General features: G+C 37.4%; 105 protein-coding genes and 1 riboswitch. Of the genes, 76 read left to right on the forward strand and 29 right to left on the reverse strand.

Annotated features, from left to right (window positions below; all coding sequences use genetic code 11):
• The first annotated feature begins 131 nt into the window (after positions 1-131).
• Positions 132-362 carry a hypothetical protein gene (locus AB3M96_RS04115; RefSeq protein WP_412966305.1) on the forward strand — a complete coding sequence of 77 codons (231 nt, stop codon included), beginning with the start codon at positions 132-134 and terminating at the stop codon, positions 360-362.
• 233 nt (positions 363-595) lie between these two features.
• Here AB3M96_RS04115 and AB3M96_RS04120 read toward each other — a convergent pair whose 3' ends face one another.
• Positions 596-898 (reverse strand): hypothetical protein, encoded by a 303-nt coding sequence (locus AB3M96_RS04120; protein ID WP_412966306.1) that lies wholly within the window; start codon positions 896-898, stop codon positions 596-598.
• A gap of 177 nt (positions 899-1075) precedes the next feature.
• On the opposite strand from AB3M96_RS04120, the gene AB3M96_RS04125 reads away from it, so the two are divergent.
• The 5 genes from AB3M96_RS04125 (at position 1076) to AB3M96_RS04145 (ending at position 8394) form a co-directional block, all read left to right on the forward strand.
• Entirely contained in the window at positions 1076-2674 is a 1599-nt protein-coding gene (locus AB3M96_RS04125; protein WP_412966505.1) for a PucR family transcriptional regulator, read from the forward strand.
• A 170-nt stretch (positions 2675-2844) separates the two neighbouring features.
• Positions 2845-4311 (forward strand): CoA-acylating methylmalonate-semialdehyde dehydrogenase, encoded by a 1467-nt coding sequence (locus tag AB3M96_RS04130; RefSeq protein WP_412966307.1) that lies wholly within the window; start codon positions 2845-2847, stop codon positions 4309-4311.
• A gap of 30 nt (positions 4312-4341) precedes the next feature.
• Complete coding sequence (locus AB3M96_RS04135; RefSeq protein ID WP_412966308.1) at positions 4342-5697, forward strand: aspartate aminotransferase family protein; 1356 nt, start codon at positions 4342-4344, stop codon at positions 5695-5697.
• Between the two features lie 326 nt (positions 5698-6023).
• Positions 6024-7124, forward strand: coding sequence for an alanine dehydrogenase (gene ald / locus AB3M96_RS04140; protein WP_412966309.1), 1101 nt, complete (start codon positions 6024-6026; stop codon positions 7122-7124).
• A gap of 19 nt (positions 7125-7143) precedes the next feature.
• The gene (locus AB3M96_RS04145; RefSeq protein WP_412966310.1) at positions 7144-8394 is read left to right on the forward strand and encodes a M20 family metallo-hydrolase; all 1251 of its coding nucleotides are present in this window, start codon (positions 7144-7146) and stop codon (positions 8392-8394) included.
• A gap of 38 nt (positions 8395-8432) precedes the next feature.
• On the opposite strand, the gene AB3M96_RS04150 is transcribed toward AB3M96_RS04145, so the two are convergent.
• Positions 8433-8804, reverse strand: coding sequence for a hypothetical protein (locus tag AB3M96_RS04150; RefSeq protein WP_412966311.1), 372 nt, complete (start codon positions 8802-8804; stop codon positions 8433-8435).
• 291 nt (positions 8805-9095) lie between these two features.
• Here AB3M96_RS04150 and AB3M96_RS04155 point away from each other — a divergent pair, with 291 nt between their 5' ends.
• The 5 genes from AB3M96_RS04155 to AB3M96_RS04175 all read left to right on the forward strand — a co-directional run bounded on the left by AB3M96_RS04155 (position 9096) and on the right by AB3M96_RS04175 (position 14553).
• The gene (locus AB3M96_RS04155) at positions 9096-9299 is read left to right on the forward strand and encodes a hypothetical protein (protein ID WP_412966312.1); all 204 of its coding nucleotides are present in this window, start codon (positions 9096-9098) and stop codon (positions 9297-9299) included.
• Positions 9300-9327: 28 nt separating this feature from the next.
• Positions 9328-10980 carry a M20/M25/M40 family metallo-hydrolase gene (locus AB3M96_RS04160; RefSeq protein ID WP_412966313.1) on the forward strand — a complete coding sequence of 551 codons (1653 nt, stop codon included), beginning with the start codon at positions 9328-9330 and terminating at the stop codon, positions 10978-10980.
• Positions 10981-11155: 175 nt separating this feature from the next.
• Entirely contained in the window at positions 11156-12301 is a 1146-nt protein-coding gene (locus AB3M96_RS04165; protein ID WP_412966314.1) for a GNAT family N-acetyltransferase, read from the forward strand.
• Between the two features lie 389 nt (positions 12302-12690).
• Complete coding sequence (gene kynU / locus AB3M96_RS04170) at positions 12691-13962, forward strand: kynureninase (protein WP_412966506.1); 1272 nt, start codon at positions 12691-12693, stop codon at positions 13960-13962.
• A 3-nt stretch (positions 13963-13965) separates the two neighbouring features.
• Entirely contained in the window at positions 13966-14553 is a 588-nt protein-coding gene (locus AB3M96_RS04175; protein WP_412966315.1) for a flavin reductase family protein, read from the forward strand.
• Positions 14554-14568: 15 nt separating this feature from the next.
• Here AB3M96_RS04175 and AB3M96_RS04180 read toward each other — a convergent pair whose 3' ends face one another.
• The gene (locus AB3M96_RS04180; RefSeq protein ID WP_412966316.1) at positions 14569-15276 is read right to left on the reverse strand and encodes a polysaccharide deacetylase family protein; all 708 of its coding nucleotides are present in this window, start codon (positions 15274-15276) and stop codon (positions 14569-14571) included.
• 146 nt (positions 15277-15422) lie between these two features.
• Here AB3M96_RS04180 and AB3M96_RS04185 point away from each other — a divergent pair, with 146 nt between their 5' ends.
• The 3 genes from AB3M96_RS04185 to AB3M96_RS04195 all read left to right on the forward strand — a co-directional run bounded on the left by AB3M96_RS04185 (position 15423) and on the right by AB3M96_RS04195 (position 17835).
• A complete protein-coding gene (locus AB3M96_RS04185) occupies positions 15423-16166 on the forward strand; it encodes a hypothetical protein (RefSeq protein ID WP_412966317.1) in 744 nt (247 codons plus the stop codon).
• Positions 16167-16236: 70 nt separating this feature from the next.
• A complete protein-coding gene (locus tag AB3M96_RS04190) occupies positions 16237-16548 on the forward strand; it encodes a hypothetical protein (protein ID WP_412966318.1) in 312 nt (103 codons plus the stop codon).
• A gap of 126 nt (positions 16549-16674) precedes the next feature.
• Positions 16675-17835 carry a DUF4317 domain-containing protein gene (locus AB3M96_RS04195; RefSeq protein WP_412966319.1) on the forward strand — a complete coding sequence of 387 codons (1161 nt, stop codon included), beginning with the start codon at positions 16675-16677 and terminating at the stop codon, positions 17833-17835.
• Between the two features lie 84 nt (positions 17836-17919).
• Here AB3M96_RS04195 and AB3M96_RS04200 read toward each other — a convergent pair whose 3' ends face one another.
• The gene (locus AB3M96_RS04200; protein WP_412966320.1) at positions 17920-19413 is read right to left on the reverse strand and encodes a carboxylesterase/lipase family protein; all 1494 of its coding nucleotides are present in this window, start codon (positions 19411-19413) and stop codon (positions 17920-17922) included.
• A 144-nt stretch (positions 19414-19557) separates the two neighbouring features.
• Positions 19558-20553 carry a zinc-binding dehydrogenase gene (locus AB3M96_RS04205; protein WP_412966321.1) on the reverse strand — a complete coding sequence of 332 codons (996 nt, stop codon included), beginning with the start codon at positions 20551-20553 and terminating at the stop codon, positions 19558-19560.
• A 438-nt stretch (positions 20554-20991) separates the two neighbouring features.
• Here AB3M96_RS04205 and AB3M96_RS04210 point away from each other — a divergent pair, with 438 nt between their 5' ends.
• Together AB3M96_RS04210 and AB3M96_RS04215 are read left to right on the forward strand one after the other, a co-directional pair.
• Positions 20992-22047, forward strand: coding sequence for a DmpA family aminopeptidase (locus AB3M96_RS04210; RefSeq protein ID WP_412966322.1), 1056 nt, complete (start codon positions 20992-20994; stop codon positions 22045-22047).
• A 12-nt stretch (positions 22048-22059) separates the two neighbouring features.
• The gene (locus tag AB3M96_RS04215) at positions 22060-22761 is read left to right on the forward strand and encodes a gamma-glutamyl-gamma-aminobutyrate hydrolase family protein (RefSeq protein WP_412966323.1); all 702 of its coding nucleotides are present in this window, start codon (positions 22060-22062) and stop codon (positions 22759-22761) included.
• A 40-nt stretch (positions 22762-22801) separates the two neighbouring features.
• Here the strand turns inward: AB3M96_RS04215 and AB3M96_RS04220 are convergent, their stop codons facing one another.
• Positions 22802-23125 carry a hypothetical protein gene (locus tag AB3M96_RS04220; RefSeq protein ID WP_412966324.1) on the reverse strand — a complete coding sequence of 108 codons (324 nt, stop codon included), beginning with the start codon at positions 23123-23125 and terminating at the stop codon, positions 22802-22804.
• A 281-nt stretch (positions 23126-23406) separates the two neighbouring features.
• Here AB3M96_RS04220 and AB3M96_RS04225 point away from each other — a divergent pair, with 281 nt between their 5' ends.
• The 7 genes from AB3M96_RS04225 to AB3M96_RS04255 all read left to right on the forward strand — a co-directional run bounded on the left by AB3M96_RS04225 (position 23407) and on the right by AB3M96_RS04255 (position 30981).
• Positions 23407-24729: a multi antimicrobial extrusion protein MatE gene (locus AB3M96_RS04225; RefSeq protein ID WP_412966325.1), complete on the forward strand. Its 1323-nt coding sequence runs from the start codon at positions 23407-23409 to the stop codon at positions 24727-24729.
• 142 nt (positions 24730-24871) lie between these two features.
• Positions 24872-26569, forward strand: coding sequence for a M3 family oligoendopeptidase (locus AB3M96_RS04230; RefSeq protein ID WP_412966326.1), 1698 nt, complete (start codon positions 24872-24874; stop codon positions 26567-26569).
• A gap of 98 nt (positions 26570-26667) precedes the next feature.
• A riboswitch (TPP riboswitch) is annotated at positions 26668-26779 on the forward strand.
• 78 nt (positions 26780-26857) lie between these two features.
• Positions 26858-27688 carry a hydroxyethylthiazole kinase gene (thiM, locus tag AB3M96_RS04235; RefSeq protein ID WP_412966507.1) on the forward strand — a complete coding sequence of 277 codons (831 nt, stop codon included), beginning with the start codon at positions 26858-26860 and terminating at the stop codon, positions 27686-27688.
• The gene (gene thiE / locus AB3M96_RS04240; RefSeq protein ID WP_412966327.1) at positions 27675-28334 is read left to right on the forward strand and encodes a thiamine phosphate synthase; all 660 of its coding nucleotides are present in this window, start codon (positions 27675-27677) and stop codon (positions 28332-28334) included. The genes thiM and thiE overlap by 14 nt, the downstream gene beginning before the upstream one ends.
• A complete protein-coding gene (gene thiD / locus AB3M96_RS04245; protein ID WP_412966328.1) occupies positions 28331-29128 on the forward strand; it encodes a bifunctional hydroxymethylpyrimidine kinase/phosphomethylpyrimidine kinase in 798 nt (265 codons plus the stop codon). Before thiE ends, thiD begins: the two co-directional genes overlap by 4 nt.
• A gap of 425 nt (positions 29129-29553) precedes the next feature.
• A complete protein-coding gene (locus tag AB3M96_RS04250) occupies positions 29554-30468 on the forward strand; it encodes a ParA family protein (RefSeq protein ID WP_412966329.1) in 915 nt (304 codons plus the stop codon).
• An 18-nt stretch (positions 30469-30486) separates the two neighbouring features.
• Positions 30487-30981: a hypothetical protein gene (locus AB3M96_RS04255; RefSeq protein WP_412966330.1), complete on the forward strand. Its 495-nt coding sequence runs from the start codon at positions 30487-30489 to the stop codon at positions 30979-30981.
• 37 nt (positions 30982-31018) lie between these two features.
• Here the strand turns inward: AB3M96_RS04255 and AB3M96_RS04260 are convergent, their stop codons facing one another.
• Positions 31019-32272 (reverse strand): ATP-binding protein, encoded by a 1254-nt coding sequence (locus AB3M96_RS04260; RefSeq protein ID WP_412966331.1) that lies wholly within the window; start codon positions 32270-32272, stop codon positions 31019-31021.
• A 188-nt stretch (positions 32273-32460) separates the two neighbouring features.
• Here AB3M96_RS04260 and AB3M96_RS04265 point away from each other — a divergent pair, with 188 nt between their 5' ends.
• On the forward strand, positions 32461-32967 hold the full coding sequence (locus AB3M96_RS04265) for a hypothetical protein (RefSeq protein ID WP_412966332.1): 507 nt from the start codon (positions 32461-32463) through the stop codon (positions 32965-32967).
• Between the two features lie 13 nt (positions 32968-32980).
• Positions 32981-33505 carry a hypothetical protein gene (locus AB3M96_RS04270; RefSeq protein WP_412966333.1) on the forward strand — a complete coding sequence of 175 codons (525 nt, stop codon included), beginning with the start codon at positions 32981-32983 and terminating at the stop codon, positions 33503-33505.
• 440 nt (positions 33506-33945) lie between these two features.
• Here AB3M96_RS04270 and AB3M96_RS04275 read toward each other — a convergent pair whose 3' ends face one another.
• Positions 33946-34833, reverse strand: a complete 888-nt coding sequence (locus AB3M96_RS04275; RefSeq protein WP_412966334.1) for an MBL fold metallo-hydrolase — start codon at positions 34831-34833, stop codon at positions 33946-33948.
• Between the two features lie 207 nt (positions 34834-35040).
• Between AB3M96_RS04275 and AB3M96_RS04280 the strand changes: the two genes are divergently transcribed.
• Entirely contained in the window at positions 35041-35703 is a 663-nt protein-coding gene (locus AB3M96_RS04280) for an oxidoreductase (RefSeq protein WP_412966335.1), read from the forward strand.
• A 196-nt stretch (positions 35704-35899) separates the two neighbouring features.
• Positions 35900-36106: a hypothetical protein gene (locus AB3M96_RS04285; RefSeq protein ID WP_412966336.1), complete on the forward strand. Its 207-nt coding sequence runs from the start codon at positions 35900-35902 to the stop codon at positions 36104-36106.
• A 94-nt stretch (positions 36107-36200) separates the two neighbouring features.
• Here AB3M96_RS04285 and trhO read toward each other — a convergent pair whose 3' ends face one another.
• Positions 36201-37127 (reverse strand): oxygen-dependent tRNA uridine(34) hydroxylase TrhO, encoded by a 927-nt coding sequence (gene trhO / locus AB3M96_RS04290; RefSeq protein WP_412966337.1) that lies wholly within the window; start codon positions 37125-37127, stop codon positions 36201-36203.
• A 554-nt stretch (positions 37128-37681) separates the two neighbouring features.
• Positions 37682-39523, reverse strand: coding sequence for a sialate O-acetylesterase (locus tag AB3M96_RS04295; RefSeq protein WP_412966338.1), 1842 nt, complete (start codon positions 39521-39523; stop codon positions 37682-37684).
• A 383-nt stretch (positions 39524-39906) separates the two neighbouring features.
• Here AB3M96_RS04295 and AB3M96_RS04300 point away from each other — a divergent pair, with 383 nt between their 5' ends.
• The gene (locus tag AB3M96_RS04300) at positions 39907-41943 is read left to right on the forward strand and encodes a sensor domain-containing protein (RefSeq protein WP_412966339.1); all 2037 of its coding nucleotides are present in this window, start codon (positions 39907-39909) and stop codon (positions 41941-41943) included.
• 79 nt (positions 41944-42022) lie between these two features.
• Here the strand turns inward: AB3M96_RS04300 and AB3M96_RS04305 are convergent, their stop codons facing one another.
• Positions 42023-42790 carry a TatD family hydrolase gene (locus tag AB3M96_RS04305; RefSeq protein WP_412966340.1) on the reverse strand — a complete coding sequence of 256 codons (768 nt, stop codon included), beginning with the start codon at positions 42788-42790 and terminating at the stop codon, positions 42023-42025.
• 397 nt (positions 42791-43187) lie between these two features.
• Here AB3M96_RS04305 and AB3M96_RS04310 point away from each other — a divergent pair, with 397 nt between their 5' ends.
• Positions 43188-44684, forward strand: coding sequence for a DUF1538 domain-containing protein (locus AB3M96_RS04310; protein WP_412966341.1), 1497 nt, complete (start codon positions 43188-43190; stop codon positions 44682-44684).
• Positions 44674-45342, forward strand: coding sequence for a P-II family nitrogen regulator (locus tag AB3M96_RS04315; protein WP_412966342.1), 669 nt, complete (start codon positions 44674-44676; stop codon positions 45340-45342). The genes AB3M96_RS04310 and AB3M96_RS04315 overlap by 11 nt, the downstream gene beginning before the upstream one ends.
• Positions 45343-45437: 95 nt before the next feature.
• On the opposite strand, the gene AB3M96_RS04320 is transcribed toward AB3M96_RS04315, so the two are convergent.
• Positions 45438-45878, reverse strand: coding sequence for a MarR family winged helix-turn-helix transcriptional regulator (locus AB3M96_RS04320; protein WP_412966343.1), 441 nt, complete (start codon positions 45876-45878; stop codon positions 45438-45440).
• A gap of 131 nt (positions 45879-46009) precedes the next feature.
• Between AB3M96_RS04320 and AB3M96_RS04325 the strand changes: the two genes are divergently transcribed.
• The gene (locus AB3M96_RS04325) at positions 46010-46519 is read left to right on the forward strand and encodes a CarD family transcriptional regulator (RefSeq protein ID WP_412966344.1); all 510 of its coding nucleotides are present in this window, start codon (positions 46010-46012) and stop codon (positions 46517-46519) included.
• 205 nt (positions 46520-46724) lie between these two features.
• Here AB3M96_RS04325 and AB3M96_RS04330 read toward each other — a convergent pair whose 3' ends face one another.
• Together AB3M96_RS04330 and AB3M96_RS04335 are read right to left on the reverse strand one after the other, a co-directional pair.
• Complete coding sequence (locus AB3M96_RS04330) at positions 46725-47738, reverse strand: DUF3231 family protein (RefSeq protein WP_412966345.1); 1014 nt, start codon at positions 47736-47738, stop codon at positions 46725-46727.
• Positions 47739-47865: 127 nt separating this feature from the next.
• Positions 47866-48804, reverse strand: a complete 939-nt coding sequence (locus AB3M96_RS04335; protein WP_412966346.1) for an acetamidase/formamidase family protein — start codon at positions 48802-48804, stop codon at positions 47866-47868.
• A 307-nt stretch (positions 48805-49111) separates the two neighbouring features.
• Here AB3M96_RS04335 and AB3M96_RS04340 point away from each other — a divergent pair, with 307 nt between their 5' ends.
• Complete coding sequence (locus AB3M96_RS04340; RefSeq protein WP_412966347.1) at positions 49112-49618, forward strand: DoxX family protein; 507 nt, start codon at positions 49112-49114, stop codon at positions 49616-49618.
• A 39-nt stretch (positions 49619-49657) separates the two neighbouring features.
• On the opposite strand, the gene AB3M96_RS04345 is transcribed toward AB3M96_RS04340, so the two are convergent.
• Positions 49658-51082, reverse strand: a complete 1425-nt coding sequence (locus tag AB3M96_RS04345; RefSeq protein ID WP_412966348.1) for a vWA domain-containing protein — start codon at positions 51080-51082, stop codon at positions 49658-49660.
• A gap of 325 nt (positions 51083-51407) precedes the next feature.
• Here AB3M96_RS04345 and AB3M96_RS04350 point away from each other — a divergent pair, with 325 nt between their 5' ends.
• Positions 51408-51935 (forward strand): BsuPI-related putative proteinase inhibitor, encoded by a 528-nt coding sequence (locus AB3M96_RS04350; RefSeq protein ID WP_412966349.1) that lies wholly within the window; start codon positions 51408-51410, stop codon positions 51933-51935.
• Positions 51936-52039: 104 nt separating this feature from the next.
• On the opposite strand, the gene AB3M96_RS04355 is transcribed toward AB3M96_RS04350, so the two are convergent.
• Both AB3M96_RS04355 and AB3M96_RS04360 read right to left on the reverse strand, forming a co-directional pair.
• Positions 52040-53161, reverse strand: a complete 1122-nt coding sequence (locus AB3M96_RS04355; protein ID WP_412966350.1) for an ABC transporter permease — start codon at positions 53159-53161, stop codon at positions 52040-52042.
• 1 nt (position 53162) lies between these two features.
• Positions 53163-54131, reverse strand: a complete 969-nt coding sequence (locus AB3M96_RS04360) for an ABC transporter ATP-binding protein (RefSeq protein WP_412966351.1) — start codon at positions 54129-54131, stop codon at positions 53163-53165.
• Positions 54132-54307: 176 nt separating this feature from the next.
• On the opposite strand from AB3M96_RS04360, the gene AB3M96_RS04365 reads away from it, so the two are divergent.
• From AB3M96_RS04365 to AB3M96_RS04375, 3 genes are read left to right on the forward strand one after another with little or no spacing between them, the layout of a single operon-like run.
• A complete protein-coding gene (locus tag AB3M96_RS04365) occupies positions 54308-55084 on the forward strand; it encodes a formate/nitrite transporter family protein (protein WP_412966352.1) in 777 nt (258 codons plus the stop codon).
• A 20-nt stretch (positions 55085-55104) separates the two neighbouring features.
• Positions 55105-56010 carry an L-lactate dehydrogenase gene (locus AB3M96_RS04370; RefSeq protein ID WP_412966353.1) on the forward strand — a complete coding sequence of 302 codons (906 nt, stop codon included), beginning with the start codon at positions 55105-55107 and terminating at the stop codon, positions 56008-56010.
• Positions 56007-56132: a hypothetical protein gene (locus AB3M96_RS04375; protein ID WP_412966354.1), complete on the forward strand. Its 126-nt coding sequence runs from the start codon at positions 56007-56009 to the stop codon at positions 56130-56132. The genes AB3M96_RS04370 and AB3M96_RS04375 overlap by 4 nt, the downstream gene beginning before the upstream one ends.
• A gap of 156 nt (positions 56133-56288) precedes the next feature.
• On the opposite strand, the gene AB3M96_RS04380 is transcribed toward AB3M96_RS04375, so the two are convergent.
• On the reverse strand, positions 56289-57506 hold the full coding sequence (locus AB3M96_RS04380) for a helix-turn-helix domain-containing protein (protein ID WP_412966355.1): 1218 nt from the start codon (positions 57504-57506) through the stop codon (positions 56289-56291).
• A 126-nt stretch (positions 57507-57632) separates the two neighbouring features.
• On the opposite strand from AB3M96_RS04380, the gene AB3M96_RS04385 reads away from it, so the two are divergent.
• Entirely contained in the window at positions 57633-58934 is a 1302-nt protein-coding gene (locus AB3M96_RS04385) for an MFS transporter (protein WP_412966356.1), read from the forward strand.
• A gap of 202 nt (positions 58935-59136) precedes the next feature.
• On the opposite strand, the gene AB3M96_RS04390 is transcribed toward AB3M96_RS04385, so the two are convergent.
• The gene (locus AB3M96_RS04390; protein WP_412966357.1) at positions 59137-59931 is read right to left on the reverse strand and encodes a phosphotransferase; all 795 of its coding nucleotides are present in this window, start codon (positions 59929-59931) and stop codon (positions 59137-59139) included.
• A gap of 237 nt (positions 59932-60168) precedes the next feature.
• Between AB3M96_RS04390 and AB3M96_RS04395 the strand changes: the two genes are divergently transcribed.
• From AB3M96_RS04395 to AB3M96_RS04420, 6 genes are all read left to right on the forward strand, one after another.
• Complete coding sequence (locus AB3M96_RS04395; protein ID WP_412966358.1) at positions 60169-60306, forward strand: hypothetical protein; 138 nt, start codon at positions 60169-60171, stop codon at positions 60304-60306.
• A 21-nt stretch (positions 60307-60327) separates the two neighbouring features.
• Complete coding sequence (locus tag AB3M96_RS04400; RefSeq protein ID WP_412966359.1) at positions 60328-61053, forward strand: GTP pyrophosphokinase; 726 nt, start codon at positions 60328-60330, stop codon at positions 61051-61053.
• A gap of 25 nt (positions 61054-61078) precedes the next feature.
• Positions 61079-61690, forward strand: coding sequence for a TetR/AcrR family transcriptional regulator (locus AB3M96_RS04405; RefSeq protein WP_412966360.1), 612 nt, complete (start codon positions 61079-61081; stop codon positions 61688-61690).
• A gap of 220 nt (positions 61691-61910) precedes the next feature.
• Entirely contained in the window at positions 61911-62420 is a 510-nt protein-coding gene (locus AB3M96_RS04410) for an RNA polymerase sigma factor (RefSeq protein ID WP_412966361.1), read from the forward strand.
• Entirely contained in the window at positions 62410-63138 is a 729-nt protein-coding gene (locus AB3M96_RS04415) for a hypothetical protein (protein WP_412966362.1), read from the forward strand. Before AB3M96_RS04410 ends, AB3M96_RS04415 begins: the two co-directional genes overlap by 11 nt.
• Positions 63139-63228: 90 nt before the next feature.
• On the forward strand, positions 63229-64209 hold the full coding sequence (locus AB3M96_RS04420) for a glycerophosphodiester phosphodiesterase family protein (RefSeq protein WP_412966363.1): 981 nt from the start codon (positions 63229-63231) through the stop codon (positions 64207-64209).
• 29 nt (positions 64210-64238) lie between these two features.
• On the opposite strand, the gene AB3M96_RS04425 is transcribed toward AB3M96_RS04420, so the two are convergent.
• Positions 64239-64820, reverse strand: a complete 582-nt coding sequence (locus tag AB3M96_RS04425; protein ID WP_412966364.1) for a hypothetical protein — start codon at positions 64818-64820, stop codon at positions 64239-64241.
• A gap of 197 nt (positions 64821-65017) precedes the next feature.
• Here AB3M96_RS04425 and AB3M96_RS04430 point away from each other — a divergent pair, with 197 nt between their 5' ends.
• Both AB3M96_RS04430 and AB3M96_RS04435 read left to right on the forward strand, forming a co-directional pair.
• A complete protein-coding gene (locus AB3M96_RS04430; RefSeq protein ID WP_412966365.1) occupies positions 65018-65953 on the forward strand; it encodes a DMT family transporter in 936 nt (311 codons plus the stop codon).
• 111 nt (positions 65954-66064) lie between these two features.
• Complete coding sequence (locus AB3M96_RS04435) at positions 66065-66463, forward strand: rhodanese-like domain-containing protein (RefSeq protein ID WP_412966366.1); 399 nt, start codon at positions 66065-66067, stop codon at positions 66461-66463.
• 372 nt (positions 66464-66835) lie between these two features.
• On the opposite strand, the gene AB3M96_RS04440 is transcribed toward AB3M96_RS04435, so the two are convergent.
• Both AB3M96_RS04440 and AB3M96_RS04445 read right to left on the reverse strand, forming a co-directional pair.
• Positions 66836-69148, reverse strand: a complete 2313-nt coding sequence (locus AB3M96_RS04440) for a thiamine pyrophosphate-dependent enzyme (protein ID WP_412966367.1) — start codon at positions 69146-69148, stop codon at positions 66836-66838.
• An 18-nt stretch (positions 69149-69166) separates the two neighbouring features.
• Positions 69167-70174 (reverse strand): 2-oxoacid:acceptor oxidoreductase family protein, encoded by a 1008-nt coding sequence (locus tag AB3M96_RS04445; protein ID WP_412966368.1) that lies wholly within the window; start codon positions 70172-70174, stop codon positions 69167-69169.
• 309 nt (positions 70175-70483) lie between these two features.
• Between AB3M96_RS04445 and AB3M96_RS04450 the strand changes: the two genes are divergently transcribed.
• The 4 genes from AB3M96_RS04450 (at position 70484) to AB3M96_RS04465 (ending at position 72418) form a co-directional block, all read left to right on the forward strand.
• Positions 70484-70795, forward strand: coding sequence for a hypothetical protein (locus tag AB3M96_RS04450; RefSeq protein ID WP_412966369.1), 312 nt, complete (start codon positions 70484-70486; stop codon positions 70793-70795).
• Positions 70796-71036: 241 nt separating this feature from the next.
• On the forward strand, positions 71037-71348 hold the full coding sequence (locus tag AB3M96_RS04455; protein ID WP_412966370.1) for a hypothetical protein: 312 nt from the start codon (positions 71037-71039) through the stop codon (positions 71346-71348).
• 105 nt (positions 71349-71453) lie between these two features.
• Positions 71454-72029 (forward strand): LOG family protein, encoded by a 576-nt coding sequence (locus tag AB3M96_RS04460; protein WP_412966371.1) that lies wholly within the window; start codon positions 71454-71456, stop codon positions 72027-72029.
• A gap of 26 nt (positions 72030-72055) precedes the next feature.
• Positions 72056-72418 (forward strand): NIPSNAP family protein, encoded by a 363-nt coding sequence (locus AB3M96_RS04465; protein WP_412966372.1) that lies wholly within the window; start codon positions 72056-72058, stop codon positions 72416-72418.
• 33 nt (positions 72419-72451) lie between these two features.
• On the opposite strand, the gene AB3M96_RS04470 is transcribed toward AB3M96_RS04465, so the two are convergent.
• A complete protein-coding gene (locus AB3M96_RS04470; RefSeq protein ID WP_412966373.1) occupies positions 72452-72634 on the reverse strand; it encodes a DUF4083 family protein in 183 nt (60 codons plus the stop codon).
• A 196-nt stretch (positions 72635-72830) separates the two neighbouring features.
• Here AB3M96_RS04470 and AB3M96_RS04475 point away from each other — a divergent pair, with 196 nt between their 5' ends.
• From AB3M96_RS04475 to AB3M96_RS04525, 11 genes are all read left to right on the forward strand, one after another.
• Positions 72831-73394, forward strand: coding sequence for a DUF4256 domain-containing protein (locus AB3M96_RS04475; RefSeq protein ID WP_412966374.1), 564 nt, complete (start codon positions 72831-72833; stop codon positions 73392-73394).
• Positions 73395-73622: 228 nt separating this feature from the next.
• Positions 73623-74192: an RNA polymerase sigma factor gene (locus AB3M96_RS04480; protein ID WP_412966375.1), complete on the forward strand. Its 570-nt coding sequence runs from the start codon at positions 73623-73625 to the stop codon at positions 74190-74192.
• Positions 74167-74982, forward strand: a complete 816-nt coding sequence (locus AB3M96_RS04485; protein WP_412966376.1) for a hypothetical protein — start codon at positions 74167-74169, stop codon at positions 74980-74982. The genes AB3M96_RS04480 and AB3M96_RS04485 overlap by 26 nt, the downstream gene beginning before the upstream one ends.
• Positions 74966-75838, forward strand: a complete 873-nt coding sequence (locus AB3M96_RS04490) for an ABC transporter ATP-binding protein (RefSeq protein ID WP_412966377.1) — start codon at positions 74966-74968, stop codon at positions 75836-75838. The genes AB3M96_RS04485 and AB3M96_RS04490 overlap by 17 nt, the downstream gene beginning before the upstream one ends.
• Before the next feature lie 2 nt (positions 75839-75840).
• Complete coding sequence (locus AB3M96_RS04495; RefSeq protein ID WP_412966378.1) at positions 75841-76941, forward strand: hypothetical protein; 1101 nt, start codon at positions 75841-75843, stop codon at positions 76939-76941.
• 300 nt (positions 76942-77241) lie between these two features.
• Positions 77242-77691, forward strand: a complete 450-nt coding sequence (locus tag AB3M96_RS04500) for a DUF6376 family protein (protein WP_412966379.1) — start codon at positions 77242-77244, stop codon at positions 77689-77691.
• Positions 77692-77767: 76 nt separating this feature from the next.
• Positions 77768-78505, forward strand: a complete 738-nt coding sequence (locus AB3M96_RS04505) for a hypothetical protein (protein ID WP_412966380.1) — start codon at positions 77768-77770, stop codon at positions 78503-78505.
• Between the two features lie 2 nt (positions 78506-78507).
• Positions 78508-78984: a GNAT family N-acetyltransferase gene (locus AB3M96_RS04510; RefSeq protein WP_412966381.1), complete on the forward strand. Its 477-nt coding sequence runs from the start codon at positions 78508-78510 to the stop codon at positions 78982-78984.
• Between the two features lie 6 nt (positions 78985-78990).
• Positions 78991-79476 carry a tetratricopeptide repeat protein gene (locus AB3M96_RS04515; RefSeq protein WP_412966382.1) on the forward strand — a complete coding sequence of 162 codons (486 nt, stop codon included), beginning with the start codon at positions 78991-78993 and terminating at the stop codon, positions 79474-79476.
• A 30-nt stretch (positions 79477-79506) separates the two neighbouring features.
• Positions 79507-79815, forward strand: a complete 309-nt coding sequence (locus AB3M96_RS04520; RefSeq protein ID WP_412966383.1) for a DUF2711 family protein — start codon at positions 79507-79509, stop codon at positions 79813-79815.
• Positions 79816-79852: 37 nt separating this feature from the next.
• Positions 79853-80209, forward strand: coding sequence for a DUF2711 family protein (locus AB3M96_RS04525; RefSeq protein WP_412966508.1), 357 nt, complete (start codon positions 79853-79855; stop codon positions 80207-80209).
• Between the two features lie 56 nt (positions 80210-80265).
• On the opposite strand, the gene AB3M96_RS04530 is transcribed toward AB3M96_RS04525, so the two are convergent.
• Positions 80266-80646 (reverse strand): SET domain-containing protein, encoded by a 381-nt coding sequence (locus AB3M96_RS04530; RefSeq protein WP_412966384.1) that lies wholly within the window; start codon positions 80644-80646, stop codon positions 80266-80268.
• 548 nt (positions 80647-81194) lie between these two features.
• Here AB3M96_RS04530 and AB3M96_RS04535 point away from each other — a divergent pair.
• The 3 genes from AB3M96_RS04535 to AB3M96_RS04545 all read left to right on the forward strand — a co-directional run bounded on the left by AB3M96_RS04535 (position 81195) and on the right by AB3M96_RS04545 (position 85607).
• Complete coding sequence (locus AB3M96_RS04535; protein WP_412966385.1) at positions 81195-82832, forward strand: S8 family peptidase; 1638 nt, start codon at positions 81195-81197, stop codon at positions 82830-82832.
• A 548-nt stretch (positions 82833-83380) separates the two neighbouring features.
• Positions 83381-84748: an MATE family efflux transporter gene (locus tag AB3M96_RS04540; protein ID WP_412966386.1), complete on the forward strand. Its 1368-nt coding sequence runs from the start codon at positions 83381-83383 to the stop codon at positions 84746-84748.
• A gap of 259 nt (positions 84749-85007) precedes the next feature.
• Entirely contained in the window at positions 85008-85607 is a 600-nt protein-coding gene (locus AB3M96_RS04545) for a short chain dehydrogenase (RefSeq protein ID WP_412966387.1), read from the forward strand.
• A 99-nt stretch (positions 85608-85706) separates the two neighbouring features.
• Here the strand turns inward: AB3M96_RS04545 and AB3M96_RS04550 are convergent, their stop codons facing one another.
• Complete coding sequence (locus AB3M96_RS04550; protein WP_412966388.1) at positions 85707-87278, reverse strand: vanadium-dependent haloperoxidase; 1572 nt, start codon at positions 87276-87278, stop codon at positions 85707-85709.
• A 457-nt stretch (positions 87279-87735) separates the two neighbouring features.
• On the opposite strand from AB3M96_RS04550, the gene AB3M96_RS04555 reads away from it, so the two are divergent.
• The 9 genes from AB3M96_RS04555 to AB3M96_RS04595 all read left to right on the forward strand — a co-directional run bounded on the left by AB3M96_RS04555 (position 87736) and on the right by AB3M96_RS04595 (position 96744).
• Positions 87736-88308, forward strand: a complete 573-nt coding sequence (locus AB3M96_RS04555) for a DUF1062 domain-containing protein (protein WP_412966389.1) — start codon at positions 87736-87738, stop codon at positions 88306-88308.
• A 122-nt stretch (positions 88309-88430) separates the two neighbouring features.
• Positions 88431-89390 (forward strand): alpha/beta fold hydrolase, encoded by a 960-nt coding sequence (locus AB3M96_RS04560; protein ID WP_412966390.1) that lies wholly within the window; start codon positions 88431-88433, stop codon positions 89388-89390.
• A 130-nt stretch (positions 89391-89520) separates the two neighbouring features.
• Entirely contained in the window at positions 89521-90456 is a 936-nt protein-coding gene (locus AB3M96_RS04565; protein ID WP_412966391.1) for a phosphotransferase, read from the forward strand.
• Positions 90457-90634: 178 nt separating this feature from the next.
• A complete protein-coding gene (locus tag AB3M96_RS04570) occupies positions 90635-90991 on the forward strand; it encodes a hypothetical protein (RefSeq protein ID WP_412966392.1) in 357 nt (118 codons plus the stop codon).
• A gap of 194 nt (positions 90992-91185) precedes the next feature.
• Positions 91186-92787, forward strand: a complete 1602-nt coding sequence (locus tag AB3M96_RS04575) for an ABC transporter substrate-binding protein (RefSeq protein ID WP_412966393.1) — start codon at positions 91186-91188, stop codon at positions 92785-92787.
• A 76-nt stretch (positions 92788-92863) separates the two neighbouring features.
• Positions 92864-93808: an ABC transporter permease gene (locus AB3M96_RS04580; RefSeq protein ID WP_412966394.1), complete on the forward strand. Its 945-nt coding sequence runs from the start codon at positions 92864-92866 to the stop codon at positions 93806-93808.
• A 38-nt stretch (positions 93809-93846) separates the two neighbouring features.
• Positions 93847-94713, forward strand: a complete 867-nt coding sequence (locus tag AB3M96_RS04585) for an ABC transporter permease (RefSeq protein WP_412966395.1) — start codon at positions 93847-93849, stop codon at positions 94711-94713.
• 13 nt (positions 94714-94726) lie between these two features.
• A complete protein-coding gene (locus AB3M96_RS04590; protein ID WP_412966396.1) occupies positions 94727-95740 on the forward strand; it encodes an ABC transporter ATP-binding protein in 1014 nt (337 codons plus the stop codon).
• 2 nt (positions 95741-95742) lie between these two features.
• Positions 95743-96744: an ABC transporter ATP-binding protein gene (locus AB3M96_RS04595; RefSeq protein ID WP_412966397.1), complete on the forward strand. Its 1002-nt coding sequence runs from the start codon at positions 95743-95745 to the stop codon at positions 96742-96744.
• 28 nt (positions 96745-96772) lie between these two features.
• On the opposite strand, the gene AB3M96_RS04600 is transcribed toward AB3M96_RS04595, so the two are convergent.
• The 3 genes from AB3M96_RS04600 to AB3M96_RS04610 all read right to left on the reverse strand — a co-directional run bounded on the left by AB3M96_RS04600 (position 96773) and on the right by AB3M96_RS04610 (position 98592).
• Positions 96773-97192: a hypothetical protein gene (locus tag AB3M96_RS04600; protein ID WP_412966398.1), complete on the reverse strand. Its 420-nt coding sequence runs from the start codon at positions 97190-97192 to the stop codon at positions 96773-96775.
• Between the two features lie 136 nt (positions 97193-97328).
• A complete protein-coding gene (locus AB3M96_RS04605) occupies positions 97329-98003 on the reverse strand; it encodes a hypothetical protein (protein ID WP_412966399.1) in 675 nt (224 codons plus the stop codon).
• Between the two features lie 226 nt (positions 98004-98229).
• Positions 98230-98592, reverse strand: a complete 363-nt coding sequence (locus AB3M96_RS04610; RefSeq protein ID WP_412966400.1) for a winged helix-turn-helix transcriptional regulator — start codon at positions 98590-98592, stop codon at positions 98230-98232.
• A 193-nt stretch (positions 98593-98785) separates the two neighbouring features.
• Between AB3M96_RS04610 and AB3M96_RS04615 the strand changes: the two genes are divergently transcribed.
• Both AB3M96_RS04615 and AB3M96_RS04620 read left to right on the forward strand, forming a co-directional pair.
• Positions 98786-99979: an MFS transporter gene (locus AB3M96_RS04615; RefSeq protein WP_412966401.1), complete on the forward strand. Its 1194-nt coding sequence runs from the start codon at positions 98786-98788 to the stop codon at positions 99977-99979.
• Positions 99980-100006: 27 nt separating this feature from the next.
• Positions 100007-100852 (forward strand): aldo/keto reductase, encoded by an 846-nt coding sequence (locus tag AB3M96_RS04620; RefSeq protein ID WP_412966402.1) that lies wholly within the window; start codon positions 100007-100009, stop codon positions 100850-100852.
• 43 nt (positions 100853-100895) lie between these two features.
• On the opposite strand, the gene AB3M96_RS04625 is transcribed toward AB3M96_RS04620, so the two are convergent.
• A complete protein-coding gene (locus AB3M96_RS04625; protein ID WP_412966403.1) occupies positions 100896-101426 on the reverse strand; it encodes an HD domain-containing protein in 531 nt (176 codons plus the stop codon).
• Positions 101427-102034: 608 nt separating this feature from the next.
• On the opposite strand from AB3M96_RS04625, the gene AB3M96_RS04630 reads away from it, so the two are divergent.
• Entirely contained in the window at positions 102035-102487 is a 453-nt protein-coding gene (locus AB3M96_RS04630; RefSeq protein WP_412966404.1) for a MarR family winged helix-turn-helix transcriptional regulator, read from the forward strand.
• 23 nt (positions 102488-102510) lie between these two features.
• Positions 102511-103026 (forward strand): spermidine/spermine N(1)-acetyltransferase, encoded by a 516-nt coding sequence (paiA, locus tag AB3M96_RS04635; RefSeq protein WP_412966405.1) that lies wholly within the window; start codon positions 102511-102513, stop codon positions 103024-103026.
• The last annotated feature ends 352 nt before the right edge of the window (positions 103027-103378 follow it).

Genomic DNA, 103378 nt, shown 5'->3' on the forward strand with positions numbered 1-103378 from the left:
AGTGAAGCGGAGTTGGGTCGATAAGAACGTCCTGTTTAGAGGTGTTCCTAGCCCATATTCTATCATCTCCATCCATTTGTAAATACAGAATCTAGCTTTCTAGTCTTTTCACCTTGAAAGGAGGTTTATCAGTGGAATATTCTTTAAAGTCAAAAGAAAGTGCTTTTCCGTGTGAAGTCACAATAGATGATGACAACGGACGCTACATGATTAGAAAAGCAGATTCGAGCGGTGAGATATTTAATACGCCTTTAGAATTAATTCGTTGGGTACTTGAGAATTGGACTCCAGATGATTTTTATGATCAAGAGCAATTTAATCAGATGGTTGAGGAATTTCAAATGCATTTTGAAGGCAAGTAAGGTTTAGGGGCTCCTTTTTGGGGAGCCTTTTTGATGCTATTACAGTAAAAAACGAATGTAGAAAAATGTCTACATTCGTTACTATTTTTATTTATTACTAAAATAATCTTTAAAGGCTTGGGTTATTTCTATTCCTTGGTAGATAAACAAACTTGTTACAGTGAATGAACATAAACCAATCATAATGAATCGAAACCACATATTCTTTTCCTCCTTGATTAGAATGTTAAAATTCAAGGAGTTTTGATCACATAATTTGATTGATAAAAAATAGTCGTTACCAATCTTTTTCTTCGAATAAACAGAGCAACATCATGACCATTGATAAACAGTGCTATGAATAATACTGTAAAAAAAATACTGGCAATAGCACCAAACAGCTTATGTTCATCATCATCGAGGTGGAAGGGACTATCAGTAGAGCTGCTTATTGTAACAGTTGTTTCCTCAATCGCCACTGATACCTGTGAAATAGCAGTAGTTACTGACATGAAACAAACAAATAATAAGATCAAAAGGATTATTTGTTTTTTCATTTCTAACATCACCCCTTTGTTAATGTTATTATCTTACGCCCTTTACATCTGAAAATCTAGAAAAAAGATTCTACAATATTTGTAAATTGGTAAATTTTATTCAGAAAATATCTCCTATCTTGTACCATAATCCCATATAATAAAAGTATTCGAAATTTTATTATGTAGGGGAGCTGTATATTGAAATCGTATATAACGGTCGAAGATATTTTATACAGGAAGCATTTTGAAAGCAGTAAAGTAATTGCCGGAGAAAAAGGTCTCAATCGACAAGTGAAATGGGTTCATGTCGTCGAAGTACTGAACATACGCAATCTTCTTCATGGAAATGAATTAATTCTCTCTACAGGTGTTGCTTGGAAGGATAATGAAGAGTATTTTATCTCCGTTGTGGAACAGTTAATTGATTCGCAGGCAGCAGGACTTTGTATCGAAATTGGAACATACACCTCACTCATCCCAACACAAGTCATAGAAATGGCTAACCAGTTTCACTTTCCTATCATTCTATTTTATAAAGAAGTGCCATTTGTTGAAATTACCCAAGACATCCATGGCCTCCTCATCAATCGCCAATATCAAATGATTTCTGACTTAGAAAACTATTCCCAAGCACTTAATAAAAGAGTCCTAACCATCGATCATTACGTAGAAATATTGAAGTTTATTAGAAGCTATCTTCAAGTACAGGTTATTCTTCAGTTTAGTAATAAAGAGATTCAATTTATCCCTGAAGTTATGGAGAAAGACAGAAAGAGAATAGTAGAGTTAACAGCCCATGAGCCCAATCAATTCATTGCAAAAATACCAATCTACATAATGGGTGACAACTATGCAGAATTGATGGTTCTTTCAGAGGAGCGGGAGCTAACCGAATTTGACCATTTAATTTTAGACCGGACAGCAACAGCACTTGCCCAACTATTCTTACGTGACTTATATGTAGAAGAGAGACAGCGGGTTGAAGCCACAGAGTGGATTAATCGTTGGTTAGAGGGTGAACAAGATGAAGAAGCGATTAGTGAATACCTTGCTTATCACTCTACGAAAAGGCCAAAGGGAGCAGTTGTTTGTATATGCAAATTAGACGTAATGTCCGATTTCACAAATAGTGATTTGACGTATTTTAAAATGTATATTAGGGCCATATTCGAACAACAGGGCTTCTCACTATTTTCGATAGAAAAGCGGAATTCAATTGTTTTTATAATCCTGAATGAGCGCAGTTCAGGAACCTGGAAGAACAGGATGCATGAAGGAATTCAACGAATCATAGAGTCGGATTTACAGCTCGGTCAAGCGAAGCCCTTAATCGGTGTTGGAAAATATGTTGATGAACTGACAAATGTTCATAAAAGTTATCAAACGGCAGTAGAAACCATTCGAATTCAAGACCGTATGTCAAATCAGGCTGACAGTTATTTTTATGACGATCTTCACATCTTCCGGTTAATCTCTCAATTAAACAAGCATATTGATTTGCATGAAATCGTGTTGGAATATTTAGAGCCAGTCATTTCTTACGATAAAACCTACAATGGGAAGCTAATGGAAACGTTAAAGACGTACTTATCTTGTAATGGGTCCAAGCAGGAGACTGCAAAAAAGCTGTATATTGTTAGGCAAACACTATATCATCGCATTCAAAAGCTTGAGAAATTACTAGGTTCTGATTTTATGGATCATGAAAAAAGACTAGCCATCGAATTTATGATTTTGTCGTATGAGTTTTTAGTATCTTCAAAGCAACTACAAGAAAAGAAACAAATTTTGTAGCTCGCACTTGTTGCGGGCTTTTTTTCTTCAAGCGTTATTCAAAATGTAGAAAAAATCCAAGCGGTTATTTTACATAGTGTCTAATGAAAGCTTTTTCAAATTAAGAGATAATTTACGTATAGACTAAGGTTTCGCAAAATTTAGAAAGTAAAAGGAGGCTGTAAAAAAGTATGAATGTAACCAAAAACGATACAGCTGTGTTGAAAAATTATATAAATGGTGAATGGGTTAATGCACTAGGCACAGAGACCCTTGATGTGGCAAATCCAGCTACTAGAGCAACATTAGTACGTGTACCACTTTCTTCAAAAGAAGATGTGGACCGTGCCGTAAAAGTGGCGAGAGAGGCTTTTAAAACATGGAAAAATACACCCGTTCCAAAACGGGCGAGAGTTCTATATAAATATCATTATTTGTTAACTGAAAATCATGAAAAACTAGCTAAATTAATTGTTGAAGAGAATGGAAAAGCATATAAGGAAGCGTATGGAGAAGTTCAAAGAGGAATTGAATGTGTTGAGTTTGCTGCGGGTGCTCCTACGTTAATGATGGGGGAGACATTATCAAATATTGCTGAAGACATAGATTCTCAAATGTTCCGCTATCCGTTGGGAGTTGTTGGTGGAATTACTCCGTTTAATTTTCCGATGATGGTGCCATTATGGATGTTCCCATTAGCGATAGCTTGCGGGAATACATTTGTGCTTAAGCCGTCTGAACGCACACCCATTTTAGCAAATGAATTGGCAAGGTTGTTCACAGAAGCGGGTGCTCCTGCTGGTGTGTTGAACGTAGTCCATGGTGCACATGATGTGGTTAATGGTTTACTAGAGCATCCAGATGTGAATGCCATTTCTTTTGTAGGATCTCAGCCAGTGGCTAAATATGTATATGAGCGTGCTGCAGCCGAAGGAAAAAGAGTTCAGGCCTTATCTGGAGCGAAAAATCATCATATTGTAATGCCTGATGCAGATATGGATAAAGCCGTAGCAAACATTATTAGTTCTACGTTTGGAAGTGCAGGGCAACGGTGTATGGCATGTAGTGCAGTGGTTGTTGTTGGGGATGGAGAAAAGTTTGTTGAAGCAATTAAGCATGCTGCAGATGAACTGACCATTGGAAACGGTATGGATGAAGAGGTATTATTAACGCCGGTTATTCGAGAATCACATCTAAATAAGGTGCTCGGATATGTAGAAAAGGGGTTAGAAGAAGGTGCGACTTTACTTCGAGATGGTAGAAAAGAAATGGACGCAATGCAAGAAGGAAACTTCTTAGGTCCAACGATTTTTGACCATGTAACTCCTGATATGACAATTGCGAAGGAAGAAATTTTTGCCCCCGTTTTAAGTTTATTACGTGCAGAAAGCTTAGATGAAGGGCTTGAATATATTCGTAAGTCTCGGTATGGAAACGGGGCTACCATTTATACAAAGGATGCAAGAGCGGTACGACAATTTAGAGAAGAGGCAGATGCAGGAATGCTTGGCATAAATGTTGGAGTTCCAGCAACAATGGCATTTTTCCCATTCTCAGGCTGGAAGGACTCATTTTACGGAGACCTACACGTCAATGGTAAGGACGGCGTGAATTTCTACACACGTAAAAAAATGATAACTTCTCGATTTGATTATTAATAAAAGTAAAACGATGGAGGGGAAGTTTGTATGTCAAAGGTGACACAGGGAGAAGACCTTTTAACGAAAGATAAAGAGTATGTGTGGCATTCGATGAAACCTTATAATCCCAATGGTACATTGATTGCGGAAAAGGCAGAGGGTTCGTGGATTACAGATCATAATGGGAAACGATTTTTAGATGCGATGTCAGGGTTATGGTGTGTCAACGTGGGGTATGGACGAACTGAACTAGCAGAGGCTGCTTATGAACAACTCAAGGAAATGGCATATTTTCCGTTAACACAAAGCCATACACCAGCAATAAAGCTTGCTGAAAAATTAAATGAAATGCTTGGAGAGGAGTATGTAATCTTCTTCTCCAACAGTGGATCGGAAGCAAATGAAACTGCTTTTAAAATCGCAAGGCAATATCATCAACAAAAAGGTGACCACTCCCGATATAAGTTCATTTCTCGCTATCGCGGATATCATGGAAACTCAATGGCTTCATTAGCAGCAACAGGTCAGGCTCAGAGAAAATATAAATACGAGCCACTTGCACCAGGCTTTATACATGTAGCTCCACCAGATTTATATCGTTCAACAGATAAAGTAGATGATAAGGCAGAGGATCTACAATCAGTTAAAGATATCGACCGGGTAATGACATGGGAGTTAAGTGAGACAATAGCTGGAGTGATTATGGAACCGATTATAACAGGTGGCGGCATCATAGTACCGCCTGATAATTATATGAAGGGTGTAAAAGAAGTTTGTGAAAAGCATGGTGCCTTGCTTATTGTTGATGAAGTAATTTGTGGGTTTGGGCGTACAGGAAAGCCGTTTGGCTTCATGAACTATGATGTGAAACCAGATATCATTACGATGGCAAAGGGAATCACAAGTGCATATTTACCACTTTCAGCAACTGCTGTACGCAAGGAAATCTATGAAGCGTTTAAAGGCTCTGAGGAATATGACTACTTCCGTCACATTAATACCTTCGGAGGAAACCCAGCAGCATGTGCACTCGCTCTAAAAAATCTTGAGATTATGGAAAATGAGGGATTATTCGACCGTTCGAAGAAGTTAGGAGAAAAGCTAAGAAATGGCTTAGCATCTGAACTTGCTGATCATCAATATGTTGGGGATGTAAGAGGTAAGGGATTATTAGTAGGAATTGAACTAGTAAAAGACAAGGAAACAAAAGAGCCACTTGATGTGAGTCTTGTTAATAAAGTAATTGCCGGCTGTAACAAAAAAGGAGTCATTATTGGGAAAAATGGTGCAACTGTTGCGGGCTATAATAACGTTTTAACACTCTCTCCACCATTAAATATTACGGAGGAAGACCTGGAGTTTTTACAGCGTACGGTAGCGGAAGAAGTGAAGGGGCTAGGGTAGTGCAACAGGCACTAGTGTGTGAAGAGGATATGTCCCACTCGCACGAGGAAATGTCCCATTCGGGAGAGGATATGTCCCACTCGAGAGAGGAAATGTCCCACCCGGATGAGGATATGTCCCGTTAGAGAGGGAATATGTCCCACCCGCACGAGTATATGTACCATATGCACAAAAATATGTCCCATTCACACCATAACCATCTCGCAAATAATATTATTCCAAATGAAATTCTATATTTTGTTTCTCAACACTCGTGATCTTTTTCCTATGTGGGATTGCGGGTGTTTTTCCTAGAGTTAGTAAAACAATAGAAAGGTAGATGGAAAATGAGAATTGGAGTTCCAAAGGAAATAAAGAATAATGAAAACCGAGTCGCATTAACCCCGTCTGGAGTCATGCAGCTGGTACAACATAATCATACGGTCTTTGTTGAAAAAGGAGCTGGGTTAAACTCGGGTTTTTTTGATGAGTTATATATGGAAGCAGGTGCTCATATTGTTGAGTCTGCAGCTGATGCCTGGGCTTGTGACATGGTTGTGAAAGTGAAGGAACCGATAGAAGAGGAATATAAGTATTTTTATGATGGTTTACTTTTATTCACTTACCTTCATCTTGCAGCAGATAAAGATTTGACCGAGGCATTGATGCAGAAGGAAGTCATTGCAATTGCTTATGAGACAGTTCAACTTGAGGATAAAACCTTACCGTTACTAACGCCGATGAGTGAGGTTGCCGGTAGAATGGCAACTCAGATTGGTGCTTCCTTTCTGGAAAAAACAAAAGGCGGTAAAGGTGTTTTATTAGGTGGTGTACCAGGGGTTAATCGAGGTAGGGTCACCATAATTGGTGGTGGAGTTGTAGGTGCAAATGCTGCGAAAATTGCAGTAGGACTGGGTGCACAGGTATCTATATTAGATGTAAGTCCTACAAGATTACGAGAATTAGATGATATTTTTGGAAACACCATTACAACATTAATGTCGAGCCCTTATACAATTGGAAAAGCAGTTGAGGAGTCAGACCTTGTCATTGGTGCTGTTCTTATTCCTGGTGCAAAAGCACCAAAACTAGTGAACGAGGAAATGGTTCATTTAATGGAAGAAGGATCAGTAATCGTTGATGTTGCAATTGACCAGGGCGGAATATTTGAAACAGCCACTCATGTGACAACACATGCAAGTCCAACTTATGTAAAACACGGTGTCGTTCATTATGCGGTCGGTAATATGCCAGGAGCAGTTCCGAGAACTTCAACAATTGCGCTCACAAATGTAACGGTACCATATATTTTACAAATTGCAGATAAAGGATATGAGCGTGCATTTGCAGAAAACAAATCACTCAATAAGGGTCTAAATGTTATCAAAGGAAAAGTGGTCTATGAAGGAGTTGCAAAAGCACATAACCTACCATATGTAACAATCTAAAAACGGGGGTGTTAGAAAAGTGGATGTTCAAACACTAACAATTAATAAAGAGAGACTAGAAAAACGGATTACAGAGCTTTCGAAGATTGGAAAAATAGGAGAAACTGGGGTTTGTCGTTTGACTCTTTCAAAAGAAGACAGGCAAGCGGTAGAGAAAGTGAAATCCTGGATGGAGGAAGCAGGTCTTTCTGCAAGAATTGATCACTTTGGTAATTTAATAGGAAGATTGGAAGGCAGTAATCCAGAGGCTCCAATTTTAATGCTAGGATCACATATTGATTCACAGCCTTATGGCGGTCGCTTTGATGGGACGATAGGTGTTTTAGGTGCACTAGAGGTAGTCCAGACAATGATTGAAAATAATATTACGCCTAGTAGACCAATTGAGGTAATAGCCTTTTCAGATGAAGAGGGCTGTCGTTTTAATAAAGGGCTATTTGGAGTTCGTGGTATCCTTGGAAAGCTAGAAGAAGGTGAGCTTGAGCGAACAGATAAAGATGGAATTAGTAGAAGAGAAGCTCTACTTGAATTTGGATGTGACCCGACAAAATTTGAGGAATCCGAGTATCAAAAGGGAAGTATTGGTGCGTTTCTTGAGATGCATATTGAACAAGGTCCTGTGTTAGAGAACAAAGATAAACCAGTTGGTATTGTTACCGGAATATCAGGTCCGTTATGGTTATCGGTGGAGCTTGAGGGATTTGCAGGACACGCAGGTTCTGTACCTATGCCAATGAGAAGGGATGCTCTGGTTGGAGCAGCTAAAATAATTGTTGCATTAAATGAACTGGCGAGCCAAGATCCAGATGCACCAACGGTAGGTACAGTAGGAAGTTTACGAGTATTTCCGGACTCACGTAATATCATTCCTGAAAAAGTAAGCTTTACAATTGATTTGAGAGATATTGATATATCAAGGCGTCATCGTATTGAGGAACAACTTAGAAAGAAGATTGAAGAAATAACAGAAGAACATGATTTGGTATGCAAAATCACTGAGGACACTAATAGTGAGCCTAGGTATTGTGCTGATGAAATTAAAGGAATTATGAAAGAGGAAAGTGTAAAGATGGGGCTAGATGCGATTGAGTTAATGAGCGGACCTTTTCATGACTCGTTGGCTATGTCCTATGAGTGTGACTATGGAATGATATTCGTTCGCTGTAAAGATGGAATAAGTCATAATCCTAAAGAGTTTGCTACGTTTGAAGATATTTCTTTAGGAACGGAGCTGCTTTATCGGACGACGGTTAGAATGGGAACTGAATAATAAGCTTTAGGCTCTAGGTTTTCCACACTTAGAGCCTTTTACTCTTCTAATAACTCCATATAATACAACTCTTCTTCCTTATAAATAACAATTACCACGCCAAGAGAATTTGTTGAATAAACTTTTGTACCCTTTGGTAGTTTAGTAGCATAAAAATCTTTAAACCAAAAATGGCTGGTTGTTTGTTTTTTTACTTCGCCTATTTCCTCTCCCTTAGAGAAGTTCTTTTTCATATCCTGGAACCACTCAAGTTTGGACATGTTAGAGTACACTTTCCCGTTATCTAGTTGGAGTATATCAGCTTCAGGATTTGTCTTTAATACACTTCTTACTGTCACTCTTTCTCCATCGGCATAACATGCTGAAAGAAATAGAATGATAGCAACGAATACAGGTACCAGTCTTTTCAACGTATTACCCCCTTTTTGGCAGATAGGAAAGTATAAAATTCTTTCCTATCTGCATAAGTGCAACTACGTCTCTGCTGTCGCCTAAAGGCTCGCAATCGCCGAGTTTTCTAATATATTTTACCATATTATAGCTAGTTCAGACCTACTTATAGCTAGCTATTTTTGGTATAATTCTAATGGATGATAAAAATATTCCTACTCATTATGGGATGGGAATTTAAGTTATAAGCATGTAGAGAAAATAGTATCGAACTTCAAAAAAGGAGTAGATTGCTGAAAGGGGAGTGCTGATTGACAAAAAATAAAAGAAACTGGGTTATCCTTATACTTGGATCACTACTTTTCATATCTTTTGGTGTTGGTAGGATTATTGAAATAAAGAGTAATAGTGAAATAAATCTTAGTAAATCTGAAGCTTGTATGGACGCGGGAGGAACTGTTGTGTGGGAACAGGAATCACTTTTTAGTCTAACCAAAGTTTCTTGTGAGAAATAGGATAGATATTTAGAGAGGACAGAATGACATGTTACAAACACGTGATGAACTAATTGCATTAACAAAACAACTGGTTTCAATAGAAAGTATTGTGAACACTGACGGTGAAAAAGTATTTGCTCACTCGTTATATACGTTAATTTCATCTTTTCCTTACTTTGCGGCAAATCAATCACATGTTACGATTGAGCAAACACATGATGATGAGGTTGAAAGATACAATGTACTGGCATATGTAAAAGGTACAAAAGGCAACAGCAACCGTACCGTCATTTTAATGGGGCATATGGATACAGTTGGAATTGATGATTTTACTCAGTTGAGGGACAAGGCTTGTTTTCCTGATGAATTAATGGAGGCTTTTCAAGCTGAAACATTACCTTCATCTGCTAAGGATCAGCTTGATTCTGGTGATTGGCTGTTTGGTAGAGGGGTGCTGGATATGAAAGGCGGTCTAGCGAGCCATCTCTTCCTGTTAAACTACTATTCAGAGCATCCAGAGGAATTGGAAGGAAACCTTGTACTTGTCTCCGAATGTGATGAAGAGGATAGCTCACACGGGATTTTATCATCATTAAAGACATTGAAAAAGTGGAAGGAAGAGCATAATTTTGAATATGTAGCAGCGATTAATGCGGACTTTGTTTCGCCTAGATATGAAGGCGACGAAAATCGTTATATCTACAAAGGGACTGTCGGTAAGCTTCTACCTTCATTTTTTATTACTGGTGCTGAGACACATGTAGGTTCAGCCTTTGAAGGCCTGGATCCAAACTTTATTGCGGCCGAGTTAACGAAGCAAATTAACTATAACCCTGAACTATGTAATGAAGCGTATGGTGAAACGACTGTTCCACCGGTCTCGCTTAAGCAAATGGATTTAAAGCCTTCCTACACGGTTCAAACAGCGCTGTCTGCATATGTGTACTATAATTTCTTTATTCACTCCTGGACTCCTAAGGATGTTTTAGAGAAGTTAAAGGAACAGGCTCATATTGCATTCAATAACGCTCTTTCTACTTTTGAAGAAAGATACAAGCAGTACTGTAAAATTAGTAATGAACCTTTTCGGGAATTAGTTTGGAAACCACGTGTGTTTACGTATGAAGAAATGGAGCAACAGCTAACTAATAAGCATGGTGAACGCTATGTGGCTCATATGGAAGATTTCAAAAATGAATTGCTGAATGATAAATCACTAGATATCCGCATGTATGCGGCTAGAGTTGTAGAAGAAGCTTGGAATTGGATGGAGGATAAAAGTCCAGCAATCATTTTATTTTACTCTTCACTCTATTCACCTCGTATTGAGTTGACTGGTAAGACAAAGGATGAACAGATATTAATAGATGCGTTGGACGAGGCAGTGGTGGAAATTCAACCGCATTACCCACATCCAATTGTAACAAGAAACTTTTTTCCATATATATCCGACATGAGTTTTGTTGCTTTAAGCGACGATGATGAAGGCCTTCAGGCAACATCAGTCAACAATCCAGGATGGGGTAAAAAGCTTTTTGTTAACTATCAAGATATCCGAGATATTAATGTTCCGGTCATTAATATTGGACCTTATGGCATTGATGCACATAAAAAACTGGAACGTGCAGAGATACAGTATTCATTTGAGATTGTTCCTAACTTAACAAATTTAGTGATTCAGAAGGTTTTAGGTAAATAATAATTCGGTGTCCGTCCTTGGTGGCGGACATTTTTTGTTGGAATCGTACCCTCAAAAATCGGAAAACATTGAAGTGGGGCACGCATCAGAAGCCTCCCCTTCATTACACGCTATATCCTACTCCCTACTTTTGCTATAATGGAAGATACCCGAGATTGCTAGGAGTTGAGAAGGTTTGACAATTGTACGTATTACAGAGGACAGATATGCAGAAGCTATTGGGCTTTCGGAATATGCGTTTCAGTTTAAGGTACCAGAAGAGGATCAATCGAAACGATTTGAAACGTTAAATAAGCATCAGATATTTGGGGTTATTGATAATGACCAATTGAAAGCGAAGCTTCATCTTTTGATACTTGAAACTTTTTTAGGCAGTCGCAAGATAAAAATGGGTGGAATTGCTGGTGTTGCTACATTCCCGGAATATAGAAGAAAAGGGTATGTGAGAGATTTATTGACTGATTCTTTTGTGAAAATGAAAGAACAGGGAATGACGGTGTCTATGCTACACCCGTTTGATGTTTCCTTTTACCGTAAATATGGGTACGAGTTATTTAACAACCGCCTTACTTCAAAGTTAAAGCAGTCAGATTTGGTGATGTTTAAAGACGTTGTTGGTAATGTAAAACGATATACCTTGAAAACATTACAACTTGAGGAGTTAAAGGAAGTTTACGAACAATATGCTGCAACTTTTTCAGGAATGCTAGTACGTGATGATAAGTGGTGGGAAGATGTAATTGAGGATCAACATGTTAGTGTCTATTACAATTCTTCTAATCAACCAGCAGGTTACCTGCTTTATGAAGTGAAAGATGACAAGATGAAGGTTGAAGAGTTTGTTGCAGTAACAAGTGAAGCGAGAAAAGGACTTTGGAACTTTATCTGTCAGCACGATTCAATGATTACCGACCTGGAATTAATTACACATGAGAGGGAACCGCTACTTTTTGCCTTGCAGAAGCAAAAAACGGTAAAAAGAGAAGTTTCTCCGTATTTTATGGTCCGGATTGTTGATGCAGGGGTCTTTTTAAAAGAGTATGAGTTTGCAACTAAGGATGAGATCAAATTACAAATTATTGATACATATGCACCATGGAATGAACAGACATTTTCCGTTAGTAATCAAAGTGTAAGCGCTGTTGAGGACAGTAATGATTCTATAAAACTGTCAATAAATGCACTATCGACTATTCTGTTTGGTCACCAGAGACCGACTGAATTATATCAAGCAGGGTTGATTTCAGGTGATGAAGAAAAAGTAAACCTGTTTGAAAAAATGGTTCCAACTCGCCAAGCTCATTTTTATGATTTCTTTTAACTTTATTCAGCAGAAGTCCCCTACTTCTATAAGTGGGGGATGAATGCAAAAAGAGTATACAATTCAGTCAGGGTTCAAACTCCGACTGAATAAAGTTAAAGCCTCCGGCGGATGCCTCGATTTTTAAAAGGAAATCTTTCCGGCATTAACTGGCATTAACCCCCGTGGGGGGAACTTCCAGTAAAAGCCCGAAAGTGAACACAGACTAACTAACAGCGCCACGTCCTGTGGCAACGTCTGTGTGACCCACTTCCTGTGGGCCGCAACTAACAAATCAGTGGGGAATGAAGCCCCCCTGATTGAAGTTTCACCTTATCGAGCAAGCTCGAAAAAAATCGGACGCAAATACGCCAAGGCGCATTTGATTGAATGGAGGGAGCTAGATGTCAATGCAAGCTAACCTGGATTTTGGTAAGCATTTAGATAATGAAGATTCACTGAATAGATTCCGTGATGAATTTTATATAAAACCTGACTCCATCTATATGGATGGTAACTCACTAGGGCTTTTGTCAAAAAGAGCGGAAGCAACCTTGCTTAATTCATTAGAGGATTGGAAGCAATATGGAATAGATGGATGGACACAAGGAAAGCAACCATGGTTTTTTATGTCTGAAAAATTAGGTGAGTTACTTGCTCCCCTTGTTGGTGCATTACCAGAGGAGGTAATTGTTACAGGCTCAACAACTGTGAACCTGCATCAACTTGTCTCTACTTTTTATAAGCCAAATGGAAAACGCACAAAGATTCTAGCAGATGAGCTTAATTTCCCGTCAGATATTTATGCACTACAAAGCCAATTGAGAATACACGGATATGATCCAGAAGAGCATTTAGTTCGAGTGAAAAGTAGAGATGGGCGCTACCTTGAGGAAGACGATATTATCCATGCGATGACGGACGAAGTTGCGATGGTTGTTTTACCAACTGTTTTATATCGAAGTGGGCAAATACTTGATATGAAACGTTTGACGGAAGAAGCACATAAGCGTGGCATTTTAATAGGATTTGATGGTTGTCATTCAGTAGGAGCGATTCCTCATTCTTTTAGTGAGTGGGATGTGGATTTTGCTTATTGGTGTAATTATAAGCACCTAAATGGTGGACCTGGATCTGTTGGGGGGCTATTTGTAAATAAAAAGCACTTCGGCAATTTGCCAGGATTAGCGGGTTGGTTTGGCTCCAACAAGGAAAAACAGTTTGATATGGAACATACTTTTACACCAGCAGATTCTGCAGGTGCCTTCCAAATTGGAACACCACATGTGTTAAGTTCGGCGCCATTACTTGGCTCTCTTGAGATGTTTGCTGAAGCGGGTATTGAAAATATTCGTAAAAAGTCCTTAACAATGACCAACTATTTACTTGCTCTAATTGATAAAGAATTACTTGAGTTTGGTTTTACCATTGGCTCTCCTGTTGAAGAAAAGCGTCGTGGGGGACATGTTAGCCTTGAACACAAGGAGGCAGCCAGAATTTGTAAAGCACTTAAGGAAAATGGAGTAATTCCTGATTTTCGTGCACCAAATATCATCCGACTAGCGCCAATTCCTCTCTACAATACGTATGAAGAAGTGTGGAGAGTTGTTCAAATTTTAAAAACGATTATGGCCGAAAAGCAATATGAAAAGTTTAAAAATGAGCGAGAGGTTGTTGCGTAAAATATGAGGAAGCCAATAGATAGAACAGTAATGCATAGCTATCCAGGAATGGTTGCCATTGTAACTGCTTCCTATAATGGAATTGATAATGTCATGGCTGCAGGGTGGCATTCTTATATTTCTTATGAACCGCCAATATATGGAGTGGCTCTTGGAAGAGAACGGTATACACATGATTTAGTAAAGAATGCAGGAAGCTTTGCGGTTCACTTTTTACCTTTTGAAAAAGCACAGTTTATCCAGCAAGCAGGTGTATACACCGGTAAGAACACGGACAAATTTTTAGTCGGTGATATGACATTTGATCGAGGTCTTACAATTCCAGCGCCAATTCTACATGATGCGTATGTTGCGTATGAATGCAAGGTTATCGATATTCAAAAATATGGAGACCATGATTGGGTAGTAGGAGAAATCACTCAGTTCTACCGTGATGAAGAAAAGTTTTTAGAGAATGGACTTCCTAACTTTGAAAAGCTTGAGATTCCGCTTTACCTAGGGCGTTCGATGTATACAAAAGTGGACCAAGATAGCAAAATGAAGAGTTTTAAAGTGGAGCAAAATAGAAATCCCCTTCCTGAACGACCATAAAGGAAGGGGATTGTTTTATTTATCCGTGAATTGAAACTCTGCATGGTCCCCTAATGCATGGGGCACCTGAATGGATATGACCATCCCATCTTCAGTATAATATGAATAAATTCCATATACATTTTGGTCCATGTCCGGAATATCTGCAGTTTTAAAAGCGTCAATTAAATCATTTCTAGGTATTCCTTTTACATACTCTATAACAGCCGCTTGCTTTTCTTCATTAGGAGACTCTGGGGATTCCCGGTCTATATACTTGGACTTCAAGAATCTATCAATGAATTCCTCATTGATTTCAACACGAACTGGTAGCTTTATTTTTTCACCTTCTTGTAGATCTACAGTTGTGGTAAAAAGAAGATGAGTTGGATACATACCGGCATTATATTCTCCTAAAAAGAGAATACTTATGATTTCGGAAGTCTGCATCATAATTTGGTAATTCATCTCTAACATGTCTTCCGTACTTTTATATTGATTTGCATAAAGAAGTACATCATCAGCAATTTGCTTGTTGATGCGCTCTTCCAATTCTTTATTTTGTGTTTTCGTAAGCTGGGGATACTGTATTTTTACACCTTCAACTTCATAAATCAATGACTCTAATTGGTAGGGGTGTGTCTCTTGTTCATTCCCTTGAGGTGGGGTGGTCTCGGTAGCTCCACATCCAATTGCTATTATGCTAATAAAAGCTAATGTGACCAATAGAAGGATTTTTCTCATCGGTTCCTCTCCTTGTAAAAAGTTCCAGATACTTAATTGTACATGAGAACTATTCCGATTATACATTATACTCAAAACAACCTATACCAATTTTGGTGCACCTTGACCTGTATTCTATTAATAATGTTTGGATTGGAGGAATAGCTATGGCAATTGCAAGTTTTTCTAAGTTTACTCAATATAAAGATAAAATAAGAGCCCTACCTCAACACTATGAGGAGCAAGACATTCGGACTGAAGAATTCCTACTCGATAGAGACGAAAAGAAAAACCTTGAAATTTACTATGCTCCTTTTGAGTACGTAAATGAGAATGCAAAAGTTGTAATTCTTGGAATTACTCCAGGATTTCATCAGATGAAGAAGTCATATTCAACGATTATAAACCCTGATTATTACAATCTAAGTGACGAACAACTTCTTCATCAGGTGAAAAAGAATTCTAGCTTTGAGGGCCCAATGAGGAAGAACCTTATTCAAATGCTTGATGAACTCAACTTACATTCATATTTGGAACTTAATTCTACTAGTGAATTATTTTCAACAGCGAGCCATCTTGTTCAAACAGCGTCGGTCATTACATACCCTGTATTTTATCAAGGGAAAAATTATAGTGGCTCCACGCCTAAAATGTTAAAAAATGAGTTGTTAAAAAAGTACATAATGGAAGGATTTGCTAAGGAGTCGGAGAACTTCCAGGACTCACTTTATATACCTTTAGGAGTCAATGTTTCAGAAGTACTAGATTATCTTGCGGAAAATAATTATATTTCAGGGGACTCAATTCTGCGTGGTTTCCCTCATCCGTCAGGTGGTAATGGGCACAGACACAAACAATTTGCCGCTAATAAGGAGCAAATGAAAGTGAAGATAAAGGAATACTTCAAGTAATAACATGTACAAAAGTTGTGCATTATTGTTATGATGAAGGAAAAGGGATTTACTGGGAGAGATTACGGAAATGGAAAAAGTGATAAGGAAGTCAGCAATTTATGGATTGGCAATAGGGTTATCTTTAGCAATCTTATTTGTTGATTATAAAGAAGTCGAACAATTAGGTGAAGGTAGTACCTTAACTAGCTACAAGAATCCTTTTGAATACATAGTATCTTTACTTCGGTTTAGTGTTATAGGCATGTTCGTTGGCTTGTTTATTGGATGGAATATCGAAGGCAGGAAAAAGGAAGAAAAGCATGCAAAAACATATTATATTCCAGTCTTTTTCGCTATTTTTATACTCGCCGTAATTACACAATTTATTTTAGGCTGGTAAATTGAGAGAAAGCTATCTTCGAGGTAGCTTTTTCTTTTTGATGGACTTGCTATTAAAAACAAAAAAATATCAAGTATTACTATTTTTTTGTTTGAACAGTATAATCAGGGATGGGAGTTGAGAGATATGAATAAAAAAGACATCGGCCATTTCCGAAAACAATTTAAGTTAAATAATGATAATTTAACCATTCAAGAAATATTTAATGTATACGTTCAAAAGGAGTCTGATGAGATTTATCATCATGTCAGCCTACCATTTCAAATGCTTGAACAAGAAGCACAGGAACTATTTTTAACAAACTTTAAAAAGGTGTTAACTGGTCAGTTAGATGCCAAATTATTTGATTTAAAGTTTAGACGTGATGTAGAGGACAGCACACAAACAGTACTTTATCGAGGGTTACAAGCTCATACAACCGACGATTGGAAAGAAGATATGCTGCAAATCGTCGGCAAAATGTTTGCTCATACCCAATATGAATTTGATACGATGGTAACATTCATTCGTGGGGAATACCGAACCCCGATTCGTAAACGGGATGCAGAGTCTGAAGAAGGCGGCAATGATGAGGTATATTCTAACGAGTTCATTCTTTGCAGCTTAAATAAAACAAATCCTCAAAAGAAAGCATTAGTATTTGATTATGTTCAAAAGGAATTCCGATCAAATAATTCAGTGGACCCTATCATTAATTTGGATTCACCGCTATCAGGCTTCCTGTTTCCTTCCTTTGTAAATAACTATTCAAATGTAAACAATATTTTGTATTACGCAGGGAAAGTAAATCAGCCTGACATCACATTTATTGCAGATGTCCTTACCTGTGAAGACATTATAACGATTGAGGAAGACAAAGAGAGTTTTGAACAAATACTAGTGAATGTCATAGGTGACGAAGTTGACACAAGAATTATTTCCAATGTGTATGAGGAAATCGATAAGATTGTACAGGAGAATGAAGAAAATAAAGAAGACGAGCCACCAAAGTTAGATTACAAAGACATCGAACGTATCTTAACAGTTAGTGGAGTTGAAAATGTAGATACCGCAAAAGTAGAGCATGCGTTTAAAGATGTAATCGCTGATGAAAGACACGAATTCAAAGCAAGTAATTTAGTTCCTAAATCGATTAAAATTAATACAAAGGTTGCAAATGTCTCCATCAAACCGAGTGATTTGAAAAATGTAAAGTATATCATGTACCAAGGAAAACGGTGCTTATTGTTAGAAATAGATGAAGATGTAAATATTGAAGGATTTAAACTAGAGGCGGAAACGCTGTAATATGTTGAAGTTGGTTCTCTACGGGACCAGCTTTTTTTGTAGAAAAACAGAGTAATTCTGGAGAGAATTACTCTGTTGCTGTTTCTAGTTTTTCATTAACATTGCTGCTTGATCCCAAATCATCCGTTCGGTAGCGTTCGGATCGTTTTCAACCTTGCTTTCAACATTGAAGATCATTGTTGAGCGGTTTTGTGTTTCATACGCTGGCCATTCTACTGATGCATCGGCACTTGGATTGCCATATCGAGCAAAGTTAATCCAGGCTTTATGCATTTGATTGGCAACAAGCTGACGTTCAGTCCCTTGACCAGTAAATCTTTCTGTATTTTCCTTGTCTAAGTTATTCCACACAAATGGTATCTCTAACGCGTGTGCCGATTTTAACGCGCCATTAAACACTGAAGTTTCCCAATCAAAGCGATACATCCATACCGGAGCACCTTGTGCAACTTGCATATCTGCTAATTGTAGGGCAGGGTATGTAAAAATGCTAACTGTTACTAGCTTGTTAAATAGCTCTTGAGTTAATGGCTTACCTTGTGCGAAAAAGCTTTTAATCGCTGGTAAAAGTGGTCCAAATGTTTTTTCATATAATGCGTGTATTTTGTCGTCGTCTGCATCTTTCCATTCAGGATCAAACACTGTGAAGAGATTGTATTCATCTTTATTCGTTCCAATTAGGATTGAAATATCCTTAGCAGCACCAGCTTTAATAGCTTCTTGCGGATGTTGTGGTAGGGATACTCCATCAATTATTGGTCCTAAACTCATCATTGGAGCGAGTGAAGAAACATGAATTAGTTTTTCAACAGGTATTTCTTCTAATTTTGAGAGATTACCAGGGTCAACATCTAATGCCTCTAAAAGTTTACTTGCAACATGTGTAGCCTTTTCAGCTGAATGAACATTTGCTGCAGCACCACTTTGCAGAATTGCCTTGTGAAATAATCCTTTAGCTGAAGGGAAGCCCAGCAATACGCCGATACTCATTGCTCCTGCCGACTCTCCAAATACCGTAACATTATTTGGGTCTCCACCAAATGCAGCAATATTTTCTTGCACCCAATGCAGTGCTGCCACCTGATCTTGAATCCCACAGTTGCTTGAAGTAGCATACTCTTCGCCACCAATTTCACCAAGATGCAAGAAGCCAAAAATACCAAGGCGGTAATTGATTGTTACAACCACAACATCACCCTGAGCAGCAAAAGAAGCACCGTCATACCAGCTACTTGAACCAGACCCTGCAATAAAGGCACCGCCATGGATCCAGACCATAACAGGTCGTTTTTTATCATCTGCAGCAGGCGACCATACATTTAGATATAAGCAATCCTCACTCATATTTGAAATATCATTTCCTAAAAACTCCATGATATCTCGCTGCGCTTGTGGTGCAACAGGACCAAAAGAAGTTGCATCACGTACTTCCTCCCAGGACTCTGGTAGTTCAGGTGCTCGGAAACGAAGAGAACCTACTGGTGGTTTCGCATAAGGTATACCTTTCCATACAGATAAACCGTCAACCTGGGCACCTTGCACTTTTCCGTAAGCGGTTTCAACAGTTAAGTTAGACATTGATATTCTCCTTTCAATATAAGAACTATACGTTAGAAAAATCTGTCTATGTTGTTATTTAATTGTATTCGTGATAAGGGACAAGTTTTCCTGTTTTATCCAGAAATAACGAAAAGCCCACCTGAAAGTGGTGGGCAAAAGTAGTTATTCTTGAATTTTAATAGCAATCTTTCCAAATTGTTCAGCTTCGTCAATTCGTTTTAGAGCCTGTTCTGCTTCTTGAAGTAGAAACACCTTGTCAATGACTGGCTTTATTTTATGTTCATTAACAAACTGAAGCATCTCCTCAAATTCTTCACCACTACCTAGTGTTGAACCAAGCAATGTGTATTGTCCATAAAAGAAGTTTCGTAGATTAAAATTCACTTCATCTCCAGCAGAGGCACCAAAGGTAACCATTTTCCCACCTTTTCGGAGCTGGTTGAGGGACTTATCAAAGGTCGCAGCACCAACGGTCTCAATTACTACATCCACTTTTTCACCATTCAAAGCTTCATTCCAATCACCGTTACTATCAATTGCTACATCTGCGCCTAATTCTAATGCGCGTTCCAGTTTATGGGCAGAGCGGGACGTAACAATAACACGTGCCCCAATGGCTTTTGCGAAAAGTAATAGAAAAGTAACAGCACCGCCGCCTATACCTGGTAAAAGAATTGTGTCAGTAGATTTTACATTTCCTCGCGTGAATAACGCACGGTAAGCCGTTAGCGCAGCAAGTGATAACACACCAGCTTCTTCCCAGTTGAGGTGGGGAGGTTTAGGACCAACATTATCAGCAGAAATCGTAATTTTTTCAGCAAATGTGCCATGATCGGGAAGTCCTAATATCTCATGCCCCTCTGGTGGTGCGTCACTATTTTCCTTCCAACCAAGAGAAGGATTTATTACAACCTCATCTCCAACAGAAACTCCTTCAACACCAGGACCCACTTCTTCAATAACTCCAGCACCATCTGACCCAATTATTAGAGGTGGCTCGTCTTCTTTATGTCTATGTAAAACAAACAAATCTCGGTGGTTTAATCCAGCAGCATATAGTTTAACTTTTACTTCTCCATGTTTAGGAGCAGTTTCTTCCATGTCTGTATAAGAAGTTCCAGCTATATCAGGAACTTTGTAATGAATGAACGCCTTCATTTGATTCCCTCCTCAATAATATGTTGATAGTTTTATTGTAATGGGTATCGTCCGAAAATTACAACTAATTGGTGTTGGGGAAGGTGGAAAAAAGGTGAGGTTGAGTGATGTTTGAGGATTTGGGCTATAAGTAGACTGTTTATGAATTTATTCTAATTACCCTTAGATATGTCCTGTTAGGATCGATATTTGTCTCATGTTTCGGGGAATATGTCCTGTGAAGACCGATATTTGTCTCATGTTTCGGAGAATATGTCCTGTGAAGATCGATATTTGTCTCATGTTTCGGAAAATATGTCCCATTCGAACGGATAAATGTCCCATTGTATCAAAAATATGTCCCAAAGATGAAAGCCTTACCTTATAAAATACCTCCACCAAACATTTCCACCCGTACTCAAAATCATCTATACTTAAATTAAAAAGGACAGATTATCCATGCAGAAAAAGCTACGTGATTATGGTATACAAATTGGTAATCTAGAAACAGGGACATTAAATAAAATAACGGATGTACCTGGTGTGAAGGTAGGCCACTCAACAATATCAAGCGGGGATATCCAAACTGGGGTAACTGTGATTCTTCCGCACACAGGAAATCTTTTTAACAATAAAGTTGTTGGAGCTTCATATGCTATGAATGGGTTTGGTAAATCAATTGGAACGTTACAAGTTAATGAGCTTGGCACGATTGAAACACCCATTCTGTTAACAAATACATTGAGTGTTGGGGAATGTGCAACTCATCTAATCGATTATATGCTTGAGCAAAATGAGCATATTGGGAGAACCACTGGTACGGTGAACACTGTTATTGGGGAGTGCAATGATATGTTTTTAAATGATATTCGCACTCAGTCGATTAAAAAGGAGCATGTACTTGATGCGCTACATAATGCAGACGTTAATTTTGAAGAGGGGAGTATTGGTGCAGGTAGGGGAATGAAGTGTTTTGGGTTAAAAGGAGGAATCGGTTCTTCGTCAAGGATACTAAGTTATCCACATGGGACCTATACAATGGGAGTTTTAGTGCTCTCTAACTTTGGAGAACTTGATCAGTTTCGCATGAATGGAATTCAGATGGGGCCACTTTTAAAGCAAAAACTAACTTCAATTAGTCCTGAAGGTGATAAGGGTTCAATTATGATAATCATTGGCACTGATTTGCCTGTTACCTCTCGTCAATTGCAGCGAATCATCAAAAGAGCGGGAGTCGGACTAAGTAGAACCGGTTCGTTTATTGGAAATGGAAGCGGAGATGTTTTCATTGGATTTTCCACTGCTAATCCTATCCCACATGATAAACAAGATACTCTTTTATCTATAAAAGTAATTCATGAAGAGGATATTGATCAAGCTTTTCTTGCAGTTGCTGATGCAACAGAGGAAGCGATATTAAATTCAATGTTGACGGCTAAAACAACGGTTGGTAGAGAGGGAAACGTTCTGTTTTCGTTGGCCGATTTTATTGAGGAAATTAAAATGGAAAGGTAGGGGGAATATACGATGAAAAAACCAATTATAGGTGTTACATCACATGTCGAGTTAGATTATAAGCATAGTCTTTCGAACGATTATGTTCAGGCTGTCATACAGGCGGGAGGAATACCGGTAGTTTTACCGATTGGGTTAGATAATGATGTGGAGCAAATTGTTGAGAAAATTGACGGCCTTGTTGTTACAGGTGGAGGCGACATTGATCCAACATTGTTTGGTGAGGAGCCGCATCCTAAGCTTGGCACAATTTCACCTGGTAGAGATAGCTTTGAGATAGCGATTATTCAGAAAGTGCTTCAAGTTGATAAGCCAATACTTGCGATTTGTCGGGGTATCCAAATTTTAAATATTGCGGTTGGAGGAGATATGTACCAGGATATCTATACACAAATAAATAATCAGTTACTCCAGCATTCTCAAAAAGCAACTCGATATCATCTTGCTCATTTCGTTAAAACTACCGAAAATAGCTTACTAGCTGAAATTGTTGGGGAAGAGCAATTTAAGGTGAATACGTATCATCACCAGGCGGTCAGAAATGTACCTGAGCCTCTTATCGTATCCGGAGTTGCATCTGATGGGGTTATAGAGGCAATCGAAAGTACTGCACATAAATTCGTGGTTGGAGTTCAGTGGCATCCAGAGGCGCTAGCGGTTAATGGGAACGAACCGGCTAAACGTATTTTTACAAGATTAGTAGAAAGCTGTTAAAAAAGGAGATAAGCCCATAGTAGGGTTTATCTCCTTTGGTTTATCTCCAGTATTCCAAATACTCATAGTTATCCGTTGGTACTTTTTTAATTACCTCATCATCCTCATTACGGTAAACCTCATACTCGCGGTAAGTTTCAACTGTATTCCCAGCAATCACTTCTTTATCGACTAACTCCATTTCTAGAGTTGGGATTAGTCCTTCAAGAGCTTCATCTTCTTCAACAGGCGCATTAACTTCCTCGTTTGCAGGCAAATCAGAAACAACTATGGCATTTTTATAATGGATTACATCGTCAGACTCGATTACTCCAATAACAAATATGATAAACAGTAAACCTAATAGAGCAACGAATTTTTCCAAAGTGGTACACTCCTTTACACGAACACTAACTCTCTATAAATCTATATGCAAGTGTTACCGAAATAGGACAACTATTCGTAGAACAAATGTCGTTTAATGATACAGGTCCCTGTATCCCATCTTTTTTAAAATGTGCTTGTGAAAATTGCTGACATCTTATAAGATAGAGAGGATATTTCGAGTTTCGAAGTTTTGTTTTTTAACTAAAAATGGGACAACGGACCTGTCCCCATGTCCCAATGGGGTAACGGGCTGATGTTCCAAAATCAGAAGGTGCTAGCATGAAAAATGAGACTGTATCGATGAAGACCTTGTTGTTGTTTTTTATTCCGTTAGGGTTTTCGGCAAGTCTTGTGACATTATCCCATTTAATTATTAACAGTACTCTAGCCCGGGGGGCTCATTCGGAGGTTATTATTGCGACTTATGCGATTGCAATGAGTCTGCACACAATTACAGAGCGATTAGCGGTTATTCTCCGTCAAACCTGCTCAACCATGGTGCGAGATAGAGAGTCATTCCAAAAAATGAAGCTGTTTTCATATTATACAATTGGTATTATTGTGGCTTTTACAACCGTAATTGCGTTTACACCTATAGGAGATTTTATCTTTTTAAAAATATTTGGAGCAAATAAAGATATTGTTCCTCAAGTAAAAGCTACCTATCAAATTGCTATGTATGTGACGATCTTTTCAGGGCTTCGTTGTTTGTATCATGGAATCATTATTTATAATCGTCAAACAAAATGGCTGACAATTGGGATGCTAATTCGCCTGGCTGTTATGTATGTTGTTTCATTGATGTTTATAAATACAGGAACGATTACTGCAAAAACAGGGGCTTACATTTTCCTAATTGGTATGATGGTTGAATTTGTAATGAGCTTTATAGAAGCAAGATCTCTCGTGAAAAAAATGCCGGAAAAAAGCTCTGAGCAGATTAACTCAAAATCACAAATTTTCCGTTTTTATAGTCCATTGATGCTTTCCTCCATTGTGACTGTACTGATTGGACCTGTGATTAATATCTACTTAGGTAAAACAGATAATATCGAGTTAGCCATTGCTAGTTATACAATTGCATTCAGTATTACCCAGTTAGCAATTAGTTATCTTTCATATACACATCAAATCGTTATTAACTTTTACAAGGGCCATGAATCAATGGTAAAACGATTTACGCTCTTTATTAGCTTCTTACCAGTTGTTGTCCTTTCAATCATCTGTTATACAAGTGCAGGGACCTTCTTCCTTGAAAGGATGATGGGGGTTAGTGGGCGTTTGTTTGATGCAACGTTAGAAGCGTTACAAATCTTTATGATTTTAGCAATTGTGTTCCCATTTGTTGACTATTTAAATGGCTTATTAATGCTTCAACGCCAAACAAAAGTGACCATATTTTCACAGTCTACGAATCTAGTAATTACGTTTATTATTTTGTTCATTGGTGTAAAGGTGTCTGTAAGTTGGAATGGAGTAATTGGTGCATTTGCCCAATCAATCGGATTGCTTGCGGAATTACTAGTGTTAACAGCCATCTTAAACTATTCAAAAATTAGAGGTAAAGTAGGGAAATTGTTGAGGTTGAGCAGGGCACATTGAGTGAAGATTACTTTATATGAGCGGATAAAGCGGATTTTTTACATTCGCTTTTTTTTTATGGAAAATTAATATTGGAAAATCTTATCATAGGTGGTAAAATTAAATAAACTGGTTAGTCGGTTTATAAAAAGGGGGAAGAGTTATGAAGTTTAAAGATTTTACATATGAAAGGCCTTCGATTGAAAATGTAAAAGCGCAAATGAAACAATTAATAAAATCATTTCAAGAAGCTGCCAATGCAGAACAACAAATAAGTACAATTAAAAAAATAAATAAGTTTCGAGAAGAATATGATTCCGCTCAAATGATTGCTCATATTCGGCACACGTTAGATACTACAGACCCTTTTTATGAGAAAGAATACGAGTTTTTTAATACCTTTGGTCCAGAATACGAAAATGTAGAAGCTGATTATTATCGGGCTTTGGTAGAAACGCCTTTTAAAGCAGAATTAGAAAAACGATTTGGTAAGCAACTGTTTCATATTGCGGAATCAAAGGTAAAGACGATTTCCGAAGTTGTGATGGACCTGCTTGCAGAGGAGAACCGCTTAACAAGTAATTATCAGAAATTAATTGCAAATGCTAAGGTTTTATTTGAGGGGGAAGAAAAATCGTTAGCACAGATTGATAAATATATTATCAGCAACTCAAGTCGAACTGTTAGGAAACAGGCCACTGAAGCAAAATATGAATTCTTTTCAAAAAATCAAGAAGAATTCGATAAGCTATTCGATGACCTGGTTAAGGTTAGAACTAGAATTGCAAAGGAACTTGGGTTTAGCAATTTCACTGAATTAGCTTACCTTCGTTGGAATCGCTCTGATTGGGATGCAGAAGCAGCACGGGTATTCCGAGAAAACGTGCTGACTCATATTGTTCCACTTGCATCTAAGATTGTAGAAAACCATGGGAAAAGAATCGGAGTAGAAAACGTAAAGATTTACGATGAAAAGGTACAGTTTCTCGAAGGAAACCCTATACCAAAAGGTGACCCAGAATGGATCATCGAACAAGGAAGGAAATTGTACAGTGAATTATCTTTAGAAACAAAACGCTTTTATGACGAAATGACAGAACGTGAATTATTCGATTTAGTTCACAAACCTGGTAAAGCATACACTGGCTACTGCACCTTCTTATGGAAGCAAAAAGCCCCTTATGTGTTTGCTAATTTCAATGGAACTTCTAACGATATTAGGGTCCTTGTACATGAGGTAGGGCATGCTTTCCAGGCGTATAATGCATTACAAGTTCAAGAGCAGCCTGAATATTTCTTCCCAACCATGGAGGCCTCCGAAATTTTTTCGATGAGCATGGAGTTTTTCGTGTATCCTTGGTTGGATTACTTTTTTAAAGAGGATGCAGAAAAACATAAGTTTGTTCATTTAGCTGACAGTATCGTGAAAATGCCAAGACTATGTGCAGGTGATGAGTTTCAACATGAAGTCTATGCGAACCCTGACTTAACACCAGAGGAAAGACGACAATTGTGGTCTGAAATAGAGAAAAAATATTTGCCTTATCGAGATCATGATGGGATACCTTACTTGGTTGAAGGAGGCATTTGGCAAGAAGTCATCCATATCTACGAAGTACCATTTTATCTATTAGATTATGTGCTCGCACAGGTTTGTGCTCTTGAATTTTGGCGTATGTCAAATGAGAATTTTGAAAAAGCATGGGAAACATATGTCAGGCTTTGTAAAATAGGAGGAAGTAAATCCTTCCTAGAACTTCTTAAGGAAGGGAACTTACAATCACCTTTTGAAGAAAAAACATTCGTGGCACTCGAAAAATTTGTAGGTTCACAATTGGAAAAGATGGAGCAATCATTATAGAAATGGGACATGTGAAGTCCCATTGGAGATGGAAGTTTAGTAACTATTAAGAGTTACAAACCCAAAATCTATGTTATACTTGAATTGTTTAAAAATTTAATCAAAGTAAGGGGAGCTTGCACCTGCAGGCTGAGAGTAAGCGAAATGTAGCTTAGACCCGTGAACCTGATTTGGATAATGCCAACGTAGGGAGTTTATTTAGTATGTGTATACATGCGGCATATCCTTATGGGTATGCCGTTTTTTATTTTCCCAACTTCGCAAACATCCAACTATCAAAAAGGAGAGATGAACTTGTTTGAACAAATCGTAGAAAATGTTAGAAAGAAAACGCCACTTGTACATACGATTACGAACTATGTGACCGTGAATGATGTCGCTAATATAGTGTTAGCCTGTGGGGGTTCACCGATTATGGCTGATGACAGTAAGGAAGTGGAGGAGATTACAAGTATTTGTAGTAGCCTCGTAATCAATATAGGAACGCTTAATGAAAGAACAGTAGAATCTATGATTCTTGCTGGTAAAAAAGCGAACGAATTAGGTCATCCAGTCATTTTAGATCCAGTAGGGGCAGGAGCATCAACACTTCGAACACAAACAGTTTACAAGCTGCTTGAAGAGGTGAAATACTCTGTAATTCGCGGGAATATGTCTGAGATTAAGACTGTCTATGCCGGTAGCGGAAATACAAAGGGAGTCGATGCTGCAGCTGAAGATGTAGTGACAGAAGAAAATCTGGCAGAAGCAATTCAATTTGCAAAAGCAGCTAGTGCACAAACGAAAGCAGTAGTAGCAATAACCGGTGCGATTGATATTGTTGCGAATGAAGAAAATGCATATGTAATCAGAAATGGGCACCCGATGATGGCTAAAATCACAGGTTCTGGATGTATGCTTACGGCTGTTGTAGGAGCATACTGTGGAGCGAATCCTAATGAAATCCTTCCGAGTACCGCAGCTGCAGTTAGTGCGCTGGGACTTTGTGGTGAACTCGCCTTTGATAGAGTCTCAGCAACTGAGGGTGGGACTTCTTCATTCCGAATGTTCCTCATCGATTATATGAGCAAGCTAGATCAAACATTATTACAAGGCGGGATGAAAATTGAAGGTAGATAAAAAAGATATGCTTTTATATGCAGTAACAGACCGAGCGTGGACAGGAAACCAAACACTAATTGAACAAGTAGAGGAAGCTCTTAAAGGTGGCGTAACATTTGTTCAGTTACGTGAAAAAGCGCTAGATTATGATTCGTTTTTACAGGAAGCTTTAGAGATTAAGAAGCTAACAGATACATATAAAGTGCCTTTTGTGATTAACGACAATGTTGAAATAGCGCTTGCGAGTGGAGCAGATGGAGTACATGTTGGGCAAGAAGATTTACCTGTGGCAACTGTGAGAAGCATGATTGGACTTGATAAAATCCTCGGAGTTTCTACTCAAACTGTAGAGCAAGCCATCGAAGCCGAACAATCTGGTGCCGATTATCTTGGTGTCGGCTCTGTTTTTCCAACAGGAACGAAGCACGACGCTACTCCAATGACGTTCAAGATGGTTCAAGATATCTGTCAAGCTGTGTCAATTCCGGTTGTTGCAATTGGTGGAATTAACGAAACCAATATCCATGAATTAAACGGATCTGGTGTTGATGGAGTTGCAGTAGTTTCAGCGATTTTTGCAAAGCCTGATATAGCAAGGTCATGTAAGGTGTTGCGTGACCTGTCTACAAAAATGACTCAAGAAAAGGAGAGGCTGCCAAAATGAAAAAAGTTTTAACAATTGCAGGCTCTGATTGTAGTGGAGGAGCGGGGATTCAAGCAGATATTAAGACCATTACGGCACATAATATGTATGCCATGAGCGCAATAACTGCGCTTACTGCTCAAAATACAACAGGAGTATTTGGGGTAGTAGACTGTACTCCCGATTTTGTCGGGCAACAGCTGGACTGCATTATGACTGATATATATCCTGATAGTGTGAAAATAGGGATGGTTTCTTCCCCTGGAATTATTTTGAAAATTGTTGAAAAGCTTGAGGAGTACAAAGCTAAAAACATCGTGGTTGACCCAGTTATGATTTCCACAAGTGGCAGCCGGTTACTCAGTGAAACAGCGATGGATGCGCTCATTACTAAGCTAATACCACTAGCAACCATTATTACACCAAATATCCATGAAGCAGAAGCACTCTGTGGTATTCAAATTCGCACGAAGGAAGACATGCAGGAAGCAGCAGTAAAAATATCTCAAGGCTACCAAGGCAATATTTTAATAAAAGGTGGCCACCTTGAAGATACAGCGGATGATCTTTTATATAGCAGTGGAGAATTCATTTGGTTTCCAGGAAACAGAGTAGACAATCCTAACACACATGGAACAGGCTGTACTCTTTCATCTGCAATTGCATGTAATCTAGCAAAAGGTTTTGATAGTAAAACAAGTATCCGAGAAGCAAAAAGGTACATTTCAGGAGCATTGGAGGCTGGTCTTGACCTTGGAAAGGGAAGCGGGCCACTCAATCATTGTTATGCATTAACCCCAATGTCTTTTGTTTAAAAAAAGCTGGTAAAGGTATTTTGCCTTTACCAGCTTTTTATTTTAAGAGATAAGAAAGCATAAAATATTGCTGTTTTGCTCAGCGCCTAGCCAGTTTTCAACCTGTATTAACTTCGAAAGCTTTTTCCTTAAAAATGGAAGCTTCGTATGCTTTTAACTAGCAAACCAATCTAAAAGCATACCATTGCTTATTGACATTTGCTTTTTCCTTTTTAACAGGTTTGTAATCTACAACTAAGTTTGGTGTCTAGCTCCAGGCGCCATCGGTTCTTTGGTCTAGCCAATCTGTCAGGAAGGTTAAAGATCAACCTTCCAGCCATTTCGTCTTATGCTTGTCGCCGTTAGGCGGGCGCCTTGTGCAATTCTAAGAATATTTTCCTATTTTTCTAATACATTTTATTGAATATAAAATGAGGGGGTTAAAAATGGGAGAGGCGAAGAAGATATTTGTTGGAAACTATAAAGGTGGCGTTGGAAAGACAACAAGTATTTATCAGATTGCCTTACATCTTGCTGAAGCAAACAAAAAAGTATTATTAATTGACCTTGATCCACAGTGCTCACTGAGTGAAATCTGCTTAACAAGGATTGATAAGACACTTGATGAACTTGAAGAAGACGAGAGCCTTAATTTTATTTATGATATGTGGCACCAATTTAAAAGATTTCCGTATTTGGAGTACAACATTCCTACTACAAAATTAATAAAACAAACCGCTGAACTAATCCACTTTATACCCTCCAATATCTTTTATAAAAATGGTGGCCTTGATCAAATAGCTGCAAGGCTAAAGAACGAATTTGAAGACTTAGTGGTCCTACAGCAATTTTTCCAAACGAGTAATATTGAGAAAGACTATGATTATATTTTATTTGATTGTCCTCCGAGTAATAATGTGATTACACAGGGAGCTTTTTTACTATCAGACTACTATATGATACCTACTATCGTCCAAACAATCAGTATACGTGGAGTCGTACACTACATAAAAACAGTGGAAGGAATTTATAAGAAATATTGCCTAGAGGATGAGAATGCAACACTAGCCAAGTTGTTGTTTGGACCGAAACCTCAATTAATTGGTATTTTTGAAACGTTGAAGAAGGGATCTGTGAAAAATCAGAACGTGCGCCAAGATTTAATGGGGGACTTACAGTTATCAGGATTTCAAACGTTATTATCTATTGATAAAGAAGGAAAAATTTTATTTGATACGATTATTCGAAATTACGAGGACATTGCACGGGATACAGCCGAGGGTAAGAAATGTTCAGAGTATGCAGGATTAACAGATGAATTGTTGGATTGTCTTGAGCCAACAGGTGTAATAGTTACCTAAACGGATAGGAGAGTGTACATGGCAACTGTAACCTATAAAAAACTTGCTAGTCATTTAGAAAAGACAAAAGCTATCTATGAAACACTTCAGCTGTCAAAAAAGGAGATTAAGGAAGTTGAACAAGCAATAGAGATTTTCATAGGATACGGTGATGTTGAAATTGTTTCACCAAAATTTCAAGCAGCAAATGCGAAGAAAACATCATCTAAAAATCGAAAAGTTTCTTTTTCGGAGAGTGTAGACCTATTATTTCAAAAGCGTTATAAGGAGCTTGTTGGTACCAAAATTTCTTTTGAGGATCTACACACTAGTGAGCAGATCCAAACGTATATAGATACAACTACAAGATCTAAGATAATGAAGGAAACGACTGTAATGGACTTGAAACTTTTATACTGTCTTCTTACAGGGGAAAAGGTTGACATAAAGGGTACTAAAAACGAGGTATATGAGGTATTAAAAAGTCATATTCGAGCTAGAAAAAGAGGCAAGGCCTTTTCAGAATTAATATAAACACATAAAAAAAGCCGATTTCATTTAGAGTCGGCTATTACCCATGTATTGTTTTAACAGAAGGAAACTGGAACGTAAATTCAGTACCTTCTTCTAGCACACTTTCTACACGAATGGTACCATTCATGGCTTTTACGATACTATAAACAACCATCATACCAAGCCCTGTGCCTTTAGAACCCTTTGTTGAGTAGTAGGGTTCGCCAAGTCTTTCAACTTGTTCCTTTGTCATCCCAACACCTGTATCCCTAACAATGATTGTTATGTAATTTTTATCATAGCTTGTTTCAACATAAAGTCGTCCACCACGTGGCATTGCTTCAATCGCATTCTTAATTACATTAATAAAGCATTGCTGGAATTTCTGACGATCACCTTCAATGGATCCCATAAAAGTAAAATTCGTATTAATCTCAACTGAATTTTGGTTAGCAGTCGGTTTTAATATTTTAATCACCTGGTTTAGCTCTCTTTTTACATGAAGAGTTTCAATTGTATCAAGAGAAGGCTTTGAAAAGGTTAAATAATCTTGAATTACACGTTCAGCCGAAGCAAGCTCTTCTTTAATAATTGTTAAGTATTCTTTTTGTTTGAGTCGCGAGAGATTATTATTCATCAATAATTGAACAAATCCCATTGCTGCCGTAAGGGGATTACGAATTTCATGAGAAATTGCGGCACCCATCTGTTCGACAGCTTGCAGTTTTTCAGATTTTACGAGTGTTTGACGCATATGTAGATTTTTTCGGACGAATTCAATTAAATACGACAGAATTCCAAGTCCGATCGGTGGTACAACCAAATATGCAAACCATGCATCAAATAAATCTACTGGTGGCGTGAAAATCTGCATACCTGTAGCAGTAACAATAGAAAGTGTTAGTCCTAATGCAACTGTTATGAAAACACGTCTTGATGAATTTTGTTTCCAAAACCAAGGGTATATTCTCCATAAAATAAAAGAGAGAGGTAAATATAGCAGTATATTTGTAAAAAAGCCTGTATCAACACCGTAAAAACCTCTGATAACGATAACAGCGAGACACAAAAACGAACCAATTCCCAGATATAAACCGCCAAGTAGCACTGGCAGAAGGCGAAGGTCAAAATGATACTCCGGTGAAGGTTTGTATGAAAAATAAAAACAAACCAGAAGCAGTATAAAAAATCCTAAGAAGGCCTCCCTTTTAGAAAGAGTAAGATTAATTTTCCTCTCGATCCACAATAACCCAATAAATAAAATCATAATTAATAGTGCAAGGTTAAATAAAAAATGCTTCGTGATTTCCATATTTCACCTTCTATTGGATTTGTATTTATATTTATATTATAATAGATTTAATATTTCGACAATATTCTTTTTTTAAGAGACAAAAATATTTCATTAGATTTAAGAATCTAGTAATTAGTTCTTATTTTACCATTATTTATAATTGTATCGCTATATTTTCTTGCTATAACAATTGTTAGGGGGCTACTATGAAACAGGTTTTTGTCTGGGTTTTCTTTATTATGCTGTTGATTGTTGGTTGTGAAGATCGGACTGATTCAATTCCTTCAAATATGCCAGACGATATGCCCCATGACTTTAATTTCAGCCTGAATTTTGGTGTGCTGGGTAAAAATGAGATTAACACTTATAGTGGAACCGTAACAAAGGATTTAATAGAAAACGGTACTGCCACTGCAAAGGTTACTTTCTCAAATAGTGAACTAGCCGCAATTTATAAGAAGATGAAAGAAATTAATATAGTTGAAGAAAAAAAGTTAATACCAAATACTGCTTGTAGTCAGGAGCCATATAGTACAGATAAATGGGAGATTACAATTAATGGGGAAATATACACGCACGTAGTTTCAGGGCAATACTGTGAGTTAACCTCTGATGCAGAGCAACTAATACAAATGCGTAATTTCGTATTCAATTTTGTCAAACAAAAGGAAGAATATAGAAAGCTTCCTGAAGCTGTAGGGGGCTATGAATAATGGGGGGAAACAAATGCATAACTGGATTGATAAAGCGTTCGATATATTCGATATTAAATTGACATTTAAAAAGAGAATTGCAGTTATTCTTGGAATACTTTTGGTTGTATCAGGTATTGGTTACTTGTATATTCAGGAAAAATACACGACTTTTACAGAGTATTCTTCGAGTTTAATAAATAATGAGAGTGAGATTCAAAGAATAACAATTTCTATTAAAGATACTTCTGGGGATTCTTTTCCAGTGCTGAAATCAAAAGCAACCATAGAAGACGAGAAAATAATGGAAGATTTATTGAGTGATTTCTCAAAGATTGAAATGATAAAAGACCGTGATGATGCAGGCTGGTATGAAAAATACTATGTAGATATCCTTACCACAATAGAAAATGAGGATGGGATACTAAGAACTCAATCATTTGTGTTTGATCTTGGAGAAACATATCTAGATGGTTATAAAATCACTAGCGAAACTGACCACTTACAAACAATCGAAGCCCTAGTCGAGAATGAGGATATTGAGTGGGAGGAAAGATAAAACAACGCACAAAGTAGATGTGTAATCTATTTTGTGCGTTCGTTTTTTAGAGATAAGAAAGTATAAAACTTTCAACTTAGTTATGATGTCTAGCTCCAGCGCCTAGCCAGTTTTCCTCTACCTGAATAAGCTTCCTCGATTATCTTGCGCAAAAGCTTCGCTTTTAAGCAGCTCGAGGTCGCTTCACCCCTCCTGCGGCGGCAACACTAAGGAATGCTTCGTGAGGATAATCCTCGCAGGAAAAAAGCTTTGCTTTTTTTCGAGCCTCCTCGTCAGGGTTACGACGCACAGGATGTGCTAGTGCCAACGTTGCCACAGGACGTGGCGCATTTAGTCGGCCAGCACTTGTCTGACTTGCACAGGATGTGCTGACACCGATGTTCGCCACAGGACGTGGCAGAATTTAATCGGTGTTCCTCTACCAGGCGCTTGCGCTTTTCTTATGATATGACAAATTCATTTGTTGCACCTAAAACAGTTAATCCTAATCTATTAATGTGTTTACGAATTCCACTTCGCTCCCAGGTTTGTAAAATAGGCTGTTGAAGCATTTTTTGCGGATAGAAAATGCCGACATTGGCAAGTTCTTCAAAGGTCATCCCTTGTTTAACATATTGTTCAATTCTTTGATCGCGTTCATCAATGATAGCCAAATACTTTTTCATTGCTTCTTGAAATTCCTGTTTTGTAAAGACGCCTTTTTGGTGTCCTGTAATATAGGTGTCGACATCAAGGGAAAGCAGTCGCTTGGCAGAAGCGATAAATTCGTCAATGTCTCCATCTGTTCCGTTATACCAAGGTCCAAAGGTTGTCATATCATAGTCACCAACAAAGACAACGCCTAAGTCAGGAAAATAAGGACATGCAAATCCCTTTGTATGACCAGGAGTATGGAGGAAACTCACATTGATATTCCCAAACCGGTACTCTTTTTCATACTCATAGTAATCCGAGATGTCACTTAGGTTTTCAATCCATTCAGTAGGTACGGACTGTTTAAAAAATTCTACACCCGTTGGTCCCCATTCTTGGTAAATTCCATTTGCTTTTGCAACACCTTCCACACTACGAGTTGTTTCGTATTCAATTTGATTAATCCACTTAGGAACATCTTTAAAAAGATGATTATGCTGTGTGTGATCAGGATGGTAATGCGTATTAATTATTAGATTAATACCGTACTGTTTTTTTATCTTAAGCAATGATTCGGCTTCAGCCCCTGTATCAATAAGTACTTTATCTTCACAATCTAAGTATATGCTTCGTGAAAAAGGGACCTTACTTTTATTTGGACCTTCTACAATAATAATAGGACCAATTCGATTCAATATGTCCACCTCTTTTTGAGTAAGTATCTATTTTACAATAACGTCTTTTAAATTGAATGAATACTCATTCATTATACCATGAAATATATGACGAAAGGCAATAGTTATGCATCATTTCGTTAAAGCAGTTACGTAAAACTTGACGAAAACGTTCACTTTCTTGCATGATGTGGGTAGTAAAAGCGTTACTTGGAAGGGTGTTTACGTATGGGTAGTAAAAAGGCAGTAATTGCCGGTGCAACAGGTTTAATTGGTAATAAACTTCTTCGTGTACTTATAAATGCTGATGAATATGAAAAGGTGTACGCTTTTGTACGTAGACCTCTTGGAATCAATCATCCGAAGCTAGAAGAGGTACAGGTAGATTTTTCACATTTGGAGAATTATCGAGAGTATTTGGCTGTAGAAGATGTCTTTATTTGCCTCGGCACAACAATTAAAAAGGCAAAAACACAGGAAGCTATGTACAAGGTAGATGTTGAATATCCGGTTGAAATAGCACGTCTTGCTAAGGAAGCGGGTGCTGCACATTATTTACTTGTCAGCTCGATGAATGCGAACCCAAAGTCTCCTATATTTTATTCAAGAATGAAGGGTGAGCTTGAGGAGAAGGTTACATCACTTGGGTATAAACATCTATCTATTTTCCGTCCGTCTCTTCTGTTAGGAGATAGACAGGAATTTCGACTTGGTGAAGAATTTGCAGCAAAATTGTATAAGGTGCTGGGCTTTGTGTTTGTCGGTCCGATGCGAAAATACAAAGCTATTGAAGGTCAAACAGTAGCGAAAGCAATGTATAAGGTTGCGCAAAATAAGGAAAAGGGGAAAGTGATCTATTCTTCTGAAGGAATTGCTGAGATTGGACGGTAAGGTAGTACTTTTATAATAAAAGATAGGGAAGGGAAGTATTTATTAGAACGCTAATAAATATTTTCTTTACTTTAAATAAATAATGGTAAAAGATTGACAAATTATTAGTAAAGAGATTATTATACTAACGAACGTTAGTGATTGTTTTAAATGGCGACATCAGAAATTAGGACTTTTTAAAAGGAGTCGGTGAAACATGATAGAGAGAAGGCTATTTTTAGAGGAAAAAATTTATTTGGCAGTACTCAAACTGCAGGATATCCATTGGGAAATTGCAAAGGAAAATGAGATATATAAGATTATTAAGGAAATAGAGGAAGTTCAGGTAGAATTGCAAGGGGTTAAAAGGGCATTAGTGAAAGAGAGTATCGTGAAAGAAAAACGTGAACTGTTGGTGAAATAAACACTACCCCTACTAGATTACAAGAGTTACTATAACAGTACCCTTTTTAGTGGAAAAAAAATCTCCCTCTTAAAAAAAGAGGGAGGTTGTTTGATTATGTCAGTTGATGTTCCTTCACATAACGATTGTGAGGGTGTTCTTTGCATTCTTTGCTACAAGCTCTGTGATGCTCGTGTTCACATTCTTCACAGAGGAGAAGATGTTTGTTACACTCCGGGTTACCGCATTTTACATAACGCTCTTCAGGTTTGCCACAGTGGTAGCACTTACCAACCACCGTTTCTTCTCCAGTACGGTTAACCGGAACAGAAATGCGTTCATCAAATACATAGCATTTTCCATCCCATAAAGCACCCTTAACTTCTGGGTCGTATCCATAGCTGATAATTCCACCTTCAAGTTGCGAAACATCTTGGAAGCCTTCTTTTACAAGGAATCCAGAGAATTTTTCACAACGAATTCCACCCGTGCAATAGGTTAGAATCTTTTTGTCTTTGTGCTCACTCAGGTTATCTTTTACCCATTGTGGCAATTCACGGAATGTTTCAATGTCTGGGCGGATAGCGCCTTTGAAGTGCCCTAAGTCATATTCGTACGTATTTCGTGCATCAAGCACAATGACATCATCACGTTGAAGTGTCTCATAAAACTCTTTCGGTGAAAGATGCTTTCCTGTTAATTCGTTAGGATTCAGATCATCATCAAGGCTAAGATTTACAATCTCGGGTTTTACTTTGATTTTCAGCTTTTTAAAAGCATGCACTTCACTAGGCTCAATCTTGAAAACCATATCGGAAAATCGAGCATCATTGCGCATATGATTCATGTATGCTTCAGTTTGTTCGATTGTACCTGAAACAGTACCATTAATCCCCTCGGCAGCAACAAGGATTCTTCCCCTTAAGCCAATATCCGTACATACATTAAAATGCTCATCTCTAAAAGCCTGCGGGTCTTCAATTGCAATATATTTATAATAAAGTAATACTTGATAATCCACTTTGTCCTCACCTGTTTTCATTCTCTATTTTACTTTAAGTATAATAACAAAATTTCCGCTTGAAATGAAGGTGCTTTTTTGTGTTTAGGGGTTTTTGTTTTTTTTGGTTGTGGGTCTGTTGAGGAGTGGGGAGGGTTTGGGTGGGTTGTAGGTCTAAGTGCCCGAGAAAGGGGGCGGTGGTGGATATGGGTAAGGTAGAAAGGTTCTATGTGCCCGAGAATGAGGTAGGTGTAGGATCGGTAAGGTAGAGGGGTTCTATGTGCCCGAGAATGAGGTAGGTGTAGGATTTCGGTAAGGTAGAGAGGTTTTAAGTGCCCGAGAAAGTGGGCGGGTGTAGGATTTCGGTAAGGTAGAGAGGTTCTACGTGCCCGAGAAAGAGGACGGCGGCTGATTTGGGTAAGGTAGAAGGGTTCTACTAGCTATTCAAAAACTCAGGAGAAGACCGAAAGAACGATAGACCACTTCTACGAACCAATCATTTACACAGCAGAAGACCGAAAGTAAGATAGATTGTTTCTCCAACCCAACCTATAAAGAAAAAAGACAACCCCTAACAATCAAGGTTGTCCCTCATATTAATTACTTTCCGTTGTGAATGGTGATGCCGGCAAGCCCTCTATATTATAGAGGTTGGGGTTGTCTGGATTGTCCAACCATCCATATCGTACGTGAGTAGGCTTTGTAACGTGGCTATTACTGACAATAACCTTATCTCCGTTAATAATTGCTGTAGCTGGAGAAAACTCTCCGTCCTCTGCAATCTCAAACGAATTTAACTGCTTTCCACGGACTACCAAGCCACTACCTATATGATCAAAAGTTAAATGGATTTCACTTCCGAGTATTTCCATAGATTTATACAATGGTCCACTATAGACAATGTCTTCCTTATAAACTAGTTTTCTAGCACATAATGCAAGTCTTTGCCCCAGTGTCTTTTTGTCCTGAGGATGGAGGTCGTTATATTCTCCAATATCAATTGTAACTGCCATTGCCGTATTTGGTATATCAAGAGAGAGGCGTTGCTGCTCTCGAAGTTCGGCCCAGTTCTTGTTCGTTGGAGCCCCAGTGTCATAGTTAGCTAGCTGTGTAATAAAGAAAGGAATCTCTGGCCAGTGCTGACGCCAATCATTCACCATCACTTCAAATAGCTTTTTATAGGTATCGGGTTGACCTGTATTTGACTCTCCCTGGTACCAGAGGACGCCGCTTGCAGAATAATTACTAATTGGTGCAATTAACCCGTTGTAGTCTCCAGCAGGCTTATATTGGAAAAAGGTTGGGTTTTCCAATGTTTCCGTAACGGCACCAATTCGATATTTCCATGTGCCTGTTAGGCTTATTACTTGACCATTCGCACTAATTTTATATGGCATATCAACTACGAAACCGCCTGTTGTTTGAGTGCTAATCACTCGTACAGTAATGTTGTTCTTTCCAGGTTTTAATATACCATCAGGAATTGGATAGCGTCTTGGCGGATAACGAAAGGTCGTGTTGCCAATCAATGTTCCGTTAATATATGTGTTGTCCGCATCGATGATTGTTCCTAGTGCTAATATAGCTTCGCTCTCTGTCATTGAAGATGGTAACTCAAATTCATATCGATACCATACAGAACCTCTCAAGTTTTCGAGCTCTGTTTCTTCCCATGTCCCAGGAACCTTAATTTCCTTCCAGCCCTCTGGGATAAAGGATTCTTCATACCAGCCTTCAAGTAAACCTAAATCTTTCTCATCTAATTGTTTCCCCCAAGCGACATGGCGCTTTTCGTCACTTTGTTTTACAGAAGAGACATAGGAATCATCTTTATTTTTCTCTAATTCAGTTTCATAGCCACCAATTTCACGTAATGTACTTTCACTTATCCAAGCTTCAATTGGTGAGCCGCCTACTGCTGTTGCAATTAAGCCAATAGGAACTCCATATTTTTCATAGATTTCGTTAGCAAAAAAATAACCTGCTGCACTAAAATCCATGACTGAAGTTCCACTTGCGTTAATCCATGAGCCGTTTTCTACGAATCTAGTTGGTCCATGGAAATTATATTCCTGTGGCACCGTAAATTGTCTAATGAATGGTTGGTGAACCGCTTTCATTTCTTCAGAAAATAGATCTAGAGTTTCTTTTACTTTCATTTCCATGTTTGATTGGCCGCCAAGGATCCATACATCCCCGATCAAGATATCCTGGATTACGATTTTATCATCAGCTTCGATTTCCAGTTGGTAGGGCCCGCCTGGTTCAAACTGACCAAGGTTGATGCTCCAGTCACCATTTTGATCAGAAGTGGTTGAAAATGTTCTCTCAAGAAATTGTACATGTACATTTTGTGAAGGATTTGTATATCCAGAAATAGTTATTGGTTTATTACGTTGTAGAACCATCCCATCACTGAAAATGCTAGATAGTTTCAAAGTTACCCCTCCTTTTATCTCGGAGTAATCGTCCGTAAGACTTCCACTTCAAAACGGTGGAAGATAACGGACTTTAACACCCCGATTGGTTCAACTAACAATCAGTGGGTTGAACAAAACCTCCACTGATTGAAGTTTCACTTTATGCCATTATGATAGCTTTATAAAAAAGGGTCTGCAATTGTTTTAGAGATTATCTAAAAATATTTCAATAAATCATTTACTTTTTTTGCTTTCGATGTCTATTTACCATCAATTGTCAAAAATATAAAGGATGTTAATTTATGGGATATCCAAAAAACTACAAGAAATAGTTTATAATAGTATTCATAGAATACTTATAATCTGATTGTTTATTACAGAATTGTTGTAGGAGTTATGCGATGCTGATAAATGAAAATGAAATAGAAAAATGTAAATTTATTTTGGATAACGTTCAAGTAGGGGCATATATGCTTGCTGACGAAGACATTTTATACATTAATCCTCGCGCAGCAGAAATGTTGGGTTATACGAAAGAGGAAATTAGTAAAGATCCAGGTACGATTGATCGTTATGTATCTGAAGAATATATTGAACTTCTTCGCGAACGTATTGAATTGCGATTACAAGGGAAATCTGAACCAGGTGTTTATGAGATTCAGTTGGTTCGTAAAGATCAGACCAAAATTAGAGTGGCAGTTGCACCTGCTTTTTCAGAGTTTGATGGTAAACCAGTAATTATTGGAACCATGATCGATGTTAACCTAAGGGATGTACTTGAAAAGACTGCCGTTCAGGCCTTAAGGGAATATCGTTCATTATTCCAGTACAATATGGATAGCGTTTTTTCGCTAGATTCAAATGGCTTTTTTACAGATATAAATCCTGCTGGTTTAGTGCAAACGGGTTATTCAAAAGAAGAACTTATACAGCAGTCATTTACCAATTATATAGCAGTGGAAGATCTCCCTCATACCTTGGAGGCATTTAATAATGTTCTAAAAGGAGGATCTGTTCGTATACAATCCCATATCCTTAATAAAAATGGATCTAGATTATTATGTGAAATTGTTGCTATACCAAAGAAATCTGATGATCGTATTATTGGAGTCTATGGAATATCCAAAGACATATCAGAAAGTGTACAACAGAAAGCGGAAATGGAAAAAATGGCATACTATGATATGCTTACAGGCCTGGCAAATCGACGACTTGTATTTGATAAATTGGAGGAAGCAATAGAAAGTGCAGGGAATTCAGCACAGAAAGCAGGTCTTCTTTTTATTGATCTTGATAAATTTAAACAAGTCAATGATGAATGGGGACATGAGGCAGGGGATGAGCTTCTTCAACAGGTAGCATCAAGATTACAGACTTGTACAAATGATAATGCTGTACTTGGACGTATTGCTGGGGATGAATTTGTAATCATTTTACCGAATGCAGTTTCTCTTGAGGAAATTATGAATACTGCTAATAAAACGCTCAAAGTAATTCGAACTCCATATCGTATTAATGAAAAAGAGGTTGAGATTACTCCAAGTATAGGTATTTCCATCTATCCTGATCATGGTAATTCTCCGGAGTTTTTGCTTCGTAATGCAGACCGTGCTATGTATGAAAGTAAAAAAAGAGAAGGTAATGGTATAACGCTCTATAATTCAACTATAGATGAGACATATAAGGAAAAGGTGAAAATTGAAACATCGATTAGACAGTCGTTAGACACGGATCAGTTTTTCTTAGTTTATCAACCTCGTGTCGATGCACATTCATTAAGAACGATATCCTATGAGGTGCTCATTCGTTGGAATCACCCTAAACTTGGAATGGTTTCACCTTCTACATTTATTCCGATAGCTGAAGCGAGTGGCTTAATAATCCCACTTGGGTACTGGATTCTTCGAGAAGCTTGTAGAACCTTGAAAAGCTGGGATTCTCTGACACAGCTTTCAATTAATGTATCGAGCAAACAATTGAATGTAGAAAACTTTGCTAACGAATTTTTACAGATTGTTACGTCTGAAGGGATAGAACCAAATAGCATAGAAATTGAAATGACAGAACGATTATTTATTGAACATAATCAGATTGTGATCAATAATCTAAAACTGCTCTCCCAGGCAGGAGTTAGAATATCAATCGATGACTTCGGCACAGGATATTCTTCCTTAGTCTATCTTCAACGGTTTTCTGTTGATATTATTAAAATTGATCGAAGCTTCGTTGAAAATGTCTCAGAAAACAAAGACAATGAAGCTATAATTCGTGCAATTGTTCAGCTTGCTCAGAGTTTAGACATTCTTGTCGTTGCAGAGGGTGTTGAAACAGAGTCGGAGTTTCGTAAACTGCAGGAACTGGGTGCTGATGAAATACAAGGGTATTACATTAGTCGACCTCTTCCAGAATCAGAGGTTAGAAAAGCGTTATTTTCATAAAAAAGGGACTATTTGACTGCACGTCCATTTGTAGCTATTACTAGCAATTGGACGTGCAGTATCAAAAAGTCCTTTTTTGTTACAAAGAAATTTCATAACAACTAGAAACGTTTAGTAGGATTTGTTCCTTTAGCGTTTGATTATGAAGAGAGTATAACTCTGAAACTTTATCAAGTACGTAACTAAGCAGTATGGGTGTAGTTGCTATATTTTTAAACATGTCATCAAATTGCCAAGGCCCATCAGTTTCTAGTAAAAGTTGGGTTAATGGTACTTGTGTAACAAGAGCTTGGTCCCTTTTTCGATAGCATACTTCAGGAGTAACAGATAGAAAATAACCTGCTTCGACTATTTTGGTTACAACCTCACTAGGTGCCTTTAACCAGTGAAAATGAGCTTTGTCTATTTTCTTTTGCTGCAGCATCTGGAATACCTTTTCTGCTTTATCATGAACTGCATGCAGGACTACCGGTAATTGATATTGCCCAGCAATATCAAGACACCGAGATAAAAATTGATTATATTGTTCAAGTGATGGAAGTTTTTCAAGATTATAATGTGGCAACCCTATTTCACCTATGGCAGTAATAATTCTTTTTTCGTCTCTAACGACTCTTTCCCATTCTAAAAAGTCTGCCTCACTTGGTAGGGGGTATTCAGGGTGAAAACCAACTGCTGCATGAACAAAATCAGGAAATTTGGCCTTTAACTCTAATGTTCGATATGATGAGGCAAGATCATTTGAAACCGCAATAACCCCTTTAATTCCTTTTTCACGCCATTCCTCAATTAGACTCGGCAGAGTTCTAAAGTCATACTGTTCGAGATGTATATGTGCATCAATCATTTTATCACCTTCATTACTAAGGAAAATTATGTACTTTTACTATAACCTATGGTAGGTCATTGATAATAGTAAATTGATATAGGAGATAGTTTTTTGTGGATACCTATGTCTGTAACTTGTGAAAGTAATACGCTGTCCCTATTTACCTTTTCACCATGAATACCCCTTAGTAATCCCCTATTTGTCATAAATTCGTAAGTCCTATTACTAGATACTCAGTCCATCTTAATGTAATAATAAAAAGAGATACTTTTTACTAGTACCTATGGATATATATTATATATACATATATCAGTAGAGAGTTTAAGTTTTTCTCATGATTAGCTGCAGATTCTAATCCCCAATTTCCTCAATTTATAGAACAAACTAACACTACATAGAAAGGAATGACAACTGTTTGATTGTACTTATCTCTAAATTAAAAGAAGTATTATTCGCAGTGCTCCCTATTACTGTGATCGTCCTTATCTTAAACTTTACCTTAACTCCTCTAGAGGACCCAGCCCTTATAATACGCTTTCTATTAGGTGCTCTTTTTATTATTTTTGGATTGTCTATTTTTTTATTTGGTGTTGATATTGGGATTACACCGATCGGACAGTTAATGGGAAAAACAATCGCCAAATCTAATAAACTATGGATTGTAATGATTGCAGGATTATTACTTGGTTTCTTTATCTCGATAGCTGAACCAGATTTACACATTCTAGCTGGGCAGGTTGATTTTGTAACATCAGGATTAATTTCGAAGACAAGTATTGTGATAATTGTATCAATTGGAATTGGGGCACTTATTGCTACAGGGCTTGTTAGAATTGTCCACAATTTTCCGTTGTACAAATTGCTAACCATTCTGTACTTTATTATTTTTGTACTCGCTTTGTTTACATCCCCTGAGTTTTTAGCAATATCGTTCGATGCTTCTGGAGCAACTACGGGTGCATTGACGGTACCGTTTATTCTCGCTCTTGCGCTAGGGATTTCTTCTATGAAGAAGGATAGTAAGGCGTCAGAAAAAGATAGTTTCGGGTTAGTTGCAATTGCTTCAACGGGAGCAATTATATCTGTTATGATCATGAATATTATTTCGAAGTCTGATAAAATTTCCGGTAGCCTAGAAGTTCAAGTGGAAAAAACAAACTCTATTTTAGGACCATTTTTACATGAGATTCCTATTATAGCTTCTGAGATTGTTATGGCACTTCTACCAATCCTAGTTATTTTCCTTTTGTTTCAAAAAATTAAATTTAAAATGTCCAAGAAAGCAGTTAGAAGAATTTTAATCGGCTTATTATTTACTTTTATTGGACTCATTTTATTTTTAGTTGGTGTAAACGCAGGCTTTATGGATGTAGGAAGAGCAATTGGGTATTCTATCGCAACTTTAGATAGTAAAGCATATGTTGTTATAGTAGCATTTGTACTCGGACTAGTTACGATCTTAGCAGAACCAGCAGTACATGTATTGACTCATCAGATAGAAGATGTTACAAGTGGATATGTAAGAAGAAATGTTGTGCTTTTTTCACTTTGTATCGGAGTGGGAATCGCTGTTGCATTATCGATGCTACGAATACTTATCCCTGAGCTCCAACTATGGCATTATCTGTTACCTGGTTATATTATTGCTATAGCAATGTCTTACTTTGTACCGAAGTTGTTTGTTGGGATTGCGTTTGATTCAGGAGGTGTTGCGTCTGGACCAATGACAGCAACCTTTATTCTGGCATTTGTCCAAGGAGCCGCAGAAGCAATTGAAGGTGCAAATGTACTTATCGACGGATTTGGTATGATTGCCATGGTAGCGTTAACACCACTAATTGCCTTGCAAATCGTGGGATTTGTATTTAAGTTGAAATCAAAGAAAGAAGGATTGGTAAGGGATGTCCATTAATTCTGAAATAGTCGACTTTGAACTTGTTTGTATTGTCGTTGATTTCGGTAAAGGAAGCAAGGTCTTGCAAACAGCCAAAAAACACGGTATTTCAGGGGGAACCGTTTTACTAGGGAAAGGGACAATAAAAAGCCGCCTCTTGGAATTCTTTGCGATCAATGATGTGAAAAAAGAAATTGTCTTATTGGTTTCTGACAAAAAAACTGTCAATGCAGCACTTGAGCAGCTTGATCATATATTCAAATTTTCAAAACCTAATCACGGCATTGCATTTACTACATCTGTTGGGCAAGTGATCGGAGCAAGAAGTTGCCAAAGAGAAGAGAATGAGGAAGAAAGAGGTGCAGAATTAAGCATGTACCAAGCTATTTATGTAATTGTTGAAAAAGGGAATGCTGAGGATGTAATTGATGCAGCAACTGTTGCTGGTTCGAAGGGTGGAACTATAATTAACGCCAGAGGTTCAGGAATCCATGAAACCAGTAAACTATTTTCAATGAACATTGAGCCTGAAAAAGAAATGGTTCTAATTTTATCAGAAATGGAAAGCACTGATAATATTGTTTCTTCCATCCGTACAAAATTAAAAATAGATGAGCCGGGAAATGGAATTATTTTTATTCAAGATGTTAATAAAACGTATGGCTTATATTCATAATTGCTCAACCAAAGGCAGCCGCATTATTAATGCAAGGCTGTCTTTTTTGAGTATGTTAAAATAAAAGATTCCCTTATGGTTAGTAGATGGACGTTTTATACTCCCCAATCTTTTTTTAGTATCTCTTTAAGAAATTCCACCTGCTTTTCGCCAATTTGATCAGTGATTTTCATTTCAAGTGTTGCTTTGAGTGCTTCATTTTTCTCATAACATTCTTCACCAAGGGGTGTTAGTCGAATACACTTTTCTTTGTTGTTATTCTCTACATTCATAACCTCAACGAGACCCTTTGATTTAAGGTTTTTTATAAATTTGTGGGTTGCTTGTCTGGTTATCTCTACATTTTTAGATACATAGGCAATGGTGGGTTGGCTTTTATATATTCTAGACATGATATACCATTCTGAATTAGAAATCGATATTTGACTGTTATCATTCCACAATTTTTCAGCAATTCCACGAAGTTGGGCATGTCTTTCACTAATTAGGTCAATTAAATCACTATTTTGTAGATGGGTAGGGTTCACTTTTTTCACTCCCTTACTGTTGTGTCATTACTATATAAAAACCTCCAATAAATGTCAACTAAGTTGACAAAAAGAGGTTTAATGAGGTAAACTAAATATAGTCAACCAAGTTGACAATCGATTGAGATGGGGGCAGATAAATGTTTAATGTAGGAGATTTAATCATCTATTCGTCAATTGGTATATGTAAGATAGATGATATTTGTGAAAAAACATTTGCCGGTATTACTCGAAATTATTATGTCATGCACCCGATAGAAGATGAAAACTTAGTTATTCAAAATCCTGTTGATAATGATCAAATCCGAATGGTGGGAATGATTCAGCCAGAGGAAGCAGAAGAAATAATAAAAACATTCAGTGCACCAGGTATTCAATGGATTGAGAAAGGTCATGACCGCTTAAGAGGCTTTTCTGATATTGTGAAAACCGGAGACAGAAAAGAAATAGCCAAAATAATTAACACTTTTATGAGTAAAAAGATTGAACTCGAAAGAAATGAGAAGAAATTAAGTGAAGGAGATCGTAAACTTTTATTTCATCTACAGAGCATACTATTTAAAGGATTAGCGATCTCACTAAGTACTACCCAAGAAGAGATAGAGAAACAGATTACGAACATTGTGAATAAAAGGGTGAAGTGTAACTAGAAAAGCGTCAGCGTTTTGAAAGAGAAGGGCTTATTATATGTCAGCGAAGACAATTTGTCTTCGGTGGTATTTCCTCAAAATGCTACACTGCAAACGATATGATGGCATTTTCGAGTGGTGCTCGATCACTTTTTACCTCAAGCACCACCCGCATCTCCGTTATTCATAGAACTAAGCTCTTTTTCTATGTATTCTTTGTATTCCCTTATTGATGTCCATTCTTAATAATTTGAGGTCTATCCTCCATTTGAGGCGGTTCTTCAAACCAACCGTTCTTAATTTTAATTTCGATCCCTTCTTGGGCGAATGTATAAACATCCTTTGCTGCCAAAATTGCTTTCATTGATAAATCATGTCGCATGCTAAAATATGCTCCAAGCCCAGTACCAACAAGGCTGAATCCATTCAAGATATATATGCAATGCATCATTAGCTTATCTGAAAATGGAGGAACTGTTGAGGTCGTGACAGTACCTCCAGAAGTTGCTGAAAGTTGAATATTACTTTCACGTAGAGTATCTTCCATAATTTTAATCTGCTTTTTAGCAAGGTCCATGCCTTTTACAAAAAATTGCTTTACCTCTTTGTTTTGAGCGACCTGTGCAAAACCGCTAATTAATTGCATTCCAATATTATTTGCCTCAAGATTTTGATGGAGCATACCGATTTCTAGAACATTTAAGGCACGCTTTTCACCAAAGAGCTTCATCCCCTTCATATATTTCTTACTTTCAATAAACTCTGTTTTTTTAGGCATTGTCACTTTTGGCGGCAGGGTAAGAATTCCTTTTTCCAGTAGATAAAAGGTTGCGAGTTTATAGATTTTCTGAGTAACAGTTGTAAGGCCTTCGTAGATTTGCATCACTTTATTGGTATAAGACATATTCATATTGAGTGTGTAAAGCCCCATGCTTATTTCCTTTAAAATCCGTAAAAACATAATATCAAAGCCGTTGTCAAATAGTTTAGGAGCTTCTAGGTTCACATCCTGAGACGTAAATCCAACAGGTTTTACCATGCCCTGTTCTTCAAATATAAGTTCCATCTGTTTTACATAGTAATTCAGTTCTTGCCACAATCCCCCTAAAATGTTTCTAGCTTCGTTATCATCTGCCTTTTCGATGAAGTATTCTAATATACGCATAATAAGGGTCTTTTCCAGGTAAGTTTGCCATAGCGTCCCGATTTCAGAAGCGCTGATTGGGTTTTTTAAAACCAATACTTTTACCTCCTTATTTCTGACAAAAAGTATTTTTACTTATGTTCCCCAATCAGACAATTTAAAAACCACTTACTTACAAATAATGTAAAAAAGCACCAGGTAACCTGGTACATTTTTAAAAAAATTATCCTCTTAGCACGCCATGAGGTAAAATGGCATGGACTCCCTTAACGCCGTTTACTACTTGAGTGACACGTAGATCAACCGCAACACTTGATAAAGCTGTTGCTTCTGTCTTTGAAATACCATAAAACTCCTGCATAAGCTGAACCATCTCATCAAGGGCAACCGCCGCTGCTTCATTTAAATCCTCATTAAAACCGAAAGTTAGCCAGCCGGCTGGGGTATTGGCTCGTGGCATAGTAAATGAAGGTTGTTCATGTAATATCAATGTAATATCGACTAAATCCATCGGACATTCAATTGCGGTACCTGAGCTTTCACCATCACCTTGTAAGGCATGGCCGTCTCCAATCGAGAAAAGAGCACCTTCTACCGAGACTGGTAAAAAGAGACTGCTACCTCTAACAAGCTCTTTACAATCGATATTTCCTCCACAGTAGCGAGGAGGTGGGGTTGAATGGACACCGTCTTCAGCGGGTGCAACTCCCATTAGTCCCATAAAAGGGGAGAGTCCGACATGAAATTCCTTATCACCAATTGAGGTACTCCCAGTCATCGTTTTAGGATTCAATCTCCAATCAAGCTGTATACGCTCAGCCTCCACTAGGCCTAATTTTTTATTCTGCCAGCTGGGATTACCACCTGCCCAATTTCGGCCGTACCAACCAGGGATCAGTTCATTCACCCGGATTTCCAAAACCATTCCTGGCTTTGCACCTTCAATTGCGATAGGGCCAAGTATTGGATGACCCGGTTTTTCCTCAGTTTCTCTTGAAGAAAAGATCATACGCTCCTTTTCTGGAGAATTAGAATAGCCCCACTGAATATCTAGCGTCTTTATTTGAACAGTATCACCTGACTGTACAGTTAAGATAGGGTGATAGTCCTTATTAAATGAACCATGAAAATACTCTTCTTTTAGCTCAAGCTTATGTATCACAATGATCGACTCCTCTAAAGATGATATTTGTCTCTATTTATTTCGATATACGAAAAGAAAATTCCTTTTTGTACGACAAAAAAATCTCCTTACAAGTTACTAGGAAAAAGTGGAAAGTGAGGGTAGGGAGAAAATCGTAGAAAGGTAAGGGAAAAGGGAAGGATCGTAAGGAAAAAAACCCGAAATAGTTCAGGAAAAAACACCTATAAAATAAGGATGTTCCCCGATATTTTATTTCTCTAATTAACACTATACTTACAGTATAAAGTAGTTAATTAAATCCGTAAGGGATTGGGAGGAATAAAAAATGATGAATACATTTCTAAGAGAAAACAAAGTTGCAGCGGCTATTATGGTGTTTTTAAGAGTTTACTTAGGGTATCAATGGATCACATCTGGTTGGGGTAAAATAACAGGCGGATTTGATGCAAATGGCTTTTTACAATTTGCAGTACAACAATCTACAGGAGACCATCCAGCAGTTCAAGGCTGGTGGGCTAGCTTCCTAGAAGGGTTTGCAATTCCAAACGTAGAATTGTTCAACGTATTAGTACCTTGGGGCGAATTATTAGTTGGTATTGCGTTAATCGCAGGTCTATTTACAACTTTTGCAGCACTAATGGGAATTACAATGAACTTCGCATTCATGTTCTCTGGAACAACAAGTACAAACCCACAAATGGTGTTATTAACTATCTTCATCTTAGTAGCAGGCAGCAATGCAGGTAAATTTGGTATAGACTACTATGTGATGCCTTTCGTTAAAAAGCTGATTGATAGAAAACAAGACAAAGCAGTAGCAGTTCATAAGTAATGAAACAGAAAAATGGACCCAGAGATTGGGTCCATTTTTTTAATCTGTATTTGTGTTGTATGTTTCGTCAATTTCTTCCCTAGTTTCATTATATGTGTCTTCAATCTGTTTGAATTTTTCATTGTAAGCTGCATCTTTTTGCGTGTACATGTCATTATAAAAGTTATCAAGGGATTGGTACACTATGTTATAAATATCGGATTCTAATTTACCTGATGAGTTCAATTCCATTAATATATCTATACTAGTACTTCGAAACAGCATCATTTGATCAACTGTTTCTCTATTTAAGTCTATTAGCCGATCTTTATCCTCGCTTAGTTGATCCATTGCTTCATTTGTATTTTGACGATGCCAATCGATCCATTGATTAATGGTGTTAGTGGATTCTTCAAATTCTTTATCTAATTCCTGTTGAGTCTTTGCATTTATATATCTTCCTTCTGCATTTTCAGCAATTTCTTTCAGTTGGTCAGCATCTTCACCAGTAACTGCTAATCCAATAACATTAATAATCGGTTGAACATTAGACTGTGCTAAAAGCTTTGCTTCTTCACTTGGATTACCATCACACGTCTCTCTGCCATCTGATACGAGATAAATAACATTTGTTGCATTCTCATTGCTTGAGAGTTTATTCCCAACATGCTTTAAGGACTCCGCCATAGAGGTCCATCCACTAGGTGAAATAGATTGCAATGCAGAATCAAATGAAGTAGATTCATAGCTTGAAAGAGGGTATATTTCCTCAATACTACTACATGATAATTCTTTGTCCTTATCAGAATTAGAGCCTTTATGTCCATAAACGGTTAATGATACTTTTGCATTCTCAGGTAAATTTGAAGTAAAGTTGTTAATGGATTCTTTGGCAATATCCATTAGCGTTTTTCCACCTTGAACCTTCAGCATGGATCCTGAGGCGTCGAGTATAATAGCCACATTGATATTTTCTTTCACTTCTCGACCATTCAACTTAATATTGCTTTTGGTCTCTACCTCCTCCAAGTTAATTTTTCCTCTTGGCTCAAAGGTAGACATCCCAGGGAGGTCTGGGAAGAATGTCCCTGCTAAAAAGCGTCGGATGACAGTTGCTTTTTCCTCATTACTCCGTTCAGATTCTATTATAGGTAAAAGTACTTTTTGGATGTCCTCTTTGTCAGAGTCGGACAGTTGGTCAGAATGTAGTTTACTCCACCATGTACCTTTTACAGTGTCCTCAGCTTCTCCTAAATCAGCTGGGAAGGAATAATGAACTGTTTCATTTGGATTAAAAGCAAATGGCCAAACTTGATCTTCTTCGAGAGTGGTAGTAGGTGTTTCATTATCTTCTGTCTCTTCAACAGTAGAATTCTCTACAGCAGGAGTAGAATCTTGTGTCTTTTCATTATTAGTCTCTAAATCATCACTACAACTGACTAATATAAATAAAATTAAGAATAACAGCATATGTATCTTTTTCAAATAATCACATCCTACGAAAATAGTTACCCTTTAATTTATATCGCTTTACTACTCTTTTTTCCAGTAGTATCCATCTCTTTTTCGTTATCCATTTAAAAACAGTTCAAACATCCTATAAGTAGAGTAGGGCTATTTATCTAGACTAGATTAAGTATAAAAACTAAACACGAATTGTCGTGCATTTTCATGAATGTAAATAAATTGATATAGAATGGAGAGTAAGGTAATTATTTTCTGTATAATGAGATAAGAACAGTTTTAGTATTTGATTTATCTTATATGAAGAAAAAAATTAGTTCTCTTGAACTATTTGGGAGGAGATTTTATGCGTGGGAATCTTCTATTTGTTGTAATAGTAGGTTTTATTTTTGTGTTAACTGCCTGTCAGGAAAAACCTAGAGATGCTACTAGTAAAGTAGACCAAGATGATGCAACATCAAGCATCATTAACAACGGTATCATACAATCTGAAAAAACTGACGTGAATACAGAATCAGAAGGTACAGGTGTTATAGCAGAAGAACTTGTGTCATTTATTGAAGAAAAAAAGGATAACGATGAAGCTATAACATTAGCATATGGTTTAAAAAACATATCCGAAAAAGATGTAGAAATTCCATTTACTAAAAATGGTGGTTTCGCTTATATTGTTAGAGACAGTGAAGGGAATAAAGTGTCTGAGGAACAGGCTAGTGTTGATATTACAACTAACCAGGTTGTGGCGAGTGGTGAGTATATTTCGTGCACTGTTATTCTGGACGGACTTTCAAAGGGTAATTACGAAATTGAGATATGGTTAAATTCTGATTTAGAAAATACATATAATGAAACATATGCCTTTGAAGTTAAATAAAAAGAAGAGGGGTTTTCTCTATTCCTATTTAGAACCACTTATTCCAACTGTATTTTTGCATAAAAAGGAAGAGCAACCTTTATAGTTGCTCCTCCGGCTTCATGTTATCGAGTAGATACAATTGACTTACTTCTATATAAAAGTGAGCCAATGATAAACGCAATTCCGCCCCAAATCACCATGTTTCCAAAGCCATACCACAGAGAACTTGTTAAAATACCTGTATTGTACACCATACTATCTCTCAGTCCATCCGCAAAATAGGTGAGTGGAAGGATGTTTGAAATCGGTTGAAGCCAATCCGGCATTGTTTCAACCGGAAAGAAAATACCGCTGACGAACATCATTAAGAAGCTAACTATATTCGCTACTCCCATATATGCTTCATTTGTTTTACTAAATGAAGAAATAAGATAACCGATCGCGTTAAACGATAAAGCTCCAACTAAAAAGACAAGAAGTAGACTCGGAAAGTTGATGTATAGCTTTGCGCCGAAGACGAATACCCCAATTAGTGATAGTAGGATAATCTGAATGACACTAAAAATCAGGCGCATAACCATATCACTTAGTCCGAAAATCCCCATATTGGCAGGAGTCATACGTAATCTTCGAAGCAAGCCTTTTCTTCGCATATCAACCAAGTCTACCATTCCAAATAAACCGCCCTGAGCAATAGAGAGAGCAATCATTCCTGTTAAAAGGAAGTCCGTATAATCCAGCTCATTTTCTCCAGAAGTAACTGATTCAAACTGTAATTCATATGTGGGTGCCGCATTTACTGCTGCTAGATTTGCTTGTTGAACAAAATTATTAAGGATGCCTGAAACTACCTGAGTAGTAGTGCCTTGTTCATTTTCTTTATTTACAAGTAAAGTGATGGATGTGTCTTGAGTTGATTCAGGTAAAATAATTGCAGCGTCAACCTCTTGATCCTCTACTAATTTCTGAGCTTCTTTTAGACTGACAGGTTCCTCAGAATCAACTTCTATCACAGGAATATCTAGTAATTGAGTAGCCATCATGTCAGATACAGTGTTTGGTTTCTCATTTACAATTACTACATTCGTTTTAAATTCATCATTGGAATTACCACTAAAAATAGTCATGAAGATTACCATTAAGATAACAGGGAAGAAGATTCCCCAAAACCAGGCCTGCTTTTCTCGAAGTGTTAATTTTAATTGAGCAAGGAACATCTGTTTAAATTGTTTTAGATTATTCACCTTAATCCCTCCATTCCTTACCGGTAAATGCAATAAAGACATCCTCTAGACTCATTTCACGAATGGAAACCTGTTCGACCTGATACTGTTTTTCTTTTGTAAAACCGAATAAATCAAAAAGCATATCCTCAGGCTTTGTCGTCCATAGCTGGAGTGATGCTCCGTCTCGTTCAGTGCGAACAACGGACTCAATCTCCTGGGCAAAGGCTTCTGCATCGCTAGCAGCTTGTTCCCCATCTAAGAAGGAAAGACGGACTTCTCTTTCTTTAGTTAATTGTTCGATGAGTGCAGAAGGAGAGTCAAGTGTTACAACAAGTCCTTGGTCAACAATACAAACTCGATCACTTAATTTCTCTGCTTCTTCCATGTAATGAGTGGTTAAAATCGTTGTTTTACCTAGTCTTTTAAGCTCTAAGATTATATCCCAAATATTCCTACGTGCCTGAGGATCAAGGCCAGTTGTGGGTTCATCAAGGAAAATAATATCCGGATCACTAATCATCGCAAGACCGATTGCAAGTCGTTGACGTTGGCCACCTGATAGTTTTTTCACGTGGTTTTTGCGATGTTCTGTTAAATTTACCAATGTAAGGATTTCTTCGGTTGAGCGGGCGTTATCATAGAAGGTTGCAAATAAATTAAGATTTTCTTCTGGAGTAAGTAGATCAAACATTGCACTTGATTGAGGCTGAACGCCAATCTTCTTTTTGATGGTTACAGAGTGTTGCTTCCAGTTTAAATCGCCAAACTGTATCTCACCTTGGTCTGGTGTAACTAGCCCTTCAATCATTTCAAGGGTGGTCGTTTTACCAGCACCATTAGGTCCAATAATCGTAAATACTTCTCCAGGATTTACTGAAAAACTAATGTCTTTGACAGCATGGACAGAACCGAACGATTTTTTCAGATTTCTAACTTCTAATACGGCCATGGTTTCTCCTCGCTTTCTAATACCATAAGAGCTTTGCAAAACATTGCTCCTAGACAAAATGAATAACAGTAACTAGTACGTTTGGTTTAGTAAAAAGATTCATAAATTTTTAATATTTCCGATTGTCTACTTGTAGTAAACTGAATAAATGTTCCTCCTTTAATGGAAACTAGTTACGTATTGTGTTAGTTTGCTTTTTAAAAGGGGGAGTGCGTTTGGAGACACATGCATTAGCGAAGGTAGAGGAGCTCGCCAAAAAGAAACATAAAATTTATAATACAAACCCGATACATTATCTTTCTAGAGCCATGTTAGCAAGCATGTTCATCGGCTTTGGTGTAATAGTTGCTTTCAAGACGGGGAATTTCTTTTATGTAGAGCATTCACCTTTTACATATCCAATGGCTGCTCTTACCTTTGGCGCAGCCATTATTTTGATTGCATATGGCGGTGGAGATTTGTTTACCGGCAATACGTTTTACTATACGTATGCTGGACTTAGAGGTAGCATGAAGTGGTTACATGTAGTAAAGCTTTGGGTAATGAGTTATCTTGGTAATATTTTAGGGGCAGTTGCTTTTGCACTCTTAATTTATTTAACGGGGTTATTTGCGGATGAATCAGTGAATGGATTTTTGCTAAGTGTTGTTGCGAAAAAAATGCATGATCCCCAGATCCAGTTGTTTTATAGAGCAATATTGTGTAATTGGCTTGTTTGTTTAGCGTTTTTTATTCCGATGTTCTTTGAAAGTGATGGCGCAAAGATGTTTGCGATGATATTATTTGTGTTTTGTTTCTTTATTTCTGGATATGAGCATAGTATTGCGAATATGTGCACCTTTGCAATTGCACTTGTTGTGAATCATCCAGAGACCATTTCTTTGAGTGGTGTAATTTATAATTTAATCCCGGTTACGTTGGGGAATTTAATTGGTGGTAGTATTTTAATGGCAGTCATGTATTACTATGTGAACAAGCCATTTTTAGATTAATTTTGTGAGGAGAGTAGATTATGTCAAAAATCGTTGTAATTGGTGTTGGCGCTGTTGGTTCCACAACTGCATATACGTTATTGTTAAGACACCGTATGAATGAGCTTGTATTAATTGATGTGAATCATGAAAAAGCAGTGGGTGATGCGCTTGATATGAATCACGGCATGCCATTCGTTGGTGGAACAAAGGTGTGGGCAGGTACATATGAGGATTGTAAGGATGCGGATATAGTTATTATCACAGCTGGTTCCGCACAAAAGCCCGGTGAAACAAGAGTAGAGTTGTTAAAACGAAACATCCGTATTTATGAAAGCATCATTACAGAAGTTTTAAAATACAACAAAAATGGGATTCTGCTTATCGCAACGAACCCAGTTGATATAATGAGCTACTTCTCTTGGAAAAAGTCTGGTCTTCCAGTTGAACGGGTGATTGGCTCCGGAACTTTGTTAGATAGTGCACGATTCCGTTACCTAATTGGTGAAGAGTTAAACATTGATCCACGAAGTGTTCATGCACATATTGTTGGTGAACATGGTGATTCAGAGGTACCATTATGGAGCCTCGCAAATGTCGCAGGAACAGATTTGACCCTCGAGGAAAAAGTGAAGGAAGAAATTTTTACAAATACAAGGGATGCTGCATACCAAATTATTAATACAAAGGGTGCAACGTATTATGCAATTGCACTAGCACTAGACCGGATTTGTACAGCGATTCTGAAGGACGAAGGCGCAGTATTAAATGTTTCTACATTGCTGAACAACTATCACGGAATCAATGACGTGTACCTTGGTGTTCCAGCAATTGTTGATAAAAGCGGTGTCAGGGAAGTATTGAATCTAGATATTAGTACGAAGGAAAAACAACAGCTGCAGAGTTCAGCTGTGAAGATGAGGGAATTAATCAATTCAATAAGTTGAGTGAGCGGGGCCTTCCAGTTTTTGCTGGGGGGTTTTTTGTTGTTATTGGTCTACTTGGTACTAGATTACGAAAGGTCATTCATAGTGTTGATGAACGCCCTCAGGAGGAAATGGCTTGGTAAATTTAGGAGAGAGGGAACTTTGGATTAATAGAGAGTGGGTGGTAAAAGTGTAAAAAAAACCCACACATTTAGAAAAAACGGAATGAAGTAATGCGTCAAACATCCCTTCAGGCAGATATAAAAAGGTATTTGCAGAATGCAAATACCCAGACTAACTTATTCTTTTACTAAGCTTTCATATACCTCTAAACTATATTGCTTATAAGGTGAATCGGGTAGAGCATCGAAATTGTTTTTAGCTATTTTTGCTGATTCAAGTGCTGCATTCAACTGCCCAAGTTCCCTTAAACACTCTGCCTTCCAAGTATCTTTTAGGTAAAACTGGGAAAGGTCAAATGGGTGGTGGTGAAACGAAGGTATAGTAATTTGTGAGAGTATAGAGATTGCTTCTTCGTACTCTCCAAGTGCTTGTAATGCTTTTCCTTTCTCTAAATATAACCAGTCCCCTAATTCCTCATATTTTTTATCATTCAGGAGTATATTTACAAGCTCGAGGGCTTGCTTGTAGTCTTTTTTAACTGTGTTTAATGATTCAATATTGAAGATTTGATAAAGCAAGTGTGCTTTTGGATCGTCTGTGAACTCAGCATATTGTTTTAACTTCTTAACATAAAAATTATGCGCTTTTTTATCGTTTACCATTAAAGCAGAAGCAGCAGCGAGTCGATATAAGTCATCAATTAGATAAAACAATTTATTTTTTTTCGAGAACTCGATTGCTTTTTCCATAACACGTTTTGCTGAATCTGTGTCTCCAACCGCAAAATGTAACATTGCCTCATGGTAGTCAAGGTCAAGCTGAGTCATTCCATCGATATATAGATGGTTTGCTTCGATTTGTTTTCTTTCTTGAAGAAGTGTAGCCAATGATGCCTCATAATCGTGTTCCACGAATAATATAATTGCACGGAATATACCCAGTGCCCCTCTTTTTTGTATTAAGTTCATTTGGTCATAGAGGGTAGCAGCCCTTTCAGATTGCTCCATCCAACCTTCGATTTTCTCCCAATAAAGACTCCGGCTATACAGGTCTAATAGCCTCGCAGCTTCATACCCTTGATTTAGCTTTTCAACATAAGGATTGATTAAACTATGCAGCTTCTTATATTTTTCCGGATCTTCATCAAATGTAATATTAAATAACTTTTCAGCCTCATCCAAAACCTCTCTTAATTCATGAACACTCACTTCATCCAGTAAATCTGAAATTTCAACTTCAAGTCGCTCTGCTATATAGGCAAGGCTGTCCATTGAAGGTTTTGCTTTATTGTTTTCGATTAGACTTAGCATACCTTTTGTAAGCTCTGTTCCTGCGAGTTCTTCAAGGGTTAGTTTTTTTTGTTTACGAAGTTTTCGAATTTGTTCTCCAAGCATTTTTATAGGCACTTCCCTATTTTTATTATTTTGTTTAATTATATTAAACTTTTTGTTGAAATGGAAGAGATATGTATGTTATGATTTGTTTAATTAAATTAAACTTTTAAAAAGTGAGGGTTTCAAATGAATGAAAAACAAAAGCTTAAAAGAGCAACGTATCATTTATATACGTTCACAATCAGTAAGCTCATATCCTCTTTCGGCGCACAAGTATACGCATTTGCAATCAGCTTCTATATATTACAACTAACTGGATCAGCAACGAGCTTTGCAACAAACTTAATTTGTAACATATTGCCGCGTACACTCGTTTCACCTTTTGCAGGTTATGTGGCAGACCGCTATTCGCGTAAAAAGATCGTCATTATTGCTCAGCTAGCAACAACGGCTGCAATTGTGGGACTTCTAATTGTTAGTCTAACCTATGGATTATCACTTGTTGCAATTTTTACAACAACAGCAGTATTAGCAATTGCATCATCTTTTACTGGTGTGACATTTACTTCATCTATTACTGGATTAGTAGATGAAACAAGAATTCAAAGAGCTATGTCCTTGAATCAGATGTCCATGTCATTTGCGGCAATTGGCAGCCCTGCAGTAGGTGGTTTATTGTATGGAGCAGTTTCAATGGACCTGTTTTTAGGAATTTTCATTGTAGCATCACTAATTGCCGTAGTACTTGAATCAACGATGAACTTTACGTTATTTGCAAAACGGAAAGTTGAGGTAGAGGGAGAAACGAAGGAGTCCATGTTACAAAGCATGAAAGCCGGACTTAATTACTTAAAGACAAAACAAGTAATTATGATAATGATTTGGATTTCCCTGCTTATTAATTTCCTATTTGGTGCATATGAGGTAGGATACTCATATATCTTAATTGAAAAATTAAAAATGGCATCACAGCATTTTGGTTTTACACAGGGGGCCTTTGCTGTAGGGATGTTAGCCTTCTCAATTTATTTTTCAATTCGTAAAGAAGTTAAATATGCATTCCTTGTCTCGAAACGTGGAATTATAGCACTTGGAGCAATTATGGGTGCAATGTCAATTCCTTTAATGGTTTCCATGTCATATTGGACGGTATTTACTTTTTATTTCGTAATGATGTTTTGCTTCGGTTCAATGATTATCATTGTTAACACGCCTATACAGGTAATGATGCAAAAAATGATTGATGATGATTATAAGGGACGCGTTTTCTCAATATTGGAGACAATGGCAATGGGGTTAATGCCACTAGGGATGATTTTATTCGGATTCCTATATGACATTTTCCCAGGACAATATATCCTGATTGTCTCAGCAATTATATTAATTGGGGTTGTTCTAATCCTTGCTAGACCAAGTGTTGTAAAAAAAGCACATCCAGAACTAGACGTGAAGAAGGCTGTTGCAAGAGAAGCGGGAACAGCTATATAAGAGAAGGAGCAAATATCAAATTAAAAACGGGTTCGTTTGGAGTACAAAGCACCAATGAACAGTGAAACAAGACACACTAATATTGGCTTGGAAACAAAAGAAAAAATAGCACAATAAAAAAGGAGTTTGGATAATCAAGCTCCTTTTTGTTATAAATAGATAACCTCTTTAAATAAAACCTTAACGTATCAGAAAGATTTCTTTAAATCCACTCTTTTCCATGTTCACGGATGAAATTAATATCTTTTTGATAATGTTCATAATGTCCTTCAGCTATCATCTTTTGAAAAGCGATGTCGCCTCCAGCTGCTTTTCTTTTCATGTACTTACATAATCCTTCTAATCGCAACAATACCATATCTAAATATCCTTGTTCCAATCCCTCAATCCCATAGGTACTAAAAAACAATTCAACTCTATGTTTTGTGCGTTCGGCATCATGTGATGGGTTATAACGAACTTCCTCACCTTTTACAGTATGACGATATCTACTTAAAGGAACACATGTATAAAGAGTATATGCTATGTCCCAAAGTCTAGGACCAGGAGCAGCAACATCAAAGTCAATTATACCTACTGGCATTGTGTGTTTAAAAATTATGTTATAGATAGCAAAATCATTGTGACATATAACCTCTATATTATTTGGAGTGTTATCCATTGGTGTCCACTCGTTTAGTAAAGGAAAATCACTTACAGCATCATGATATTGACGTAGCATCTTAGCAATCTCTCTTAAAGCATCATTAGACCACATGTATTCCTTTAGAGGATAATTCCCAGCTTCTCCTTCAATGTATGATAATATCTCTCTGTTTTTATCGTCAATTCCTAAAAACTTCGGTGCGTAATTAAAACCGTTACTTTCCAAATGCTGCAATAATTTATGAATTTTAACACTATTAGGCTTTAATTCTCGTCGAACAGTATTTTTCGAACGATAAACGTCAGAGACGTTTCCACCTGTTAGTTTTTCTTCATTATGTTGAAATGACATTCAAAAATTCCCCACCTTTATTGCCAAACTGGATATTCTTCAACTAGTGACTATTGCTCATACGATCTTTCTGGTTAGTTTTACTATAATTATTCTAACATAAGCTATTTTTGTTTTTGTTTGAATCAATCCAAATAATGACACAAATTGTACACATGTCATGACAGTGTGTCATAAATTCCATTGACAGGTGACACGTTGTCATTTTACAATTTAGGAAAGAGGTGACAGAGTGTCATGTTAAATAAAGAGCCTGAAGATAAGAAGAAAGATACCGAAGAAAATCGAGTGAAAAGGATTGTTAAAGAGTTGCAGTCGCTTGGAATTAACGCGACACTATGTAAACGACCTACTCTACAACTAACGAATAAATGAGCCGTAAAAGGGAGTATTAAAATGGCAGTTGATATTAAAGTGAACGATATCTCGAAAATGAAATCGATTAAAACAGACTTAATGAGATTTATGATTTCTTATAAATTTGCGTTAGAGGAAATGAATACGAAGATCAATATTCTAAAGCAGGAATTTCAATATATGCACGAATATAACCCAATTGAACATGTAAAGTCTCGATTGAAAACACCAGAAAGCATACTTAAAAAAGTGAATCGAAAAGGGCACAGTCTTTCGATTGATTCGATTAGGGAAAATGTGAGAGACATCGCAGGAATTCGTATTACTTGTTCTTATATACCAGATATCTATAAAATAAGTACAATGCTTCAAAAACAGAAGGATATTAAAGTGATTGATGTTAAAGATTATATTAAGAATCCAAAACCAAACGGCTACCAAAGTCTGCATTTAATTCTTCAAATTCCTATTTTTATGTCGGATCGGGAAGAACAGGTTTATGTGGAGGTTCAGATTCGTACGATCGCAATGGATTTCTGGGCAAGCTTGGAGCACAAAATTTACTACAAATACAATAAGGAAATACCGCAACGAATTAAGGATGAATTAAAAGAAGCTGCAGACACCGCAACACAATTGGATAAGAAAATGGAGAAACTGCAGAAGGAAATGAACAAACTGAAGGAAAACAACAATACAGAAGATCACATACAGGAGCTATTTATCAATAACGAAAGATTCCAGCTTCCATATGGCTTACTGTAGTAATAAGTAAGGGAGGAAGGAAGCCTTGCCGAAGATTACATTTTTTAATTTACCAGATGATAAAAAAGAAACCTTAATTCAAGCTGCGAAAACTGAATTCTCAAGGGTTCCTCTTTTTGAGGCTTCTATTTCAAATATAATTAAGTCTGCTGGAATTCCACGAGGCAGCTTTTATCAATACTTTGAAGACAAAGAAGATCTGTTTTTCTTGTTATTAAGTGAGTTTGCTAAGGAAAAGAAAGACGACTTTCTGGCTAGTTTAGAAAAAAACAATGGGCAATTGTTCGAAACATTTATTGAGTTTTTTGACTTACTGATAAAAGAAGAAGAGAATGTAAGTTTCCTTCGTAATGCATTACTAAACATGACCCATAAAATTGAGAGCACCTTCGAGCGAATGATTAGTGGACATGACAACAATGAAAAGATGAAGGATTTTTCTCATTTTGGTTCATTACTGGATGTAAACTGCTTGAATGTTTCAAACGAGAAAGAGTTATATCATGCACTCCAGATTATAACGGCAGTAACATTCCGCAATCTGATCCAAACCTTTGCGGAAGAACTTCCGTATGAAGAGGCAATCGGAAACTATAAAATGGAGATGAATTTATTGAGGAATGGGCTTTTCCGGTAACGAATTCTAATGGTATTTATCGTTTTTTTTGAAGATGTTCCTCAGAAGAACGAATTGTGTTGCTGAAACAATTATAATAAATTAGTATACTAGTAGCTTGGAGATATCACTCCAGGCTTTTTTACATTTAAAGACTTATTTTAAAAAATTTCGTTGAAACTGAAATAATTCAGATCACTGGTTCGACTAATAGGTGAATTAATTATTGGAGGAGAAATGGATGGATAGTGACAAAGTAACAGAATGGTTCTATCAATACAGCAAAGATATATACCATTTCTTAGTCTATTATGTAGGATCAGGAGATATAGAAGACTTAGTACAAGAGGTTTTTATTCGTGCTATCAAAGGCATAGAAACCTATGAATCTAAATCAAGTGTAAAAACGTGGCTTTTTTCTATTGCCCGACATGTTGGAATCGATGAAATTAGGAAAAGAAAACGTACTAGAATAAAGAATCTTATTAGTTTTACAGGCTACGGCACTAATGAGGAAACAATTCCTGATATCATGCTTGAAATGAATGAAAATAATAGAAATTTATATCATGCAATAAATTCATTAAAATCCAACTATCGAGATGTAATTATTCTCCGAGCTATAAAGGAAATGACTGTTTCTGAAACAGCAGTTATTTTAAATTGGAATGAAAATAAGGTGCGTATTACTTATCATAGGGCATTAAAAGCCTTAAAGGATATGAAGGAGGAAATTCAATATGAAAGATAATGAGTGGCTATATCAATTAGTTGATGAGTTGAAATCCCTTCCTGAACCAGATTATGAGAAACAATTTGATAGTAATAAACAAAATGAAATACATAGGAACCTTATAAGGATTACAAGAGATTTTGAGTTAAAAAAGAGAAGAAGAAAACTAAAGAACCGTATAACAGCAGGAGTAGCAAGTATAGCCGCTTTGCTACTATTTTGTGTGATTTTTATTCCGGTAATCCAAGAATCAAACAATGCAACTGTTCCCGAAGTAGAATCATTTGAAAACTTCTTTCATCAAGTAATGGCAGAAATGCATAAAGAGGAAAAAAATTACTCGTACTCACTTATTCATACAGAGTTGCATTTGGTTAAAGAAAGTGACGCTATTGCAATATTTACAGAAAATACAGATCGTGGAGAACAGATATATATTGCATATTTTGAGAAACAACATAATCAATGGGAATGGAAGCAAACAAGAGGTTCAGAGTGGGATTCACGGATGAACTGGTCTTCAATGAACCAAAAACCTTATATATATTCAGGCCCAATAAGTGATCCGTCGGTAAGAGAAGTATATGCTGGTGAGGAACAAGCAAAAATTATTTCAGTTGAAGGAGACAAAAGGTTCTGGTATGCCATTAGCCCACTGAGCGAAGTAGAAGTCTTCTATGTGACAGAAAATGGGACTAAAAGAAGTATTAAGGAAGTTGATGTAAAGGGAAATTAAGCTGATTTTTTATACTACCTATAGTAAGATTTTACCTTTTGAAAGAATGGTATAATAAAAGTAGAAATGTGAAAAGAAACTGGAGGAAATATGAAAAAATTTAAGCGTACAAAAAGGGTTTTGATCGCATTTGCTGTTTTAATAATTTTTATCTTTTTAAACAATACCTCATTTTTTTCAAAAAATAGTGATACTGATAATTTGCTGCTTGCACACAGAGGAGTTGCACAAACTTTTACGATGGAAGGGATTGAATGGGATACTTGTACGGCAGAACGTATTTATGAGCCGGAACACGGTTTTCCTGAAAACACCATTCCATCGATTGAAGCAGCCTTTGAAGCAGGTGCTGATATAGTTGAATTTGATATTAAACGAACCAAGGATAATCAGTTTGCTGTTTTCCATGATGGAACTCTTGAATGTAGATCGAATGGTAGCGGGGAACCGTCTGAATATACAATGGAAGAGTTAAAGCACTTGGATATAGGCTATGGTTATACAGCAGACGGTGGGAAAACCTACCCTTTTCGTGGTAAAGGGATTGGACAAATGCCATCAATGGATGAAGTTCTTTCGAAATTTCCAAATAAAAATCTTTTAATCCATATTAAAAGTAGTAACCCAGAGGATGGTAAGCTACTTGTGGAATTTCTAATGAAGATGCCAAAGGAACAATTGGGTTTTCTTACGGTTTATGGGGACGATGAACCGATAGCAGTATTACAAGAAAAACTACCAGAACTTCGTGTGATGTCAATAGCCACCTTAAAAAGCTGTCTACTTCCCTATATCGGAATTGGTTGGACAGGCTTTGTTCCATCAGCCTGTGATAATACTCAATTACATATCCCTGAAAAATTCGCACCGTTCTTCTGGGGATTTCCAAATAAGTTTGTAGACCGAATGGAAAAAGCGAATACGAGAGTGATACTTGTAGCAGGGGATGGTGGCTGGTCAGAGGGGTTTGATACTGAGCAGGATTTGGAGCGATTGCCTGAGGATTATCGTGGTGGTATATGGACGAATAGTATTGAAAAGATTGCTCCCATATTAGAAAAGAAAGGCTGAAAGCTTGGATTGCTCCAAGCTTTTTCCTATTATCCACCTTGTTGGTCAAGGACTTTTCCATCTTCAGATAGTCCTCGTACGATGGTTTCTCTTCCAATATTAAAATAATATCTACCATACTTAGTAAGGATTTTGGCCTCTTCAAAATTTTTCTCTTCGGGTGATTTGGTTTCAACACGTACAATCTCGGGATTGTTTATTTCTCCAAAAACTACATAAAACTCGTGAAGTGTCTCACCGGTGTCTTTAAACTCGCGTAGTGGTTCAAAATAGACTGTTAGATTCTCATTTTCATAATGAGTCCAGCCATGGTGGCCGATATTTTCCCAACCATCCTTGTCATTACCTTTAAAGAAAGCAACAGCAAGTGCTTCATAATCTGCTAAAGGAAGTTCCTCTTTGTCTGGGTCAGTTGTATACATGATAATTGTTACCCCGTCATAAAGTTCATTATGAATGATATTATTGACTTCATATGGAATTGCTTTTTCTATTGCTTCATGAAGTGTTTCATATTTACCAAGTTCAAAATTTGGCTTAGTGACCCAATAAGTGATTAATCCGCCAATACTAAAAAGGAAAAGGACTATTATTATATGAATTTTTTTCATATTCTCTCCTTATTTAAAGAATTGTTCTATTTTTATCTTAACATATATTTCCAAAACCACCCGAAAGAAATTGTAAAATCTTTACCCTATTTTCATGTGAAGTAACGTATAATATGAAGTATGTTTCTTTAATGGTTTACAGTAAAAAAGCCGAGCTGTTGAAAGGAATTATAGATTAAGAGATTGGGCGGATCCATTTGCGAAAAATATATTTATACGGTTTGTTATTAATCGTCATGATTTCTTGGGGACTTAATGTCGTGGCAATTAAGATATTAGTTGAAAACTTTCCACCGTTTACAATTACGGCTCTTCGAATTCTTGCGGCAGGACTCGTAATATTTGTCTTTTTATACATACGTAAAGACATTCAAAAAGTAAATTTACAAGAATTCGGGTATGTGACATTAAGTGCTTTAACCGGAATCTTTGGTCATCAGGCGTTTTTAGCAATTGGTTTATTGAATACGAGCGCGACGAACGGAGCTTCCATTTTGGCGCTTATCCCACTAGTTACAACTATATTGGCTGCAATTCTACTAAAAGCAAAAATTACTCGTCTTAAAATAAGTGGTGTAATTCTTGGATTGATAGGTATTTATTTTATATTGGTATTTGGAAGTGGATCGTTTAGTAAACTATCGATTGGTGACTTTTATGTGTTTTTATCAGTAATCGCTCAGGCATTGAGCTTTATTTTTATTAGGAAAGCATCATATACTCTTAACACGAAAACCATTACTAGTTACTCTTTGTTAATGGGAGCAGGCTTCTTGATGTTATTGAGTATCGGTATTGAACAAAATACAATTCCGGCTATTACGGAGGGACCTGGATATGCATGGCTCATTTTAATAGCATCAGCAATTATCTCAACTGGTTTTGGAAACTTATTTTACAACTATGCTATTCAACAAATAGGACCGGGAGAAACAGCGGTATTCTTGAATTTAACACCGTTTTTCTCATTAACAGGGTCAGTTTTGTTTTTAAATGAAGAGATAAGATTGGTACAAATAGTAGGATTTATTTTGATTGTAGTGGGTGTCCTTCTAAGTACGGAGTTGTTTGAAAGAAAAACTAAAAGAGTGAAGGAAGCAAGCGTTTCAGTTGTAAAATCAATAGATAGCTAGTAGGCTTGAATCCATTGGGTTCTGGTCTTTTTATATTTTCGGGTTTAATTTCGTTGTTTTCAAAACATCCTAGAAGAGTAATTTAAATAATTTCTACTAGGAGGATTATACATGGCTTTAACTTTTAAACAAATGGTTGGACAAGCACGAGAAAATGTCCAAGGTATTACTTCAGCAGAAGCGCGTGAAAAGATGAAGGGAAATCCTGATACACTCGTTATTGATGTGCAGGATGCAGCGGATGCGGGAGCATGCGGTCTGATTCCAAGTAGTATGAACATTTCACTTGGAATGCTTCCAATTCGTGCAGATCTCGAATTGCCAGAACACTTAAGGGAACCAAAATTAGCGGATCGAAACAGACCGGTATTAGTAACCTGCGGAGCAGGTGGACAAGCCGCGTTAGGAGCATATCTTCTCAAGCAGATGGGATTTACCGATGTGGCCTTTATTGAAGGAGGAACTACTTCATGGAAAGAGGCTGGTTTTGAGGTAGAGTCAGCAAAATAGGTAGGAAAAACCGTCAAGACGCTCTTGACGGTTTATTTCATGAGATAAGAAAGTATAAAGTTGTCAGCTTAGTTTTGCTGTCTAGCTCCAGCGCCTAGCCCCTCGAGGTCGCTTCACCCCTCCTGCGGCGGCAACACTAAGGAATGCTACGTGAGCATAAGCCTCGCAGAAAAAATGCTTTAGCATTTTTTAGAGCCTCCTCGTCAGGGTTTCGAAGCACAGGACGTGCTAGTGCCGGCGTTGCCACAGGACGTGGCGACATTAGCCGGCCAGCGCTTGTCGGACTTGCACAGGAAGTGCTGACATCGACGTTCGCCACAGGACGTGGCGGTTTTTAGTCGATGGTCCTTATTCAAGGCGCTTGCGCTTTTCTTACAAATACGGACTCTCATGCTTGGCTTTCAGCATTCTCCAGCGGCGTTCCACTTCATCTCTAAACAATTGAAGCATTTCGCTGCTTTCTTCCTTCAATAAATGCTTTGTTTTACCCATTAATTCCAACCAGCCTGTTACATCAATACGCTTCTTTTTGGCTTCAGGGTCATAGGTTACAGTCGTGATGCCATGCTCGACTTCATAAAGTGGGAAGAAGCAGGAATCTACAGCAGCTTCTACAATTGAGCGACCTAAATGATCCTTTGACTTCCAGTTCAATGGACAGGTGATTAAAATTTTTCCGTACACTAACCCTTCGTTTTGAGCATACCACTGAGCTTTCGCAGCTTTTTTCAATAAGTCTCTGTCAAATGCTTCTGTACCGGTGAACACATACGGAATATGAGTTGCAGCCATAATTTGAGCTGTATCCTTATGGTGGAACGGCTTGCCGTTTTGGAAGCTACCGACATTAGATGTACTTGTCATATGTCCCATTGGAGTCGAGTAAGAAAGCTGACTTCCGGTATTCATATACCCTTCATTATCGTACTCAAGGATGATCATTTTATGGTTACGAAGTGCCGTACCAATTGCCGGTCCCATACCTATATCCATACCGCCGTCACCTGTCACCATTACAAAGGTGAAATCATCACTTAAGCCAAGTTCTTCAAACTCACCACGTCTTTTACGCTCGTGGAACATCTCCACAAGACCTGATAAGGTTGCAGAGCCATTTTGGAAAAGGTTATGGATATAAGTTGCTTTATGCGCACTATATGGATAACCAGTCGTTACAACCATTGCACATCCTGTATGGAAAAGTGCAACAATATCGCCTTCAATTCCTTTGAAGAAAAGCTCCAATCCAGAGAAGATTCCACAACCAGGACAAGCACCGTGACCAGAAGCAATCCGTTTTGGCTTTTTCGTTAAGCTTCGTAAAGGTGGGATTTTCACTTTCAGTTCGCCTGTTTCTTCATCAGGAGTAACTGTAATAAGTCCTGTTACCAAGTCTTCCTTTTTCAATGGGTTCACAACACGTTTTGGTGCTGCTTCGGGATTTCCAGGTGTATGACCGAAATAATCAAAAGGTTTCTCAACTATATCATTCGCAACCGCATCAACTGCTAACTGGAAAAAGTGCTCCGCATCATCTGCGTAAAAGTCTTTACCGCCCAAACCATATACACGGTTAATAACCTTAGTAGTACTATTTCCGTAGGTTTGTAGAGTTGCTCTTACTTCAAGAGCCATATTTCCTCCATGCGCACCGTATGAATCCGCACGGTCACCGACTGTTACTGCTTTAACATTTTTCAACACTTCCGCTAATTGCTTTTGAGGGAAGGGACGAATCATGTTAGGGGAAATGACTCCAGCCTTGATTCCTTTTTCACGGAGTCGGTCAACGACATCCTTACAAACCTCAGCAGCTGAATTTAACATAAACACTGCCACTTCAGCATCTTCCATTCGATATAAATCCAATAGCGGATATTCGCGGCCAGTCAGCTCTGCATACTCTTTTGAGATTCTTTCAAACACTCGCTCTGCATTATACATTGCTTCAGATTGCTGATAGCAATTATTAATATAATCAGGTTCATTCATATAAGGACCGATTGTTACCGGATTTTCTCGATCTAATGCATGTGGGAAGTTCTTTGGAGGATCCCCGATAAATGCATGCACATCTTTTTTATCCTTAATAACCTGTACACGACGCTTTTGGTGGGACGTAAAATAACCATCAAATGAAACAATAACAGGTAATCGAACCTCAGGGTCTTCTGCTAGTTTAATAGCTAAAATATTCATATCATACACAATTTGAGGATCGCGAGCCATAAGAATTGGCCACCCCGTATTGAGCGCAAAATACAAATCTGAATGGTCACCATGAATATTCAAAGGACCGGATACAGACCGGTTTACGAGATTCAATACCATTGGAAAGCGAGTTCCTGATTGAACAGGTAACTGCTCCAGCATATATAAAAATCCATTTGCGCTTGTTGCGTTAAATACACGGCCTCCACCAGTAGATGCACCATAACAGATACCAGCAGATCCATGCTCGCCATCAGCCGGAATCAAGACAATATCATGTTCACCTTTTGCCTTCATTCCATCTAAAAACTGAGCGACCTCAGTAGAAGGGGAAATTGGATAATAGCCCATTACATGATAATTAATCTGGTGGGCAGCATATGCAGCCATTTCATTGCCAGATTCAAAGACAATACTTTGCTCAACTGTACCGGTCATATGTTTTATATTTTCACTTTTAAAATCAATTGACATAGAGTAGAACCACCTTTCTTAATTCTTTACAAGATCAAATAGATGGGGTACGCGATTTGCCTCTGCATATCCGTCATCTAACTCCTTAGCATCTGTAAGCGCTTCCACAGGACAGGCGTGGACACACTTCAAACAGCCTTTGCAATATTGATAATCAATTCCTTGTAAAAACATTTGTGGACGACCTTTTTTATCAGGTTTTTCTTCCCATACAAAGCAAAAATCAGGACAAACTGTATCACAGGCAGCACAGTTGATACATTTATCTTCGTGAAAATGAGGGAGCATACCAGCTCGTGAAATACTCAAATCTTTTAAAATACTGTTACCTGGATTGATTACAGTCCCACCAATTGGCTGATTGGCATACCCAAGTGCAGGTTCAGAACGGGTAAAAGGAATCGGCTCTGCATCTTGTTCTGGAGTAAATACTTTAAACTCCACTTCATGATAGCCACGGTCAAAGGTGCGAATATTCGGTTCAACAAAATGAGGATACTTTTTCTCAAAGGTACGGCGTATCGTATCTCTCATAGACTCTGGATCTAAAAAGTCTAGTATTCTATAAAGAGCTCCTAACATGGCAGTGTTTACTTTGGTCTGTTCTTGAAGGGCAATTTCTGTGGCATCTACAACTGCGACAATTCCACCTTGAATGTTCATCAGGTCTTTAAGTCGTTCAGGCGTTTTCTTGGAGTTAACTAGAATCGTACTGTCATTATAAATACCGCTGGTACAATTAATTGTTTTGAATAGGGCATCGTGGAAGATTCCGACAACGTGAGGGCGTTCTATTGGTGTAGTATCTCGGATATTTGTGTCAGGGTTACAAAATCGAATATGGGCTTTCACTGGTGATCCTTTTTTCTCGGAGCCATAGGAAGAAAAGCCGACTCCATTAAGTCCATGGCCAACAACTCCATCCTCTGAGAGCATCTTACCAGCCAAGTTGGCACCTAAGCCACCTATGGACTCTAGACGAATCTCAAAAAATCCTAACTCATTCACTTTAGGTAATTGTGTCAAGAAGATTCCTCCAATCTTATCTAGATTAGAAAATTATAAATTTTCTAATAAATATATAAATAGATTGTAACAGGATACAAAAATAAATACAACAGGGTTATGTGAAAATGGGCATATATCTTAAAGAAACGCTTTATTTATGGGCATTTTATCTAATTCTGATTATTCCTGTTATAAAACAATAAAACTATGTATTATAACAGATTTCTAGTGATAATCGTGTAATTTATGACTTTTGAATCATTTATTCTAAACTCATATTTGGTAAAATTTTCATTATTAAATGTTAGTAAATAGGGGTGTTTAAACGTGACAAATTTAGTTTTCGATAGAGAAAATCAGTTTGCTAATAAAATGCGTAAATATAAAATCTTTTTAAACGATGAAGAAGTAGGCGAAATTAAAAACGGCGAGCAAAAGGAGATAAAGGTCCAACCGGGTTCTTATAAAGTGAAGTTAAAGATTGACTGGTGTGAAAGCAAAGAGATTCAAATCAATGCGGTTGAAGGACAAACAATTCAATTCCAATGTGGTAGTAGATTAAGAGGTTTGAAGGTGTTCCAAGCAACGAAAGCAATGGATAAAGTGGATGAGTTTGTTTATTTGGATCAAGTAAAATAATTACTAGGTAAGCGTGTCCGATGGAGCAGAAGTTCTTTTTTTACTGTAAAGAATTAATGTGAGTTCTGTTAGAAATGGAAATAAGGCAATTGATGTCCTCACTTAAGTATTTGAGTTTGAAAAGGAAAAGAGATTATAAGAATTAAAGTAAAAAACTGCATAATTTCTAAAATTTCTGAAACTTAATCCACTCTATATTCGTATACTACATATAGAAAGTTTACGGAATGGAGGGATTCGTATGGTTCGATACATTCTCTATGTACTTTTAGTAGCAGCCGTCGAAGTGGGGATATTAACAGGGATTTCAGTATACTTTGATTATAACTTCTTAACTACCATGTTTTTTGGATCATTTACTTTTGCTCTTATTGCCTTTGTATTAAGCTCTTCAGGTGATGTACTTACAAAAGGCTCCGAAATGGCTGCATTTGATACGTTGTTAGGTGCCTACAAACCACGACACGAAAAAGCAACATTACGGCTAAATCCATTTTTGGTAGGTTCGCTTTTATGTTTGGTTGTTTATGTAGTGTTAGAGTTAATTCTATAGAATAACAGATGCCTGTTTCCTTTAGAGATAGGCATTTTTTCTGCCTTTTTATGGAACCTGATGTGTTATTATAAAAATAAACTGAATTCCTGGGGGAATATTGGTATGGAGCGATTAGCCGTATTCTGTGGTTCAAGTAATGGTGCAAGTGAGGCTTATAAAGAGGGTGCTGTGCAATTAGGCTTGGAGCTAGCAAAACGTAATATTACTCTAGTCTATGGTGGATCTAATGTTGGAATTATGGGAGTAGTGGCAGATACTGTTTTAGAAGGAGGAGGGAAGGTAATCGGAGTTCTACCAAGATTCCTAGAAGAAAGAGAGATCTCGCATCCTCACTTAACTGAATTACATAGAGTAGAAACGATGCATGAAAGAAAAGCAAAAATGGAAGAACTAGTGGATGGTTTTATTGTTTTACCAGGAGGTGCCGGTACGTTAGAGGAGTTTTTTGAGGTTTTCACCTGGGCGCAGATTGGCTTACATCAAAAACCAATAGGACTTCTTAACATTAATGGATACTATGACCCTCTTGTTCATTTGTTTGATCACATGGTCCAAGAACAATTTATGCAGGAGAAATATAAATCTGTCGCAATCGTAAACTCAAACCCGATTAGCTTAATCGATAAGTTTCATACATATGAACCGCCTGCGGTGAAGACGTATGATAACAAACGTTGAAAACTCCATATAGAAGGAGAAAAAAGATGATATTCCGAAGAAAAAAATATATTGTTGATGCTGGTATTGTAGAAGAGTTTAATACGCACTTTAACAATACGCTACTGCCAACACAACTAAAATATGGAGCGAGATTAGTAGGAAGATGGATGTCTCAACAAAATGATGGGACTATAGAAATCTTTGCGATCTGGGAATACGATAGTCATGCAGAATACGAAAAAATTGAAAATAATGTTCGAAGTGATAAAGAGCATGTCCAACGTGTCCAGAATTGGTATGGAAAAATGGGTGGAAGAGAGAACTTAAAAGATGTATTTCATAAGATTGAAGAGGATTTCATAGAGACAACTGTACCATATGAGAATACAATTCTTTCGAAGAGGTAAATAGTATCTATTGTAAAGAAGTCAGGATAAAAATTATTGTTTTTTATCCTGTTCAAGTAGTTCAATAATTCTATCTAGCTTTTGATTAATATCGTTATCCATATTAGGCTGCTTTTGTTTTAAAAGAATCGAACGAACTAGAAAAAACACGGCGGCAAACAACCCGAAGATAAAAATAAACATTAAAAGCTGAAAAAGTAAATCACCAATATTCATCGTAATTCCTCACTTTACAAGTACTGGAAATATTATATCATAATTTACAATTAGATAATTTGAATTATATAAAGGTGAATGATGACCAAATTGAACCGCTTAATGATAGGTTATAATAGAAACATATTTGATATTCTTTTTTAATGGGAATACTATCCATAAATATGCACTTTTTAAAAATTAAGGGGGAATAAATATGCAAGCTAATAAGGTGTTGTCACTCGAACAACAAGATGAAATACTGTCTGTGTTGAAGGATCGTTTTGAGAAAAACATGAATCGCCACCAAGGTATAGAATGGTCTAATGTTCAAGCGAAGCTGGAGGCGAATCCGGAAAAACTTTGGTCACTCAATGAAATGGAGAGTACCGGTGGTGAACCGGATGTTGTTGGATATGATGACGAGAAGGACGAATATGTTTTTTATGATTGTTCGCCGGAAACGCCAAAAGGCCGTAGGAGTATTTGTTACGATCATGAAGCGTTAGAAGCAAGGAAGAAACATAAACCGGAAAATTCAGCTGTTAATATGGCAACTGACATGGGCATTGAACTTTTAACGGAAGAACAATATCGAGACTTACAGAAACTAGGGAAATTTGATCTGAAGACATCTAGTTGGGTTAAGACACCCTCTGATATAAGAAATTTAGGTGGTGCCGTATTTTGTGACCGTCGTTATGATCAAGTATTTTTGTACCACAATGGAGCAGATTCCTACTATGGTGCCAGAGGTTTCCGTGGTTCTCTAAGGGTTTAACTACTAGTATAAATTTTTACATAATGTAACTAAACGAAAGATGTCATTTGTTTTACTTCAAATTAAATTTTAACCAACATGACTTAGAGGAAAAGTCCTCTAGGTCTTTTTTTATTGCGTAATTACTGAATGACTGCATTTATATTAAAATGAAATATGATAAAAAATTTAAAACGGAGTTAAATCTTTTTTCATAGAAATGCGTCTTACTAGGTGAGGTGATAAAAAATGCCTGAGGATCAAGAGTTGATTAAGGAAATCTTGAATGGTAGCCAAGCGGCAATGGAAGTGTTAACGAGAAAATATTATAAACCGATTTATGCATTTGTGTATCGTAAAGTGGGAGATCGTGAGCTGGCTTATGACTTTACACAGGAAATCTTCATTAAGATGATGCAAAGGCTAGATTCTTTTTCGAATAAAGGGTCATTTCAAAGTTGGTTGTATTCAATAGCGGTGAATCACTGTAGAGACTACTGGAGGAGCTTGGAATACAAAAATACGTCAAAGCAAGCAGAACTGGTAGAAACAATTAAAAGTGAAGGGAATACTGTCCCGTACATATTTGAACGGAAAGAAACGCGTGAGCAGGTGAAGCAGGCGATTAATAGCCTTCCAGATATTCAGAAAGAAGCAGTGATTCTAAAATATTATCATGATATGAAAATACAAGAAATCGCAGATGTTACGAATGCAAATTTATCAACGGTGAAATCTCGATTAAAACAGGGGTTAGGTAAGCTAGCGGCTATTTTAGAGAGAGGTGAGGAATATGCCAAAAAGACCAATAGAAAGTAAGTTTGATATAGAGATGGATCGAGAGCTAGTAGAGCTTGAGCAAGAAATTGAGTTTATGTTAGATGAATACGATGTCGAGTTTCCAAGTGAAGTAGAAATGATGGTGACGATTGAGGCAATGCGACCTTATGTTCCTAAAAATGAGAACAAATGGAAGAATGTATATGGAAGAGTAGAAACGATTTTACAGCATTCTGCAAGAGAGGTTTTTTATATCACGCCGTTATTCTGGCTGTTGAACGGGTTGTTTTTAGTCGTATGTATTGGTGCAGTGATTCTAACGGAGGCAGATCCATACTTGGTTGCATTGTTATTCGCACCACTTCCTACTATTACTGGGTTACTAGAAGTACTAAAGAGTAAAAACAATGGAATGGCAGAGCTTGAGCTATCGTTAAAATATAATCTAGAAGAATTAATTTTATCTAAGCTGGTCATTATTGGTGGATTCAATTTAGTGTTGAATGTTGTACTTACAGCATGTATTTCAGCTATTTATCCTGAAATTTGGATAGGGAAAATGGCTCTGTATTGGATTACTCCTTTCACTGTTATCTCAGCGGTATCTTTATTCGTAGTTACCAGCACTAGACAGTCGTATATCTTTACCGGTGGAATAGTGGTATGGATATCAGTAGGTATTTTAGTAGGTCAAACAGATGCGCTTGAAATGATTGAAAGGCTACCTTCAGTTATCTTCATCGTAGTCTCAGTTATTTCGATGATTTACGTAGTAGCGAAAATGAATTCAATCTATAAAAGGGGTATTTCTTATGAATTTAACCATTGAAAATATATCAAAAAACTTTGGGAACAAGAAGGCATTGGATCAAATAAATTTAGAATTAACAACGGGTGTATACGGTATTCTTGGGGCAAATGGGTCAGGTAAAACAACATTGATGAGAATTTTGGCAACTGTCATGAAACCTAGTTCTGGCAGGGTGTTGTTGGATGGCCAAGATATTACAAAGCTGGATCATAAGTACCGCGACATACTAGGATATTTACCACAGCACGTAGGCTTTTATAAAACCTTTACCGCTGAAAAGCTTTTACTCTATATCACCGCATTGAAGGGGTTAACGAAGGATGAAGCGAAAGTCAAGGTTAACGAAGTACTAGAGTTAGTTGGACTTTCTGAGCATCGTAAGGGGAAAGTAGGGAAGTTTTCAGGTGGTATGAAGCGTCGCGTTGGGATTGCTCAGGCATTACTAAACGACCCAAAGATATTAATTGTAGATGAACCAACAGCAGGTCTCGATCCAAAAGAACGGATTCGTTTTCGTAACCTGTTATCACAAATCTCAGCAAATCGTATTGTTCTTTTATCCACACATATTGTGTCGGACATCGAATATATTGCGAAAGAAGTGTTGATTTTAAAAGATGGTCATTTAGTTAAAAAGCAATCTCCTCAAGAGCTTCTTTCAGGAATCCAAAATAAGGTATGGACTGTCACGGTTGAAAATGAGTCGGAAATCTTACATTTCCAATCATTGTATAAAGTAGGGAATATTTCACGAGTACAAAATCAATTTGAGTTGCGAATTCTAAGTGATGTTAAACCTCATCAAAACGCGATAAATGAGAATCCGAATCTCGAAGACTTGTATCTTTACTATTTTGATGAGGAGGTAGCATAAGTATGGATTTAATCAAGTTTGAGCTATATAAAATTTTCAGACAGAAAATCATTTATATTACATTTTTACTATCAATCATCTTCTCAACCGGTTTTACCTTTGACAGTACAGCTCAATGGGAAAAAGATTTGTACCGAGAGTGGGAAGGGCCAATCACTGTTGAAAAAGTAGAGCAGGCTAAATTGGATAATGAGGAGTTAATGAAAAAGCTGGATGAAGCAGAAGAGAATTTTATTTACTCAGAATCCGACCAGGTGAAATCGGGAATCTATGAAACAATTGCCTGGATTCAACAGGTAAACGAAAATAAGCTTAACAAATTAGCAGAACTCAAGGCGGAAACGAAATATAATACAGAATTACAAAAGTCTCTTGTCGAGGATATCGACGTTTCCTACTTTGCGTACAACAAAGGGCCCCGTGAAGTTGTTGATTTCGCAAGTTTTTATTCAATCATTTTTACGGGAGGAATGCTTTTAATCGGGTTGTCAACGATTTATACGAATGAATACTCCAGTGGTGTTGATAACTATTTGCTAAGTTCGAAAAAAGGTCGGAAGCCACTGATGTGGTCAAAAATAATTGCTTCCATGATCTACACAGTAGTTGTAGTTATTGCTTGGGAAATGTGGAATGTTGGATATAGCGTTCTGAGATATGGCAATGAAGGCTGGAATACAGCGATTCAATATTCTTTTAAGTATTACTTTTCTCCATATTCTTTCACATTGCTTGAATATCATATGATTCAATTAGGCATTCACTTGATTGGTGCGTTAGCATTCGCAGTCTTAATTGTTTTCATTTCATCTTTGTGCAAAAATGCATTGATCTCAATAATGGTTAATGGCGCGATTTACGCTGTTCCAGTGATGATTGTTGAAACCTACACATCATTACCACTTTGGCTAACCGATGTGTTCCGTTTCTCGTTCGTGTATATCATGAAGGTTGAGTTTTTATTTGATAATTTTAGAACGATTAATTTATTTGGTACACCGGTTTTATACCCAATTGCAGCTATTGTGCTGATGGTTGTTGTTGCGGTGGTGTTTGTTTCTTGTTTGACGAGAGTTGTGAAGAATCGGGAGGTTACTTCTTAAAGGCTTGGGCTGGAGTCTATGGGTAGCACCACCCGAAGAGAGGTATTCGAGCGGCGCTAACATCGAAAGTTGCCGTAGCACCGTCCGATAGAGAGGTATACGAGTGGTGCTAGCATCGAAAGTTGCCTTAGCACCACACGAAAAGCGCTTGCTTCGAAAGAGTAAGTAACAATAAACTGTTCACCACATACGAGTAGTGAACAGTTATTTTATGTCTACTCTGGTAGAATTAGCCGTCTATGAAACTTTTAACGTTTTCGAACGTATATAAAATGTAGACATAATTTTGGAGGTTTTGCAGTGAAAAAACGAGTATTGGCGCTATCACTTTCCGGATTGTTATTTTTAGGAGCGTGTAATGTGCTAGATGAAGTAACTAATACGGTGACATATGTTAATGAAGCAACGGAATATGTAAATGAAGTTACTACTTTTGTAAATGAGGCTCCAGCACTTGCGCAGCAGGCCGTAACTGATGAGCAGGCTAGAAATGATCTTGAAACACAGCTTGAGGAGATGAAGGATACGATTGAGTCTTTCAACTCACTCGAGGCACCAGGTGTTGCTGCTGATCTTCATCAGCAAGTTCTAGATTATAATCAACAAGCTTTAGATGGGATTAATCTCTATTTGACTCATATTGAGGAAGGCACTTTTGACACTAGTATTCTTGAAAACACTGAGGTCTTTCAAAATCTCCAAGAAATTACAAATACCATTGACCAGATTAAACAACTGGGGGAACAATAAGAACATAGACACTTCTTTTAAAGAGGTGTCTTTTTCCTTGGAAATACATGTTAAACTAGTGGAGAGGTGGTTTATCATGAAAAAAATAATAGTCTTACTAAGTCTTTCACTTATTCTAGTACTTATCTCGATCACCCCACTATTTCAAATTGCTAGGGAAATGGTTGTTGGGCAAGGTATACTCGACCGGTATGAAATTCACCATGCCTACAAAGATGACCAAGGCTGGGAAGATATTGTTGATACACAGGAACTTCATATCCAAAATGTGATGATCGAAATTATAGAAGTACCAACCGGTAAAAAAGCACCGTTAACTCCATGGGATGAAGATGAAAATGTGCCTCCAGGGGATATTGTTGACGTGCATATCCTAGTAAATGGTGAAGAAATTACAGAACCAGCTGAAATATGGTTATCAAATCGTGCGAGAGGGAGCAGGTATTTTTCGTGGCTGGATGTTGTAACTGTAAAAGACAGGGAAACTGATAAAACACAAATAAATATCATCCAACGCCTAACAGATGACGATCAACCGATGGAAGACAGAAAGTGGAAAATTATCTCGATCTCTGAAAACGGCGAAAAAATGACTGAAGAAATTCTTACATATAAAGATAGAAGTGAAAATAAACTTGGTGTTCGATTAGTGAACTTCACGAATACAGGACTCATGTCGATGGGTTATTATTCGGATATTACACATGGCTATCCTTCGCTCTTTTTCCCATTCCTGTATCCAATGTTGACATGTGTTGTAGGGATTGTCCTTCTTATTATTTCGAGTGTTCGGTTGTATAAAAGGAGAGGGTAGGAGTGGATTATTCAATTAGACTAGCTATGGAACATGACATAGAGGGTTTGTGTAAAATAAGAAATAACCCAAATCTATTTAAAAAGTATTTCGCACAGCAAGAATCGAAGAATTTATATGTTGCCATTGCTGAGCAAAACCGGACCATTCTAGGCTTTGGTTTACTGAAGCTAAAGGGAAATCTCTTCCCAAAGTTAAGTGACTTATATGTCCATGAAGAAGCACGTGGAAATGGGATAGGTTCTGCTTTGATTACCTTTCGCGAGAAACTCGCGATTAGTCTAGGCTATACGGAGATGTATGTCAGTGTAGACCCGATTGAAAATCCCAAAATGATAAAACTTATTACAAAACTTGGCTACCAATCTATCTCAGATCCTTATGAAAAAACTGCTATCTACTATAACAATGATGGCAGTTCTTATGAGAAAACGTACACAAGAGTGGATTTAAAAAAGTTAATAGATAACAGGAGTTGAAAATGGATGGAAAAAGAACTAGAAAAAGCAATTGCTTTACGGAAAAGTGGAAATCATAAAGAATCTAACGAATTACTTATGAAACTAGTCGAGGAACATCCAGAAAATGCGTCTGTAAACTATCAATGTGCATGGAGTTTTGATGTATTAGGGGAAGAATCGAGCGCAGTACCTTATTATGAAAATGCGATAAAATTAGGGCTTACAGCAAGTGAGTTAGAAGGTGCCTTATTAGGGCTGGGAAGTACATATAGAACTCTTGGAGAATATAAAAAGTCAAAAATGACTTTTCAAAAGGGAATTGAGTTATTTCCAAACAATAGGGCATTTCAAACATTTTATGCGATGACCCTATATAATTTAAACGAACATAGTAAAGCAATGGAGTTATTACTAAAATGCTTAGTAGAAACTACTAGTGATGAAAATATCTTACTTTATAAAAAAGCAATTGATTTCTATTCGGATAAATTAGATGAAACTTGGAAGTAGATTTTGAAGTAAGTGTTGGGAGGAATAGGATTGGAATTCTTTTACCCAATTGGGAGAGACCCTGAAAACGATTCATTATTAGAACAGTTGCCAAAAGGATATAAGTTTGCGGCCAAGATATTCAATCCTTTTATAAAAATGTCGAATGGTTGGAAGTCGGATAACACGGATACACAAGACTATCCTTCTACTAAAGATATACTCAATTATGGAGAGCCTGTTTCTTGGGAAGAAATTCAGAAGAAGAGCGGATTGTACGATATCTCTGAAATGTCAATTGCTTTAACAGCAGCAATAACAGGCGGAGGAATATTGTCGAGAGATTTATCAAAGACCTGATCTGGCTAATAGGATAGATGAAAGTTTAGCTGATCATATCTTTTACCCTTTAGAAGATCAAATTTCTGTACTCATCATTCACGATATCTTATCGATTTTAGCTTCAAATGGGGCAAAGAGTATTAAATATGCAACATTATTTGGTGAACAAGGTACATACAACATAAATGAAATAACACCAGAAAATATTACTTCCTTATGTTCAGGGCTAATCACGATAACCGACGAAAAGGAAGACTTTGTATTTACTTGCTATTTCGATGAAGTTTCTATGCTTTTCTTTGCAAAGGAGGATTGCAGAGAGCTATTGGCAAAAACCATGCTTGAAGGAATTATCTTTGATGTGAAGACTCCTTTGGTATGGGAAGATGATGATTTTCTATTAATAAGATGAAAAATAGAGATAAAAAACCAAGCAAGTTTATATAACTTTGCTTGGTTTTTTGGTTTCTATTTATCCTTGTTAAACCACAATGGTTCGTTGTCATCCACATCACCATTATAGTTAATCGTTACTTCTTCACCAGCCTTGATATCTTTATAAGCAAAGTAATCAAAGGTGTGTTTTTCGAAGCTTATATCATAGGTTGCATTTGGTTCATAGGAATGGTTGAATAGCATTCCATAGCCAAGAACAATTGCACTATGGTTGATACCATACTCGTATACATAATCGTCCAGTACAGTTTTTTCGATGTATTTATGCTGTTCATTCGGGTAAGGGACAACGGGTGCTGAGTGTATGAGTTCCCCTTTTTTAATATCGCGAGTTGCAAAGACTCCTCTATTGAATTCCCCATCACTTAGTGGGGATGGTTTTATTTCAAGCATAGTTAGGTACCTACTCACTTTCAATTTAGTCTTGTTTAAGTGTACCACTTTCAGTGTCGTATGTAAAAAGGGTAAATCTAGCAATGTAAAGCATTAAAGCATATGCGTGCAAAAGCTGGTAGACTTTTATCCTAGTCGAAATAGTGACAATGGCATGTACATTTTTCTTACTAATCTAAGTTGAATAGTAAGAAATAACTGAATTTTATGAATACCATTGACGGTATTGGGGAAGTGGTAGTAGATTAATGGAGGCAGAGATGCTTACACAACTTTTTCTAATGGGGAGTTGTCCGCATGTATCCACTAATTACTACAATTACAGTCATTTCTTGAGACCTCACATTTCAATCAACAATTAATTTCAGCACACAAACTTACATAAGGTAGATTTCTTCGGACAGTCAAAAAGGAGAAGTTTTGAAGGGGTTCTTAACTTTTCACTTTTTTTAACTGTAATAACAAAGTAGAGGGGTGAGGGTATCCGTACATAGACGATTATCGTTGGATGCTACTTTGAAAAAATCTAAAATCATGGAGGTTGGGGTATGAAAAAGTTTTTACGAGTTTCACTTGCGTTTTTGCTAGTCTTTTCATTGTTTACAGGGGTTTCATTTGCAAATGGTTCTGATAGTGCAAATAAGAACGAATCCGTGAATGCGGTTCCTGGACAATTGGTGGTATCTGTAGAGCCTAAAAAAGCCAATCCGAAAAATGTGGTGCAAAGTGCTGATAGTTTAGTAGGGCAGGAGAGTGTGTTGCAAAGCAAAGGCTTTACCATTAAGGATACTCTTCATGTAGAGGAGACTTCTAAAAATCCTGCAGTTAGTCAGAACTTTAATAAAAATGTTGTGAACAACATGGGATTGGTTTATTTAATCGAATACAACCAAAACGATTATAAATCAAGTGTTCATGCCCAAAATGAATTACGTAAGCAATTAAAAGACTTAGGCTTTAAGGTTCGTTATACATCTGAAAACTACAAAATGAAGGCTCTTGAAACGGCTACTATTCAAGCAGTACACCCTAATCAACAATGGCACTACAATATGATTAAAGCTCCTGAAGCTTGGACAGTTACTCCAGGTTCAAGCGCAGTAAAAGTTGCGGTTCTTGATACAGGGATTGATCACAACCATCCAAACCTAGCAAACTTTGTAAACACAAGCCTAGGTAGAAGCTTTGTGGGTGGAACAACAATGGATGTGCAGGGTCATGGAACTCACGTTGCCGGTACAATCGCAAGCTATGGTTCAGTTTCTGGTGTTATGCAAAGTGCAACTCTTGTACCTGTTAAGGTTTTAGGTGATGACGGTTCAGGTTCACTATATGGAATTACGCAAGGTATCTTATATGCTGCTGACATTGATGCAGATGTAATCAATATGTCTCTTGGCGGTGGCGGTTATAATCAAAGTATGGACGAAGCTATCCAAACAGCAGTTGCTCAAGGAACAATTGTAGTTGCTGCATCAGGTAATGATGGTGCATCAAGTATTTCATACCCAGCAGCATATAGCTCTGCAATCGCAGTTGGTTCAGTAACTTCAAGTGGAACAAGATCAAGCTTCTCTAACTATGGATCAGGATTAGAGGTAATGGCTCCTGGTTCAAGCATTTACAGCACATATCCAAATAGCCGTTATGCAACATTGTCAGGTACATCAATGGCAACACCGCATGTGGCTGGTGTAGCAGGATTAATCCGTGCAGCAAATCCTAACATCTCAGTTGCTGAGGCACGTAATATTTTACGAAATACAGCTCAAGAAGCAGGCAGCTTCTCTCAATACGGATATGGTATTGTTGATGCGCACGCTGCTGTAGTTGCAGCATCTGGAGGAGGCGGTGGCACAACACCTCCACCACCAACATCTTCAGAAACAGTAACAAGCGTAACAACTAACTACAGCTGGTACTACCGTGGAGAAACAATCTATGTGACTAGTAATGTAAAAGATGCAAACGGTCAGGCACTTTCAGGTGCAACAGTTAACTTTAAAATCACTCGTCCAAATGGCACAACAATTACATCTTCTGCAACAACAAACACGTCTGGTGTAGCAACTTGGTCAATTGGCACAAGTTATTCAACTGCAACTGGAACATACCGTGTAGATGCAACAGCTTCAAAGAGCGGGTACAGCAGCAGCTCAGCATCATCATCGTTTAGAATTTATTAAGGTACTTATTCAAACAAGGGTAAAATATAATGATGGAAGCAGTGTGTATTTATTGCACACTGCTTTTACGTTGTCCCACCAATTAATTGCGATTGGTGTTTTTAATGTTATTCTTTATTCACAAATCTGTAAGTAAATAGCTTGAAAGTATTATAGGAAAATATTATTATCTATACTAATATAGAGAGCGTATAGGTGAAAAAAGTGTTACAAGCATGTAGTTTCTAGGCTTTATTCCTATATTTTCAATTGGTAATAATTCAGGCTTTCCATATTGGTGCTGTTCGTTTAAAATTATTTAGTTAGTAACGATATTATTTTTAACTTTATTCAGTAGAAATCCCCTACTTCTATAAGTGGGGGAATGAATGCAAAAGAATATATAATTCAGACGGGGTTCAAACTCCGACTGAATAAAGTTAAAGCCTCCGTCGGATGCCTCGATTTTTAAAAGGAAATTTTTCGAGCAAGCTCGAAAAAAATCGGGCGCAAATACGCCAAGGCACATTTGATGAGTTTCATATATAACTAGCGAAGAAGGCGAAAGAATGACTACAGAAACTAATAAATACCAAGATCAATCCCTGTTTAGTATTACGTGGCCGCTTTTCATCGAGATTTCACTTCATATGAGTATGGGGATTATTTCGACGTTGATATTAAGTGGTTATTCAGATAATGCTGTTGCTGGTGTTGGTGTTGCCAATCAAATTATTAATATATTTATTTTAGTGTTTAACGTTACCGCAATTGGTACGACGATTTTAATCGGCCAAAACTTAGGTGCAAATAAGCTTGACCGGGCTAGACAATTAGCAAGGTCAGCGTATGGAGTAAACGTATGGGTCGGCATTTTCATGAGTCTCGTGGTAGTATTTTTTGGCGGATTGTTTTTAAAAGTGTATGGTCTTAGTGGGGAAATTTTTGATTATGCACATACGTTCCTTGCTGTTACTGGTGCATCGTTGATTTTAGAAGCTATTGCGTTAGCATTAAGTTCTATTCTACGAAGCTATGGACATACGAGAGAAACGATGGTTGTAACTGTAATTATGAATATTATCAGCATTATCGGTTCCTTTATCGCAATTAAAGGCTGGTTCGGGCTTCCGGTAACAGGTGTTGCAGGTGTTGCTGCTGCAATCATTGTAGCAAGAATTTTTGTAGTAATTGCGTTATTTATCCTCGTATATAGAATATTGGCATTAAAACTTCCGGTCAAAGATATCTTCAAAATTAATAAGCAAGATGTTAAGGATATTCTATCAATCGGGGTTCCATCTGCCGGGGAAAACCTTTCTTACCAGTTCTCACAGGTGGTTATTACAAGCTTTGTTGCCTTTGTCGGTGACGAAGCGTTAGCAGCACGTGTGTATATACTAAACATATCAATGATTTGCTTCTTGTTTACGGTGGCAATCGCCCAAGGGACTCAGCTGTTAGTAGCGCGTTATATTGGTGCTCAACAGTATGACAGAGCCTTGAATCGAGGACTTAAGACGTTGAAAATTTCGATGATTGTTTCAACAGCAGCTTCTCTAGCTGTCGCCTTAATTGGTGAACCAATCTTAACAATCTTTACAGATGATCCAAAAATACTTGCTGTCGGTCTTCCTGTATTATGGGCGATTGTATTTATTGAGCCTGGTCGTGCCATGAATATTGTTCTGATGGGGTCATTAAAATCAGTCGGAGATGTCCGCTTCCCAGTAATTATTGGTGTTATCTGTATGTGGGGTGTAGCCGTACTATTCAGCTATATCTTCGGTATTGTATTTGGCTTAGGACTACTAGGTGTTTGGTTAGCACAAGGTTTAGATGAATGGGTACGTGGCTTATTCGCACTGAAACGCTGGCTATCTCAACCTTGGTTAAAAAAGAAAAAGGTCGTACAACCAGAACCAGTTAGTATGTAATGGGATGGAGTGACATGTCACTCTAGTAATAGAAGTTCGAGGACAGTACCAATTTTCAAAGGTACTGTCCTTTTTTTGCGTATCCGTCTTGGTAGTCGGTTAATTGTGTACGTTTATTGAAGAATCACCTTTAAAGTTGAAACTCGCGTCTTTACATACGGTAGAGGGGTATGTTATATATAGTATAGAAGTCTAAAATTGAAAAATATGGTAATACACAGTACCATCACTCACGCGACAAACCAAAGGGGGACCAGCAATGAAAATTCTACTAGTAGGTGCATCGGGAACAATAGGCAGTGCAGTGAAAAGTGAATTGCAGGATCAACATGAAATTATCACAGCAGGCCGAAACAAAGCAGATGTTACGGTTGATATTTCATCTCCGGAAAGTATTCAACATATGTATCAAACAATTGGGAACGTAGATGCGGTAATAAATGCGTCAGGTTCAACTCACTTTGGACCGCTCCATGAGTTAACTCCTGAAAAGAATGAAGTTTCCATCATGAACAAGATGAAGGGCCAAATTAATCTCGTATTACTTGGACTTAATCATGTTAATGATCATGGAAGCTTTACCTTAACGACTGGAATTATTATAGATGATCCGATAAGTGGTGGAGTATCTGCTGCCATGGCAAACGGTGCCGTAAGAGCGTTTGTTCATTCGGCAGCTTTTGAAATGCCACGTGGAATTCGTATTAATGATGTAAGTCCTAATGTCCTTGTGGAGTCTATGGATAAATATGGCTCGAGTTTTCCGGGGTTCGATCCAGTACCAGCTAAAAAGGTAGCTCTGGCATACCGGAAAAGTGTAGAAGGTATCCAAACGGGGAAGACAATAAAAGTGTATTAACGCGGAATCCATAATTGCTTACGGTGAACAAAAAAGGAAAACTTGTCTTCGTAGAGTTTTCCTTTTTTCTATTATTTTAGCAACCTAACTCCTATTACTCTAAACCGTTATGGTGCATCCATCGAATTTTGTAAACGTAAACCCTTCAAACTGTTCATTATACGTTCTTCGGTAATCTTTTAGTATTTCAATGGCGACTGCTTCGCCTAATCGAATTCCTTCAATTCCATCAGAACGCCAATGAACACCTGCTGTGTCTCTTCCTAAAGCGATATTAGAAGCCAGTTTATTTAATTCTCCTCCAATTGTCAGCGTGTCATGCTTATAAGAAACTAACGAAGAACCATCAGATGTGGCTTCTACTGGATTAGGGATGACAAAGTCTTCATTAAAAAATGCTTTAAGAACTGTTACGCCTGCACCAATGATAGCTGCATGACCTGCTGGATATGCTGGATGAGTAGGGCATCCTTCTGGATACGCCTGTGGGAGCAAATATGTCCCGAACTGCTTGAAGGTTTGCTTTATAGCTTCAGAATGTAATAGTTCTGTATGGATTGGATAATTGGCTTTTCCAGTTAAGTGGTTATGAACACGCCCCCCGAACTCCTCTGGTCGAAGTCTGCGATGAACGAGAAATTTTTGAAACCAAGCTGCCTCTAATGCAACTCGCGCAACCTTCGATACAAGATCTAATATATGTGCAGGCCCAAAGGTGATAAAACCGCCTTCAACTTTTGAATTAAGGTACGGATTCGATAGTTTCATAACTCCTTTTCCAAAATGTTGGAGTATTAAACAAGCGGTAAGCGGTGCCTGGTAAGAAAAATCCTGCTGCAAATATGCGGACAAGTCACGTCCATTTCGTATATAACGCGGGATAGGGTCGAATGTTGGACTCGAAAAAGAACTACCATTTTGAACTTTCAACCATTCATCATATGACGTCATTTGGTCAGAATTAGCAGCCAGTGTACGATATTGTTGGGTTATTGCTTTTGCTCCGAAGGGTATGTCCATCAATAGAAACTGTGAGATATATGGACCGACTAAATCACCAGGTGTATCTCCGCGAAATAAAGTACCTGATGTTACGACCCCACCCACCTTTGGACCTCGAAAATCGGAAAGGCTTGATAAATCTTTTGTCGCAAGATCTATAAGAGGATGATTCTCGTAATCTGCAAAAGGTATATCACGCGTAAGTGCTTGCCAATATAATTCTGCCATTTCACTAGCATTCCATGCACTAGAAAAGCTAGGCGGCGTTTGGATAGTCATGTTGTGACAATCCTTCCCAAATAGGTCGAAAACATAGGCGGCTTGTGGATTGGCCAGTTTAACTACTCCACCCATTGGGATATCGTTAAAATCGTCACTATTACCTGAATTTAGAGCTCTGAGATACATATTATAGGAATTAAGATTTACTTCTCCTGATTCATTATGTGGCAACCCTTTTGAAAAATTTGCTATTTTGGTAGGATATAAGCTTTCATCACCATTGCATGTATGTTTTACAAGATCAGTTCTCAATTGAGTTTGGGCAGCTTTATAGCGTATTTTAAATGCAGTCTCGTTGCGTTCTTCTCCATGTAAAGGACCGAGAACACAGAGGTTCTTGTTTCTACTTTTTTCTTTCTTTCTCTTTTTGTCTCTATCTTTTCCCATATGATCACTCTTTTCTATTATTTATTGGGACGACATATAAACTATGTAATTATTTTATGCATTGATAGAAGCGGTGGACACGGACAAGAAAGAAAAATGATGAATGTGTACTATAAATATAGATAAGGAAAACGTTAAAGTAGGCTAAAGAAGATAAAATTGGTATTTATTGTATAATGAGTTCGTGGTATGATTATAGATAGGAGAAATATGGAAGGTGGAATCCGGTTTGCCAACATCTTTGTAATGGTTGAGAAATTAAATAGTGCATTTCTTTTTTGAACGTGTTGTTCACCAAGGGAGAAGTGTGCCTATTTTTAACCATTACAGGGAACGCGGGATAATCAGTTGTTTTACATTCCAAGCGGGTACCTTACTGGTATTCCGCTTTTCTATTGGGAAAATTATTCTCCATCAACGTTATTATGCGTTCCTCTATAAAAGGGGGAGCGGGTGTATGAGTATATATGAAATCGTTGCTCTTGAAACACCTAAAGTAATAAGAAATTGTAGTAAATGCAAAAAGAGTTCAGAATTCTATTGTAGTGATAAGTTTAGAGTAAATGCGAATCAAAAAGTAGTAGATGTTTGGCTTATTTATAACTGTACTGCTTGTGAGGGAACATGGAATTTCCCAATTTTATCACGAATTCATGTAAATAAGGTTGACCCTAAGCTGCATCAAAAGTTTATGAATAATGATAAAGAGACCATTTGGTATTACGCGTTCCAAAGCAGCAGACTGCGAAGACTGTGTAATGATGTGAATACAAATATTAGATATGAGGTTAGAAAAGGGGAACTTGATTCAACCTCAAAGGACCAAACAATTAGACTTCTCAATCAATATGATTTTGGGCTTAGGATCGATAAATTACTTGCGGAGATTCTTGGTATTTCAAGGTCTAAGATAAATGCATTTGCGCAGGATGGGTTGCTGTTGTTAAATCCCGCATTTAGTATGAAGGATAAAGTAATTAATAATCTGGAGATTACAATTAAAGAAGACTTCCACAAAGAAGTCGTTTAAATATTTCTGAGGATAATATAGGGGAGAGCAATATCCTCTCCTTTTTTTGCCCTTCCACAAATGCTCTATCAATAGTTTCAGCGTAACAGATTAATAGATTATGAAGAAAGGAGTGGGTAAGGATGGAGATGCAGCCTGCTAAAAAATTCAAAACGAAAAAGCTTATGATAAGACTTTTGGTTTCATTCATTATTTTACTGGTATCAGTCTGTTCATTTAGCTATTTTTACAATATGTTTGCAACCCAACAAAGTACTAAAAAGTATCCACCTGTTGGTGAGATAGTGAATGTCGGTAAATACAACTTACACTACTATGCAGTTGGTGAAAAGAATGGGTTGCCAACGATTGTTTTAGAGTCCGGTTCGGGTACGCCATCTTCCTATTCGGATTGGAGGTATATACAACCGGAATTGGCCAAATTAACTAGAGTTATTTCTTATGACAGAGCGGGTTACGGTTGGAGTGACGATGCCAACATTAGTAGAACGAGTGAACAAATTGTAGAAGACCTCCATGAACTATTGTTGAAATCGGATGAAACAGGACCATTTATACTAGTTGGGCATTCATTTGGAGGTTTAAATGTGCAATTATTTGCAGAAAGGTATTCCTCAGATGTAAGAGGAGTCGTGTTACTGGATTCGTCTATTCCCGGTGTGAGACCTGATGTAACTTCATCCCAACTTAAGGTAACCCAATTTTTAAGGCAATCAGGGTTGATGAGAGTAATCGGTGAATTTGAGGGATTGCCTGTTCCTAAAGCAGTGGTATCAGATGGCATATCTGAAGAATTTCTTTATAAGCGTTTTTACAATAAAGACCAGATAAGTGAAATTGAAAAAATGGGAGTTGAAGATTTTCCTGAAATCTCACTGGGCGATATACCTGTTACAATTATATCTGCAAGGGAAGAAGAGACGAACAATAAAGAATGGCAAAGACAACAGGACCAGTTCTTACAGCTATCGACTAATAGTAAAAGGGTGATTGTTGAAAATTCCAGTCACTACATTCATCACGATCAACCTGAATTAGTTATTAAAGAAATAAAAAATTTATTAATAGATCCAAAACAGTAATTCAAATAGTTTACTAAATTAGGATTAAAGTTTGGTAAATTAACACACGGTTTTATCGCAAAGTCATCATCGAAGTGAAAAAGGATAAATATAGTTAAATATACCTAAAAAAAGATGAGGGGGAAATGAGGTGTTTCGTTCTTACGTCTTACCTGATGGTACACTTGATGAGCAGAGAGTTTTAAGAAGGGAGCAAGTCTACCAGGGAATGAATGGGAGATTTGTAGAACGATTCTTTATTACCCCTGATCAAAGTTTTATTTTTAAACCTTTGACAAACGAGAGTCAAAATGGCAAGGAATTATGGATCCATACTCATATCTTAAAGAAGCTGCCTTCTTTTTATCCAAAGGTATTGGACTCTGATCAACATTGGCTTATTTTTGAGGATTTGGGTGAAATTGATCACCATTTCTCTTCTAAGTCCGTGTTAAGCGTTACGAAGCAAATGGCTAATTGGCATAAAACCACTAGTAACCAATTTGATCATTTTCATCAAATCGGAAGCCCTAAACCATTTATCGAAGAAGTGGTTGAGCTACTTGAGGCTCGTAAGGAGGAAGTGAAATGCTTGGCATCCAAGATAGGTATTCCTCAATCGACAATTGATTTCCTTTTCAATCAATTAGATAAAACTTCATTCGGAAACAAAAATGTTTTCTCACATGGTGACCTACATTTAGGAAACTACGGTTATGCAAAAGGAAAACTCTATATCATCGACTGGGAGCATGCACATTTTAATAGTCCGTATTGGGATTTGTACCATTTACTAGATATTTCTCATCCTACCTTTCCAAAGAGTATAAATAAAAGCCTCCGTACAACAGCTCTGGAATTATACATGGATGAAGCAGAATACGATAGCTTTACATTTACAAGAATCTCTTTTAAACAAGGCTATTACTTATTTTCATCAGCTTTCTCACTTTGGATGCTTTTACTCATCAAAGCAGATTTGGACAGAAAGGTTGAGCAATGGTCCAGTGCGCAGTTGAGACAACAATTAGAGGAAACAGTTCAAAGTTTTAAACAATGCATGGAAGAACTTCAGGGGTCAATATAGACTATTTACTACGAATATTGGGTATCTCATCTCTATAAGTTTCTAGTCTTTTTCATAGCTGAAAATGTGTTCAACCATTTTTCGATTCTCTCCGCTTTAATAATAGACAAAAAAATAGAATCCGCATCTATTATAAAGACAGTTTAAAACTGTAAAAAGTAATAGGAGGGATTCATATATGTGTGGGTCACATAATTTTGGCAATAAGGGCTGCTGTCCAAGCGGACAGGTCTTCCAAGAAAATCTATGTGGGAATGTAACATCTAACCTAGTCAACCAGAATGCTTGGGCGGCACGACCAGGTGTAAATGACTATTTCCAAGGGACTTTCCAAGTGTTTAACGCAGGTGATACAGGAATTAGTTTTGATGTGTTAAGCTCTACACCGGGTAGTAGTGCAAACGATATCCCAGTTCCACCAGGTTCAACGGTTTCAATTTCAGTAGCAAATCCAATCCAGTTCCTAATTGACACAACAGGAAGTGTAGTGACTGGTAGTACTTGGTGTGTAGTATTATATAAACGTGTATACTAGTTATCGCTACTAAGAACACAGGGCAGTTTTTGCTTTGTGTTTTTATTTTTGTTTATAAGTCCAGCCTTCTTTTAATTCCTAGTAAACTACTAGGGTTACTAAACTTTTTTCTTGACTTACCATTCATATGGTTGTATTGTATTTCTTAGTTCGAAATATAGTTTATTAGTTTAGTGTTTTAAGGGGGAAAAGTAATGAAGTTAAAAAATTATCTACATATAGTAGTAACCCTACTGTTTGTATTAGTAATAGTAGGTTGTTCGAACAGTGAATCTAACACATCGGGTTCTACTGAGACAAATACTAATGAGGAACCAAAAGCAGGTGGAACCTTGGAAGTAGCGTTTGCTTCTGAACCGGATACAATTGATTTGGTTTATACAGGAGCAAGTGCAACAAGAGATGTTGGTTGGCATATTTTTGAATATTTATTTGCATTAGATAAGAATTTCGAAGTTAAACCAATGATCGCTAGTGAGTATAAAGTGAATGATGATAGAACTGTCTATACCATTTCTCTTCGTGAAGGGGTTGCCTTCCATGATGGATCAACAGTGACATCAGAGGACGTAGTAGCATCTATTGACCGTTGGAAAACGATATCTTCAGTAGGTAAAGTTGCAGGTCAATTTATCGAAACAGTAACAGCTGTGGATGAGTTAACTGTTGAAGTTACACTTAACAAGCCGTATAACGTACTATTAGATAGTATGAGTGCTCCTAAAGCAGGTCTTATGATTATTCCTGCAGAAATTGCGAAAGAAGCTGGTGAACAACCGCTTAATCCGGACCAACTTATTGGTACAGGACCATATAAGTTTGAGAGCTGGGAAAAAGGTAAAGAAATCATCCTAACTCGATTTGAAGAGTATGCAGCTCGCGAAGAGACAGATTGGGGCGGTTTAACAGGTAAGAAGGAAGCTCTTTTCGATAAAATTAAGTTAAATATCGTAAAAGACCCTCAGGTAATGATTAATGGAATTAAAACGGGACTATATGATTACGCGCAAAGTATTCCAGCAGATTTGTATCAAGTGATTGAAAGCAGCAAGAATATAGAGCCAGTTACGTATATGAATGGTTATTCTATGATTACTCCGGATCAATCGGAAGCGCCATTTAATGATCTTAAAGTTCGTCAAGCTTTAAACCATGCATTAAATAAAGAAGTTATTGCGGAAGCAACATATGGAAATAAAGAGTTTTATAATATGGATGGAGCACTTTTTGATCCTAAACAAACTGAACTCTACTCTGAAGAGGGAACAGATCAGTACTTAGTTTACGATAAAGAAAAGGCGAAAAGTCTTTTAGAAGAATCAAGCTATAATGGTGAAACAATCACAATTATGTATGCTAACAACTATGAAAATTACAAGAGAATTTCTCAAGTTGTAAAACAGCAGCTTGAAGAAGTAGGTTTCAAGGTTGAACTTGTACCATATGAATGGGCAACGTATCTTGAAAAGTGGGCAGATCCTGCAAATTGGGATTTAGTTGTAATTGGCTGGTCAACTCGTTTTGCACCTAGTGAGCTTGGAATGCTTGCATTCGGTACGCAAAGCAGCGGCTGGTATGAAAGTGAACGTTGGGCCGATCTTTTAACACGTTGGGGTAATGCCGTTGAATCAGATGAGAAAAAAGAAATCTTGGGTGAAATGAACCAAACGGTATATGATGAACTTCCATTTGTTAAGATTGCGAATGAAACATTACTTGATATCAAAACAGATAAAGTAAAGGATTATGAAAACTGGGTTGGACCACGTTTCTGGAATACCTGGAAGAGTGAATAACCATTTAGGAAGCTCGTTAGTACTAATTCTAACGAGCTTTCCTTCTATTAATCTTGAATTTTAGGGAGGGTTAGAGTTGCTGCAATATACATTACGTAGGATTGTATCTCTACTGCCGGTAATGCTGATCGTGAGTATTATTACGTTTATGATTGTTCACCTGACACCGGGGAATCCAGCTTACCTTATTTTAGGAGAAGAAGCGTCTCAGGAAAGTATTGCTCAGCTGGAAAAACAACTTGGACTTGATCAACCTGCTGTGGTTCAGTTTTTTAATTGGATAGGCAATATTGTTCAAGGGGACCTGGGACAATCAATTTATTCATCTGAACCCGTTTTACAGATTATCATAGATCACTTTGGACCGACGATTAGCTTAACTGTATTATCGCTAATTCTTATTTTATTAATCGGAATTCCAACTGCTATTTTTACTGTATGGAAGCGTAACACCCTATTAGATCCTGCATTTATCTCTTTATCACTTATTGGGGTTTCGATTCCTGAGTTTTGGTTTGCAATGTTGCTCGTGCTAGGGCTTGGCGTTACCATTCCGATATTTCCGGTCGCAGGGTATATTCCTATAGGTGAAAATTTCATAGATTGGTTGTACCACTTAATTTTACCGGCATTTGTTCTAGCTGCGGTTGAAATCGGATTAATTGCGCGTATGCTTCGTGATGGAATGCTAGAATCAGTGAATCAGGATTACACAAGAACAGCACGTGCAAAAGGTGTTAAAGAGAGCACTGTGTTAATGAAGCATGTTTTCTCAAACGCTCTTATTCCAACGACAACTGTAATTGGGGCTACAGTAGCAGGATTACTGGGCGGAACTGTGATTATAGAAACTTTATTTACGATTCCAGGTATTGGTCAATTATTAATTGATTCGATTCACAGACGTGATTATCCCGTTATCCAAGGTGTAGTCTTATTTATTGCTGCTATCTATGTATTAGTTAATCTAGTTGTCGATCTTTTATATGCTATTTTAGATCCAAGAATTCGTTACGACTGAATGGGATATGTGTAAGAATTACGAAAGGAGTTGCCCTTATGTTAAAGAGAAAAAGAAATATCATTGCACTTAGTGTGTTACTGTTAATGACTTTGGCTACCATTACGGCTTCACTTTGGCTTCCGCTGTCCCCTTCAGAGATAGATCCAACCAAACGGTTACTTGGACCAAGTGGCCATAACTGGTTTGGGACAGACCATTTTGGACGGGATATATTTGCTCAAACAGTAGTTGCTGCACGTGTTTCCTTAGTTGTCGGCGCGGTCGTTGCAGTTATTTCAACGATATTAGGAACTATAGTAGGTTTAGTTTCTGGTTATTACAATAAAATAGATTCCATTTTAATGCGTATTGTTGACGGAATGCTAGCATTTCCGGCACTTTTATTAGCATTAGCTTTAGTTGCAGCAGTGGGAGGCAGTATATCAAATATCATATTTGCATTGTCCTTTGCCTTTTTTCCTGTAATGGCCAGAGTCGTTCGTTCCGCAGTGCTTCAGGTTAAAAACATTCAATTTATTGAAGCTGCTAAGACAACAGGTACAAGCGATCTTAGTATTCTATTTCAATATATATTACCTAATGTTTTATCACCGATTATTGTTCAAGGAACCTTTATATTTGCTAGAGCAATCTTGGCAGAAGCAGCACTAAGTTTCTTAGGAGTAGGTGTAAATCCAGCAACGCCAACGTGGGGAAATATGCTTCAAGAGGCCCAAATCTATATTACACTTGCGCCGTGGTTTTCGATTTTTCCTGGTTTAGCCATTGTAATCACTGTATTAGCATTGAATATTTTAGGTGACGGGTTACGTGATGCATTTGATCCTCACTCCAAAAATCGTAAAAAAACAAAAAAGCGTCGTGTACTATCAAATAAACAGAAGAATGTAATTGCCAGTTAAAGGGGGGATTTAGATGCTTGAGGTTAAAAATTTAAAGGTGTACCTAGACACGGCCGAAGGGATTGTAAAAGCAGTTGATAGTGTTTCATTTTCGATTGAGCCTGGTCAGACAATTGGTATTGTAGGTGAATCAGGTAGTGGGAAAAGTGTTCTCGCACGCTCCTTAATGCAACTGAATCCTGTACCTCCTACATTTTATCCAGAAGGTGAAATTGTATTTGAGGGACAAAACCTGCTGAAAATGAATGAACGCAGTCTTCGTAAAATCCGCGGCAAAGAGATCGCAATGGTTTTTCAAGACCCGATGTCTAGTTTAAATCCTATCTTTAAAATAGGAAATCAGATCATTGAGGCCATCCGTACTCATCAGAAAATGTCCCGTAAAGATGCAGAAAAAAAGGCAATCGAGTTATTAAGTGATGTTGGCATTCCTGATCCGGAATTACGTATGAAGGATTACCCTCATCAATTTTCAGGCGGGATGAGACAGCGTGTTTTAATCGCAATGGCACTTGCATGTAATCCAAAGCTGTTAATAGCGGACGAACCGACTACAGCGTTAGATGTAACGATTCAGGCACAAATATTAGAATTAATGAAAAATCTGCAAAAGAAATACGGTACAGCAATCATTATTATCACACATGACCTTGGTGTTGTTGCGAGATTAGCAGATAAGATCATGGTTATGTACTCTGGTAGAATCGTAGAGGAAGGAACAGCAGCTGATGTGTTTTACCGTACATCAATGCCGTATACATGGTCATTGTTACGATCTTTACCACGTTTAGATGCAAATAACCATGAACGTCTAATCCCTATTCAGGGGCAGCCACCTAACTTGGTATCACCACCAAAGGGATGCAATTTCAGTCCACGTTGCCCGTTCGCCAGCAAGGATTGCTTAGAGATTGATCCAGTGTTAACAGAGAGAGCTAGTGGACACCAGTCAGCGTGTATTTTATCACAATCTCAGCTTGAAGAACGTATAAGCCAAGTTACTGCTGAACAGAAAGGAGTTGTTTGATAGTGTCTCAGGAACTATTAGAAATACGAGATTTACATGTTCACTTTCCTGTTAAAGAAGGGGTGCTTAGAAAAACAACTAAACATGTGAAAGCAGTTAATGGCTTGAGTTTATCCATTGAAAAAGGAAATACACTAGGTATTGTGGGAGAGTCCGGATGTGGAAAAAGTACTCTTGCAAGAGCAGTATTAGGACTTGTAAAACCAACCTCAGGTGAAATCTTGTTTGAGGGTAAGAACATTCTAGAATATGACCGGAAACAAATGCATGAACTTCGCAAAGATATCCAAATGGTTTTTCAGGATCCATATACAAGTTTGAATCCAAGAATGAAAATCGGTGATATCATTGCGGCACCGTTAAAAGCATATAAGAAAACCACCAATCTCACAAATAGAGTCAAAGAATTGATGGAGCTTGTTGGTCTTAATCCCGACCATTATAACCGTCTTCCTCACGAATTCTCCGGTGGTCAACGCCAGAGAATTGGGATTGCACGTGCCATTGCGCTTGAGCCTAAATTAATCATTTGCGATGAGCCTGTAAGTGCATTGGATGTTTCGGTACAGGCACAAGTGATCAACTTATTTGAAGACCTACAAAAAGAACTTAATCTAACCTATATGTTTATCGCTCATGATTTATCAGTTATTAATCATATTGCGGATAAGGTGGGAGTGATGTATCTTGGGAAGGTTATGGAAATGTCTGATAGCGAATCCTTTTATCGGAATGCACGCCATCCATATACAAATGCGCTTCTGTCAGCAATTCCTTTACCCGACCCTGATAAAGAAAGAGCGCGTGAACGGATTGTATTAAAAGGAGATTTACCGTCTCCAGCAAACCCTCCGCAAGGCTGTGTGTTTCATACACGCTGCCCTAGAGCGCAAGAACACTGTAAGACAAATATTCCGGCGTTATCTGGAGAAGAGAACTCTAATCACCAGGTTGCATGTTTCTTTCCTGTAGAAGAAAAGCAGCCGGAAAGTGTTTTGTCTTAATATCTGCAAAAAAGCTAGCCTGAAAGTCTCAGGCTAGCTCTATTTTTATCTTTTGATTGTCTGTTTTTTCAATATGCCAGTTAGAAGAAAGTAGTTTGCTGAAGGTGGATAACTGCTCAGAGGTAAGTTCCAAGCCGGTAATTCCCTTTTCTGTAGATGTAAAATCACGATCTACAACTTTATCGAATTTAAGGCGCAATAAATTTTCAACACCTCGTACAGTAACAAACTTTACTTGATAACCGTCTCTAACAATTGATTCAAATGCAGAACCATTATCCTTAGCTAACTCAATTAGCTGAGTGAAGTCAAAATGAGAATCCAGTTCATTCCAAGAACTAACATCCCCATCCTTAACCTTTTCTAAAATCTCTTCATTTGATTTACCCATACTGCGAAGTGTTTCAAGCATATATGCAGTTGGCAGGGTTACTTTTTGTAAATCCACTTGTATTCCTCCATTGTTGTTCTTTCTATTATTATATCAAAAGTAAGGAAGAACTAGTAGGTTTGAAGCTTATAACGAGTCTTAAAAGAGGATTATAAAGTTAAAAAGCGGTCCTGAATGGACCGCTTTCTTGATGTTAGAATGACTTAAATAGTGGTGTCTCAGCATACGTATCTGCAACATCAGGTAAATTAGAGTACCTAAAGTTATCCCAGTTAATGGTATCAGCATTTTCTTTTGTCATGGCAATGTTGATGAGAATACCACGCATTTCATTTCCCTTTTTATCTTGAGCAGGGAACTGCCACGTTAAGAGCAAGGAATTTACATCTTCTCGTTCGCTAAAAACTCGTTTGAATATATCTGTGCTATCACTTAAGATACCTGTACGGATAAGATTACTGCTGAAATTGTCATCAGCAACTACTTCAACAATATTGCGTTCTGGATCTGGATATACCGCATGAACTCTTTTTTCATATTCACCATCATGATTCGTTTTTTCACCGGCAACATCATTTATAACATATTCCAAGTACATTTCTAGTTCCTCTGGTGCCTTTTCTTCTTGTTTGGTGTCTTGATTTGGAGCAGCCTGTTCGTCGGTTTGGTTTTCATCCTTTCCAATAGGGGCTGCTTGTTCTTCATTATTCGGCTCTTCTTCCTGAACATCCTCTGCAGGTGGACTTTGTTCATCAGTAGCTAGGTTTTCGTCATCGTCGCCACCTGTCGCAAGCGCTCCAATAATAATCAATGCGAGTACCCAAACCCACCATCGTTTCCATATTGGCTTTTTTCGCTTTTCTTCCATATGTTACATCTCCTTATATGACTAAATAAAGTGCAAACCATATGTTAGTATTCACCAAATTAAGGAGTTACATGAAAGCATGGATAGTGAAAAAATACCCAGTAAGCTATTAAATGGTTTAGTAACTAGTTTTCACATAACTATTCATGAAGATTAAGAAATTAGTAGAAGGAAAAAATATAAAAGAACCACTGTTGTAATTATTTTTCCTTATTTTTTATATTGATTAGTTATTTAAAATACTTTCCTCTAATACCTCAGTTTTATCACCGTAAACCTTGATAATGTGGTTTTCCCCCCAGGCACATAAAGCATCTAAAATCTTTTCTAAGCTCTTTCCATATTCACTGAGCTCGTACTCCACCTTTGGAGGTACTTGATTATAGATGATACGATTGATCACGCCATCATCTTCAAGTTCTCGAAGTTGTTGGGTTAACATTTTTTGTGTGATGTTCGGCATAAGGCGTTTTAGTTCGCTTGTCCGTTTCTTTCCGTGAGTTAAATGGCAAAGGATCACGCATTTCCACTTGCCGCCGATTACTTCCAGAGTAGCCTCTACAGAAATATTATATTTTTTCTTTTGCATCGTAAACTCCTCCTTTTTATAGGTACAAAAAAGTACCTATATTACTTTTGGGTATCTATATTACTTGAAAGTGCGTACTTTTATTTATAGCTCATATATATCATAATAACATTTGCCGGCCGATTCATACTATACTTTCTTTCATTTTAGTTGAAAGAAAAACTTATATTTACAGCAAAGAAGGGAGACACATATGAAGTTAATTAAAAAACAAAGTACGATGGCATTACTTGCGTTAGCTGTAAGTGCATTTGCTATCGGTACAACTGAATTTATCAGTGTCGGGTTATTGCCACTGATAGCGGAGGATTTAAACATCCTAGTAACCACTGCAGGGTTAACTGTTTCTTTATATGCATTAGGAGTAACGTTTGGAGCTCCAGTTCTTACATCTTTGGCATCGAATGTGTCACGTAAGACGTTATTACTTTGGATTATGATTGTGTTTATCATAGGCAATAGCCTTGCTGCTTTATCAACAACAATTGGCTTATTACTGATAGCTCGTGTAATATCAGCCTTTTCACATGGTGTTTTCATGTCGATTGGTTCTACGATCGCAGCGGATCTAGTTCCAGAAAATCGTAGAGCAAGCGCCATCTCAATTATGTTTACAGGTCTAACTGTAGCAACTGTAACTGGGGTTCCTTTTGGTACGTTTGTTGGACAACAACTAGGATGGAGAGCCGCTTTTTTCGCAATTATTATTGTTGGTGTTATTGCACTTATTGCAAACATGATACTAGTTCCTTCTAATCTGAAAATAGGAGCTAAAACAACCTTTACTGATCAGATTAAGCTTGTTAAAAATGGACGTTTATTACTTTTATTTATTATTACGGCATTAGGATATGGTGGTACATTTGTTGTCTTTACTTACTTATCACCTTTACTACAAGACATAGCTGGATTTAAGGGAGAAACGGTTGCAATCATTCTATTAGTCTATGGAATTGCAATTGCAATAGGGAATATGATTGGTGGTAAACTCTCGAATCAAAATCCAATTCGTGCATTGTTTTATATGTTTATTGTACAAGCAGTAGTCTTATTTATTTTGATGTTTACCGCTCCATTTAAAATAGCTGCATTACTAACAATCGTGTTAATGGGATTACTAGCATTTATGAATGTACCGGGACTACAAGTATATGTTGTGATGCTGGCAGAACGATTTGTTCCAAGTGCCGTAGAAGTAGCCTCGGCAATCAATATTGCTGCTTTTAATGCTGGTATTGCAATTGGATCTTATCTAGGTGGAGTTATCACGGATACAATCGGACTTATTCATACTTCCTGGATTGGCGCTTTAATGGTGTTAATGGCTGCGATCTTAACTGGATTTAGTAGAGTTTTAGAACGAAAAGATCGAGTAGAAAAAGCTTAATAAAATAGAATCGTTGGAGGTTTTAAAATGGTAGGAAAACATTTACAAGATACAACAACTTTAAATAATGGTGTGAAAATGCCTTGGTTTGGAATTGGCGTTTTTAAAGTAGAGGAAGGTCCTGAATTAGTTAATGCTGTAAAGTCAGCTATAAAACATGGATATCGCAGTGTAGACACCGCTGCGATTTATGAGAATGAAGAAGGTGTTGGAAAAGGTATTAAAGAAGGTTTAAAAGAAGCGGGTATTTCAAGAGAAGAACTATTTGTAACTTCAAAGGTTTGGAATGCAGACTTAGGATATGAATCAACGATTGCTGCTTATGAAGAAAGTTTAGGGAAACTTGGTTTAGATTATTTAGATTTATACTTGATTCATTGGCCAGTTGCAGGGAAATACAAGGATGCTTGGAGAGCTTTAGAATATTTATATAATGAAGGTCGTGTAAAGGCAATTGGTGTTAGCAATTTTCAAATTCATCATCTTGAAGATGTGATAAAAGATGCAGAAATTAACCCCATGGTTAATCAAGTAGAATACCATCCACGATTAACTCAAAAAGAACTGCAATCATTTTGTCAGGAGAACGGCATCCAGCTTGAGGCTTGGTCTCCATTAATGCAAGGTAATTTACTAGATAACGAAATTTTACAAGAAATCGCGAAAAAGCATCATAAATCGGTTGCGCAAGTTATCTTACGCTGGGACTTACAAAACGGAGTTGTAACAATTCCAAAGTCAACGAAAGAACATCGGATTATTGAGAATGCTAGTATTTTTGATTTTGAATTAACACATGAGAAAATGAAAGTTATTCATGGACTGAATCAAGACCTTCGTGTTGGACCAGATCCGGATAATTTTGATTTTTAATAGTATATAACTAGTGAGATAGGCGTTTAGTACGCCTATTTTACTATTTATGGTTAGATGAACTCTTAAGCTCTTCCTCGACCATATCATCAAGTTTTTTAATCATCTTGATTGCTTTCTCCTCATCAATCTGACGATAGTGGTGATGGCCTCCTGGTTCCTCATCCATTTCATCTGCAAGTTTTGTGATTGCTTGAAGTGGCGTACGCTTAATAAAACTTTCTTGCATATAAGAATCTGTATGAAACAAAATAGCAATCGCAATTTCTTTCGCGTTAATTGGATTTTCACCCAACCGAATTAATAACTTATGCGCTCTTTCTGCCCCTTTTATGGCGTGGATATCATTCTGCTTGTACAACTCATAATCCCACTTGCCATTTTTGTACCAAGTGTAATGTCCCAGGTCATGTAAGAATGCAGCCTTAGTTGCTAAATCCACTGACACATTTTTCTGTTTAGCTAATTTAAAAGCATGATATGCACAAGCAATTGCATGAGCGACCCCAGAGCGGGACAAGTACTTTTTTGCAATTCGATGGTTAAAGATCTCAGATAATGTAACGTCTCTCATTATGAAGATTCCCCCCATGAAAAACTCTAAATTTTTAGTATCCTACCATATTTTTCATACCGTTACAAGGTGGAGATATCCTAGATATTCGATGAATTATAAAAATGGATTCTTAATCTGGGGTAGTTTTTATTTTTACAAGTTTTCTTAAAACAGTGAAACGTTGGAGGATTGTATTAGTACGTTTCTTAGTCGTTTTAGAATATGTGATGGGTAGGTTGGTCGTTCGATATTGTGGGAAAAATAGCTATTGTGCATAAAATAAAATTAACATGCAATCAGTTCAAATTAACGTGCATAAAATTTATTTATCATGCAAAACATCAACTTATTGTGCATAAAATCTATTTATCGGGCATAAGCGAAATTATCATGATTGGGATCGGCTTATATTGAGCATTAGGATCGAATTATCGTAAAAATAGACGAGCATTAAACCAAAATATGTTACTACTAAACTGTATCAGGTCATTTACAAAGGCTTGGAGGGCAAATTCCTTTAAGTCTTTTTACTTGTTAACTATTTTGTTGTAAATACAACAAAAGTGAGTTATATTTAATTACAATATTATTGCATTTGCAACAAAATATATTCTGAGGAGTTAGGTATGAAGGATATTCTTCGTGAAATCGGGATGATCGCAAGGGCTCTAGATTCTATTAGTAATATTGAGTTTAAAGAGCATGACCTTACAAAAGGGCAGTATTTGTATCTTGTGCGGATCTGTGAAAATCCAGGTGTCATTCAAGAAAAATTAGCTGAGATGATAAAAGTGGATCGAACAACTGCAGCACGTGCTATAAAGAAACTAGAGATGAATGGTTTTATTGAGAAAAAAGAAGATACTCATAATAAAAAAATAAGAAAACTCTATCCAACTGAAAAAGGAAAAACTGTTTATCCATTTATCATAAGAGAAAATAATCACTCAAATACAGTAGCATTAGAGGGTTTTACTGAAGAAGAAGTAGAGACCATGGTCAATCTTTTAAAAAGAGTAAGAAAAAACATAGAAATAGACTGGGAATCTGTAAAAAAGGGAAATAAAAGACTTTATTGATTGTAAAGGAGCGAATCACATACATGACTATACATATAAAACAATGTAATCTTGACGATTTACAACTACTACAAGAAATCAGTTATGAAACATTTGATGAGACTTTTAGGGAGCAAAATTCACCAGAGAATATGACTGCCTATTTGGAAAAGGCATTTAACACAAGACAATTAGAAAAAGAATTATCAAATCCTTCATCACAATTTTATTTTGTTTATTTTACTAATGAAGTTGCCGGCTATGTGAAGATTAATACTAATGATGCACAGACTGAAGAGATGGGTAATGATTCACTTGAAGTCGAAAGAATTTATATCAAGAGCCAATTTCAAAAGCATGGACTTGGTAAATATCTGCTTAATAAGGCGCTTGAAATTGCAACCGAAGGGAATAAAACGAAGATTTGGTTAGGGGTATGGGAAAAAAATCAGAATGCAATTGCTTTTTATAAGAGAATGGGATTTATGCAAACGGGAACTCACTCTTTTTACATGGGAGATGAGGAACAAACGGACTTTATTATGACCAAATATTTATAACACGTTATTCATGACAATACCAGCGCGATACTTCTTTATGAAGTATCGTTTTTTTCTTCTTAAACACAATTGACAATGAGAATCGTTTTCATTTATAGTATTACAAGAGATAAATTTTCAGTATTCAATCGGAGAAACATGTCCAGAAGTAAGATACGTTAGTGCTGCCAATTGGTTATATAAGGTTAGTGATTGATGTTGGGTTATTCGTCCGAGGAAGCGAGTAGAGTTGAAACTCGGTCGATAAGAAAGAGTCTAATCGCTCGAGAAAGTGAGAGGAGATGAAACTCGGTCGATAAGAGCGGGTCTAACTGCCCGAGAAAGTGTGAGGAGCCGAAACTCGGTCGATAAG

The sequence above is a fragment of the Ferdinandcohnia jepli genome (assembly GCF_047246645.1).
Taxonomy (GTDB): domain Bacteria; phylum Bacillota; class Bacilli; order Bacillales; family Bacillaceae_L; genus Ferdinandcohnia.

Bases quoted from the DNA above. Each gene is read 5' to 3' on its own strand.
- AB3M96_RS04120 (WP_412966306.1), bottom strand. From the start codon at position 898: ATGAAAAAACAAATAATCCTTTTGATCTTATTATTTGTTTGTTTCATG.
- AB3M96_RS04130 (WP_412966307.1), top strand. From the start codon at position 2,845: ATGAATGTAACCAAAAACGATACAGCTGTGTTGAAAAATTATATAAAT.
- AB3M96_RS04135 (WP_412966308.1), top strand. From the start codon at position 4,342: ATGTCAAAGGTGACACAGGGAGAAGACCTTTTAACGAAAGATAAAGAG.
- ald (WP_412966309.1), top strand. From the start codon at position 6,024: ATGAGAATTGGAGTTCCAAAGGAAATAAAGAATAATGAAAACCGAGTC.
- AB3M96_RS04160 (WP_412966313.1), top strand. From the start codon at position 9,328: ATGTTACAAACACGTGATGAACTAATTGCATTAACAAAACAACTGGTT.
- kynU (WP_412966506.1), top strand. From the start codon at position 12,691: ATGCAAGCTAACCTGGATTTTGGTAAGCATTTAGATAATGAAGATTCA.
- AB3M96_RS04175 (WP_412966315.1), top strand. From the start codon at position 13,966: ATGAGGAAGCCAATAGATAGAACAGTAATGCATAGCTATCCAGGAATG.
- AB3M96_RS04180 (WP_412966316.1), bottom strand. From the start codon at position 15,276: ATGAGAAAAATCCTTCTATTGGTCACATTAGCTTTTATTAGCATAATA.
- AB3M96_RS04185 (WP_412966317.1), top strand. From the start codon at position 15,423: ATGGCAATTGCAAGTTTTTCTAAGTTTACTCAATATAAAGATAAAATA.
- AB3M96_RS04190 (WP_412966318.1), top strand. From the start codon at position 16,237: ATGGAAAAAGTGATAAGGAAGTCAGCAATTTATGGATTGGCAATAGGG.
- AB3M96_RS04195 (WP_412966319.1), top strand. From the start codon at position 16,675: ATGAATAAAAAAGACATCGGCCATTTCCGAAAACAATTTAAGTTAAAT.
- AB3M96_RS04200 (WP_412966320.1), bottom strand. From the start codon at position 19,413: ATGTCTAACTTAACTGTTGAAACCGCTTACGGAAAAGTGCAAGGTGCC.
- AB3M96_RS04205 (WP_412966321.1), bottom strand. From the start codon at position 20,553: ATGAAGGCGTTCATTCATTACAAAGTTCCTGATATAGCTGGAACTTCT.
- AB3M96_RS04210 (WP_412966322.1), top strand. From the start codon at position 20,992: ATGCAGAAAAAGCTACGTGATTATGGTATACAAATTGGTAATCTAGAA.
- AB3M96_RS04215 (WP_412966323.1), top strand. From the start codon at position 22,060: ATGAAAAAACCAATTATAGGTGTTACATCACATGTCGAGTTAGATTAT.
- AB3M96_RS04225 (WP_412966325.1), top strand. From the start codon at position 23,407: ATGAAAAATGAGACTGTATCGATGAAGACCTTGTTGTTGTTTTTTATT.
- AB3M96_RS04230 (WP_412966326.1), top strand. From the start codon at position 24,872: ATGAAGTTTAAAGATTTTACATATGAAAGGCCTTCGATTGAAAATGTA.
- thiM (WP_412966507.1), top strand. From the start codon at position 26,858: ATGAACTTGTTTGAACAAATCGTAGAAAATGTTAGAAAGAAAACGCCA.
- thiD (WP_412966328.1), top strand. From the start codon at position 28,331: ATGAAAAAAGTTTTAACAATTGCAGGCTCTGATTGTAGTGGAGGAGCG.
- AB3M96_RS04250 (WP_412966329.1), top strand. From the start codon at position 29,554: ATGGGAGAGGCGAAGAAGATATTTGTTGGAAACTATAAAGGTGGCGTT.
- AB3M96_RS04255 (WP_412966330.1), top strand. From the start codon at position 30,487: ATGGCAACTGTAACCTATAAAAAACTTGCTAGTCATTTAGAAAAGACA.
- AB3M96_RS04260 (WP_412966331.1), bottom strand. From the start codon at position 32,272: ATGGAAATCACGAAGCATTTTTTATTTAACCTTGCACTATTAATTATG.
- AB3M96_RS04265 (WP_412966332.1), top strand. From the start codon at position 32,461: ATGAAACAGGTTTTTGTCTGGGTTTTCTTTATTATGCTGTTGATTGTT.
- AB3M96_RS04270 (WP_412966333.1), top strand. From the start codon at position 32,981: ATGCATAACTGGATTGATAAAGCGTTCGATATATTCGATATTAAATTG.
- AB3M96_RS04280 (WP_412966335.1), top strand. From the start codon at position 35,041: ATGGGTAGTAAAAAGGCAGTAATTGCCGGTGCAACAGGTTTAATTGGT.
- AB3M96_RS04285 (WP_412966336.1), top strand. From the start codon at position 35,900: ATGATAGAGAGAAGGCTATTTTTAGAGGAAAAAATTTATTTGGCAGTA.
- trhO (WP_412966337.1), bottom strand. From the start codon at position 37,127: ATGAAAACAGGTGAGGACAAAGTGGATTATCAAGTATTACTTTATTAT.
- AB3M96_RS04300 (WP_412966339.1), top strand. From the start codon at position 39,907: ATGCTGATAAATGAAAATGAAATAGAAAAATGTAAATTTATTTTGGAT.
- AB3M96_RS04305 (WP_412966340.1), bottom strand. From the start codon at position 42,790: ATGATTGATGCACATATACATCTCGAACAGTATGACTTTAGAACTCTG.
- AB3M96_RS04315 (WP_412966342.1), top strand. From the start codon at position 44,674: ATGTCCATTAATTCTGAAATAGTCGACTTTGAACTTGTTTGTATTGTC.
- AB3M96_RS04325 (WP_412966344.1), top strand. From the start codon at position 46,010: ATGTTTAATGTAGGAGATTTAATCATCTATTCGTCAATTGGTATATGT.
- AB3M96_RS04340 (WP_412966347.1), top strand. From the start codon at position 49,112: ATGATGAATACATTTCTAAGAGAAAACAAAGTTGCAGCGGCTATTATG.
- AB3M96_RS04350 (WP_412966349.1), top strand. From the start codon at position 51,408: ATGCGTGGGAATCTTCTATTTGTTGTAATAGTAGGTTTTATTTTTGTG.
- AB3M96_RS04370 (WP_412966353.1), top strand. From the start codon at position 55,105: ATGTCAAAAATCGTTGTAATTGGTGTTGGCGCTGTTGGTTCCACAACT.
- AB3M96_RS04380 (WP_412966355.1), bottom strand. From the start codon at position 57,506: ATGCTTGGAGAACAAATTCGAAAACTTCGTAAACAAAAAAAACTAACC.
- AB3M96_RS04385 (WP_412966356.1), top strand. From the start codon at position 57,633: ATGAATGAAAAACAAAAGCTTAAAAGAGCAACGTATCATTTATATACG.
- AB3M96_RS04390 (WP_412966357.1), bottom strand. From the start codon at position 59,931: ATGTCATTTCAACATAATGAAGAAAAACTAACAGGTGGAAACGTCTCT.
- AB3M96_RS04395 (WP_412966358.1), top strand. From the start codon at position 60,169: ATGTTAAATAAAGAGCCTGAAGATAAGAAGAAAGATACCGAAGAAAAT.
- AB3M96_RS04400 (WP_412966359.1), top strand. From the start codon at position 60,328: ATGGCAGTTGATATTAAAGTGAACGATATCTCGAAAATGAAATCGATT.
- AB3M96_RS04410 (WP_412966361.1), top strand. From the start codon at position 61,911: ATGGATAGTGACAAAGTAACAGAATGGTTCTATCAATACAGCAAAGAT.
- AB3M96_RS04415 (WP_412966362.1), top strand. From the start codon at position 62,410: ATGAAAGATAATGAGTGGCTATATCAATTAGTTGATGAGTTGAAATCC.
- AB3M96_RS04420 (WP_412966363.1), top strand. From the start codon at position 63,229: ATGAAAAAATTTAAGCGTACAAAAAGGGTTTTGATCGCATTTGCTGTT.
- AB3M96_RS04425 (WP_412966364.1), bottom strand. From the start codon at position 64,820: ATGAAAAAAATTCATATAATAATAGTCCTTTTCCTTTTTAGTATTGGC.
- AB3M96_RS04435 (WP_412966366.1), top strand. From the start codon at position 66,065: ATGGCTTTAACTTTTAAACAAATGGTTGGACAAGCACGAGAAAATGTC.
- AB3M96_RS04440 (WP_412966367.1), bottom strand. From the start codon at position 69,148: ATGTCAATTGATTTTAAAAGTGAAAATATAAAACATATGACCGGTACA.
- AB3M96_RS04455 (WP_412966370.1), top strand. From the start codon at position 71,037: ATGGTTCGATACATTCTCTATGTACTTTTAGTAGCAGCCGTCGAAGTG.
- AB3M96_RS04460 (WP_412966371.1), top strand. From the start codon at position 71,454: ATGGAGCGATTAGCCGTATTCTGTGGTTCAAGTAATGGTGCAAGTGAG.
- AB3M96_RS04465 (WP_412966372.1), top strand. From the start codon at position 72,056: ATGATATTCCGAAGAAAAAAATATATTGTTGATGCTGGTATTGTAGAA.
- AB3M96_RS04470 (WP_412966373.1), bottom strand. From the start codon at position 72,634: ATGAATATTGGTGATTTACTTTTTCAGCTTTTAATGTTTATTTTTATC.
- AB3M96_RS04475 (WP_412966374.1), top strand. From the start codon at position 72,831: ATGCAAGCTAATAAGGTGTTGTCACTCGAACAACAAGATGAAATACTG.
- AB3M96_RS04480 (WP_412966375.1), top strand. From the start codon at position 73,623: ATGCCTGAGGATCAAGAGTTGATTAAGGAAATCTTGAATGGTAGCCAA.
- AB3M96_RS04485 (WP_412966376.1), top strand. From the start codon at position 74,167: ATGCCAAAAAGACCAATAGAAAGTAAGTTTGATATAGAGATGGATCGA.
- AB3M96_RS04490 (WP_412966377.1), top strand. From the start codon at position 74,966: ATGAATTTAACCATTGAAAATATATCAAAAAACTTTGGGAACAAGAAG.
- AB3M96_RS04495 (WP_412966378.1), top strand. From the start codon at position 75,841: ATGGATTTAATCAAGTTTGAGCTATATAAAATTTTCAGACAGAAAATC.
- AB3M96_RS04505 (WP_412966380.1), top strand. From the start codon at position 77,768: ATGAAAAAAATAATAGTCTTACTAAGTCTTTCACTTATTCTAGTACTT.
- AB3M96_RS04515 (WP_412966382.1), top strand. From the start codon at position 78,991: ATGGAAAAAGAACTAGAAAAAGCAATTGCTTTACGGAAAAGTGGAAAT.
- AB3M96_RS04530 (WP_412966384.1), bottom strand. From the start codon at position 80,646: ATGCTTGAAATAAAACCATCCCCACTAAGTGATGGGGAATTCAATAGA.
- AB3M96_RS04535 (WP_412966385.1), top strand. From the start codon at position 81,195: ATGAAAAAGTTTTTACGAGTTTCACTTGCGTTTTTGCTAGTCTTTTCA.
- AB3M96_RS04540 (WP_412966386.1), top strand. From the start codon at position 83,381: ATGACTACAGAAACTAATAAATACCAAGATCAATCCCTGTTTAGTATT.
- AB3M96_RS04545 (WP_412966387.1), top strand. From the start codon at position 85,008: ATGAAAATTCTACTAGTAGGTGCATCGGGAACAATAGGCAGTGCAGTG.
- AB3M96_RS04550 (WP_412966388.1), bottom strand. From the start codon at position 87,278: ATGGGAAAAGATAGAGACAAAAAGAGAAAGAAAGAAAAAAGTAGAAAC.
- AB3M96_RS04555 (WP_412966389.1), top strand. From the start codon at position 87,736: ATGAGTATATATGAAATCGTTGCTCTTGAAACACCTAAAGTAATAAGA.
- AB3M96_RS04560 (WP_412966390.1), top strand. From the start codon at position 88,431: ATGGAGATGCAGCCTGCTAAAAAATTCAAAACGAAAAAGCTTATGATA.
- AB3M96_RS04570 (WP_412966392.1), top strand. From the start codon at position 90,635: ATGTGTGGGTCACATAATTTTGGCAATAAGGGCTGCTGTCCAAGCGGA.
- AB3M96_RS04575 (WP_412966393.1), top strand. From the start codon at position 91,186: ATGAAGTTAAAAAATTATCTACATATAGTAGTAACCCTACTGTTTGTA.
- AB3M96_RS04585 (WP_412966395.1), top strand. From the start codon at position 93,847: ATGTTAAAGAGAAAAAGAAATATCATTGCACTTAGTGTGTTACTGTTA.
- AB3M96_RS04590 (WP_412966396.1), top strand. From the start codon at position 94,727: ATGCTTGAGGTTAAAAATTTAAAGGTGTACCTAGACACGGCCGAAGGG.
- AB3M96_RS04605 (WP_412966399.1), bottom strand. From the start codon at position 98,003: ATGGAAGAAAAGCGAAAAAAGCCAATATGGAAACGATGGTGGGTTTGG.
- AB3M96_RS04610 (WP_412966400.1), bottom strand. From the start codon at position 98,592: ATGCAAAAGAAAAAATATAATATTTCTGTAGAGGCTACTCTGGAAGTA.
- AB3M96_RS04615 (WP_412966401.1), top strand. From the start codon at position 98,786: ATGAAGTTAATTAAAAAACAAAGTACGATGGCATTACTTGCGTTAGCT.
- AB3M96_RS04620 (WP_412966402.1), top strand. From the start codon at position 100,007: ATGGTAGGAAAACATTTACAAGATACAACAACTTTAAATAATGGTGTG.
- AB3M96_RS04625 (WP_412966403.1), bottom strand. From the start codon at position 101,426: ATGAGAGACGTTACATTATCTGAGATCTTTAACCATCGAATTGCAAAA.
- AB3M96_RS04630 (WP_412966404.1), top strand. From the start codon at position 102,035: ATGAAGGATATTCTTCGTGAAATCGGGATGATCGCAAGGGCTCTAGAT.
- paiA (WP_412966405.1), top strand. From the start codon at position 102,511: ATGACTATACATATAAAACAATGTAATCTTGACGATTTACAACTACTA.